Annotated in this window: 104 protein-coding genes and 1 riboswitch (1 of these 105 running past the window's edge); of the genes, 59 read left to right on the top strand and 45 right to left on the bottom strand. The window is 41.6% G+C overall.

Annotated elements, in window-relative coordinates:
* From GHD25_RS11920 to GHD25_RS11910, 3 genes are all read left to right on the top strand, one after another.
* A protein-coding gene (locus GHD25_RS11920) for an ArsR/SmtB family transcription factor (protein ID WP_164217099.1) crosses the window boundary here: on the top strand, positions 1-904 show its 3' portion. The gene continues 143 nt to the left of window position 1, outside the view; the window shows 904 of its 1,047 coding nt (coding positions 144-1,047); the start codon falls outside the window, past its left edge; it ends in the stop codon at positions 902-904.
* Positions 905-937: 33 nt separating this feature from the next.
* Positions 938-2,152: an MFS transporter gene (locus tag GHD25_RS11915; protein WP_164217096.1), complete on the top strand. Its 1,215-nt coding sequence runs from the start codon at positions 938-940 to the stop codon at positions 2,150-2,152.
* Positions 2,153-2,310: 158 nt separating this feature from the next.
* Positions 2,311-2,823, top strand: coding sequence for a DUF3231 family protein (locus GHD25_RS11910; RefSeq protein WP_164217094.1), 513 nt, complete (start codon positions 2,311-2,313; stop codon positions 2,821-2,823).
* 193 nt (positions 2,824-3,016) lie between these two features.
* Here GHD25_RS11910 and GHD25_RS11905 read toward each other — a convergent pair whose 3' ends face one another.
* Positions 3,017-3,694 (bottom strand): adenine nucleotide alpha hydrolase family protein, encoded by a 678-nt coding sequence (locus GHD25_RS11905; RefSeq protein WP_164217092.1) that lies wholly within the window; start codon positions 3,692-3,694, stop codon positions 3,017-3,019.
* A gap of 926 nt (positions 3,695-4,620) precedes the next feature.
* On the opposite strand from GHD25_RS11905, the gene GHD25_RS11900 reads away from it, so the two are divergent.
* Genes GHD25_RS11900 through GHD25_RS11870 form a run of 7 tightly spaced genes read left to right on the top strand, consistent with a single transcriptional unit; the run spans position 4,621 to position 10,399 of the window.
* Positions 4,621-7,032, top strand: coding sequence for a Na+/H+ antiporter subunit A (locus tag GHD25_RS11900; protein WP_164217090.1), 2,412 nt, complete (start codon positions 4,621-4,623; stop codon positions 7,030-7,032).
* Positions 7,019-7,441: a Na(+)/H(+) antiporter subunit B gene (locus GHD25_RS11895; protein ID WP_164217088.1), complete on the top strand. Its 423-nt coding sequence runs from the start codon at positions 7,019-7,021 to the stop codon at positions 7,439-7,441. The genes GHD25_RS11900 and GHD25_RS11895 overlap by 14 nt, the downstream gene beginning before the upstream one ends.
* 3 nt (positions 7,442-7,444) lie before the next feature.
* Entirely contained in the window at positions 7,445-7,783 is a 339-nt protein-coding gene (locus tag GHD25_RS11890; protein WP_164217086.1) for a Na(+)/H(+) antiporter subunit C, read from the top strand.
* Positions 7,776-9,257: a Na+/H+ antiporter subunit D gene (locus GHD25_RS11885; RefSeq protein ID WP_164217084.1), complete on the top strand. Its 1,482-nt coding sequence runs from the start codon at positions 7,776-7,778 to the stop codon at positions 9,255-9,257. Before GHD25_RS11890 ends, GHD25_RS11885 begins: the two co-directional genes overlap by 8 nt.
* A gap of 20 nt (positions 9,258-9,277) precedes the next feature.
* On the top strand, positions 9,278-9,760 hold the full coding sequence (locus GHD25_RS11880) for a Na+/H+ antiporter subunit E (protein ID WP_164217082.1): 483 nt from the start codon (positions 9,278-9,280) through the stop codon (positions 9,758-9,760).
* Complete coding sequence (locus GHD25_RS11875; protein WP_164217080.1) at positions 9,760-10,044, top strand: Na(+)/H(+) antiporter subunit F1; 285 nt, start codon at positions 9,760-9,762, stop codon at positions 10,042-10,044. Before GHD25_RS11880 ends, GHD25_RS11875 begins: the two co-directional genes overlap by 1 nt.
* A complete protein-coding gene (locus GHD25_RS11870; RefSeq protein WP_164217078.1) occupies positions 10,022-10,399 on the top strand; it encodes a Na+/H+ antiporter subunit G in 378 nt (125 codons plus the stop codon). Before GHD25_RS11875 ends, GHD25_RS11870 begins: the two co-directional genes overlap by 23 nt.
* 115 nt (positions 10,400-10,514) lie before the next feature.
* Here GHD25_RS11870 and GHD25_RS11865 read toward each other — a convergent pair whose 3' ends face one another.
* Complete coding sequence (locus GHD25_RS11865) at positions 10,515-11,291, bottom strand: hypothetical protein (RefSeq protein ID WP_164217076.1); 777 nt, start codon at positions 11,289-11,291, stop codon at positions 10,515-10,517.
* Positions 11,278-11,784: an RNA polymerase sigma factor gene (locus tag GHD25_RS11860; RefSeq protein ID WP_164217074.1), complete on the bottom strand. Its 507-nt coding sequence runs from the start codon at positions 11,782-11,784 to the stop codon at positions 11,278-11,280. Before GHD25_RS11860 ends, GHD25_RS11865 begins: the two co-directional genes overlap by 14 nt.
* 634 nt (positions 11,785-12,418) lie before the next feature.
* On the opposite strand from GHD25_RS11860, the gene GHD25_RS11855 reads away from it, so the two are divergent.
* Entirely contained in the window at positions 12,419-12,880 is a 462-nt protein-coding gene (locus tag GHD25_RS11855) for a GNAT family N-acetyltransferase (RefSeq protein WP_164217073.1), read from the top strand.
* Positions 12,881-12,986: 106 nt separating this feature from the next.
* Here the strand turns inward: GHD25_RS11855 and GHD25_RS11850 are convergent, their stop codons facing one another.
* The 3 genes from GHD25_RS11850 to htpX all read right to left on the bottom strand — a co-directional run bounded on the left by GHD25_RS11850 (position 12,987) and on the right by htpX (position 16,531).
* Complete coding sequence (locus GHD25_RS11850; RefSeq protein WP_164217071.1) at positions 12,987-13,724, bottom strand: YqjF family protein; 738 nt, start codon at positions 13,722-13,724, stop codon at positions 12,987-12,989.
* A gap of 144 nt (positions 13,725-13,868) precedes the next feature.
* Positions 13,869-15,209 (bottom strand): mechanosensitive ion channel, encoded by a 1,341-nt coding sequence (locus GHD25_RS11845; RefSeq protein WP_164217069.1) that lies wholly within the window; start codon positions 15,207-15,209, stop codon positions 13,869-13,871.
* Between the two features lie 449 nt (positions 15,210-15,658).
* Positions 15,659-16,531 (bottom strand): protease HtpX, encoded by an 873-nt coding sequence (htpX, locus tag GHD25_RS11840; RefSeq protein WP_164217067.1) that lies wholly within the window; start codon positions 16,529-16,531, stop codon positions 15,659-15,661.
* A gap of 128 nt (positions 16,532-16,659) precedes the next feature.
* Between htpX and GHD25_RS11835 the strand changes: the two genes are divergently transcribed.
* The 6 genes from GHD25_RS11835 (at position 16,660) to erm (ending at position 22,393) form a co-directional block, all read left to right on the top strand.
* Positions 16,660-17,103, top strand: a complete 444-nt coding sequence (locus tag GHD25_RS11835) for a small multi-drug export protein (protein WP_346426786.1) — start codon at positions 16,660-16,662, stop codon at positions 17,101-17,103.
* Positions 17,104-17,186: 83 nt separating this feature from the next.
* Positions 17,187-17,792 carry an NAD(P)H:quinone oxidoreductase gene (gene wrbA, locus GHD25_RS11830; RefSeq protein WP_164217065.1) on the top strand — a complete coding sequence of 202 codons (606 nt, stop codon included), beginning with the start codon at positions 17,187-17,189 and terminating at the stop codon, positions 17,790-17,792.
* A 642-nt stretch (positions 17,793-18,434) separates the two neighbouring features.
* Positions 18,435-19,697, top strand: a complete 1,263-nt coding sequence (locus GHD25_RS11825) for a cytochrome P450 (protein WP_164217063.1) — start codon at positions 18,435-18,437, stop codon at positions 19,695-19,697.
* A gap of 238 nt (positions 19,698-19,935) precedes the next feature.
* Entirely contained in the window at positions 19,936-20,073 is a 138-nt protein-coding gene (locus tag GHD25_RS11820) for a hypothetical protein (RefSeq protein WP_164217061.1), read from the top strand.
* Between the two features lie 87 nt (positions 20,074-20,160).
* Positions 20,161-20,970, top strand: coding sequence for a nucleotidyltransferase domain-containing protein (locus GHD25_RS11815; RefSeq protein WP_164217059.1), 810 nt, complete (start codon positions 20,161-20,163; stop codon positions 20,968-20,970).
* A 574-nt stretch (positions 20,971-21,544) separates the two neighbouring features.
* Positions 21,545-22,393, top strand: a complete 849-nt coding sequence (gene erm / locus GHD25_RS11810) for a 23S ribosomal RNA methyltransferase Erm (protein ID WP_164217058.1) — start codon at positions 21,545-21,547, stop codon at positions 22,391-22,393.
* 175 nt (positions 22,394-22,568) lie between these two features.
* Here the strand turns inward: erm and GHD25_RS11805 are convergent, their stop codons facing one another.
* Together GHD25_RS11805 and GHD25_RS11800 are read right to left on the bottom strand one after the other, a co-directional pair.
* Positions 22,569-23,231, bottom strand: coding sequence for a potassium channel family protein (locus GHD25_RS11805; protein ID WP_164217057.1), 663 nt, complete (start codon positions 23,229-23,231; stop codon positions 22,569-22,571).
* 51 nt (positions 23,232-23,282) lie between these two features.
* Positions 23,283-24,650, bottom strand: coding sequence for a TrkH family potassium uptake protein (locus tag GHD25_RS11800; protein ID WP_164217056.1), 1,368 nt, complete (start codon positions 24,648-24,650; stop codon positions 23,283-23,285).
* 331 nt (positions 24,651-24,981) lie between these two features.
* Here GHD25_RS11800 and GHD25_RS11795 point away from each other — a divergent pair, with 331 nt between their 5' ends.
* Positions 24,982-25,770, top strand: a complete 789-nt coding sequence (locus GHD25_RS11795; protein WP_164217055.1) for an ion transporter — start codon at positions 24,982-24,984, stop codon at positions 25,768-25,770.
* A gap of 33 nt (positions 25,771-25,803) precedes the next feature.
* Here the strand turns inward: GHD25_RS11795 and GHD25_RS11790 are convergent, their stop codons facing one another.
* Positions 25,804-25,941, bottom strand: a complete 138-nt coding sequence (locus GHD25_RS11790) for a hypothetical protein (protein ID WP_164217054.1) — start codon at positions 25,939-25,941, stop codon at positions 25,804-25,806.
* Between the two features lie 90 nt (positions 25,942-26,031).
* Positions 26,032-27,048 carry an LLM class flavin-dependent oxidoreductase gene (locus tag GHD25_RS11785; protein WP_164217053.1) on the bottom strand — a complete coding sequence of 339 codons (1,017 nt, stop codon included), beginning with the start codon at positions 27,046-27,048 and terminating at the stop codon, positions 26,032-26,034.
* A 448-nt stretch (positions 27,049-27,496) separates the two neighbouring features.
* Here GHD25_RS11785 and rlmN point away from each other — a divergent pair, with 448 nt between their 5' ends.
* Positions 27,497-28,564, top strand: coding sequence for a dual-specificity RNA methyltransferase RlmN (rlmN, locus tag GHD25_RS11780; RefSeq protein ID WP_164217052.1), 1,068 nt, complete (start codon positions 27,497-27,499; stop codon positions 28,562-28,564).
* Between the two features lie 502 nt (positions 28,565-29,066).
* On the opposite strand, the gene GHD25_RS11775 is transcribed toward rlmN, so the two are convergent.
* The 5 genes from GHD25_RS11775 to GHD25_RS11755 form a co-directional block, all read right to left on the bottom strand.
* A complete protein-coding gene (locus GHD25_RS11775) occupies positions 29,067-30,962 on the bottom strand; it encodes an ABC transporter permease (RefSeq protein ID WP_164217051.1) in 1,896 nt (631 codons plus the stop codon).
* Positions 30,934-31,701 (bottom strand): ABC transporter ATP-binding protein, encoded by a 768-nt coding sequence (locus GHD25_RS11770; protein ID WP_164217050.1) that lies wholly within the window; start codon positions 31,699-31,701, stop codon positions 30,934-30,936. The genes GHD25_RS11775 and GHD25_RS11770 overlap by 29 nt, the downstream gene beginning before the upstream one ends.
* A gap of 90 nt (positions 31,702-31,791) precedes the next feature.
* Positions 31,792-32,793, bottom strand: coding sequence for a sensor histidine kinase (locus GHD25_RS11765; protein WP_164217049.1), 1,002 nt, complete (start codon positions 32,791-32,793; stop codon positions 31,792-31,794).
* Positions 32,790-33,497, bottom strand: a complete 708-nt coding sequence (locus GHD25_RS11760) for a response regulator transcription factor (RefSeq protein ID WP_164217048.1) — start codon at positions 33,495-33,497, stop codon at positions 32,790-32,792. Before GHD25_RS11760 ends, GHD25_RS11765 begins: the two co-directional genes overlap by 4 nt.
* 345 nt (positions 33,498-33,842) lie before the next feature.
* Positions 33,843-34,955: a GGDEF domain-containing protein gene (locus GHD25_RS11755; RefSeq protein WP_240452350.1), complete on the bottom strand. Its 1,113-nt coding sequence runs from the start codon at positions 34,953-34,955 to the stop codon at positions 33,843-33,845.
* A gap of 411 nt (positions 34,956-35,366) precedes the next feature.
* Between GHD25_RS11755 and GHD25_RS11750 the strand changes: the two genes are divergently transcribed.
* Entirely contained in the window at positions 35,367-37,409 is a 2,043-nt protein-coding gene (locus GHD25_RS11750) for a catalase (RefSeq protein WP_164217047.1), read from the top strand.
* A 157-nt stretch (positions 37,410-37,566) separates the two neighbouring features.
* Entirely contained in the window at positions 37,567-39,132 is a 1,566-nt protein-coding gene (locus GHD25_RS11745) for a Na+/H+ antiporter NhaC family protein (protein ID WP_164217046.1), read from the top strand.
* A 107-nt stretch (positions 39,133-39,239) separates the two neighbouring features.
* On the opposite strand, the gene fdhD is transcribed toward GHD25_RS11745, so the two are convergent.
* Complete coding sequence (gene fdhD, locus GHD25_RS11740) at positions 39,240-40,025, bottom strand: formate dehydrogenase accessory sulfurtransferase FdhD (RefSeq protein WP_164217045.1); 786 nt, start codon at positions 40,023-40,025, stop codon at positions 39,240-39,242.
* Positions 40,026-40,309: 284 nt separating this feature from the next.
* Between fdhD and GHD25_RS11735 the strand changes: the two genes are divergently transcribed.
* Positions 40,310-40,930 carry a DUF421 domain-containing protein gene (locus GHD25_RS11735; RefSeq protein WP_164217043.1) on the top strand — a complete coding sequence of 207 codons (621 nt, stop codon included), beginning with the start codon at positions 40,310-40,312 and terminating at the stop codon, positions 40,928-40,930.
* A 50-nt stretch (positions 40,931-40,980) separates the two neighbouring features.
* On the opposite strand, the gene GHD25_RS11730 is transcribed toward GHD25_RS11735, so the two are convergent.
* From GHD25_RS11730 to gdhA, 3 genes are all read right to left on the bottom strand, one after another.
* Positions 40,981-41,541, bottom strand: coding sequence for a LemA family protein (locus GHD25_RS11730; RefSeq protein WP_164217041.1), 561 nt, complete (start codon positions 41,539-41,541; stop codon positions 40,981-40,983).
* Between the two features lie 22 nt (positions 41,542-41,563).
* On the bottom strand, positions 41,564-42,715 hold the full coding sequence (locus GHD25_RS11725; protein ID WP_164217039.1) for a DUF3137 domain-containing protein: 1,152 nt from the start codon (positions 42,713-42,715) through the stop codon (positions 41,564-41,566).
* A gap of 224 nt (positions 42,716-42,939) precedes the next feature.
* The gene (gene gdhA, locus GHD25_RS11720) at positions 42,940-44,325 is read right to left on the bottom strand and encodes an NADP-specific glutamate dehydrogenase (protein WP_240452342.1); all 1,386 of its coding nucleotides are present in this window, start codon (positions 44,323-44,325) and stop codon (positions 42,940-42,942) included.
* Between the two features lie 269 nt (positions 44,326-44,594).
* On the opposite strand from gdhA, the gene GHD25_RS11715 reads away from it, so the two are divergent.
* Positions 44,595-45,500, top strand: coding sequence for a LysR family transcriptional regulator (locus GHD25_RS11715; protein WP_164217037.1), 906 nt, complete (start codon positions 44,595-44,597; stop codon positions 45,498-45,500).
* 150 nt (positions 45,501-45,650) lie between these two features.
* Here GHD25_RS11715 and GHD25_RS11710 read toward each other — a convergent pair whose 3' ends face one another.
* Positions 45,651-46,784 (bottom strand): N-acetylmuramoyl-L-alanine amidase, encoded by a 1,134-nt coding sequence (locus tag GHD25_RS11710; protein ID WP_164217035.1) that lies wholly within the window; start codon positions 46,782-46,784, stop codon positions 45,651-45,653.
* Between the two features lie 214 nt (positions 46,785-46,998).
* On the opposite strand from GHD25_RS11710, the gene GHD25_RS11705 reads away from it, so the two are divergent.
* Positions 46,999-47,322: a hypothetical protein gene (locus GHD25_RS11705; RefSeq protein WP_164216930.1), complete on the top strand. Its 324-nt coding sequence runs from the start codon at positions 46,999-47,001 to the stop codon at positions 47,320-47,322.
* A gap of 66 nt (positions 47,323-47,388) precedes the next feature.
* Positions 47,389-47,568, top strand: a complete 180-nt coding sequence (locus tag GHD25_RS11700) for a hypothetical protein (protein ID WP_164217033.1) — start codon at positions 47,389-47,391, stop codon at positions 47,566-47,568.
* 38 nt (positions 47,569-47,606) lie between these two features.
* Here GHD25_RS11700 and GHD25_RS11695 read toward each other — a convergent pair whose 3' ends face one another.
* A complete protein-coding gene (locus GHD25_RS11695; RefSeq protein ID WP_164217031.1) occupies positions 47,607-48,146 on the bottom strand; it encodes a flavodoxin family protein in 540 nt (179 codons plus the stop codon).
* A gap of 306 nt (positions 48,147-48,452) precedes the next feature.
* On the opposite strand from GHD25_RS11695, the gene GHD25_RS11690 reads away from it, so the two are divergent.
* Both GHD25_RS11690 and GHD25_RS11685 read left to right on the top strand, forming a co-directional pair.
* On the top strand, positions 48,453-48,677 hold the full coding sequence (locus tag GHD25_RS11690) for a hypothetical protein (RefSeq protein WP_240452351.1): 225 nt from the start codon (positions 48,453-48,455) through the stop codon (positions 48,675-48,677).
* Positions 48,646-49,227: a DUF6036 family nucleotidyltransferase gene (locus GHD25_RS11685; protein ID WP_240452336.1), complete on the top strand. Its 582-nt coding sequence runs from the start codon at positions 48,646-48,648 to the stop codon at positions 49,225-49,227. The genes GHD25_RS11690 and GHD25_RS11685 overlap by 32 nt, the downstream gene beginning before the upstream one ends.
* A gap of 481 nt (positions 49,228-49,708) precedes the next feature.
* Here the strand turns inward: GHD25_RS11685 and GHD25_RS11680 are convergent, their stop codons facing one another.
* From GHD25_RS11680 to GHD25_RS11660, 5 genes are all read right to left on the bottom strand, one after another.
* Positions 49,709-50,959 (bottom strand): ABC transporter permease, encoded by a 1,251-nt coding sequence (locus GHD25_RS11680; RefSeq protein WP_164217027.1) that lies wholly within the window; start codon positions 50,957-50,959, stop codon positions 49,709-49,711.
* Positions 50,952-51,884 (bottom strand): ABC transporter ATP-binding protein, encoded by a 933-nt coding sequence (locus tag GHD25_RS11675; protein ID WP_164217025.1) that lies wholly within the window; start codon positions 51,882-51,884, stop codon positions 50,952-50,954. The genes GHD25_RS11680 and GHD25_RS11675 overlap by 8 nt, the downstream gene beginning before the upstream one ends.
* A 98-nt stretch (positions 51,885-51,982) precedes the next feature.
* Positions 51,983-52,831, bottom strand: a complete 849-nt coding sequence (locus GHD25_RS11670) for an ATP-binding cassette domain-containing protein (RefSeq protein WP_164217023.1) — start codon at positions 52,829-52,831, stop codon at positions 51,983-51,985.
* A gap of 2 nt (positions 52,832-52,833) precedes the next feature.
* Positions 52,834-53,229, bottom strand: a complete 396-nt coding sequence (locus GHD25_RS11665; RefSeq protein ID WP_164217021.1) for a GntR family transcriptional regulator — start codon at positions 53,227-53,229, stop codon at positions 52,834-52,836.
* A gap of 20 nt (positions 53,230-53,249) precedes the next feature.
* The gene (locus GHD25_RS11660; protein WP_164217019.1) at positions 53,250-53,978 is read right to left on the bottom strand and encodes a hypothetical protein; all 729 of its coding nucleotides are present in this window, start codon (positions 53,976-53,978) and stop codon (positions 53,250-53,252) included.
* 562 nt (positions 53,979-54,540) lie between these two features.
* Between GHD25_RS11660 and GHD25_RS11655 the strand changes: the two genes are divergently transcribed.
* The 5 genes from GHD25_RS11655 (at position 54,541) to GHD25_RS11635 (ending at position 61,111) form a co-directional block, all read left to right on the top strand.
* A complete protein-coding gene (locus tag GHD25_RS11655; RefSeq protein ID WP_164217017.1) occupies positions 54,541-55,056 on the top strand; it encodes a DoxX family protein in 516 nt (171 codons plus the stop codon).
* A 321-nt stretch (positions 55,057-55,377) separates the two neighbouring features.
* Positions 55,378-56,028: a superoxide dismutase family protein gene (locus GHD25_RS11650; protein WP_164217015.1), complete on the top strand. Its 651-nt coding sequence runs from the start codon at positions 55,378-55,380 to the stop codon at positions 56,026-56,028.
* 183 nt (positions 56,029-56,211) lie between these two features.
* Positions 56,212-57,420 (top strand): MFS transporter, encoded by a 1,209-nt coding sequence (locus GHD25_RS11645; protein WP_164217118.1) that lies wholly within the window; start codon positions 56,212-56,214, stop codon positions 57,418-57,420.
* A 92-nt stretch (positions 57,421-57,512) separates the two neighbouring features.
* Positions 57,513-60,683, top strand: coding sequence for a DEAD/DEAH box helicase (locus tag GHD25_RS11640; RefSeq protein ID WP_164217116.1), 3,171 nt, complete (start codon positions 57,513-57,515; stop codon positions 60,681-60,683).
* 113 nt (positions 60,684-60,796) lie between these two features.
* Positions 60,797-61,111, top strand: coding sequence for a hypothetical protein (locus GHD25_RS11635; RefSeq protein ID WP_164217013.1), 315 nt, complete (start codon positions 60,797-60,799; stop codon positions 61,109-61,111).
* 107 nt (positions 61,112-61,218) lie between these two features.
* Here GHD25_RS11635 and GHD25_RS11630 read toward each other — a convergent pair whose 3' ends face one another.
* The 6 genes from GHD25_RS11630 to nikC form a co-directional block, all read right to left on the bottom strand.
* Positions 61,219-62,505: a hypothetical protein gene (locus GHD25_RS11630; RefSeq protein ID WP_164217011.1), complete on the bottom strand. Its 1,287-nt coding sequence runs from the start codon at positions 62,503-62,505 to the stop codon at positions 61,219-61,221.
* 18 nt (positions 62,506-62,523) lie between these two features.
* Entirely contained in the window at positions 62,524-63,312 is a 789-nt protein-coding gene (locus GHD25_RS11625) for a serine hydrolase (protein WP_164217010.1), read from the bottom strand.
* A gap of 171 nt (positions 63,313-63,483) precedes the next feature.
* Positions 63,484-64,494, bottom strand: a complete 1,011-nt coding sequence (locus tag GHD25_RS11620) for an ABC transporter ATP-binding protein (protein WP_164217008.1) — start codon at positions 64,492-64,494, stop codon at positions 63,484-63,486.
* Entirely contained in the window at positions 64,466-65,512 is a 1,047-nt protein-coding gene (locus GHD25_RS11615; RefSeq protein ID WP_164217006.1) for an ABC transporter ATP-binding protein, read from the bottom strand. Before GHD25_RS11615 ends, GHD25_RS11620 begins: the two co-directional genes overlap by 29 nt.
* 36 nt (positions 65,513-65,548) lie before the next feature.
* The gene (locus tag GHD25_RS11610) at positions 65,549-66,505 is read right to left on the bottom strand and encodes an ABC transporter permease (protein ID WP_164217004.1); all 957 of its coding nucleotides are present in this window, start codon (positions 66,503-66,505) and stop codon (positions 65,549-65,551) included.
* A gap of 17 nt (positions 66,506-66,522) precedes the next feature.
* Entirely contained in the window at positions 66,523-67,425 is a 903-nt protein-coding gene (gene nikC / locus GHD25_RS11605) for a nickel transporter permease (protein WP_164217002.1), read from the bottom strand.
* 379 nt (positions 67,426-67,804) lie between these two features.
* On the opposite strand from nikC, the gene GHD25_RS11600 reads away from it, so the two are divergent.
* The 7 genes from GHD25_RS11600 to GHD25_RS11570 all read left to right on the top strand — a co-directional run bounded on the left by GHD25_RS11600 (position 67,805) and on the right by GHD25_RS11570 (position 77,332).
* A complete protein-coding gene (locus GHD25_RS11600; RefSeq protein WP_164217000.1) occupies positions 67,805-69,457 on the top strand; it encodes a glutathione ABC transporter substrate-binding protein in 1,653 nt (550 codons plus the stop codon).
* 729 nt (positions 69,458-70,186) lie between these two features.
* Entirely contained in the window at positions 70,187-71,224 is a 1,038-nt protein-coding gene (locus tag GHD25_RS11595; RefSeq protein ID WP_164216998.1) for a TAXI family TRAP transporter solute-binding subunit, read from the top strand.
* 290 nt (positions 71,225-71,514) lie between these two features.
* Positions 71,515-72,033: a DUF1850 domain-containing protein gene (locus GHD25_RS11590; protein ID WP_164216996.1), complete on the top strand. Its 519-nt coding sequence runs from the start codon at positions 71,515-71,517 to the stop codon at positions 72,031-72,033.
* A gap of 223 nt (positions 72,034-72,256) precedes the next feature.
* The gene (locus tag GHD25_RS11585) at positions 72,257-74,203 is read left to right on the top strand and encodes a TRAP transporter permease (protein WP_164217114.1); all 1,947 of its coding nucleotides are present in this window, start codon (positions 72,257-72,259) and stop codon (positions 74,201-74,203) included.
* Positions 74,204-74,337: 134 nt separating this feature from the next.
* Positions 74,338-75,690 carry an MATE family efflux transporter gene (locus tag GHD25_RS11580; RefSeq protein WP_164217112.1) on the top strand — a complete coding sequence of 451 codons (1,353 nt, stop codon included), beginning with the start codon at positions 74,338-74,340 and terminating at the stop codon, positions 75,688-75,690.
* A gap of 76 nt (positions 75,691-75,766) precedes the next feature.
* Complete coding sequence (locus GHD25_RS11575) at positions 75,767-76,150, top strand: RidA family protein (RefSeq protein WP_164216994.1); 384 nt, start codon at positions 75,767-75,769, stop codon at positions 76,148-76,150.
* Positions 76,151-76,162: 12 nt separating this feature from the next.
* Positions 76,163-77,332: an iron-containing alcohol dehydrogenase gene (locus GHD25_RS11570; RefSeq protein ID WP_164216992.1), complete on the top strand. Its 1,170-nt coding sequence runs from the start codon at positions 76,163-76,165 to the stop codon at positions 77,330-77,332.
* Between the two features lie 139 nt (positions 77,333-77,471).
* Here the strand turns inward: GHD25_RS11570 and GHD25_RS11565 are convergent, their stop codons facing one another.
* Together GHD25_RS11565 and GHD25_RS11560 are read right to left on the bottom strand one after the other, a co-directional pair.
* A complete protein-coding gene (locus GHD25_RS11565) occupies positions 77,472-77,717 on the bottom strand; it encodes a YuzB family protein (RefSeq protein ID WP_164217110.1) in 246 nt (81 codons plus the stop codon).
* Between the two features lie 102 nt (positions 77,718-77,819).
* Complete coding sequence (locus GHD25_RS11560) at positions 77,820-79,025, bottom strand: MFS transporter (RefSeq protein WP_164216990.1); 1,206 nt, start codon at positions 79,023-79,025, stop codon at positions 77,820-77,822.
* A gap of 1,022 nt (positions 79,026-80,047) precedes the next feature.
* Here GHD25_RS11560 and GHD25_RS11555 point away from each other — a divergent pair.
* The 5 genes from GHD25_RS11555 (at position 80,048) to GHD25_RS11535 (ending at position 83,201) form a co-directional block, all read left to right on the top strand.
* Positions 80,048-80,983 carry a DUF1002 domain-containing protein gene (locus tag GHD25_RS11555; RefSeq protein WP_164216988.1) on the top strand — a complete coding sequence of 312 codons (936 nt, stop codon included), beginning with the start codon at positions 80,048-80,050 and terminating at the stop codon, positions 80,981-80,983.
* Between the two features lie 154 nt (positions 80,984-81,137).
* Positions 81,138-81,353: a helix-turn-helix transcriptional regulator gene (locus tag GHD25_RS11550; RefSeq protein WP_164216986.1), complete on the top strand. Its 216-nt coding sequence runs from the start codon at positions 81,138-81,140 to the stop codon at positions 81,351-81,353.
* Positions 81,337-81,768, top strand: a complete 432-nt coding sequence (locus tag GHD25_RS11545; protein ID WP_164216984.1) for a hypothetical protein — start codon at positions 81,337-81,339, stop codon at positions 81,766-81,768. The genes GHD25_RS11550 and GHD25_RS11545 overlap by 17 nt, the downstream gene beginning before the upstream one ends.
* 56 nt (positions 81,769-81,824) lie before the next feature.
* A complete protein-coding gene (locus GHD25_RS11540) occupies positions 81,825-82,034 on the top strand; it encodes a hypothetical protein (RefSeq protein ID WP_164216982.1) in 210 nt (69 codons plus the stop codon).
* Positions 82,035-82,439: 405 nt separating this feature from the next.
* A complete protein-coding gene (locus GHD25_RS11535) occupies positions 82,440-83,201 on the top strand; it encodes a LysM peptidoglycan-binding and 3D domain-containing protein (RefSeq protein ID WP_164216980.1) in 762 nt (253 codons plus the stop codon).
* A 75-nt stretch (positions 83,202-83,276) separates the two neighbouring features.
* On the opposite strand, the gene GHD25_RS20175 is transcribed toward GHD25_RS11535, so the two are convergent.
* The gene (locus tag GHD25_RS20175; RefSeq protein WP_276207825.1) at positions 83,277-83,405 is read right to left on the bottom strand and encodes a hypothetical protein; all 129 of its coding nucleotides are present in this window, start codon (positions 83,403-83,405) and stop codon (positions 83,277-83,279) included.
* A 290-nt stretch (positions 83,406-83,695) separates the two neighbouring features.
* Between GHD25_RS20175 and GHD25_RS11530 the strand changes: the two genes are divergently transcribed.
* Positions 83,696-84,892 carry a glycine C-acetyltransferase gene (locus tag GHD25_RS11530; RefSeq protein WP_164216978.1) on the top strand — a complete coding sequence of 399 codons (1,197 nt, stop codon included), beginning with the start codon at positions 83,696-83,698 and terminating at the stop codon, positions 84,890-84,892.
* Between the two features lie 31 nt (positions 84,893-84,923).
* Complete coding sequence (locus tag GHD25_RS11525) at positions 84,924-85,862, top strand: L-threonine 3-dehydrogenase (protein WP_164216976.1); 939 nt, start codon at positions 84,924-84,926, stop codon at positions 85,860-85,862.
* A 64-nt stretch (positions 85,863-85,926) separates the two neighbouring features.
* Here GHD25_RS11525 and GHD25_RS11520 read toward each other — a convergent pair whose 3' ends face one another.
* Positions 85,927-87,549 carry an ABC-F family ATP-binding cassette domain-containing protein gene (locus GHD25_RS11520; protein WP_164216974.1) on the bottom strand — a complete coding sequence of 541 codons (1,623 nt, stop codon included), beginning with the start codon at positions 87,547-87,549 and terminating at the stop codon, positions 85,927-85,929.
* A 253-nt stretch (positions 87,550-87,802) separates the two neighbouring features.
* Here GHD25_RS11520 and GHD25_RS11515 point away from each other — a divergent pair, with 253 nt between their 5' ends.
* Positions 87,803-88,390: a hypothetical protein gene (locus GHD25_RS11515; protein WP_205601354.1), complete on the top strand. Its 588-nt coding sequence runs from the start codon at positions 87,803-87,805 to the stop codon at positions 88,388-88,390.
* A gap of 142 nt (positions 88,391-88,532) precedes the next feature.
* A complete protein-coding gene (locus GHD25_RS11510; RefSeq protein ID WP_164216972.1) occupies positions 88,533-89,513 on the top strand; it encodes a helix-turn-helix transcriptional regulator in 981 nt (326 codons plus the stop codon).
* A 97-nt stretch (positions 89,514-89,610) separates the two neighbouring features.
* On the opposite strand, the gene GHD25_RS11505 is transcribed toward GHD25_RS11510, so the two are convergent.
* Both GHD25_RS11505 and GHD25_RS11500 read right to left on the bottom strand, forming a co-directional pair.
* Entirely contained in the window at positions 89,611-90,261 is a 651-nt protein-coding gene (locus tag GHD25_RS11505; RefSeq protein WP_164216970.1) for a YpmS family protein, read from the bottom strand.
* Between the two features lie 5 nt (positions 90,262-90,266).
* Entirely contained in the window at positions 90,267-91,175 is a 909-nt protein-coding gene (locus GHD25_RS11500; RefSeq protein ID WP_164216968.1) for an SGNH/GDSL hydrolase family protein, read from the bottom strand.
* Positions 91,176-91,589: 414 nt separating this feature from the next.
* On the opposite strand from GHD25_RS11500, the gene GHD25_RS11495 reads away from it, so the two are divergent.
* The 3 genes from GHD25_RS11495 to GHD25_RS11485 are packed head-to-tail and all read left to right on the top strand — an operon-like array spanning position 91,590 to position 93,256.
* On the top strand, positions 91,590-91,913 hold the full coding sequence (locus GHD25_RS11495; RefSeq protein ID WP_164216966.1) for a PadR family transcriptional regulator: 324 nt from the start codon (positions 91,590-91,592) through the stop codon (positions 91,911-91,913).
* Complete coding sequence (locus GHD25_RS11490) at positions 91,906-92,466, top strand: HAAS signaling domain-containing protein (protein ID WP_164216964.1); 561 nt, start codon at positions 91,906-91,908, stop codon at positions 92,464-92,466. The genes GHD25_RS11495 and GHD25_RS11490 overlap by 8 nt, the downstream gene beginning before the upstream one ends.
* Positions 92,459-93,256, top strand: coding sequence for a DUF4097 family beta strand repeat-containing protein (locus GHD25_RS11485; RefSeq protein WP_164216962.1), 798 nt, complete (start codon positions 92,459-92,461; stop codon positions 93,254-93,256). The genes GHD25_RS11490 and GHD25_RS11485 overlap by 8 nt, the downstream gene beginning before the upstream one ends.
* 238 nt (positions 93,257-93,494) lie before the next feature.
* On the opposite strand, the gene GHD25_RS11480 is transcribed toward GHD25_RS11485, so the two are convergent.
* Positions 93,495-95,195 carry a PLP-dependent aspartate aminotransferase family protein gene (locus GHD25_RS11480; protein ID WP_164216960.1) on the bottom strand — a complete coding sequence of 567 codons (1,701 nt, stop codon included), beginning with the start codon at positions 95,193-95,195 and terminating at the stop codon, positions 93,495-93,497.
* Positions 95,196-95,345: 150 nt separating this feature from the next.
* Positions 95,346-95,464: riboswitch (SAM riboswitch) on the bottom strand.
* A gap of 356 nt (positions 95,465-95,820) precedes the next feature.
* Here GHD25_RS11480 and megL point away from each other — a divergent pair.
* From megL to GHD25_RS11465, 3 genes are all read left to right on the top strand, one after another.
* Positions 95,821-97,005, top strand: a complete 1,185-nt coding sequence (megL, locus tag GHD25_RS11475) for a methionine gamma-lyase (RefSeq protein WP_164216958.1) — start codon at positions 95,821-95,823, stop codon at positions 97,003-97,005.
* 706 nt (positions 97,006-97,711) lie between these two features.
* Positions 97,712-99,154 (top strand): cardiolipin synthase, encoded by a 1,443-nt coding sequence (gene cls / locus GHD25_RS11470; protein ID WP_164216956.1) that lies wholly within the window; start codon positions 97,712-97,714, stop codon positions 99,152-99,154.
* 65 nt (positions 99,155-99,219) lie between these two features.
* Positions 99,220-99,741 carry an acyl-CoA thioesterase gene (locus tag GHD25_RS11465; RefSeq protein WP_164216954.1) on the top strand — a complete coding sequence of 174 codons (522 nt, stop codon included), beginning with the start codon at positions 99,220-99,222 and terminating at the stop codon, positions 99,739-99,741.
* Positions 99,742-99,822: 81 nt separating this feature from the next.
* On the opposite strand, the gene GHD25_RS11460 is transcribed toward GHD25_RS11465, so the two are convergent.
* Entirely contained in the window at positions 99,823-101,316 is a 1,494-nt protein-coding gene (locus tag GHD25_RS11460) for a BCCT family transporter (protein WP_164216952.1), read from the bottom strand.
* Positions 101,317-101,819: 503 nt separating this feature from the next.
* On the opposite strand from GHD25_RS11460, the gene hutH reads away from it, so the two are divergent.
* Genes hutH through hutG form a run of 4 tightly spaced genes read left to right on the top strand, consistent with a single transcriptional unit; the run spans position 101,820 to position 107,245 of the window.
* A complete protein-coding gene (gene hutH, locus GHD25_RS11455) occupies positions 101,820-103,340 on the top strand; it encodes a histidine ammonia-lyase (RefSeq protein ID WP_164216950.1) in 1,521 nt (506 codons plus the stop codon).
* Between the two features lie 24 nt (positions 103,341-103,364).
* Entirely contained in the window at positions 103,365-105,014 is a 1,650-nt protein-coding gene (hutU, locus tag GHD25_RS11450) for a urocanate hydratase (protein WP_164216948.1), read from the top strand.
* Positions 105,015-105,029: 15 nt separating this feature from the next.
* A complete protein-coding gene (gene hutI / locus GHD25_RS11445) occupies positions 105,030-106,286 on the top strand; it encodes an imidazolonepropionase (RefSeq protein ID WP_164216946.1) in 1,257 nt (418 codons plus the stop codon).
* Complete coding sequence (gene hutG / locus GHD25_RS11440; protein WP_164216944.1) at positions 106,283-107,245, top strand: formimidoylglutamase; 963 nt, start codon at positions 106,283-106,285, stop codon at positions 107,243-107,245. The genes hutI and hutG overlap by 4 nt, the downstream gene beginning before the upstream one ends.
* Before the next feature lie 156 nt (positions 107,246-107,401).
* Here hutG and GHD25_RS11435 read toward each other — a convergent pair whose 3' ends face one another.
* Positions 107,402-107,731 carry a winged helix-turn-helix transcriptional regulator gene (locus GHD25_RS11435; RefSeq protein WP_164216942.1) on the bottom strand — a complete coding sequence of 110 codons (330 nt, stop codon included), beginning with the start codon at positions 107,729-107,731 and terminating at the stop codon, positions 107,402-107,404.
* Between the two features lie 224 nt (positions 107,732-107,955).
* On the opposite strand from GHD25_RS11435, the gene GHD25_RS11430 reads away from it, so the two are divergent.
* Positions 107,956-109,200 (top strand): aminopeptidase, encoded by a 1,245-nt coding sequence (locus tag GHD25_RS11430; protein WP_164216940.1) that lies wholly within the window; start codon positions 107,956-107,958, stop codon positions 109,198-109,200.
* 633 nt (positions 109,201-109,833) lie between these two features.
* On the opposite strand, the gene GHD25_RS11425 is transcribed toward GHD25_RS11430, so the two are convergent.
* The 4 genes from GHD25_RS11425 to recQ form a co-directional block, all read right to left on the bottom strand.
* Positions 109,834-110,532, bottom strand: a complete 699-nt coding sequence (locus tag GHD25_RS11425) for an ABC transporter permease (RefSeq protein WP_164216938.1) — start codon at positions 110,530-110,532, stop codon at positions 109,834-109,836.
* A complete protein-coding gene (locus GHD25_RS11420; RefSeq protein WP_164216936.1) occupies positions 110,532-111,380 on the bottom strand; it encodes an ABC transporter ATP-binding protein in 849 nt (282 codons plus the stop codon). The genes GHD25_RS11425 and GHD25_RS11420 overlap by 1 nt, the downstream gene beginning before the upstream one ends.
* Before the next feature lie 290 nt (positions 111,381-111,670).
* Positions 111,671-112,618, bottom strand: coding sequence for a response regulator transcription factor (locus GHD25_RS11415; RefSeq protein WP_164216934.1), 948 nt, complete (start codon positions 112,616-112,618; stop codon positions 111,671-111,673).
* A gap of 232 nt (positions 112,619-112,850) precedes the next feature.
* Positions 112,851-114,986 (bottom strand): DNA helicase RecQ, encoded by a 2,136-nt coding sequence (recQ, locus tag GHD25_RS11410; protein ID WP_164216932.1) that lies wholly within the window; start codon positions 114,984-114,986, stop codon positions 112,851-112,853.
* Positions 114,987-115,343: the final 357 nt, after the last annotated feature.

The following is a 115,343-nucleotide window of genomic DNA, read 5'->3' as shown; positions in this document are numbered from 1 at the left end:
TTGGTACGAAACAAGGGCTGCTCTGCCGGAAGAACTGCGTGCCCATCTGGAATATGCAGAAGAAAATAACACATGGAAAGCGCTGCTTCAGTTGTTGCATGAAAAGGATTTTGCCACATTGGAAGAATTTAGATTATTCATCAAAGAACTCCCTGAAAACAAACTGAAATGTATCTGCATCCCTTTCGTTGGTGATTCGTTCCAATTTGAAAGAGAAAGTGCAGCAAAAGGGAATTCAGAAGCAATCAATAAGTTAAAAGAACAAACGAAAGATAATCCATTCTTTCCCGATTACATCACATTTATTTGCCATGCAGAAGTAAATTATTTAAAAAATCACTTAATAGAGGTAATCACAGGATGGTATGAAAATGTGATTAAGCCAAATCAGGATCAGCTTCACAAGATTTTGCAGACAGATGCAGAGACAAAGCAAAAGATGAAAGAAAAAATGGAATCGGAAGCATTTGTTGAATGGGCGACAGCCGGTGTCAGCTATCCGCCCGAACCCAGTGTAAATAAAGTTTTATTAATACCGCATTACATATACCGGCCATGGAATATTGTCGCAGATATCGAGAATACAAAAGTATTCTATTATCCGGTTTCCAATGCAAGTGTTTCACCGGAAGATAAATATCTGCCAAGCAGCTTCCTGGTATTAAAGCATAAAGCCTTGGGAGATGAAGTAAGACTGAGAATTGTAAAAATGCTATACGAAAGAGACAGGACGCTTCAAGAAATTACAGAACAATTGAATATGGGAAAGTCAACGATACATCATCATTTAAAATTATTGCGATCGGCTCAGCTCGTTACGATAGAGGACTCCGTATACGTTTTGAAAAAGAAAGCAGTTGAATCATTGGCAAAAGAATTGGATTTGTATCTTCATCAAGCATAGTCACAGAAACTAAAAATCGGAAGTTGGGGACAAATGAGTGTATTTAAAAATAGATCGTTTGCATCTATGTGGATTGGCAATGCTGCTTCAGAATTGGGAGGAGCATTTGGCACGTTTTGCAATTCACTGCTTATCTATGAGGTGACCGGGTCTACGATGGCATTAGGCAGTATGTGGCTGCTATATTTTCTCCCATCACTCATGCTGCAGTTGTTCAGCGGCCCATATATTGATAGATGGAGCAGAAAATGGATAATGATTATTGCGCTCTGGAGCCGGGGACTTATTTTTCTTATTCCACTCATTGCATATATGACCGGAACAGTGGCGCCCTGGCATATTTATGCTGTCCAGATCATTGCCGGATTAATTACACCTTTGTATGTTCCGGCTAATCAAGCAATCCTGCCGACCATAGTTACGAAAGAGCAATTGCCTGCAGCGAATGCTTATGTAGATGGTATTGCTCGTTTTATGATGTTCACGGCTCCTTTTATGGCAGGGCTGGTAATTGAATTTACCGGGCTGCAAATCACTTACATACTTATTTGTATATTATTTATGGCAATCGGATGTTTACTGCTGGCAGTACGGGAAAAAAGAATTGATCACAAGGTTCGCAAACCATGGGCGAAAGATTTCGCAGAAGGGATACGGTATTTCTTCAATCAGCGTGTCATCGTATGGCTGGGTGTTTTTCTTGCTTTTGTTCAATTCGGTGTCGGGGTGACAATGGTTATTAGCCTTCCTTATATTACCGGAGAATTAAATGGGTCCTATGCGATATATGGTTACTTTATGGCAGGCTTTCCTCTTGGCTATATCATTGGTACATTGCTTGTTGGGAAAGTAAGGCTTCGTTCACGCAGAATCCTCATGCTGGGCGCTTTGGTAATAGGCGGATTAACGTTTCTGGCGCTGGGATTTACCCAATCGATTATTATAGCGATCTTAACAGAAATAATTGGCGGGATAGCGATGGCTTTATTTAATGTACATAATGTGACCCTTTCCCAGCAGGCTGTACCGAATCATCTCATGGGAAAAGTTTTCTCTGTCCGTATGTTAATCGTGAGGGGAATGATGCCCATTGGTGTGCTGGCTGGAGGAATATTAAGTGAGCTTTGGGGAATCAGATCTTTGTATATTTTGATTGGAACGATTATTTGTATGGTATCTTTACTGGGGCTGATACTTCCGTACTTTAGATTTATTGATTCTTCAACTGAAAAAACAATGGTATCCTAAAAAATGGACACTTTCAGTGACTGGAATTTTGTCGAATATTTTATTTGGAAAGCAATAGCCTCTTTATTAGTATGCATAAAAGTCTGTCACCGAGGAAATATAAGTTTGTGGAAAGATGAAGGGTGACTATCAATATGAATCTGATTAGGAGGCTTACAATGGGAATTTTAAGTGGAAACCCAACTGATGAACCGATGCATTATGGAGAAGTATATAGCATCTGGTCCTCTTTAATGGCAACGGAGGCAGCCATTGCCGGACACCAGACGCTACATAATCATGCGGGTGACGAGGATCTGAAGAAACTGATAAAAGAAACTATCCAACAGGGGCAGCAGCATGTCGGTGAAATTAAAAAGCTGCTGCAGGAAAATGGTGTCGGATTGCCGCCAACACCTCCGGAACGGCCACAAGCGCAACTGGAAGATATCCCTGCAGGTGCCCGCTTTATGGACCAGGAAATTGCAGCATCAATATCTGCCGAATTGGCAGCCGGGCTGGTTACATGCAGTACCATAATGGGACAGTCGATCCGGGAGGACATTGGAATGCTGTACGGCCAATTTCATACGCAAAAGGCAGCATTGGGAACAAAGTTTCTTCAGCTCAACAAGGAAAAGGGATGGCTGGTTCCACCCCCGCTGCATCATCATAAGACAGAAGAGAGTTAAGACAAGGAGCAGGCTTTGGAGTCTGCTCTTTTACATTTCATAAAAAATACAATCCATGACATTTGTCATATATCCCCTTGACGTTCTTGCCTGAGATTCATTATGAAATTTTAATCTGAAACGGTAAAACGGCTTAGCCGGGGGCTAAAGCCGTTTTACCGCATTTTCCGGGACACCTCTATTTTAGTTAAACCTACCTTAAATTAGGCGGCTGCTTAATTTTCGTAGTTACTTTATCTTCGGTAATATGAAGCTGACAGTTTTTTCCATCATAAATAAATTTAAAAACACCGTTATTAAAATCGGTCCCGATGTCCTTGTAAAAAATTCCTTCATAGCGGTTTTCGTGTGAACGTGCAAAAGTGAGTTTATATTCTCCGTTTTTATCTTGCTTCAGAAAAGCACGGACTCCTCTTTCGTATTCAGTATCTTCATCATTGTTTCTTACATTTCTGTCGAAGGAAACAATATGAATATCGATATACGTAAGCTCACGAAGAAGCACATTGACAAATGACCCTTTTGTAATTTCTTCCCACCTGTTTTGCGGGGACTGGCCAATAATGACCTGCGTGATGTTATGCTTGTGTGCAACTTCTTTAATGGCTTTGACAGAAGATTTACTTTCATTATCCCTTAAAATGAACTCTTCTGCGTCCAGCTCATCAGCCAGCTCCTTCCAGCGATCCACATATCTGGATTTTTCCTCATCAAATTCATCGTAAGGAAGAGGATCCACCGTTAAGATATAATAAGGGCAATCAAGCATATTTGCCAACTTATGACCGCGTTTGATCAATCTCTCCCCGTTGGGTCCATAATAAACACAAACGAGAATGGCTTCATCCATACGGCCCCTGATTTTCTTCATGATACACCCACCTTTGTCGTCCTATAATCTTCTAAAACGTATATATTCTAACGGAAAAAGCGAGATCTTTCAATATAGCATAAGCCAAAAAATGAAATTTTTCCATATAAAATTTAAAAAAACCGCTCTAATAGTAAATGAAGGCGTTTTCTGCCGTGAAAATACCATTAAAAAAGCCTCTTTGTTTGAAAAAATAAAACATCTGAAGTGCAGTGGATATTCATTTCATGTATAATTACGTTGTATCATCCTGTCTAATATATTTCTGTAATTGGAAAATACAGCAAACTGGATTTTTATTAGTATTACCTAATTCGAAAAACATTAACATAGAAATAAATATTAAATTAAAGACCTGCCATTTCTTTATTAATTGCGTTATTTTATGATAATGGCAGAGAAACAAAATACGCTTATTTCTTTGTCGGCATAAGGATGCAGGCTTGCACTCCAAAGTATAAAGGTTTCCAAGGAAAGTAAATACACTTTGGGAACCCCTGCAGCGGCAGCCGCTTTCTTACGAAGGGTACCACTTATGTCTACACCTCAAACATGGTAAGTGTTGAATTATCGCATTTTATACGGACTGCCACATCTGCATAGTATTTATATGCGATACCTTTCATTGTTGTTAACCAGTATGATTTACCATGCTGATTTATCCTCTGATTTTGGGCAGAATTTTTATTGCCTGTATAAGTCAATCAGGACTCGCCATAAACACCCGGCGGCCAGCCGTATTTTCTGAAGATTCCTTTTGTAACAGCTATGCAAGCGTTCCATTTCTTTTGCGGAATATGGACTGCTTTCTTCATGCATGTTTTTCGGATTAGGTTCGAAGCAAATGGGAAAAGTAAAGTATCAATATGAAAATATATCATCTATCAGTGTAAAAGCTCGTGCGGTTTTAAAACGGAGGTGTTGTCTTGTTCACGGTGAACCTGGCTATAATGATTCCTTTTATAGCAGCTCTTATTATCCCCCTTGTTCATAAAAAAGTATCACGTTCCTATATAGGCTGGGTCGTGTTCATTGTTCCGGCTGCCCTGTTCGTCTATCTGGCAAGTTTTATTCCCTCCATGGCAGAAGGTAATACAATCGTACATACGTGGAACTGGATTCCTTCCATAGGTATTAATTTCACATCGTATCTCGATGGTCTGAGTATGATTTTTGGTTTATTGATTACTGGTGTCGGTGCGCTGGTCGTCATTTACTCTATTTATTATTTGGATCATGATGAAATGCTGTATCATTTCTATGTATACTTATTAATATTTATGGGCGGAATGCTTGGCGTAGTGTTTTCTGATAATATAATGGTCCTTTACCTTTTCTGGGAAATGACGAGTATCTCCTCCTTTTTACTGATTGCTTTCTGGTATCACAGAAAACAGTCCAGATATGGAGCGCAGAAGTCTTTTCTTATCACTGTCGGCGGCGGTTTTGCCATGTTAGCCGGTTTCATCATGCTCTATGTAATGACAGGCACCTTTAGCATTCGTGAAATAATTGCTTCTGTCGATGATATAAGTGCCCATGCACTATTTATACCTGCCATGGCTTTGGTATTGCTTGGCGCTTTTACAAAATCAGCACAGTTTCCGTTCCATATTTGGCTTCCTGATGCCATGGAAGCACCGACGCCGGTCAGTGCATATCTTCACTCAGCTACAATGGTAAAGGCGGGTATTTATCTGGTTGCCCGCTTTACCCCTGTTTTCGGCGGAGGAGAGATTTGGTTCTGGATTATTACCGGTGTTGGGTTTATCACCATGATCTGGGCTTCATTCAATGCCATCCGGCAAACTGATTTGAAGGCTCTGCTAGCCTATTCCACGGTGAGTCAGCTGGGGCTGATCATGAGTTTATTCGGCATGGGCTCGGCTGCATTATATTTCGGTTATAGTGCTGAATCGGTGGTATATACACAAGCCACGTTTGCAGCTTTATTCCATCTCGTCAATCATTCCACATTTAAAGGTGCCTTGTTTATGGTCATCGGAATTGTCGACCATGAAGTAGGGACAAGGGATATCCGCAGGCTGGGCGGACTGATCAGCTTTATGCCAATTTCTTTTACGATTACATTAATCGGCAGTTTTTCCATGGCTGGTGTGCCGTTATTTAATGGTTTTCTAAGTAAAGAAATGTTTTTAACCGCCGTGTTGAATATCAGTAAGCTGAATATTTTTTCACTGGAAAATATAGGTGCAATGCTGCCTGTGATTGCCTGGGTTGCCAGTGTATTTACGTTTGTCTACAGTATGATTATTGTGTTTAAAACATTTTTCGGGAAATATAAGGAAGAAAAATTGGAACATCAAGCGGATGAACCAAAAATGGGTATGCTTATTCCGCCAATCATTTTGGCTGTGCTGGTAGTAGTCATCTTCTTCTTCCCGAATATTCTTGGAAATTATGTTCTTTCCCCTGCAATGAGCAGTATTTACCCGGGATTCGGTCCCAACGTGGATCTCGGAGTCGAGATAGAACAATGGCATGGCTTTAATACAGAACTATGGATGACGATTGGGATTATAATAACCGGTATCGTTTTATATCTTTTACTGAAATATTGGAAAGGAATTTTCCGCTTATTCCCAAGAAGGTTTTCTTTTAACAGGCTGTATGATAATGCATTATTATTTATCGAAAACCGTACAACCAATATTACCAACATGTACATGACGGGGTATTTACGGGATTATTTAACATATATATTTCTGTTTTTTATTGGCGCAGCCGGTATTACGTTAATTTATACTGGTGCCTTTACGTTCGATGTATCAAATGATGTTCCGGTTAGCATGTTTGAGCTTATTATGGTCGTTATTATGCTGGGTGCAGGTATTTCTATTTTATTTGTAAAATCCCGGCTGGCCGCAGTTTTGCTTTATGGCGTATTAGGTTTTGCCATTGCGGTTTTCTTTGTCATATTCCGGGCGCCTGATCTTGCGCTGACACAGCTTGTCGTTGAAACGATTACAACTGTCCTCTTCCTGGCTTGTTTTTATTTTCTTCCGGAATGGAAAAAGGAAGAGCATGATGGACGGACAAAGATGACAAATATTATTATTTCCGTTGGGACGGGACTGGTGTTTATATTAATTGCTTTAGGCGTACAGCATGGACAGCTGTTTGAGTCCATTTCCCGTTATTTTGAAGATGCTTATGAACTTGCCGGCGGGATGAATATAGTGAATGCCATTCTGGGTGATTTCCGTGCATTTGATACGATGCTGGAGGTTTTTGTGCTGGTAATTGCCGGTATGGGCGTATTTTCTCTCATTAAGCTGAAAAGCAGGAAAGGCGGGAGAAAAATTGAAGATCAATGATGTTATTTTACATGCTGTTACAAAAATAGTTGTATTTATAATCTTAACGCTTGCAATATATTTATTTCTATCCGGCCACCACAGTCCGGGGGGCGGATTTGTTGGCGGACTTGTGCTGGCATCTGCTTTTGTGCTGCTGTATTTAGCCTTTGATATTGAAACAGTACAAAAGGGAATTCCTTTTGATTTTAAATTGGTTGCAGCTTTAGGTGCTTTTATTGCCGCAGCATCAGGACTGGGAGCCGTCTTTTTTGGAGCGTCGTTTCTGTCACAGGCCTTTGACTATTTCGATTTGCCCATATTAGGGCAGACAGAGCTTGCCACGGTCACCGTTTTTGAAGCAGGTGTGGCGCTTGCCGTGGTGGGCACCGTGGTAACGATCATATTGAGTATTAGTGAGGATGTGTAGCTTATGGAAACAATCATTATCATCCTGGCAGGTGTGCTTGTATCTGTCGCTACGTACCTGGTTCTTTCCAAAAATTTAATAAGGGTGATTCTTGGAACATCCATCTTTTCTCATGCGGCACATTTACTCATTATGACAATGGGCGGTTTAAAAGAGGGAAGTTCCCCCTTGCTTGGAGAAGAGGCTGCGACTTATACAGATGCACTTCCCCAGGCGCTCATTTTAACGGCTATCGTGATCAGTTTTGGTGTCACTTCTTTCTTCCTGGTGATAGCATACAGGGCGTATCAGGAAACGAATACGGACAACCTTGATATATTGAGAGGTATAAAAGATGAATAATATACTTGTATTTCCTATGGTACTTCCTTTGATTACAGGTGTTATACTGATCTTTTTGCGCCCATTTATTAAACTGCAGCGCTGGGTGACATTTGGTGTAATGGCTGTAAACACAGGGATCAGCCTATATATACTGCAAAAAATTCAAAAAGATGGTATTCTTCGTCTTGATTTTGGAGGCTGGGAGCCGCCGTTTGGCATTTTATTCGTTGGGGATTCCTTTTCTTTATTGCTCGTGTTGACGGCGAGTATCGTGACGGCAATTATTCTGTTATATGCTTTTCATTCTCTGGATGCAGCGCGTGAGAAAATGTATTTTTACCCGCTCGTTAATTTCCTTGTGGCCGGTGTCATCGGTTCCTTTTTAACAGGGGATCTTTTCAACCTCTTTGTCTTTTTTGAAGTAATGCTTTTATCATCTTACGCACTGGTTTCCCTTGGCGGCTCTAAAATGCAGCTGAAGCATGGCATTATTTACATGACAATCAATGTTGTTTCTTCATGGATGTTTCTTATTGCTATCGCTTATTTATACGGAACAGTGGGGACATTAAATCTAGCCCATATTTCACAGCGGATAGCAGAAAGCGGCCAAACTCCCATTCTTACAGTTATCAGCATTCTTTTTCTAATAGTCTTTAGTCTGAAAGCTGGTCTCGTGCTTTATCAATGGCTGCCGGGATCCTACAGTGCGCCCCCTGCTGTGATTGGTGCTTTGTTTGGTGCGCTTCTGACGAAAGTGGGAATTTATGCCCTGTACCGGATGTTTACGCTGGTATTTTACCATGAGCCGGCTATTACCCATACATTAATTGGTATTATGGCGGGAGTCACTCTCATTGGCGGAAGTATTGGAGCGATTGCTTATAACGACATACGAAGGGTTATTACTTACAATGTGGTTATTGCTGTGGGGTTTATTCTTGTCGGACTTGCGGTGCTGACACCTGCTGCTGTGGAAGGTGCTGTTATTTACTTAGTCCATGACATAATTATTAAAGCACTGCTATTCTTAACCGGTGGAACAATGATTTACCTGACAGGTACAGCAAGAATAGAGAACATGAGCGGGCTTATCCGAAATTATCCTATGCTTGGCTGGATATTTTTCATTACGATGCTTTCCCTGGCCGGCGTTCCGCCACTCAGCGGGTTTCTCGGTAAAGTGCTCGTTGGTCAAGGGGCTGCGGAAACAGGATCATATTTATTGCTGGCACTTGCCTTTCTTTCCAGCCTGGCCGTGCTTTATTCGCTGCTCCGTATCTTTTTAAATGCCTTTTGGGGAGAAACGATTATTAGTGAGGAAGATGAGATTCCGCTAAAAAAAGGAAGGCTTGTTCCTTTGGTCGTTTTTACCTTAGGTACCATTGCACTGGGTCTCGGTGTGGAATCTATTGCCGTATATGCCTCAGATGCTGCAAATGTCCTGCTCAACCCGGATATTTATATTGATGCAGTAATGAACGATAATTAAGAACAGGAGGTGAATGTGGAATGCCTGCTCAATTCTTGACAAACCTGTTCATCGCTTTTTTATGGATGTTATTGAATGATGAAGATGAACTGCGTTTTTCCACCTTTTTTGCCGGATATCTGGTTGGTATAATAATTGTATTTATCATGCACCGATTTTTTGGCACGCAATTCTATTTGCGCCGCTTTTTTGCATTACTAAAGCTTATTCTCATTTTCATTCGGGAGCTGAGCTCGTCCAGTGTGTTTGTTATTAAACATATTGTCAAAAAGGAAGTTACGATTAAGCCCGGAATTTTTTATTATAAAACAGAGTTAAGGGGGGAGTGGGAAGTTTCTCTCTTAGCTTTACTGCTTACATTAACGCCCGGCTCTGTTGTGATGGAAGTGACGCCTGAAGGGGATGCATTCTACGTTCATGCGATGGATATAGCGGAGTCCCGGGAAAATTTATTGCGTTCCCTGGCCAAATTTGAAAGAGCTATTATGGAGGTGCTCAGGTAATGATAGAATACCTTGTTGTTGGCGGGCTTGCATTATACGGAATTGCCATTGCGGTAGCAGTGATTCGGATGATTATTGGGCCGACATTGCCGGATCGGGTGCTTGCTTTGGATATTATAGGGGTAAATCTAATTTCCTGTATTGCCATTATTTCTGTGATGCTGTCAACCACAGCATTTCTTGATGTCATCCTTATCCTGGGAATTCTTGCTTTTATTAGTACCATCGCTTTTGCACGGTATTTGGAAAGAGGTGTGATCATTGAACGGAAACGGGATTCTTGAAATAATCGCAGCTATATTCATTTTTGGCGGCGGGGTGTTAAGTGTACTGAGTGCCCTCGGGTTAATGCGTTTTCCTGATATATATACACGAAATCATGCAGGAACAAAAAGTACAACCTTGGCTGTACTGGTGACATTAACCGGTGTATTTATGTATTTTTGGATAGCGGAAGGTTATATAAGTGTTCGGCTGATACTTGGTATTCTTTTTGTATTTATTACTGCCCCCACTGCCGGTCATATTATCGTCAGGGCTGCTTATCGTTCAGGTGTAAAAGTGTCAGATTCCACAGTGGAGGATGAATTGGGGCCGATGCTTCGAAAAAAGGAAGGTGAACGGGAAGGAGAGAGTTAAGCAGTATGGTTGAAAACACAAGTTATGGTATCGGTATTTCCCGGCGGAAATCTGTATTTAAAAAACAAGACCTTCACCCTTTTTAATGATGAAAGCCTGCTATATTTTACGGCCGTTACTTAATGGATTTTCTTAAAGCTTGAAGCCTCGGTCCCATTCCATCGCCGGCTTCTATGGTATATTCATATTGAATAATTAAAACATTTTCCCCGATCTGGTAAGCGTAATATCCCTGTGGAGGGTCTGAAAAATGCTGGGTGATTCCTTCATACTGATTTTCCTCCTGCGATGTCCCCGTTGGTTCTTCCTTGTAGAAAAAGTCAGCGGTGTATTGAGTTTCCATATCGGAAATAACTTTATCCAGTATGGTATTCTCTGCGACTTCCAATCTGATCCATGCATTTTCCGCTTCCGTACTATATTTGACCGCATCATCCTCTACCTGATAATTATTCAGGAATTCCTCCATTTGATAATGAATTCCATATGGTTCAATCACATAGTTTGTAACAGTCACTTCCTCTTCCATCCCTTCGATTGGAATGGTTTTCTTTTCAGTTTCTCCTTCATGTACCGATAATGTCATTTCTTCAGAGGTATCAGCAGACTGTTTATGATGGATGCTGTTTTCGTGTTCAGTTTCACCATGGTCATCTGCCGGGAGCACGGATTGGTTGTTGTCAATCATATGAAACAGGACAATACAGGCAAGGAATAAAGCTGCAGCTGTGGAAGCCCAGACAATTACTTGCTTATATTTTCTGCGCCTGCGCTTTTTCCTTGCATGCTCTTTAATTGTCCATTTCATTGATTCTTTTTTATGCTGGTTGATGGAACCGGAAATTTTCAATTCTTTTAGCTCCTTTTGCAGTTCGTCTTCATTGTATTTCACATTCTCCCTCCTCTATCTTTTTCTTCAATGCTTTTAACGCCCGATGAAAGGTCAAAGATACCTTTTTATCGCTCCATTTTAAAATTTCTCCTGTTTCTGCGACGGATAATTCTTTAATACCCCTCAAAATGATGACGTCCCGGTAATTTTGTTTTAATTTGAAAATAGCTTGATGCAATTGCAGTTTCATATCATTGGCTAACTGTGTTTTTTCCGGTGAATCCTGGGTTTTAAATTCATATGTTTTAATCAGTCTCCGCCAATCCTGCCGCTTTTTCCTGCGTGCCTCATCTATTGCCAGGTTCCGGGCTATGGTGATCAGCCATGTTTTTGGACTGCCATTTCCCTGAAATGAATCATACCGGTCAATCGCTTTAATAAATACTTCCTGTACCAGATCTTCTACGTCCGGAGTGGACATGTAGTATATAAGAAACCGGTAAATATCATCAGCATATGCATCAAACCAGTAGGTGATTAACTCCTCATCCATGCCTCAGCCTCCTTGCTTCAGGCTTTTTTTATATTAATTAGACGTCGCTGCGGATTAAATATTGCAGTTGTATGTAAAAGTTTAAAAAAACACACCCTTTTATATCTGCAGGATGTGCCTTGAATTTTATACAGTATGATAAAGGAGTGCAGGTAAGCGGATAGAGATCGTGTAATCCGATTAACTTGAAAGCAGTCCAAGAAAAAATATGACAGTCCACAATATAAGTGTAAATATAATTATATTTATGAATCCCTTTTTTGATAACCCTTCTCTTTATCATAATGTTTTCTCGTTAATAAATATAGTGTGCCGGCCAATACAAACGGTGTTGATCACTTACTTCTACCAAAAATCGGGTGAATGAAAGACGGGGATCAGGAATGTTTAATTAGGGAATCGTCCGGTGAATGGAATAGGACGAATTGCAAAATTTTGAATGAGCAGAACTGATGCCTAATTCATTAAGCTCTACATACAGCAATGATAAATAAGTTAATATAGCTTCAGGTTTATAGAAGATTTGAAGTATAGGAGTTGTTTATATAATGTAATTATAAATATGTATTAGGCGTACTTGGCATTTTTGGCTAAAATTAATATAGAGTGCAAAAAAACAAAGGGAGTTGAATCCATGGAAAAGGAGATTACTTTTAGAAATGCAACAGCAGCGGATTTGGACAGAATTGTAGAAATGCTTTCGGATGATGTATTGGGAAGCAAGCGTGAGGATTATCGCCAGCCGCTTCCCAACAGTTATATAGAAGCCTTTAATGCGATTGAATCCGACCCGAATAATGAACTAGTCGTAGCTTGCTATGGAAATAAAGTGATTGGCGTTCAACAGATCACATTTACACCCTATATAACACATCAGGGAGGATGGAGGGCTACGATTGAAGGAGTGAGAACATCGTCATCTGTTCGTGGAAAAGGCGTAGGTACGAAACTTATACAGTGGGCGATCAGGCGGGCACAAGCCCGAGGCTGTCATTTGGTACAGCTTACAACAGACAAAAAAAGAGATGATGCTTTGCGATTTTATGAAAAATTGGGTTTTAAAGCAACACATGAAGGGATGAAGCTGAAGCTGTAATGTTATATGCCGGGTCATTTTTTTTAGGGCCGGTTTCGATTTTGAACAGGGTGCGCCTGGCTGGAGTTTTAAAATTGAAATATTTAGAGAACAGGCGCCATAGCAGCTATTTAACTCTCTTAAACGGCCAGAAAAGCACCCTCATGGAAGATGCATATAGGAATAACATCTCCTCTTCATTGTTAGTATTAGACAGGAATGGCGGATACTCCTCCTGCTCGAGCCGGGCATCTGCCTCTGCAATCTTCCAGGGCTGATGATGGATGCCACCGGAAAGCAGTATATTTTTCACATTTGTCCATAAATAATAGCGTTCTGTCAGCCAGTAGTTCAGCGTGCCGCTTTCCGGGTAAAAGTCTTTAGAAACTGCTCTGTACTTGCCTTTAAATACTGGATGATCCAAGCTTCTTCTTTTACTGTAATAGTGAAACCAGTCTCCCTCTTTCTTCATATTCATTTTTGCGTAATAATAAGGGAGTGTCGTCATTCGTGCACCAAGCACTGGCAGCAGCTTGCTTGCGTCCAGGCTGAAAAAGTAAATGCCGGGGATGCCGTCTTTCCTGACATAAGTGCGGACATTCAGCTCAAGGAATTTTCGAATATAAGGAAAAGGCGGCAGCAGGCGCATGCGCATATCCGTGATTCTAAACGGAATCACGGTAAGCCAGGCTCGTCCCTCGTATGTATCCAGATCAAGTCCACTTGGAATGTGAGCACGCAGTGTGTCGATTGGGACAGGGAAATTCAGGAATAATAAATCCTCCCATTTTTGCGTCATCACCCAAGGACCTTCCGGCATGGGGCTGTTTCGATGTTTGTTTTCCCTGAGAATATGATTATACATACAGCTATCGCTCCCCTTGGAACTTATATTAGTATTTATAGCAGGCAGCTCTCTTATGCAAGAGAATTTTATTCCGGGTAAAAATAACCCAGCCCCTGTACCAATGATGGCCAGGGGCACTTCAATTTTTAATTCCGTAAGTTTCTAAAATGATTGGTTGTTTTCTTTATCATTTGTACTGTTTTCTTTTTTCATCTTTATCTCAAATTTTTCCAGCTGACGTTTTGCAAATTCCCTTCCGCCAACACCAAAGGAAATAGCAAATGCGATGGACAGCCCGGCGATCATAAACAGGAATGCCAGATTAACAATGCTTGCTGCAAAATTCAGCTGATCCAATGTCATAAAAACCGCAAATACAACGATAATATATTTAATCAACTCACCGAAGAAACGGTTTCCGGATGTTTTGCCAATATAATTCCCGAGAAAATTTCCTCCAATAAAGCCTAATCCGAGAATGATCAATGCACTTATAACCAGCGGCAGGTAAGCAATAAGGGCTGCGCCAATATTGTTTAACACACCCAGTTGCAATACATTTAACGCTTCTACAGCGAAAAATACGATAATAATAACCTGGACGGTCTTTCCGATAATGCGGGACAGGTTGACTCGGCTTACTTTTTCCGCCTGGTTGACAGTCAATACTTTCGTCATGTTATTAATTCCGGTGCTTTCCAACAGCTTAATCAGTAAGTCTGAAATAAATTTAGCCAAATAGTAACCGGCAAGCAGCAAAATAATCGCTACAAAAATATTTGGAATCATGGAAAGTGTAATATTCAATACAGAAATAATCGGTTCCGTAATAGACGAGACGTTTAATGTCTCTAGTGCAACAGTGAGAATGGGAATCAGTACAATGACAAAAACAATATTGGCAAGCGCATTGGAAAGTGGTGCTTTATCCCCATTACGTGCTTCTTTTGCTTTTTGTTCGGATCGGGTTTTATATTCTGTGCTTTCTTCATCTGTAATAGGTTTGGTTAAATCCTCCGCCTGTTCGCTGCCGCTGAACTTCTGAAACCACCCGTCAATATTTAACGTGTGCAAGAGTGAATAAACGAGACGTTTTATAATTTTTGCCGCGAAATATCCGATTACTAGTATAATAGCTGCGAGCAGCAGATTTGGGATGAAGTTCAGCATTTTTCCCATCATATTGGATATGGGGTCGGCTGCAGGCTGCATGTTCAGTTGTGTTAATATCGGCGGCAAAAACAAAATGAATACCAAAAAGTAAAGCAGCTTTCCGATATTATCGAGTTTGCTCCCGGCATCCTCCTCACTGACTGCAAGCCGGGACTTTACCATGCCTTTCTCTGCTCCAGCCTTTTTCAAAACCTTTGTAAAAATATTTTTAACTGCAAGAGCAATAATCCAGGCCAGCAATAGCAATAACAATGCGGCAATAATGTTGGGAATGAAGGAAATCAATGTATCCAGCATGCCCTGAAATGAATTTGTTAAGTCGTTTCCCATTTGTCAAAGTCCTCCTTATGAAATGATTAACCATGTTTTACTAATACACTTATGGAGCAAAAGTTAAACGCTTCTTGGGAAGGACAGGGAAAAAGTACTTTATCGGCAGTTTGAATGTAAAAAGCTGTTATGTCTTCTGTATGGCCGGAAGTTTACCCTTGTTTTGTGGAAATGATGATAGAATAATAGATTCACCGGGCTAACTTACATATATTAGTGTCAGTAATGAATTCATGGAAAACATTATAATTTTAAAATGCACAAGTATTCCGGGGGAAGAATTGGCAGTTGGAAACTATAATTGTTGACGGAAATGGCGTAATTATTGATCACATTATTGGACCGGCAACGAGAGGTGTTCTGGCAGAGAAAGTAAGTGATTTACTTGAGATAATGCATTTTAAAAGCACTTTACGATCAGCGTGGATCATAAAGTGCTTTTTTCAATGTTATGCTAAACGACGGATCCGTTCGTCAATATCCGGATGTGTAGAAAAAATACTGGATTTTTTCCGGCCGTTTATTTTTAATGTGGCAATGGAAGTATCCTCTTCCTGTTTTACACGATTGGCGTAGCTTTTCAGTGACTCAAGCGCGTGTTTCATTTTATCCTTTCCTGCCAAATCGGCCCCGCCGCGGTCGGCATGGTATTCACGATGACGGGAGTATGCATATACGACGAGACTTCCCAAAATCGACAACACGAGCTGGAAGAAAATGATCGCTATAAAATGAACAATGGGAGCCAGTTCTTCTCTGACAAAACGGGAGACGGCAAATGCAGCAATGCGTGCAAGGAAAACAACAAACGTGTTTACAACACCCTGCAGCAGTGTCATGGTTACCATATCCCCGTTCGCCACGTGTGCAACTTCGTGGGCGATAACACCTTCTACCGCGTCATCATCCATTTCTTCCAGTAACCCGGTGGAAACGGCAACAAGGGAACGTTTTTTCGTCGGTCCGGTTGCAAAAGCATTTACTTCCCTTGAATTGTAAATCCCCACTTCCGGCATATGCATTAAGCCGGCAGCCCTTGAAAGCCGGTGTACTTTTTCCACGACTTCTCTTTCATGCCCAGCTGCATTATTGGGGTCAATCACACGCACACCCATCATTCTCTTCGCCATCCAGCGGGATAAGCCCAAGGAAATAAAGGATCCGGTAAAACCGATCACGGCACTGAAAATAAGCAAAGTTCCAAAGTTGATAGCGCCATCCTGTACATAGTTCCAAGTCCCGGGGATGAGGGTGAAGATAATCGTAATCGTAGCTAAAACTAAAATATTAGTCAGCAAGAAATAAAAAATTCGCTTTCCCATATTCTCATCCTTTTCTATTTTTCTCTTATTATTACATTATATAATGTAATTACAGGGCTTACAACTGCGAGCAACAATGAAAAAATGCTATACTGTAGAGGTTGACTGAAAAATGGAGGTGGCCGCTGTTGGAGTATTTTTTGGTATTTCTTGGAGCGGCGATTCCCTGGATGGAAATTGCACTCGTCATTCCACTGGGAATTGTAGCAGGGTTATCCCCATTCTGGGTGATCGTTTTAGCTTTTACAGGAAATATGCTTACGGTCATACCTTTAATTGCAGCTTTTGAAAAGTTCCAGGAATGGTATAAAAGGAGAAAGCAAAAAAGGAATAGAAATAACAATACGAAAATGGAACGGGGCAGAAAACTATGGAACAAATACGGGCTCCCCGGGTTATCAATCCTTGGTCCGCTCGTTACGGGAACCCATGTGGCGGTGCTCATAGGTATGTCTCTTGGAGCAAGTAAATATTGGACAACAGTATGGATGACTGTCAGCATCGGTTTATGGAGTCTTGTATTTGGGATTGGGACAGTGGTTGGGATGGATTGGCTGATAGTGCAGGACTGATAATTTAACGAATATACTTTAAAAGGATATAATTGCCGTGATTGAAACAGTATTAAAAGTAAAGACAGAAGGAGATGAAGAAAATGGCAAACGTGAAACTTGCGATTATCTATTACAGTTCAACCGGAACAAATTACCAAATGGCAAGATGGGCAGAAGAAGCTGCAAAAGAAGCAGGAGCGGACGTGCGAGTCGTAAAAGCAGCAGAACTCGCACCTGCAGAAGCCATTGCATCCAATCCTGCCTGGAAAGCCCATGTGGAAGAAACAAAAGATGTACCTGAAGCAACTGCTGATGATATTGAATGGGCTGATGCGATTATATTCAGTATGCCGACGCGTTTTGGAAATATGCCTTCGCAAATGAAGCAGTTCATTGATACACAGGGCGGATTATGGGGGGCTGGTAAAACAGTAAATAAAGTAGTCAGTGCCATGTCTTCTGCAGGAAATCCGCATGGCGGTCAGGAAGCTACTATTCTTTCTCTCTACACAGCAATGGCACATTGGGGCGCTATCATCGTTCCACCGGGCTACACTAATGACGTATTATACAGTGCCGGCGGCAATCCATATGGAACCAGTGTGACACAAGGACAGGATGGCAATATGATCGAAGACGTAGAAGCTGCAGTAAAACATCAGGCAAAACGAACAATTGACATTGCACAAAGTATCGCAGGTATATAAATGAGAAAAGCTGATCCGTGCCGATCAGCTTTTTTAATGGGCATTTTTCATAGATTACTCAAGTTGGTGTGAAATCGGTCATTAATAACTTTGTCTCGCAGGATGGTAAGCAACGTAAACAAAATCCTGCCGTTGCCTCATCGCGGGAATGATTTAACGAACGGGTCGTAAATATCCTCATTCGTTGGCTCATCACGGGGATGATTTAACGAACGCGGTTCAAATATCCTCATTCGTTGCCTCATCACGGGAATGATTCAACGAACGGGTCGGAACCATCCTCATTTGTTGCCTCATCGCGGGGATGATTCAACGAACGGGTCGGCAATATCCTCATTCGTTACTTCATTGCGGGAATGATTCAACGAACGGGTCGTAAATATCCTCATTCGTTGGCTCATCGAAGGGATGATTTAACGAACGGGGCGGAAAAATTCTCATTCGTTACTTCAGCTCGGTTATGATTCAACGAGTGCCAAAGTGCTGTCTTATTAGAAAATTGCACAGTTCCCATGAATTCGCTTTGCCGATCAGTAAATAAATTTTAGCTTTGTGAGAGTAAGCAGCCTTAAAAATGTTCTGTTTGATCCTGGTTAACCCTGGGTAAGCTATCTTTAAGAAGAATTGTAAAGGAGATTTGCAATGACTGCAGCGAAGAAAATACCTGTAGAAAAAGGGTTGGATAATAGTTTAGCATTAATGAAAGAGGGCTTCTATTTTATTCCGAACAGAATGAAAAAATTTAATACAAACATTTTCCGGACGCGTCTGCTTGGAGGCCAGAAGGTTATTTGTATCAGTGGAGCGGGAGCAGGGGAAATTTTTTATGATAACACATTATTTAAAAGAGAAGGTGTGGCACCCAATCGGATAAAAGAAAGTCTCTTTGGACAAGGCGGTGTTCAGGGACTGGACGGGGCGGCACACAGACACCGTAAAGCGCTGTTTATGTCCCAAATGACACCAGATAACATAAAGGAAATAAGGCAAATTGCCGGGAAACAGTGGGAAATTGCTATAGAAGACTGGCAAAATAAAGACCGAATCGAACTGCTTTATGAAGCAGAAAAAATATTTTGTATTACTGCCTGTCAGTGGGCAGGTGTCCCGCTGAAAGCAAAAAATGTAATGACAAGAACGAAGGATTTGGCTGCAATGATTGATGCTTTTGGAGCTATAGGTCCTCGTCATTGGGAAGGGCGTATGGCAAGGAACCGTGCCGAGAAATGGATAGAAGATATCATCGGAAAAGTCCGCAGCAATGAAATGAAAGTGGAGGAAGACAAACCGCTGCATGCAGTAGCCTGGCACAGAGACCTCAATCATACATTGCTCGATGTAAAAACTGTGGCTGTAGAAGTTTTGAATTTATTGCGGCCAATTGTCGCGATTGGAAGATATGTGATGTTTGGAGCACTTGCTATGCATGACTTTCCCGAAACACGTGAAAAACTTAAAAATGATAAGCGTGAAACATACAGCCAGATGTTTACACAGGAAGTGCGGCGCTATTACCCGTTTGGTCCTTTTTTGGGAGCAATCGCAAAAAAAGACTTTGAGTGGCAAGGTTTTCCCATTAAGGAAGATACCTTAGTCCTGCTCGATGTACACGGCATTAATCACAGTTCAGATTTATGGGAAAACCCAAATACTTTTTGGCCGGAACGTTTTCATGAATGGGATGGAAGTCCATTTAATTTCGTGCCGCAGGGAGGCGGGGATTATCACGACGGCCATCGATGTGCGGGAGAATGGATTACCATAGAACTCATGAAGGTAAGTCTTGAGTTTTTGGCAAAGAGAATATCGTATGATGTTCCTGAACAGGATTTCAGCTACAGCATGTCCAGAATGCCCACCATGCCAAAAAGCAGGTTTATTATGGAAAATGTTAGGTGGAGATAGAAAGCGGAGCTGTATATAATTGTTATTTAACTCTCCATGATATTTTTTTGCTCAATAATATATTGTATAGAAGGTATTTTTCCTCTTTGGATTTGATCAGTCCAAAGGGGATTTTTTAAAGTAAATGTTGGAATATTAGGGAACTTTAACTTAGTTTTATGATAAAATAAAACTAAATTTTATGAAAAGATAAAGGTTTTATAATGGTACGGAATCATAATTTTATATAGGAGTTATTATGATCGTTGGCGGTTGTATACTTGGAATCGGTATTGATTTATTTACCGGTCATGCAGGGGCAGGAACACTTACAGGCATGGGTTTAGGTTTGCTCTTAGAAGCACTGTTTCAGAAGATTGGAAGATATACTCAGTAACCCCCGTATTTCTAACACTATATAGGTATTCTTCAATTTAAGCAGCGAAGAGCCATAATCATCACCCAATGTAAGGGAGGTATTGAAATGGAATATTTACAGGCTGGTTATGGGCTGGATCAGAACGGCTATATTTTGAGTGACGTTGCTGCAGACAAAATTTCTGCAGACTATGATGCATGTATAAAAGAATCTGTTCATCAATTGTCTAAGTTATTTCCAAAAAAACTCCATAGTGTATATGTATATGGCAGTGTGGCAAGAGGTGATGCGGCCTATGGTACATCAGACCTGGATCTTTTAGCTTTGTTCCATGGTACATTGCAGAAGGTGGATAAGGAGGAGGTAAAAGGATTATCGCAAAAATTATCTGAAACATACCACTATTTAGTCCGCGATGTGGGGGTAGCTATGGCAGATTATGATTATGTGATACATCCAATGAATTACTACGAACAGGCTTTTCTTAAGGAACTATGTGTCTGTGTACATGGGGAGGATTTAAGGGGGCGGTTTGGTCCTTACAAGCTGAGTCCTGAGGTAGCAATCAGTTTTAATGGTGACATTGGGGAAGTCCTTGATCGAACTATGAAACGGTTGTCCTCGGCTGCAGAAAAAGACTTTAAAATACTCACCCAAAATTTCGCACGAAAACTTATTCGAACATGCTATTCTATGGTAATGGCCCGCTCTCAAATCTGGACGACCAGACTTCGTGAACAGTCAGAAGTTTTTATTCAATACTTTCCCGACAAAGAACCAACTATCCGTACTTTGCTGAAATGGATAGAGGAGCCGCCGGCAAATCGCGAACATATCTATCAGTTTTTTGTAAGTGAGGGGAAATGGCTCACTGATAACTTTAATCAGGAGGCTAGAATTACTGCATGTCCCTAAAAAACACTTCCATTAGGGAGGTATGCGTGTAATATGCACTTGACCTCTTGAAATGATTGGTATATAATTTGCATGAAAATAAATGATGGAGGAGATTATAAAAATGCAATCAATCAGGCTTCGTTTCCGTACATTGAACATACGTAATTAAATACGTTCAATGGCTCTGTGAGTGATCAGAGTAAACGGGATAAGTCTGTCCATTTTTAATAATTCTCAATCGGTGTATATTTTACGGAGAAAGGTGGAGCATTCTGCCTTTCTTTTTTTTTACGAAAAGAAAGTATAATTCCAGCAAATCCTTATGGTGGGACGAGGAACTGCCGTACCGCCATCCCAAATTTTCATGGCGGGGCGGGGAACTGCCTTATGTGGGGCGACATAATGTGGAGTCCTTGAGGAGGCTTAAGTATAAGATAAATTAATGCATGCGCCAGAATACGGACGATTGCGAGTTTTTCCGAACAAATGACCACAGCATATTTGTATCCTTTTTAGATAGTTTTTTCCACCCTTTTTTCTGATCACGAACAGAATGTCGTGACTTTTTTAAATTAAAGGGAGGAAAATGAAAATGAGAAAATTGAAGTACAGGTACAGTAATAAAAAATTAAGCAGAGGTGAGCCGCCCAATTTCTCCGGACAACACTTGATGCATAATAAAAAAACAATACAGGAAGTTATAAGCAGATCCAGCATAAATAAAAACGAGACAATCGTTGAATTGGGTGCCGGCAAAGGAGCATTGACAGAAGCATTAGCCAGTACATCAAGAGAAGTTCTGGCTGTGGAGTATGACCAAAAGTATGTTGATGTGCTGCGGAGGAAATTTATACAAAGTAATAATGTAAAAGTAATCCAGCAGGATATAATGAAGTTCCGTCTTCCTAAGAAAAAATTCGTGGTCGTCTCAAATATTCCCTATGCCATTACTACACCAATATTAAAGATGCTGTTAAGCAATCCTAAAAGTGGTTTCCAGCGCGGAGTAATTGTAGTGGAAAGAGGTGCCGCAAAAAGATTTACTGCAAAATACTTTAAAGATGCTTATGTATTGGCATGGCGAATGTGGTTTGATCTGCGATTGGAAAAGAGTGTGCCAAAGGAACATTTTTCACCCCCGCCCAAAGTGGATTCTGCCATATTAAGTATTAAACGCAAGGAAGCACCTGTTATTGCCTATCAACATGCACAGCTTTTTCAGAACATGAGTCACCATCTCCTGAAATTTCCGCAGGCACCGATGGGTATGGCGTTACGGGGCATCTTTACCGTCCCGCAGATAAAACACTTAAGAAACAGTCTGGGTGTAAATAATGAGTTTCCAGTAGGGAGTCTAAATGAAAAGCAGTGGGCCAAAGTTTTGGAAACCATGATACAATATGTTCCGCAATCTTCCTGGCCAAAAAGAAAGAAGCGCTAGGGAAGAGGGGACTATATTTTGCCCTTTTCAGCAATCATCTCCTGGCAGGTGGAATTTGTCAGGAGATGAATTCCTTTTAAACAGCTTAAAGGCGGAATATTAGATGCTCAGCATGACACTTGCTTTAACTCTTATTAAGTTAACGGTGTCTGCTGATTATATTCGCTGAGGCCATTTAATCAACCACTAAATGCCGTTCAAACTTGGATATATCATTATTGGTGCCGACCACGATAAGAATATCGTCTGCTTGTATAGCCTCATTGGATGCTGGAGATACATTTATGTCCTTCCCTTTTTTTATCGCTACCACATTGCACCCATATTTGTTTCGAATATCAAGCTCAATCAACGTACGCCCGGCCATCTTCCGGCCAGCCTTTACTTCCACAATGCTGTGTTCATCAGACAATTCCAGGTAATCCAGGACATTGCTTGAGATAATGTGGTGGGCAATACGCTTTCCCATATCCCGCTCCGGATGAACGACTTCATCCACACCAATTTTATTTAAGATTTTTTCATGATAATCATTTTGTGCTTTAACAGTTATCTTTTTTATATTCAAATCAGTCAGAATTACTGCGGTCAAGATGCTTGCCTGGATATTTTCGCCGATGGCCACAATAACATGGTCTATACTCTTGATCCCCAGCTCTCTCAGCGTGTCCTCATCTGTGGTATCCGCAATGACTGCATGTGAGGCAATGTTTTTGAATTCATTTACCTTGTCTTCATTAATGTCCACTGCAAGTACCTGCTTCCCTTCTTTGCTTAACTCCCTGCAGATGCTGCCGCCAAACATGCCAAGACCAAGTACTGCAAAATCCTGTTTCATCATTCTACCCCCATCGCCAAGTGTTTTTTGTAATTATTTATTCTCAGTCGATCAGCCAATAATCATTTTTTCTTTTGGATAATGGATACCGCTGTTCCCTTTATTCGGTTTAAATATAAATAGCAAGGTAATAATTCCAATTCTTCCAATAAACATCAAAAGCATTAGAATGACTTTGCTGAATTCAGACAGTTCTCCTGTAATGCCAAGCGACAGACCGACCGTCCCAAATGCAGAGGTTGCTTCAAACAGGATTGCAGATAAGGAAAACGGTTCGGTAATGGACATGAGTATACTGCAAACAAATACAAGCATGATCGCTATCATGATTACTGCTACTGCTTTCAGTACATCCTCCTCATGCACTTCCCGGTTAAAAATACGAATGTGTCGTCTGCCTCTGGCATAGGCCATGATGAATAAAACTGCCAACGCAAAGGTTGTTGTCCGGATGCCGCCGCCTGCACTGCTCGGTGACGCGCCAATGAACATCAGCGCCGTCATGAACAAGTGGTTTTCTTCTGTCAACTGGCTCACATCCATGGTTGATAAACCGCCGCTCCTGGTTGTTACTGACTGGAACAGCGAATAAAAGAGAGATTCATGCCAGGATTTCCCCGCGAAAAAACTTTCCGCATCCAACATGTATATGAACAGCGTGCCAACGAGAACCAGCATAAAAAAAGTGACCGTTGTCAATTTCGCAAACAAGGAAAATCTTTTTGCCTGGGTGCGTCTGATTTTAGCAGCAAGAAACTCCTTCACTTCCATCAGCACCGGAAATCCAATTGCCCCGAATATAATTAACAGCATCGTAACAAGTTGTACGAAATAGTCATTGCTAAAAAGTGCCAGAGATTCATTGGAGAGCGCAAAGCCTCCATTGGAAACTGCGCTGATCGTTTGGAAAACACCATGCAAATATGCTTGTCCTGCAGTGGGAAAATAATACATAAAATATGTGCCCAGCACGAATGAAGCGACCAATTCAACCGTGAAGAGTATATACACGAGCTGTTTGATTAGCCGCACCATGCCTTCAAACGTTGTCTGGTTCTGATCTGTCATAATCAGGTGCCGCTCTTTCAACCCAACCTTCTTTCCCAGTAAAAGCCAGATCAATGTACCTATCGCCATGACACCGAGTGCACCCACCTGCATGATACAGGCTAAAATGACGATTCCCGTTACGCTTAGCGTATCCGCAATACTGATGGTACTGAGCCCCGTGACACTAAGTGCACTTATTGCGGTAAACAACCGATCTATGAAAGCAATTTCTGTGCCTTCCTGGTAAACAAAAGGAAAGGACATCAGAATAGCGGATATAAAGACAGCGATTAAATAAAAGAACAAAAGTAATTTGAATGGAGATAATGTATGAAACCAGCGCAATAATGACTGTTGATATGTCCGCATTTCCTGTTTCTCCTTGCCCAGTGAAAATACTGCATTGTTTTCATTCATTATAATTGGACAGGTATTGTTTTACAAGAAGTGTTTGATCAGGATGAGATTATGCATGGCACAAAAGATCCGCGCCAATCAATAACCAAATACAACCGAGCATTATGGAATATCTGTTCTCGGCCTTTTCCCACCTGTGCAGTATAGAAAACTCATCATAGCTGCCGGAATCATGTTGAACAGACTTAAGCAGTCGATTCAAAATGTATATTCATACGAAATTTTAGATGACAATAACGAATGAAATAAGTAAAATTACATATGAAGGGAGTTTACTTATTTCATGAAAAGCTTTAAACAACTTTGCGCAACTATTGCCGGCCATCCCTGGTTTATGAACATCATTATTGTGTTGATTTTTATCAATGCGGTAATCGTGGGTTTAGAAACTTATCCGGCTATTCTTGGTAATTACGGCAGCTGGTTATACATAGGAGACCGTATTCTTCTTTGGATTTTTACGTTGGAAATTATTATAAGGCTAATTGGAAGCAGATCGATTGGATCGTTTTTCAAGGAACCATGGAATGTGTTTGATTTTTTGATTGTGGCAGCAGGACATATTTTAGTCGGTTCATACTACGTTACAGTACTGCGGATTTTGCGGGTACTCCGTGTTCTGCGTGCTGTTTCTGTGATCCCATCATTGCGAAAAATGGTGAACGCACTTTTATTAACCATTCCTTCCATGGGAACGATTATGCTTCTGCTTGGATTGTTCTTTTATATTTACGCTGTAATTGGAACTATGATGTTTCAGACGATTGCTCCTGAATACTTCGGCACCCTGCATGATTCGTTGTTGTCCCTTTTCCAGGTAATAACGCTGGAATCCTGGGCGAGCGGCGTTATGAGACCGATTTTGGAAGAAGATCCATCTTCCTGGTGGTATTTTGTTACGTTTATTATTATTGGCGCCTTTGTCATCATTAATTTATTTGTCGGTGTCATCGTAAATAATGTGGAAGAGGCAAGCCGGGAGGAAACACCAACGCCAACTGATATTAAGCTGGCTGAGGTGCAGAAAGAATTAAAGGAAATTAAAAAGCTGCTGAAAGAAAAGTCTAATTAATGGCAGGTTATCCGGAAACCCGCTCAGCAAGTATTAAAACTGCTCATTAAGAATGGAAAATTGCTCGTCAAACGAACTAGCCACCCACCACATCAGATATGCCGCTATATAAAGCTGATTTTGCTCGGTCAGCATGGCAAAGAGTGATTGCCAAATATACCCGTTTTCCAACAATAAAGTGAATATCGGAATGAATAAATTTCTTTCTTATCAAAAAAAGCCGCCATCCTTTTTTGGATGGCGGCTTTTCACATAATTATTCTACTCCATCAGCTCTGAAACAATTTCAAAGGAACGCAGGCGATCTTCCAAGTTAAAGATTTGTGCACTGATAATCATCTCATCTGCCTGTGTTGCTTCCTGAAATTGTTCAAGCCCCTTTCTCACCGTGTCCTTATCACCGATAATAGTCGTCCTTGGATCCAATGATTGTTTGATTGCTTCCAGCTCCATCGTTGAGTATACTTCTTCAATATTTTCCAGCGGCGGCTGCAGTTTCATTGGCTGGCCTCTGCGAATGCTGAGAAATTGCTGCTGGAGGGAAGTGGCAATATATTTTGCTTTTTCATCCGTATCTGCTGCGATTACGTTGACACCAACCATGGCATATGGTTTTTCCAATGATTCCGATGGCTGAAAACGATCCCTGTACAACTGCAAAGCAGGTATCGTATACGCAGGTGCAAAATGACTTGCAAAAGAAAAATGAAGGCCCTTTTGCGCTGCCAGCCTTGCACTGAAGTCACTTGAGCCGAGCAGCCAGATAGGAATATCAAGGCCTTGCCCGGGCACCGCTTTTACGCGGGAGACAGGTTCATCGGAAAAATAATCCTGCAGCTCATCCACCTGCATAGGGAAATCCTCCACACTCATGTTCAGGGTTCTGCGTAAAGCATAGGCTGTAGCCTGATCACTGCCGGGTGCACGGCCAAGACCGAGATCAATACGTCCGGGATAAAGGGATTCAAGTGTACCAAATTGTTCTGCAATCACAAGTGTTGCGTGATTTGGCAGCATAACGCCGCCGGCCCCGATGCGTATCTTATTCGTTTTTTCCGCAATATGCCCCATGATCACGGATGTTGCAGAACTGGCTATCCCCGGCATATTATGGTGCTCTGCCAGCCAGTAACGGTTGAATCCAAGTTTCTCCACATGCTGTGCCAATTTCACGCTGGCTTTAAAAGATTCCTTCGGTGTTCCGCCCTCATTGACAGGAGCCAGATCGAGTACGGAGAGCGGTATATCGTTAAATTTTTTAAATTGATGGGAAACCAATGTATAACCTCCTGATTTCTTTTTCCTTAGTAAGAAATAATACGTGTTTCAAGCGGCAGCGTCCAGTTTTTAGCTTGCAGGTTTAATTCAATAGAACTAAATATGATATGGGTAAACCATAAAGTTGAGTTAATTTCATGGTGGTTTATTTTAGTTAAGTATCCGGACATTCATATGAAAGTATTTTACTCTTTATATTGCCTGGATTGGAGGGTGAGGCGGCGTCACCTGAAACAGCTCAGCCGAATATTCCGCGGCTAAGCAAGGAGGATGAAGCAGAGGTCTTCGCAAAGAAAAACGCGATAAAGTGTTTTAGCCAGTGTAAAAGACCTTTAAATGTTAATAAAACTACAAAGAAGACAATCATTGAAAATTTCCTCAAACTGTAGTAAGATAATAAATTGCAATATAATAGTAAAAAGCCTTCTGAGAAATGAGGTTTCCAATAATGACTAAACCATCCATTTATGGACTGACATATGAACAATTGACTGATTGGCTGACTGACCGCGGACAGCAGCGCTTTCGTGTGGATCAGGTCTGGAATTGGCTGTATAAAAAGCGTGTGGCCACCTTCAGGGATATGAGAAACGTGAATAAACAAACCATCGAGCTGCTGGAAGAAAACTTTGTCCTGCATACAACGGAAGAAGAAATGAAGCAGGAATCCAAAGATGGTACCATTAAATACTTATTCAAGCTGGCAGATGGCAATTTAATTGAAACCGTGCTGATGCGTTTTAATTATGGATTATCTGTATGTGTGACCACACAGGTTGGCTGCAATATCGGGTGCTCCTTTTGTGCGAGCGGTTTATTGAGAAAAAGCCGCGACCTTTCCAGCGGGGAAATCGTGGAGCAGATTATGAATGTACAAAAGGATCTGGACGAAAAAGGAGCAGGCGAGCGTGTCAGCCACATTGTGGTAATGGGCATCGGCGAGCCATTTGATAACTTTACTAATCTGATGGATTTCCTCTACGTTGTCAATGATGACAGAGGCTTAAATATAGGTGCAAGACATATTACCGTTTCAACGAGCGGGCTTGCCCATAAAATTTATGAATTTGCCGATACAGGAATCCAGGTGAACCTGGCCATTTCCATTCACGCGCCAAACAATGAACTGAGAACAAGCATCATGAAAATCAACAAAGCCTTTCCGATTGAAAAACTGATGAAGGCTGTTGATTATTATTTGGAAAAGACCAACCGGCGGATCACGTATGAATATATTATGCTGAAAGACGTAAATGACCATGAGGAAGAAGCAATACAGCTTGCCAAGCTTCTCGAGGATCATCGCCATTTGGCCTATGTTAATTTAATCCCTTATAATACCGTTGACGAGCATAGCTATTATCAGCGCAGTGATTCGGAAACGATCCAGGCATTCTTTGAAACGTTAAAAGGGAAAGGGATTCACTGCGGCGTACGCTGGGAAAACGGTGCGGACATTGATGCTGCATGCGGCCAGCTCCGCAGCAAACAGATGAAGAAAAAGAATGTAGTATAGCAAACAGCGCATGCAAAGGTCCAAATCAACCCGGGATTTGGACCTTTTTGGTTTGGTGACTTTGGGGATGGAGACATGAATTGGTATTTGTAAACCTAGAGAATTCACCGTTTATTTTTACTTATAATTATATAGCTGAAAAAATTTTTTTACCGGTGTCAATGTTAATAAAGGGCGGTAGATCTTATCTTCCTTAAATTAATGTTAGTTTGATATTATCCAAGTATAACCAACATTGTTCAAACGTTTGAATAAATACGCATTTAAGAGCTGCAATAACTGCAGTCTGCAGCATAATATACTAATCTGGTGAAAGGGTGCTATTTCAATCGCACTATGTTTATGACTGCTGATTCAAATAGTTAAATATAAGATACATTCAATAAAACAACTATTACAGCAATCAAAAACTTAAATAAAAATCCGGTTTCCGACTTTACATTTAGGTGTTTATGCGGTGAAGGAAACCGGATCAGCAGAAGCAATTCCCGAAGCGGGAAACTCAATAAATAGCACTTCTAATTTGCTTCGTGTAAAAATGCCTCACGATTATAAAGTAGATGATTTGGATGAACGCAAACAGTCCAAGTACCAATGCCGATTCAGTAACAAGATTGTAATCAAATAAATTCGACAGCGCGGTCAAAGCGACAGCCCCATGAAGTAAAGCAACCACTATTGGAGCAAAAAACAGGAGTGCCGTCTGACGGTTGATCACCTTCTTCAGCTCTTTTTCCGTCAACCCCATTTTGGCAATGGATTTGAATTTCATCTTGTCCTGGTCAAGATCTGAGTATAACCGGAAATATAGGAAACTTCCAGCCGATACAAAAAATACAATCCCGATAAAAAGACCGATAAATAATACAGGACCAAAGCTTTTATTGATAGTATAAATGGAATAATCAATCGCGCTGAATGTTCCCGGCGAAAACTGATTTTGCAATACCCCCCCGGCTTCGATGATTGCTTCCTCGGAGCCTTGTGTTGCCTGCCAGGTTATATGCGTTTTCGTTTCGACTGGATCCGGTAAAGCATCAAACGTTTCATCAGCCACAATATAATAGGAGAACATTTCCGGCATGACCACTGTCGATATGAGTCGGCTTGGATGGACGCGCTCCCCGTTCTCCAACACAATGGGAACATCCATGAGTCTTTCCTTTTGTTCTGCACCTATCATAACTGTTGAACTATCACCAACGACAACCGCCTCATTTTTACCCACATCAACTCTTTCTTCACCAAGAAGTGCAGCAAAACGATTATACTCCGATTCTTTCGAGATCAAAACTTCAGGTCTTCCACTGTTTTCCACTTCGAAATAATTCAATTCCTCTGAAGCAGTTTCCGTCTGAATATCATATTTGTTTAGTGTTTCCTCAACCGTTCTAGTATGTTCCTGTATCAATGAATCATCCGATTCATAATTGGAGTAGGTGAAAGTATATGGATTCATTTCTTTAACTTCTTTGGTCAAAAAAGATTGTAACCCATACAATGACCCAATTGCACTAAATGCCACAGTGGAAATAATTGCAACCATGAAAAATGTTCTTGCGTTGTCTTTCATGCGAAAGGAGAGGTCCGAGAAAAGCACCATATTTGTTTTTCGCCAAAAAAACCTTTTGTTGCCTTTCAATTGCCTGATCACATAGACGCTTAACTGGGTAAAGAGTAAATACGTACCAATGATTACAATGATAATGACCGGCAGCATGGCAAGAAGAACGCCTTGCCCTTCCACATACAGAGCAGTCGCATAACCTGCAGCAAGCAATATCGCAGCAATAATTGCCAGAATAACAGACGATTTCGGCTCACCTTTCGATTGTTTATCCGCCTTGATCAGGTCAATAAGTTTCCGTGTCCGGAGAATAAATGACACAAACAATGAAATAAACAAAAACAGTACAATAAACGACACAAACGTTATAATAATTGCCCATAACGGAAAGTAAAAGTTAAGGGTTTCATCAATAACAAGCATATTTTCAGCAAACAGAAGAATTGCTTTGGCAAACACCAGCCCGAGTAAAATGCCGCCCAGTGTAGAAAAAAAGCCAATCAGCATATTTTCCATAAAAACCATCAGACGGACCTGCTTTGTTGACATGCCCTGCATCATCAGCAGACCGAATTCCTTCTTCCGTGATTGTAAAAAAGAACTCATCGAATACAATACAAAGAAAAACGAGAAGATGTAAATAATCCCACCGGCAATCGACATGCCATACAATACTTCACCACGAATGGATCCATCCATAAATGCCGGGTGAAAAGCAAAGATGGCAAACGTAAAAAAGACCATCACTGTAAACAGGCTGCTCAAAAAATAAGCAACATACAGGCGCTTGTTGCGGATGACGTTATTGACGGTGAATTGGCGAAAAGTCACTGTCATCCCCTCCCATCAAAGAAAGCGTATCAATGATACTTTGAAAAAAGGTCTGCCGGCTTTTACCATGATGGATTTCCGAATAAAACTTTCCGTCCCGGATGAAAATAACCCGGTCCGCATAACTTGCTGCTTGCGCGTCATGGGTAACGAGCATCATGGTTGCTTTTTCCTGCTCATTCAGATAGGCAAGCATTTCCATGACATCCTTGGATGCCTTGGAATCAAGATTTCCTGTTGGTTCATCAGCAAGCAGGAGTTTCGGCTGATGGATCATTGCCCTCGCTATTGCTGCCCGCTGTGCCTGACCACCGGAAATTTCGTGGGTTCTTTTCGTCAGGATGCTGGAAATACTCAACTTTTCTGCAATGGCAGCTGCTTTCTGTTTCATCTCCTTGACACGTTTTCCGTCCAATGTCAGGGGAAGGACGATATTTTCTTCAACTGTCAACGTATGGAGCAGATTAAATTCTTGAAAGACAAAACCCAATTCCCGTCTGCGGAATTTGGCCAATTCATCCCGGCTCAGACTGTGCGGGTTGTTTCCTTCAATCAGCACCTCCCCGGTTGTCGGCTCGTCGATTGTAGCAACCATATTTAGAAGGGTTGTTTTACCGCTTCCCGATGGGCCCATGATACCGACGAATTCTCCTTTTTCGATACTGAGATTAATTTCTGACAAGGCTCTGAAGGCTACTTTTCCTTCATATACTTTACTTACATTATTAACTTGAAGCATTTTTGTTCTCCTTTCACTTGTGAAAAGTTTCTTTAATTAAAGTATAAGTCGCCTTGTCAGTTAAAACGATCGAACGACCTTTCATTTTCCTTACATTGTTGTAATGTTTTGGGCAGGGGAAAACACAATTCGGAATGTTGTTCCCTTCCCGGCAGCGGTTTCCATCTCAATGCCATGTCCTAAGTAATCAGCAACCTCTTTTACTAAAAATAGCCCCATCCCGGTTGATTCCCGGTAATGGCGGCCATTTTCGCCGGTATAAAAAGCATGAAAAATGCGGCTGCGATCTTCCGGTGGGATGCCAATGCCAAAGTCTTTTACCTCGAAAATAGCCTCGCCCTTACGCTCATATAATGAAATATTCACCTGCTGACTTTTTCCGCTTGAATACTTCACTGCATTCTGAATAAGCTGTGTTATGATAAAATGCAGCCATTTTTCATCTGATTCCACCATGATGCCAGGTCGTTTTTTAAGCAATTTTGGATAAACTTTGCTGCGAATAAAAAAGCGTTTGTTTTCACTGTTGACTTCCTGAATCAGGTTTTCCAATATGACGGGTTTGATTCTGAAATCCTTTTCAATCGTACGGAGGCGCGCCATATATAAAACTGTACTGAGACCATTTTTGATTCGTTCAGTTTCTTCACGAATATTGGATGACTCAGGCTCGTCCAGATCCTGGGCTGTCAGTTCGATTACCGAGAGGGGAGTTTTCATTTGGTGTACCCAGCGGTCAATAAATGTCATATGTTCTTCCTTCCTGGCCTCTGTTTCACCTATCCTTTGTTCATATAACCTGTACTGCGATTTCAGCAGGTGATCAAGTCCTTCAGCAATCGGCTCCTGGCCCGTTTTTTCAAGTGATTCATCCAGTGTGGTCATCGGCCGGCTGAGCCTTTTGTAAAATTTACTTCGAGTCACATAACGGTAGACGAGAAAACAGATGAATAAAAAGATTCCAAGGAAAATAGCATAAAGCAGTGTTTGAACGTCCCGGTAACCATCTAGCCAAAGAATAAAAAATACAAGACCAAACTGCATGACTTGCAGCACAATTAATAATTGGTGGTCTTTGAGAAAAAGCTTCATCCTCTTTCATCTCCGTTCCAGGTGACATGCAGCCGGTATCCTGCTCCCCGGACAGTTTCGATGGCTCCGGTAATCCCTAGTTCCTGAAATTTTCTGCGTACTCGTGTCATGTTCACATTGAGCGTATTTTCATCCACAAATGTTTGATCATCCCATAGTTTTTCCAATAAATCTTCCCTGCCGGCCACACGAGGGTGTCTGTCAATTAGAATTTCAATGATATCTGCTTCTTTTTTGCTCAAATTTACGAAATCCTCTCCAAGCCTTAGTTCCATTCTTTCTGGAAAAAGCTTTAGCCCGTCCAATTGCAGAATGCGTTCCTGATTCCGGACAGCATATTCTCCGTATGCCCGGCGCAATTGACTGCGGATTTTAGCCATCACTACATCTGGATGGAAAGGTTTCGTGATAAAGTCATCTCCGCCATTCTCCAATGCCCTGACCTGATCCATTTCCTCCGTACGGGCAGAAATAAAGATTACCGGACAAGTTGATTCAAGGCGGATTTGCCTGCACCAGTAGAACCCGTCAAAACGTGGAAGATTGATATCCAGGAGCACCAAATCCGGCTGAAACCGGCGAAAACCATCCATCAGGTTTTCAAAATCCTTCTCTGTGAAAACCCCATAGCCATATTTTTCTATAAACGTGTGCAAATAGCCCGCTATCTTTGGGTCATCCTCCACAATCATGATCTTATCCACTGCTACCCCTCATTTCCAGCTTGTTTTATATTATTATAACATTTTAGTCAGCGGGAAATTCAATTTGTGGAATAATATGGGGAACAAACATTCCGTTATGTTAACAGTTATGAATAACATGGGAGGAATTGAATAACTCTATCTGACAGTAGTCACTTCAAACGAACCTGCCAAAAAACTGTATTCCTCAAAGGAGTTTGAAGTTTTTGCAGAAGAAAAAAAAGCATTGAAAATCGATGATATATATTATAATGAAGAGTGGAGAGTACTTTTTCTGTAAAAACACACTAAGATTAGTGGGTAAGGTCATCGACTGGTGACTTTGTCCACTAATCTTAGTATGTTTTACCTTGTTTTTTCAGCTCTGTTATGTGCAAACCTTTCCGCTAAAGGCGCGTCATTCATACCATATTTAAATGACGTCCTGTTTTTTCCGCCGGATTTGGCCTGAAGCAATAAGTTATCTGCATGGACATAGGCTTTTTTAATATCTGCCTGCTCATTTGCTTTATAATAATAGAGACCGAAAGAAGCGCTATAGGGAAAATGCCTATCCTCCACAGCAGCGGGGGAGGCTTCCACATGTGCTCTCATATCCTCGACCAGTTCTGTACACTCCCTGAAGCTCCTGTTTCTGAGGAAAATAGTAAATTCGTCTCCACCGCTGCGAAATAGATAATCGTCTTTTTTCAAAAAACTTTGCAGTGTTGCCGCGTAATGCTGGATTACCCTGTCTCCTACGGCGTGGTTATAATTATCATTAATCTCTTTAAAAGAATCAATATCGGATACGATGATGCCGATTTTTTCATTCGATGCATTTAGCGACTCCATTTTCCTATCCATATATGCCCGGTTATACACCTCTGTTAAGAAATCTGTATAAGCCATTTGTTTAAATTTATCCCGTTCCATTTTATGCTGGGCACTTTTGGATTTTTCCAGGAAAGAGCGGCTTACCAAATAATTCAGCAGGAATAACGCGACAATGATTTCCCAGTGCTGCTCCAAAAGGAAGAGAAATAATAAGCCATTGGAAAAGGCTGTTTTTCCCATATCCAAGACACTTCTTGACTTAATAAATTCCATTGCTTCTTTTTTGGAACTGATACTGCCTGTTATGTAAAAAATAATAATCAGATAAGTATCCGACAGCATAGCTGTAACGATGACCAATAGTATCATCAGAAGCCAGAATCCAAACGGAATTTGCTGAGCGGCCGGATATAAGGCAGTGAACAGAAAAAATGCAATGGAGTTGTTCAGTGCGAAAGAGCCGGTGTTGTAAAAGGTATGTAAAAATTCATCCGGATCCGCTGTATTTGTAATTTTTCGATTAAAATATACGATAAAACGCTGAACAAACTCAAAAATAAATATGCCTAAAGGCCCTGCAAATAATCCAATGGACAGCCCATAGGAAATCCCTTTATCCATATTTACGTTACCTTTTTTCACGATAATATTCAGGTGGGAATAAAGTGTGGAAAAGATCCAGTATAAAATCAAGGCTCGTATGTATACCAAATGATCAACCGGAATCTCTCCATACGAAAAGGCAGTAACAGCAGATAACAAAAACAGACTTATAATAAATAGTTTTAACCGCAGTTTGCTCACCCTTTCGTTCTATGAGTATATTTACCTAATTATAATGATTATATCATAAAAATAGGTATATAGTATCAAGTTTTTAAAATATTTTATCATATTGCCAAGTTTATTTAGAGGACTGGTTACGAAAAGTATAAGTTACAGGTGTGATTTAAAATATTCGCTCACCAGTCAAACCAATAATAGACTAATCATATAACTCAATGCTTTTGGGGAGGATAAAACTAAAATACCTAAAAGAAGGGAAATATGTTTATGAGTGATAGGTCATTTGAAAACAAAAAGCATGAGCAGCTAGAGCAGTTTCGAACCGATGACTCCAACAAAAAGTTGACTACAAATCAAGGGCTGAAAATGTCGGAGGATGAACTTTCCTTAACGGCAGGTGAGCGGGGACCCACACTGATGGAGGACTTTCATTTCCGGGAAAAGATCACCCACTTTGACCATGAACGGATACCGGAAAGGGTCGTTCATGCACGCGGATCTGCTGCACACGGTGTGTTTGAGGTCTATGAATCCATGAAAGAGTATACAAAGGCGGGTTTTCTGCAAAAGCCGGGACAGAAAACGCCGGTATTTACCCGTTTTTCTACAGTGGTAGGAGAAAGAGGATCCTCGGATATTGTACGGGATGTTCGAGGGTTTGCGACAAAATTTTTTACCGAAGAAGGAAATTACGATCTGGTTTCCAATAATATGCCCGTATTTTTTATTCAAGATGGAATTAAATTTCCTGATATCGTACATTCTATTAAACCTGAACCTCATAATGGTATACCGCAGGCGACAGGTGCGCATGATACATTTTGGGATTTTGTAGCAAATAATCAGGAAACCGCCCATCAGGTTCTCTGGTTAATGTCCGACCGGGCAATTCCTCGAAGCTATCGGATGATGCAAGGATTTAGCATCAATACGTTCAGATTTGTGAATGAACAAGGAAAGGCCCGATTCGTAAGATTTCATTGGGTGCCGAAGCTTGGTGTGCATTCTTTTGTGTGGGATGAAGCACAAAAAATCTCCGGTAATGATCCTGACTACAATCGCAGGGATTTATGGGAAGCTATTGAAGACGGGGACTTTCCGGAATTTGAGTTAGGTGTGCAGATCATCGAAGAAAGAGATGAGTTTGCATTTGATTTTGATATTCTGGATGCAACAAAGCTGTGGCCGGAAGAAGATATTCCGCTAAAAATAATTGGCAAATTAACATTGAATCGAAATGTGGATAATTTCTTCGCGGAAACAGAGCAAGTAGCCTTTCATCCGGGACACGTGGTGCCAGGTATCGATTTTACTAATGATCCGCTGCTTCAAGGGCGCTTGTTTTCCTATACAGATACCCAATTAATCCGGCTTGGAGGGCCGAATTTTCATGAACTTCCAATAAATAAGCCGATCTGTCCATTCCATAATAATCAGCGTGACGGCTATTACAGACAGACAATTAACAAGGGCAAAGTTTCTTATCATAATAATTCCATTGCAGCAAACACTCCAAAGCCTGCAACGGAAAAAGAGGGCGGATACGCTCATTATCAGGAAAAAGTGGATGGAAGGAAGGTCCGTTCCCGCAGTGCTACCTTTAATGATCATTTTTCACAGGTTAAGCTCGTATGGAACAGTATGAGTGAAACTGAAAAACAGCATATAATTGATGCATTCAGCTTTGAACTAGGGAGAGTGAAAAGCATGATGATACGGCAGCAGGTAGTGGATATGTATGCCAAGGTGGATTTGGGACTGGCGGCTGCCTTTGCCAGAAATATCGGGGCACAAGTGCCGACAGCAGGTGGATTAAATCTAACAAAATCCTCCCCGGCATTAAGTCAGGCAAATACGATAAAAACAGCTGCGACTCGTTTAGTTGGCGTTATTTTGGATAACGGGTTCGATGATGCGGACGTGAAGGAGATTTTGCATGGATTAAATGCACAGGGGATGAAATATCATATCGTTAGTGAACAACAAGGAAAAGTATCAGGAAGAAACGGAGGAGACATGATGGTTGACCACACTTTCTCCACAACTGATTCAGTGAATTATGATGCTATATATATTGTCGGTGGAACAGCGGAAAGTTCAAAGTTTCATAAAAAGACGACACAGTTCCTGAATGATGCATTTAATCATTACAAGCCGATTGGCGCAACTCATGACGGGGTGAAATGGCTGGAAGAGCTTAATATGAAAGACAGCCCTGGGGTCGTTGTAAATGGTGACAGTAAAGCATTTGTGGAACAATTTACCCAGGCTGTTGCTGCCCATCGCCATTGGGACAGGCAAGTAAATTAGTATGCTAGCAGAAGTGATTAACTCCAAAATAAGGCGCAGTCAAGTTTGGCTGCGCCTTTGTGATACCTTGCTTAAAATTTGGTGCTAATAAAGCAGGATTTTTTCAATTTAAATAGAATTGTAATAGCATACATAATTTTTGAGAGGAGACTTGATTATGGATTTTGGTGTGTTGTCGTTGTTGCCTCCAGTGATTGCGATTGTACTGGCGCTCATTACCCGAAACGTTATCCCTGCTCTGTTTGCGGGTGTATGGCTAGGCGCAACGATGATCTATGACTGGAACCCTTTTATGGGGTTGTATGCCAGTTTCAGTGATTTTATTATACCCAATGTCGGTGACCCATGGAGTGCCACCGTATTGATTTACTGCGGGCTATTTGGTGTTCTCATTGCATTTCTGCAAAAGACGGGCGGGGCACATGCGATAGCGAATGCTATTTCCCGTAAAGTAAGATCCCCCAAAGGTGCACAGGGTTCGACCATGTTATTTGGCATAATTATTTTCTTTGAAGATTACTTTAATGCCTTGACAGTTGGCAGTGTTATGCGTTCTGTAACGGATAAAATGCGTGTTTCCCGTGAAAAGCTTGCCTATATTGTGGATTCCACTTCGGCGCCGATTTGTTTGCTTGGCCCGGTTTCTACCTGGGTTGTCTTTGTTATGGGATTGATTGGAGCACAGTTCGTGGAATTGGGTATATCAGGTTCGGAATATATGACTTATATCTTTACGATCCCATTTAATTTTTATTCTATTTTAGCCATTCTGCTTGTCGGTATTATTATTTTCCTGAAATGGGATTTCGGTCCGATGGCCCAGGCTGAATACCGTGCAAGAACTGCCGGCAAATTGCTTCGTGATGGGGCCGAGCCGTCATCGGATACGGAAATGATGGATGTGGAGATGCCGGAAGATTACACACCAAAAATAAAGAATATGGTTGTACCGCTTATTGTTTTGGTAGGACTAATTCCTCCATTGTTTCTTTGGACAGGAGGGTATCCGGAACAGGATCTGGTTACAGCTTTCGGTGAAGCAGATGGAGCGACTTCCATCTTGATTGCTGCTTTTGCAGCAGGGCTTGTGGCCATGCTGATGGGTATGCAGCAGAAGCTATATTCATTTAAAGAGGCAATGTCCATTATTGTGACCGGCTTCCGCAGTATGACCCTTGTATATATTATATTGGCACTGGCGTGGTCCATTGGCAGTGTCACTTCTGAACTTGGAACAGCAGAATATCTTGTGAATTTTGCTGAACAAACAACATCACCGGCCATTATTCCGTTTTTGATATTTGTGGTTGCATCTATTGTCGCATTTACTACAGGTACATCGTACGGGACGTTTGCGATTATGATTCCAATCGCTATGCCGCTCGCAGTTTCCATGGATATTTCCATTTATCTTGCTATTGCGGCTGTGTTCAGCGGCGGAATTTTTGGAGATCATTGTTCACCAATTTCGGATACAACAATATTGTCTTCAGCAGGGGCATCAAGTGATCATATAGACCATGTAAACACGCAAATACCATATGCGATTACCGCCGGTGTCAGTGGCGTTCTTTCCTTCCTGATTGCGGGTATGACGGGTTCATCTGTAATAGCGCTCGGAACAGGAATTGTTGTACTGGTTGCATTGGCCTTTATCCTCCATAAAATGTGGGGAAAACCTATACCGGATAAATATGAAAAGATGGTGAATCCGGTTAAATAAAAGAAGGGCTGCCGAGTTTCCGGCAGCCTTTTATAATATAAAAAAACAGTTCACAGCAAGCATAAGTTCTTTTTAATCAAGTGGTCCTTATATTTAAATTATCCTTGCTAAACCTCTGTAATTCTATCTCCATGCGTATAAATATTCAAACTGTTCCCCCGGGCAAACCCGACAACTGTGATCCCCAAATCATTTGCCAGCTCCAGTGCCAGTCTGGTCGGGGCTGATTTTGAAATTAAAATACCTGCACCAATCTTTGATACCTTCAATAAAACCTCAGATGAAACCCTGCCGCTGAAAACAATTAATTTATCAGCCATACGGATTTTTTTGTCCAAAACCTGTCCATAAATTTTATCCAGTGCATTATGCCTTCCTATATCTGTTCGGATAAAAAGCAATTCATCAGGTGTGCAAAGTGCTGCATTATGCACTGCCCCGGTTCGTAAAAATTGTTCGGACCCCTCCTGCATGAGACGCATCAGTTTTGCGCTTTTCTCCACAGAAACAGTCATTTTGCTTTGAATCGTTTTGGCTGTACGGACATCACTTTTAAAATAAAATTGCCGGCTTTTTCCGCAGCATGATCCAATAAACCGTTTGGAATGGTCATCAAGCAGAAGCGGGCGGTCAATTTCGGCATAAGCAAAGCCCTGATCCTCATCAACATGGATAGAAGTGATTTCCTCCGTCTTCCGGATGACTCCCTCTGAAGCCAGAAAGCCAATAATCAATTCGCGAAGATGGGTGGGGGAGCAGATCATCGTGGCAAATTCTTCGCCATTTAAAACTATCGTCAGCGGAAACTCTTCTTCTATTTCCACATGGTCTTTTGATGAGATATTTCCATCATAACGGGTAATATCCCAGCCAAGCTGCTTGGTTTGTTCCATTATTTTCACCCTTTAATATTTACAAATGAACTCCCTGGAATCCTTTAACTAACAGGTAGAGCAGTTTTTGCTTTTTCTCGCGATCTGCTGCCATTCTCTTTCATTTATCAGTATACTATAATTCTTCTGTTTTTTCACTGGGAAAACGGGGCTGAAAAGTCCGCTTCCCGGTTAAATGTTTGTGGATGCAGGACGCGAAATAAGTCTTTCTGTTCCGTGTATAAAAGAACGGATAGACTCTTAAACTAAGCATGATTTTATTCTGGAAATGGGGTATAGATAATATGGAATTTGCTTGGATATGGAAATCCGTTCTCATTGTTTTAGGAGGGACATTTTTACTCCGGCTTGCCGGCCGAAAGTCCATCTCCCAGATGACACTGACGCAAACTGTTATTATGATCGGGATTGGTTCCCTATTGATTCAGCCGCTTGCAGGAGAAAACATTTGGGTTACATTGGGAGTAGGTCTCATGCTGATTTTAACGCTGATAGTGATGGAATATGTACAAATAAAATTCAATTTTTTTGAAAAGTTGATTACCGGCAGTGCTAAAGTAGTGATCGAAAACGGGGTGCTGAATGAGAAAAATCTGAGGAAAATGCGGCTGACAGTAGATCAATTGGAAACAAATTTACGGCAGAAAAATGTGTCTAAAATCAGTGATGTCCAGTGGTGCACACTTGAGCCCAACGGACAAATCGGATTTACATTAAAACCACAAGCGCAGCCTGTAACTAAAAAGGACTTTTACGAGTTTACCAAGGAAATAAATCAGCGGCTCGATCAGATTGCCCCGCCATCACGTTCCATGCACTTACCGCAGCCCGACAGCAAGGAAAATATTTTTTCGGAAGTGGAACAAAAAAAACATACAACACCCCCGCCTGAACATTTACAGTGAGGGGGTGTTGAGTTTGTTTTTAATCTCCTGCCGCTAAAATTACCGGCAGTCTAACGGTTAAACAAAGCTTTAACATCTACGTTTTCCCGCTTTTCCGGCGGTGTTTCAAACATTGGTTTACTCGTAAACCCAAATATGCCGGCGATCAAATTACGGGGAAACGTAGCAATTAACTGATTATATTTCCCTGTATGGGAGTTGAAATTTCGGCGTGCTGCCTGAATTTGCTCCTCGATATCATTAATGGAACGCTGAATGTGCAAGTAATTTTCATTAAATTTTAATTCCGGATACCGTTCGATTCTGGCCATAGCCATTGGTATTTCACGCTGCATGTTAATATGGGCTTTTAGTTTTTCATCCATATTATGGGCACCAACAATACCTTCTCTGAGTCCGATAATTTTTTCATATCCCTCAATCTCTTTATCGGTCGCAACCCGTGCAGTTTGGATAAGGTTATCCAATTGATCGACACGCTTCATAAGAAATGCATCTAAATCACCAAAAGCATTTTCCACATTTACTGCCTGTTTTTTCATCTGGTTATAGCTTATTACGAAAAATAACGCAAGTACGGCCGCAATGCCGATAGCTACAAACATTCCCATTCTCTTACATCCTTTCTAACGCTTATTCTTTGTTCCAGATACGTAAATTCAAGTTCAATTCATCTACAAGCTCCAATGCAATATTGATATCGGAAAAGTAGCTTTTAATCAAGTCTTTATTTAGCGGCAGCAGCAGGTTAAACTCAAAGTGTTTCTTTTTCGTAGGGAGCATGAAATACATTTTCCCGTTGCGAAACGAGAAATAGGGGGCTGTTTCAAAATAACTTTCCGTTGTTGAATTACTTGCAGCACTCAGCCCCATTTGAAATGCTTCTTTAATTGATTTTGGCTGCTCCTGTGTTTCCTGCTGTTCGGCTTTTTCCGGTTCTCTTGTCGTGAATTCCATCAGCCTGTGCATGAAATTAGGCGTCAAAATGTATCTGGCGGTAATCTGATCGGTTGTCCGAACCGTGAATTTGTCCATGAATTCGATGTTTTCCAGATTTACTTCTTCTAATTTGTTCTCGCTGTTGGAATCAAATATGGATGGCAAAATATTTATTTTTCTTTTCTTTGGCACCACAATCGTCAAACCATCAAAATCTTTATTATAATCGGCAATAAAGAATAATCCCTGGAAGATGGTATGTACGCGTTCTTTTGTTTTGCCGTTTTTATCCCGGTAGCGTTCTACTTTTTGTGCATGCACTTCTGAAAAGGAAAGGTCTGTTTTCGTTGGATTGCCGTCAATATCCTGCACTTCTTTTTTGTCGCTCCCGACAAAACCTTTAATCAAATCATCCCCGGAGTAACGGTCGGGATTGTTTTTAAAAATATTTGACCGTATAAATTGCTTTTTTGCCAGATACTTTCTTGGTTCATATGTAAAGTTTTGATTTAAAAAATGAACAAGATCTGTGACGACTTCCTCTTTAATTTTCTGGGAAAGTGCTTTTCTTTGTTTCCTTACATCTGAAAACAAATAAGCGCCATAAAGTACAACAGCAGCAAAAGCATAAAAAGCTAAGTCCGATAAAAATATATAAATAAGTATTAAACCTGCAACCGGCAGGATTAGCTTTTTTGCCTGGCCTTTTGCCAAATCCATTGTTTTCAGGCGCTCTTTTTCCAATGCTTCCACTTTTGGCTTCAGCTCATTTTCATAATACAGTTCAAATTCTTCATCAGTTTTGGAAAAGCGCTCCAACTGATACATTTCATCAATATTTTTCATTTCACTCCTCCTTTTCTAGTATATAAATACTATATCAAATTAGCGAGTAAAACAATTAGAAATATTAAAAATAGAACTTAATACCCATGGTTAACCAAAAAAATCCAGCCAAACAAAAAGACCAGCTCCAATGCTGGCCCGGGGACGCGGGGACAGGTTAACTGTCCCGGTTGATTTAATCCTATTATATCACTTTGGGACAAGGGACCTGTCCCCGTGTCCCACTAAATGACGCCTTGTTCGATCATGGCGTCGGCTACTTTTTGGAAACCGGCAATGTTTGCTCCGGCAATCAGGTTTCCTTCCTGGCCGTATTCTTTCGCGGCTTCTACACAATTTTGATAGATTGATTTCATTATTTCCTGAAGCTGGGCATCGACTTCATCAAAACTCCAGGACATGCGCATGCTGTTTTGTGCCATTTCCAATGAAGAAGCAGCCACACCACCGGCATTTACAGCCTTGGCGGGTCCGAATAATACGTCACTTTTCATAAAAACTTCAATGGCTTCTGCAGTAGATGGCATATTAGCTCCTTCTGCCACAGCTTTTACACCATTTTCCACAAGCTGTTTTGCGGCTGTCTCATCAATTTCATTTTGTGTTGCACATGGAAGTGCTACACCGCAGGGGACAGACCAGATTCCTGTACATCCTTCTACATAGGTTGCACTTGGATGCTCCCGTACATAATATCTAATCCGATCCCCGTTTCCTTCTTTCAAGCGTTTTACCGTCTCCACATCGATGCCGTTATAATCAAAAATATAGCCGTCTGAATCACTGCAGGCAATTACTTTCGCCCCCAGTTCTATTGCTTTTTCCATGGCATAGATGGATACATTGCCCGATCCGGAGATAACAACCGTACTGCCGTTTAATGTCATTCCATTTCCTTTTAACATTTCCTGCAAAAAGTAAACAGTGCCATATCCGGTTGCTTCTTTGCGGGCCAGGCTCCCGCCATAATTTAACCCCTTGCCTGTCAGCACCCCTGCCTGAAAGCTGCCGCGGATTTTTTTATACTGCCCGAACATATACCCGATCTCCCTGGCACCGACACCAATATCCCCTGCAGGTATATCAACATCGGGACCAATATGTTTTGAGAGCTCCGTCATAAAACTTTGGCAAAATCGCATAATTTCGTTATCCGATTTTCCTTTTGGGTCAAAATCCGCTCCGCCTTTTCCGCCGCCAATCGGCTGACCGGTTAGGGAATTTTTAAAAATCTGCTGCAGTGCCAAAAATTTAACAATACTTAAATTTACTGATGGATGAAACCTTAAGCCACCTTTATAAGGTCCCAGCGCACTGTTGAATTGTACACGGAAACCTCGATTTACTTGCACTTTTCCCTGATCGTCAACCCATGGCACACGAAATGTTATCACTCTTTCCGGTTCCACAAGCTGTTCCAATATGTTTTTCTCCATGTATTCGGGTTTTTTGGCGAGGATAGGGATGAGGGATTGAAAAACGTCCTTGACGGATTGATGGAATTCTTTTTCATTTGGATTTCTCTCTATTACTTTCTCATAGACCTTATTCATATACTTTTGAACTTTTTCTTCTTTGCTGGTCATCTTCATTTCTTTGGTTATTGTCATATGTCACCTGATACCTCCCATATTACTAAGATTACCGTTATTAAAAAGCAATATTCTATTTATGCAGTAAACAAAGTATTTATGCATTCTGTTGTAATCTGGTTTTTTCCGTTCCATCCATAATTTAAACCAGTAAGAGTGCATGTTATAAACATCCTCGCATCGAAAATGTATTGCTTTAATTTTACAATAATTTACTCATCTAAACAATATCTTTTTTAGATGTAATCCATGCCGGAATGAGATAAGATTAATATGGGTGATTATAAATGGAACTGCGGCAAATTCATTACTTTATTGAAGTTGCGAAAAGAGAACATATAACAGAGGCGGCAAATGCCTTGCACGTTGCTCAGTCTGCTGTCAGCAGACAAGTGTTTAATCTGGAGAAGGAGCTCGGAGTAGACCTTTTTGTCAGGGAGGGGCGCAATGTACGGTTAACCCCGATTGGCCGAGTCTTTTTGGAGCATATGGAGAGAGCAGAGAATGTCATCAGGGATGCTGTCCAGGTAGTAGAAGAATTTAATGACCCTGAGCTTGGTACCGTGCATATTGGCTATCCGAGCAGTCTGGCAACATATATTTTGCCAACAGCCATATCTGCCTTTCGCGATCGTTATCCAAATGTGAAATTCCAGTTGAATCAGGGATCTTATTATGATTTAAAAGAAGCGGTGATCCGAGGGGAGAGCAACATGGCAATTCTCGGTCCACTTCCGCAGAATGAAAAAAAACTGGAGACTTCCATATTATTTACAGAAGGTATCAATGCTCTCGTGCCGATAAGCCACTCCCTTTCCGGAGCCTCAGCCATCACGTTAAATCAGCTCCGGGAAGATGCTTTTATTTTGTTTCCGGAAGGGTATGTGCTGCGTGATTTGATTGTTAATGCTTGTAAGCAGATGGGGTTCACACCGAATGTCACTTTTGAAGGAAAAGACATTGATGCCATTAAAGGCCTTGTCTCTGCAGGTCTTGGCATTTCCCTCGTGCCGGAAATTACATTGATTGACCATGTACCGCGCGCAACAAGAAAAATTCCGGTAATGGAGCCAAACGTATCCCGGACAGTAGGCGTCATTGTACCAAAAGATCGGCAGCTGCTGCCGACAGAGAAGCTGTTTTATGACTTTCTAAAAGAATTTTTCCAGCGGCTGGAGCGATTTCAGCATTAAAGAATTTTTGGGGAGGTATGCCATATTATAAATACCCTTTGATATGAGGGTGGATAGACATTTTAATAAACTTCTGGTAAATGAAAACATTTTTGAATTTTGAAGGATGATTAAAGAAGCTGTCCCACCAAGGACAGCTTTATTATCCAATCATTGAAAATAACTTTTCAGCCCATCTGTCACCGCCTCGGCAACACTATTATGATAATCTTCTGTTTGTATAACAGCAAGATCATTTGGATTGGTCATAAATCCGAGCTCCAAAATAACCGATGGGGCAGGATTATTGCGTAAAACACGATAACTGCCCTGCATGACACCCCTGTTATGAAGAGTCAGATTTGATGATAATGAAGATTGCATGGCATCAGCCAATTCCCTGTCGGCAGTGGAATTAAAATACGTACTCACCCCGCTTGTGGCAATCACCGGAAAAGAATCGTAATGCAAACTGACGAATGCATGCGTATGATAGTCCCGGCTGATGCGGACCCGATCGTCAAGGGTAACATAATAATCACCTGTCCGAGTTAAAATAACGGTTGCTCCTTCATCCCGCAGCTTTTGGGCAACATTATCAGCAGTCTGTGTGACAAGGTCTTTTTCATGTATTTTTCCAACCACAGCCCCAGGATCTTTCCCTCCGTGTCCGGGATCCAGCACAATATTATACCCGGAAAGGGGGTGATTAGTCGTGCTTACTCCAGCGGTCTCACTTTTTGTTTCTTCTGCCTGATTGTCCTTTTTTGCAGTTTCTTCCGGCTTACGCTCGTCAGCTGTTTCATCTGTTACTCCTGAATCAGTCAGCCACCCGGCAATCCAGCCGCTTGACCCGTCTCCCAGATTTACATTATGCCAGCCGCCTGAAGTTTCCAGCAAACTATATGTATCTCCTGATGTCGTAAACCCGATAATAGAATGATTGGTTCCGGGACCGGACCGTATATGCACCCCTGAAGCTGTTACTGTTACAGATTGTTCTTTACTGACTTGTCCGCTGTCCGATAGCTTTGTGGCATAATATGCAGCAAACCAGGCTTCTTCACCGCCATAATAGGTCTTTGCCCAGCCATACTGTTCTTCAAATACCATCACACGGTCGCCTTTTTCCAACTGGCCGATGACATCCGCCTGTTTGGAAGGCGCTGCTCTGACATTCAGCTTTATGTCCCCGACCTCGTAAACATCCCCGTTTTCTGCTACACTGGTAACCGGGTGAAGGGAAGATATTGCCAAAAGTAGCAGCAGCAACACTCCAATCCCCGTGGCTGTTCGATATACCATTTGCCGCAGCCTCCTTGCTGTAGTTAAAATTCTATAAAAGATGCAGGTTAAATCTATGTAACCTGGTTTGAGAGAAATTAAACTTGTAAATTGGAAAATGAATCATTAGGACTACTATTTGGTGATTGGGAGGCATAAATTGTTCTGAGCCTGGTTAGGGTTAGAAAAGGGGAGGGGTTATACGCTGCATCCAATCTTAACCGTATATCATCCATTGCCGCTGGGACAAATCATTTTGACGGTTTCCCTTGTGCAGGCGTTTTCTGGTATTTTGTCTTTTATCTATCGGGGAAAGGAAAAAACAGATAAAGGGTTTGCGGTTATGTATCATAAGCTTAGTTACCGGAGGAAGCTTATCCGGGGCATTTGGATGACGCCAATAGGTTTTGCTGTTTTATTTTTGGTATTCAGAATAGCGAATATCCACCCTGCAACAGAGATTATTGTTTATGTTATTATAGCAATTTTATTTACAGGCGAATTAACCTATAATTATATTAAATGGAAAAGGCATGAAAAGATAGATGAAGAGCATTAATGGTTGTCGGGTCTTATTGATACATCATGGATGAATGCAATTGACTGATGCAAGGGAGGTGAAGTGATGAATAAATATGTAAAAAATATGGCGATATCAGGTATTGTTGTTATATTTTTATTTCTTGCCGGCCCCGCATTTTCCATTCCATTTGGGATCGCGCATGGATTTATACTGATGACAGGTGTTTATGCCATCTATTTGAATTATAGGGAACTGGCTCTCAAACATGGTCTGCGAATGTAAAAAACTGTCCGGGAAAAATATCCGGACAGCTTTCAAGGTTAATGAAGTTCTTTTATTAACTGTGCTGCAGCCTTCAGTGCAGCTTCATCATTTCGAATCTCCCCCGGCTTTCTTGCTTCTCCGATCACATAGTCCTCAAAGCGCATTCCGTAAAACTGGCAAATATAATTGAATTGCTGGACTAACGGAAGTCCTTTTACTTTTGGATGATCTCCGCCGACTGCAATAAGATATGCTTTCTTTTTTCCCAGCTCACCTCTGAAATGGGTGTAGTCCGGATCTCTCATAATTTGGGACCAGCGGTCAATATAGGTTTTCAGCGGACCCGACATCCCGTACCAGTAAATCGGTGTTGAAAATACAAGCACATCATGTTCAAGCATAAGGTCAATCAGTTTTTCATGATCGTCGTTTACCTCAGGAAAGCCTTCCTCCGAATGACGTTCATCCACAATCGGTTCTATGTTGTAATCGCGTAAAAAAATGTGGGTTCCCTTTTCTTTGGGAATCGCCTGATAGGTTAAGTATTCCGTATTTCCGTTTAATCTGGTGGAACCATGGATCACTGCAATCTTCAATGAATCACCTCTCCTCAGCTTTTGTTTTGAGTTTAACATGAATGATCCCAATATTACAGCGTATGTTTTTGATCCCGATTTAGAAATAATTAATGGAGATGGATAAGTTGGGAGTATGTCAAAAATGTATATCACCCCCAAATGACACCGTCCAGGAGAGCCCGGCCATTTATAGAAACTTCTGTTATAATTAATATACGAATTGTATAAGTATCACTTTATAAGGCGATTATTTTAATGACGAATAACATTGGCTTCCAGTCATTTTTTTATGATCATATGAGGGAGGGGTCGCCGGTGAATAGGATGGATATAAAAGACTTAAATGCCTTTATTTCAAAAAACAAGAATAACGTGGAGCAAAAAATGCTTCGGGAAAAATGCAATGGAAGAAGCAGCCGCACAAGGCCCCGTGACCCTGATGAAATAAAAATTCTTGATTATTTATGCCAAAAAAACTGGGAAGAAGCAGAAGCGTCCGGAAAAATAAAGTACCTGAGTGAACGGGTGTGGTATTATGAGTTCGATTGATGAGGCAAAGCAGAAACTGAGTGAATTAAAGCATAAAAGTAAATTTGAAAAAATGGTTGGTGCTGCTGCGGTATTGACAGGCCTTCTGGAAACGCACCACATTAAACCAGTTATTGTCGGGGGACTTGCTGTAGAGATTTATACTCGGGGGGACTATACTACTGTTGATATCGATGTCATCATTAGTGACCGGGGTTTAGCGGCTGAACTGCTCCGGCAGCTGGATTTTATCAAAGCAGGACGGCATTTATACCATGAAACATTAATGGTCAGCATTGAAATTCCAAATAATGTATTGGAAGGTGCAGACGAAAATCGCATTATTCAACTGGAATTGGAGGATAAACAAAAGGTCTATGTCATTGGCATTGAGGATATTATTTTAGATCGTTTGCGGGCATGTGTGCACTGGAGATCAACTTCAGACTGTGAATGGGGGAGAAGAATGCTGCTTCTGCATAGGGAGCGATTGGACATGGCATATTTAAAAAAGACTGCCGCCAGTGATTCAACGGCAGAAAAATTGCAGGAATGGCTGCAGATAGATTGAAGCATAGTGTCTGCGCATAAGGAAAATAAGGCAGCAGGCTACAAGATAAAAAAAGCTGTATACTCCTATTGAAATACAGCTTTTTCCCATGCCGAAATAGTTTACAAAAACTTAACCTCCACTTAGCATTCTCTTCATACTAATTTTGTATGATGTACATAGAAACAGACAACATCCTTGGAGGTGCGGTCAATGAGATTCCTCGCAAAAGTTAGTATATGTACTGTCGCTGTGCTTTTGTATTACTTTTAAGGATAAAGTTATAGTCTGTCCAAATAATAATCGCAGAAATTTGTATGATTTCACATATACCCCAAATTGGCTCCATCACTAAAATCTGGAGCCCCCATTTTTGCAGTCCCGCTTCCTCCTGGAAAGCGGGGCTGTTTTAATTGTTACAAAAACTGCTTTGTTTCAGGCTGAACAAAAATGCGGTCAGGCAAAACATCATATGCATGACCGCATGTATTTTACTTTCCAATCAGGCCCGGATCCACTTCCAAATCTCACCGGGCGTAGCATTCTTCCCGTACAATAAAATCCCGACTTTAAATATCTTCCCTGCCAGCTTCATAAACAGCCAGACACTCACGATTAAGATAGCAAGTGCAATAATAATTTCCACCCATGGCCATTCATCAAGCAGGGACAACCGCATGATCAATACTCCCGGCGAAGTAAATGGAATATACGTGCCGATTTGTGCCATCAGGCCGTTTGGATCACTAAACACAGGGCCGATAAAGATAAACGGCAGAAATGGCAGCATCATGACCATCCCCTGGAAGTTCCCGGCGGTGGTCACATCTGTCATTGTAGCACCGACACCGACAAACACGGCTGCAAAAAGCAAATAGCCAAGTACGGAAATCAGCAGCAATAACGCAAGTTCGGGAACGAGTGCATAATCCATAAACGGAAAGTCAACTTGCCATATGAGGATTGGCAGAATGATCGCAACGGAAATTACCGTCTGGATAAGTCCCAGGACGAAATAACCGATAACTTTTCCTTGCATTAATTCACCTGGGGTAACCGAAGACAGGATAATCTCTGCAATTTTATCCTTTTTCTCGAGTGATGCACTTTGGAAAATGGCCATTCCGGTAAACACAATCGACAGATAAATAAATGCTGCAAAAATACCGGGGATAGCCCGTTCGGCGGATTCTCCCGTAAAGAGTCCGGATTCAGCTGTTCCGGAATCTCCTCCATTACCGCCTATTGCTGCTGAAGATGTTTCCTCAAAGGAAACCCCCCTGAAAATAAAGGCAAGTTCTTCTTCCGATAATCCCAGCTGAGCCATTTGCATGGTCTGAATTGGTGTCTCAAGCAGCTGCACCTGATTTGTGAAAAATTGATCGATATCTTCGCTTGTATAAACGGGCACTACACCGTCCTCCAGAGCCCGTTCATCAATAAACAGGTAGGCTGTATCCTCATTGTCTTCTAGTGCTCCTTCCATATCAGCCTCAGCCAGATCGGTCTCTTCCAGGTTCCAATCAAACCCGCTTTGCTCCACAGTCTCTTCAATTGCAGGGAAGATTTCCAGCTGGTCGTTGATAAAGACGTCAACCTGTTCTGTCTCTGTCTCATCACCGCCGCCGATCCAGGAAAACAAGGCATAAAAGCCAACCATAAGCACTGGTGTTAAAAATAATCCAATTAAATAGGTTTTGTTTTTCATATTCCGTTTAATTTCCCATTTGGCCACTTTTTTTGTGTTACGCATGTACTTCACCTTCTTTTTGCAGCAGGTTTTTATTTGTCGCAATATCAATGAAAATTTCGTGCAGGGTAATCCGGTCCAGTGTTAATTCCTGGATGTTCACCTGTTCAGGTATGACTTTTAACCATTCGTTCGGATGTACATCTTTGGACAGATAAAGCACGAATTTTTCCTCGTTTTGTTCCACACGCTCAACCTGCGGAATGTCCTCCAACACCCGCAGATCATTTTTTCCGCGAATGGTACATTTGAAATTGGCATATTGCGTTTTTACATCATCCATTGTTCCATAAATTACTTTCTGACCTTGGTGAATCATGAACAGCCGGTCTGCCATCTCCTCGACCAGATTCATTTGGTGGGAGGATAATAATATGGCGGTTCCATCCTCAGCAAGCTGGCGGATTTCCTCTTTGAACAGCTCCTGACTGACAGGGTCCAGTCCGGAAAAAGGTTCATCCAGAATAAGCAGCTCCGGCTCATGAATCACTGATGCAATAAATTGCACTTTTTGCCCCATCCCTTTTGACAGCTCTTCCATGGAGACTTTGTCTTTTCCCTCCAGGTCAAATTTCTTTAAATAAGCAAGTGCACGCTGCTTCGCCTTATCAAGCGGATAATCCTTCAATTCTGCCAAATAGAGTAAAATATCCATGACACTTACATTTTTATACAAACCACGTTCCTCAGGCAGATATCCGATTTTATGGCGCGGAATTTCCTTTCCGTTCATTTCCCGAAACCGGATCGCGCCCTCATCAGGATACATAATTCCCATAATATTTCGGATGGTGGTGGATTTCCCGGCGCCATTCGGACCGAGAATAGCCATGATTTCTCCTCTTCGGACATCAAAGGAGATGTTGGAAAGCACTTGTTTGTCTTTAAATGACTTTCCGAGGTTTTCTACGGATAACATTGTTTCCATGTGTGTATTCATCCCTTCCATTTTTAGTTGGCAGCAGTTTTTTTCCGGTTATAAAATGACAAAATTATAAAATAAGTCCATTTGAAAAAAACCGTTTGTCACGACAGCAAAATAGCAATAATTTCATCCAAATCCAGTTTAGCAGCATCCATGCAGATTAAGTTATTTTCCGAAAAGTACTTCTCGGCAGCCTCCGGATCATTGGAAATAATCATTTGTTGTTCCCGTGCAATTTCGCCCGGTACAGCTGCAGCCGGGAGCTCATCTTTCATCCAGTAGCGCGTATGGCTCTCTTTCAATGTTTCCTTTTCAAAAGTCCCAACCATTTTCCCATTCTTTAGTACGGATAAGTAATCTGCAAGTTTCATGATGTCTTCGGATTGATGGCTGGCCATGACGATGGCCCGTTCACCTTGATCCATCCAGTCTGTCAGCAAATCTATAATTATTTTTTTGGATGGGATGTCAATCGACGCTGTCGGTTCATCCAGTAATAATATTGGTGTGTTCCTCGGCAGGGTTAATGCCAGATTGAGCTTTTGCTGCACACCCTGGGAAAGTTTGCCAAAACGTTTGTTCAATGGAATATTTAATGCTTCTGCCATTTGGTTAAATAAGTTTTCATCCCAATCCGGATATAGCGGGGCAATAAAACTTTTAAGCGTTTTTCCGGTAAAAGCATTCCAGCCGACCACTGTTTGCGGCTGATAGGAAATATGGTTTTTCCAGCTTTCATCCTGGCCTCCGACAGAAGTATCAAAAATTTGAATGCTTCCTTGATCTGCCTTAGCTAAATGCATCATTAATTTCAGGATCGTGCTTTTCCCTGAACCGTTATTTCCGATTAGGGCAGTAATGGTTCCCGGTTCAATTGTCAAGTCAATTGGCCCCAGTTCAAATTCATCTATTGTTTTTTTCACACCGGTGATACTTGCTAGATCCTTCATGGTTATTTTCCCTCCCTTTTATGGGCTTCAAGTACTTCTTGAAATATATTTTCAATTTGAGGATACGTATAATCATAGTTTCTTGCAATCGCTACCGCTTTTTCCATCGATTGATAAACGGATGAAACCTTTACCTGCTGTTTAAGGGATTGATCAATTTCCGCAACGAAGGTTCCTTTTCCCTGCGTTGTTCGTATAAATCCTTGGCTTTCCAGATCCTGATAAGCGCGTCTAATGGTAATCACACTCGTTTCCAAATCCTTCGCAAGCGCCCTGATCGATGGCAAAGGCGTGTCTGCAGGTAAGTGTCCACCGGCAATCAGCGCTTTTAATTGATTTTCAATTTGATGGTAAATAGGCTCCCGTGAATCCTTCGAAAGTCGAATGGGCAGCTCCATCGCAAACACTCCTTTCCGGGTTACAAGTAATCGATCTTGTCCATCTTTCTTTTCATATAAAATTTATAGTGGTGGTAACCTGCTATTGCCAGAATAATGGAAATAGCGCTTGACAGTATTGGCCAATTTTCTGCGAGAGCAATAGACCAATAGATGATCCCATTACCAAATAAAATATGAAAAAATGTAAACACGAGAAATACTCCGGTAAAAAAGAGCAGGTTAAATATAACGATGAATGCGTCATTCTTTGCAGGAAACTTTTCTCCCGCGTCACCGTATGGAATGGCATATCCGACATAAACACCGAAAGCGAACCACATAATAGCAAATGTAATAAACGAACCAAAAGATAAAATACCCTGGAGTGGAGAAATGGTATACAGTGCAACTACGGTTAAAAGCTGAAATGGAAATGAATAGAAAAAATGAATAATAAATCTGCTCTTAACCAGTACTTCCTGACTAATCGGGAGCTGGTTTTGCATCACCAAAATGGGTGAAGCCATCAGGTCTCCATTAATTTTTTGGATCTGAAAATCCTTTGGTGTCATCCAGACTGGGGCAAAACTAAAAATTAAAATGAATATTAAATCGAAGAATACAAAGCCATTATCCATATAGGCATCAAATGTGCTGACAAGTGTATAAATGAGAAACAAAACAAAAGCAAGCGCAAATAAAAAGCTGAACACAGATGCTTTTAATTCAAGTTTTGCAATAGTAAATGCCTGCTTCCAGCCGTTCATAGAGCATAACCTCCTTAAAACTGTTAATGTGTGTATATCTATATACACAGTATATCATGTTTTTGGAAAAGTCAATAGGGAAGGAAGATAATTTTTGCAAAAAAATGTCATACCAGGAACAATACATGTTGTCCACCACTGGACAAATACGGGTACTGCGGCAAGTAGTGACATAAGGAAATTAATCGCTAATCAAATCGGCCGACCACAGGAGAAAGACAGTATATCTAGTCGGGACAAACGTATTATAGGTTTAACTTTTCTTATCAGATAATTATTTTAGTGGAGAGAGATCACACAGCCACTAACCTCCAGTATGTTATTAATCTATTAAATAGGTAAGATATGATAATTACCTGTTAATCATATATTTTTAGAGCTAACCACCATTGTTCACTACCTCACAATATTGACAAAAAGCTTTGGCTAAAATGTGAAATATTACACATATTATATACACTAAAAGTAATTACGTGCTATTATATAAATGTACCAAATACATTATACATTTAAATATGTGAAATTATGAGCATATAAATTAACTTTAAAGGGGTTGGAACTCATGATGAATTTTCTTCGGAATAGTAAAATCGCTGCGGGTCTCCTGGTGTTTTTAAGGGTTTATATCGGATACCAGTGGATGGTTGCCGGTTATGGGAAAATTACAGGCGGTCAATTTGATGCTTCAGGATACTTACAGGGAGCTGTTGCAGCCTCAGGCGGTGATAACCCGGCCGTACAGGCATGGTGGGGAACATTTTTGGAAGCAGTCGCTTTGCCAAATGCAGAATTATTTACATTCCTTGTTATGTGGGGAGAATTACTGGTCGGTATGGCACTTATTCTGGGCATTTTTACTAACTTCTCCGCATTAATGGGTATCACCATGAACTTTGCATTCTTATTCAGCGGCACTGTCAGCACCAATGCACAAATGGTTTTGATTACCGTGTTCATCATTGCTGCGGGAGCCAACGCCGGGAAATATGGTTTGGATAGATGGGTTATTCCTTTCTTAAAAGAACGTACAACAATCATCAAAAAAAGAAAACAGGACAAAGAAGTAGCAGCTGCATAATTCATTTACGGAACAAAACACAGCATGCTGAAATTACATTGGGCATGCTGTTATTTTTTTTGCAGTAATCCAGGGAATTAAAGTATAAATATGAATTGACGTTAGTTCTCATATTTTTTCATGACACAAAAATTCAATTATTACGAGAAACGTTCCGTTCAAAAAAATCAGTATACAAAAAGCTTTCCCTTTTTCGTATGCAAAACAGTTTTGCTTTATCTCGACATTAAGGACAAACTGCTTATCTTTTCCCAAACAGGTTTAATTATTCTCGCAATCGTGAAAAATAAGTAATAACCAGCGAGAAAAGGGGCGAGTGTTATGAAACGATGGTTGTTAATATTGTTTGTAATTATGTTTGCTGCCATATTGGCAGCATGCGGAGCAAATAATGAAGATGAAGAAGACATAGATGAAAATACCGAAACAGAAGAGGATGCTGCAAGCGAAAATGATGAGCAGGGTAATCAGGACGAAGCAGGCAGCACAGATGAAGAAATGCCGGATAATGCTGCAGCAGAAGAAGAAGTACTCGTATCGATGGAGGACGCTGAAGGCAACGTTGTAGCTACAGCCACACTCACAGAAGGAGATGAAGGCGTAAATATTTTACTGGACGCCGAGGGTCTCCCAGCCGGGACAAAGGGATTTCATATTCATGAAAATGCGGAGTGTGAAGCACCTGACTTTGAATCAGCAGGCGGTCATTATAATCCGACTGATGCAAACCATGGGTTCGATGACCCTGATGGACCACATGCCGGAGATCTGCCAAACATCGAAATTCAGGAAGATGGAACAGCAAGTGAGGAAGTAACTGCTGACATGGTCACCTTGGACAGGGAAGGAGAAAATTCTCTTTACGCAGATGGAGGTACTGCTCTGGTTATTCATTCGGATGCGGATGACTATGTATCACAGCCTGCAGGAGATGCCGGAAACCGTATTGCCTGCGGTGTTATCAGCGAATAAATCTCGGCTGCCCGGCCGGCGTTCAGTCCCGGGCTCTAAGTGCACATGAAGAAAGTATAAAGTTTCAAATGTTACGGTGGATCGAGGAACTACAGAGCAGTATAAAAAGACCTAAATACAAGCATCCCCATTTCACTTCCTGACACACTCATGTATAATATAGTTCGAGTGAATGAGAAAGGGATGCTTATTTTGCGTACTGAATCCAATCAAACTGCAGTGAAGCCCGACAAAATATGGACCCGGGATTTCGTGTTCATTTGTCTGGCGAATTTTTTTGTGTTTTTCGGCTTCCAAATGACATTGCCGACGATTCCGTTGTTTGTGAAGGAGCTTGGAGCCACGGATCAGTTTGTCGGAGTGATTGTCGGGATTTTTACATTTTCTGCGCTGCTTCTGCGTCCTTATGCAGGGCATGCGCTGGAATCCAAAGGCAGACAGTTTGTTTACATGTTTGGTCTTGCGGTATTTGTACTCTCTGTGGGTTCCTTTGCATTTATAACGAGTATTGCTTTATTAATTATCATGCGGATTATCCAGGGGGTTGGCTGGGGTTTCTCCACAACGGCAGGAGGGACGATTGCAACGGATTTAATACCACCTAAACGGCGCGGGGAAGGTATGGGTTATTTTGGTTTATCTGGAAACCTTGCCCTGGCATTTGGTCCATCTCTTGGTCTCACCCTTGTTGGTGTCATTTCCTTCACCCAATTGTTTTTAATCTGCGCTGCATGCGGTCTTGTTGCTTTTTTATTATCAAGCAGGATTCGCTATAAAAAAGCAGTGCCGCCAGAGCATAGAACAGCTGCTGTGAAATTTGATATCTTTGAAAAAACAGCAATACAGCCTTCCGTGCTATTATTTTTCATTACTTTTACCTTTGGCGGTATTGCTACATTTTTGCCGCTGCATGCGATAGAAAAGGGTGTGGCAGGCATTGAATCCTACTTTTTGGTGTATGCCTTATTTTTAATGCTTTCCAGAACATTTGCGGGAAGAATTTATGATCGAAAAGGACATACTTATGTATTCCCGCCTGGGACGATCTTAATTTTTGCGGCCATGTTGTTATTGGCCTGGCTGCCAAGTACGACTGTATTGCTTATTGCCGCAGCACTTTACGGCATGGGTTTTGGAACAGTACAGCCGGCACTTCAGGCGTGGGCAGTGGATAAAGCACCGGGGAACCGGAAAGGAATGGCCAATGCGACGTTCTTTTCCTTTTTTGATTTGGGCATCGGAATCGGGGCAATCGTATTTGGCCAGCTGGCCTATTTATTCAACTATGGCATTATATATGTTGTTTCCGCAGTTTCAGTCATAATATCCCTGCTTGTCTACATGTATTTATTGCTGCATGCCTCCCGGAAAAACAATCCATCGCGTTCGTGACAAGGCTTGTTTATACCAGTCCATCGGTTTAAAATGCATCTGTTTTGGGTTACAATTGTAATAATGAAAACAAAAAGGTAGGTATTATTGTTTTGAAAAATCTTGCTGATATTAATATTTCCCGATTATTTCCGTCTATTACCTATCAAAGAGGCATGGCCTATTACCGGCAAAACAGAGTGAGTGATGTTTCTTTTGATATGAATAATAATCTGTGGACGGCTGTTGTGCGCGGCTCGATAAATTACTTCGTCGAAATTAATATGGATGGATTTGAAAAGGGTTATCTTGGGACGTACTGTGAATGTCCTGCTTATGAAACATATGGCTCTTGTAAACATATTGCAGCCACATTAATCAGCATTGTTAACAAACAGCCAGGGAACACTTCTTCCTTTTCCGCGTTTGATTATCAGACGACAAACCGTTTTATGCGTGCACTGAGTGAAGCCCAGTCTGCCCCGGAAAGTACGAATATACCGCAAACAAAGATACCGTTAAAAATAGAATATTACTGCAAATGGAATTATAATAAACAGCTCATGCTTGAAATCAAGGCAGGGGAAAAGCGGTGTTTTGTCGTAAAAAACGCCAGTGAGTTTATATCCAATGTAATCAAGGGAAGAGAACAGTATTTTACAAAAACCTTTACCTATAATCCGGAATTTTATTATTTACAAGAAGCAGACCAGTTCATTTTTGAACAGCTTTATTCCTTTATAAAAAATGAGCAAGTTTATAAGAATCTTCCATTTTATCATTATCAGGACGGGTCGGATAACAAGCGGGCTGTTATCATTCCGCCGCTCGCAGCAAAACCGCTGCTTGAAAAACTCACGGATCGAAATTTTTCGGTGGAATCAAGTTATAAAAGCTATCAGCCTATTCATATTGAAAAAGATAGACTTCCATTTAACTTCCATTTGTCCAAAAACACTAAGGAAGAATTAGTGCTGAAAATGGATGATATGCAGGATATCGTTTATTTTGATAAATATGATCTTTTGTTTTATAGTGGCACGTTTTACTTTCCGGCAAAAAACCAAATCCCTATTCTGGATCAGATAGCAGGCTTCGGGACGGACCTTTCCCTTCCTATTGAAAAAAACAAGGCGGATACATTTCTATCTGAGGCTTTGCCGACACTGAAAAAGATTGGGGAAGTCCGGGTGGAAGACACTGTTGCTGAAGAAATTATCCAGCTGCCGCTCAGGGCTAAATTGTTTCTTGAGCTGAAAGAAGACTGGATTATCGGCAAACTTGAATATCATTATGGCAATCATGAGATTGACCCTTTCAACGGGCGGGAGGCGCATGATGCTTTTATTATCCGGGATGTGGAAAAAGAGCATAGCATTATGCAGCTGATTGAGTATGCCAATTTCCGGTATAACGGAAAAGAACTGTACATCGAAGCTTATGAAGATGAAGATATATACAATTTTTTATACCATATACTGCCACAGCTGGATGAAGAGGTAGAACTGTTTTTAACTTCGGAGGTCCGGAATTTTATAGTGGAAACAGAACCAAAACCAAGTACAAGTGTCAGTCTGGAATCATCCGCCAATTTACTGGAAATAGGTTTTAGTATTGATGGCGTGAATGACGAGGAAATAAACAGGATTCTGGATGCCATTATTGAGAAAAAGCGGTATTACCGACTGGACAGCGGGGCGCTGATGTCTCTGGAAGGAGAAGAATTCTCTTCGATAAAACGGCTGTTTGATGATATGGACATTGAAAAGTCGGATGTACAGGAAGGAAATGTATCTCTTCCGGTTTTCCGGGGAACCCAGCTGGATGAATTAATTGAGACAAATAAAAATTACGATCCGGCTTTCAGAAAGCTGCTGCATCAATTGAAAGCACCGGATGAACAAATTTATCCCTTGCCGGAAAACTTACAGGCGAATTTGAGAAACTATCAGCATACAGGCTACCAATGGTTTAAATCACTCAGCAATTATCACTTGGGCGGTATTTTGGCAGATGATATGGGTCTGGGGAAGACTTTGCAGAGCATTGCCTATATTGCATCGGAAGAAAGGGAACACCCGCATTTGATTGTCGCCCCATCTTCCGTTGTTTATAACTGGAAAAATGAGTGCGAGAAGTTTGCTCCGGATCTGCAGCTTGCTGTCCTTACAGGAAACCCGGTGGATCGTCACAAAAAAATGAAGGAATCCTCTGCTGCCGATGTCTGGATTACTTCTTATGCTACACTGAGGCAGGATGTGGGCCATTACAGGGAATTAACCTTTCAAACAATGATTTTGGATGAAGCGCAATATATTAAAAATTACGCAACGAAAACTTCCAAAGCAATCCGGGAAATCAAAGCGGGGAGAAGGTTTGCATTAAGCGGGACACCAATTGAAAATTCCATTGATGAACTTTGGGCGATTTTTCAAGTCATTCTGCCGGGGCTGCTGCCAAATCATCGCAGCTTCAAGCAGCTTTCCAATGAAAAAATAGCAAGAATGACAAAACCGTTTATTTTACGGCGACTGAAGCAGGATGTGCTTAAAGAGCTGCCGGAAAAAATTGAGTCTGTCCATGTATCCGAACTGACGAAAGAGCAGAAGGATTTATATATTGGGTATCATCGCAGGCTGCAGGCAGAAGCTGCGGCATCCATGAAAGAGAGCGGCTTTCAGCAAAATAGAATGAAGATACTGGCCGGGCTGACCAGATTACGACAAATCTGCTGTCATCCTTCATTGTTTATAGAAAACTATGAAGGGCAATCAGGAAAACTGGAGCAGCTGATGGAAACCGTGCGGAATGCAGTAAAAAATGGAAAGCGGATGCTGATATTTTCCCAGTTTACAAGTATGCATGACATCATTATGAAGAAATTGGGACAGGAAGGAATATCCTATTTCTATTTGCACGGGCAAACGCCATCCAAGGAAAGAGTGGAAATGAGTGAACGATTTAATAACGGGGAAAATGACGTATTTCTTATTTCCTTAAAGGCTGGGGGGACAGGATTGAATCTAACGGGAGCGGATACCGTTATTTTATACGATCTATGGTGGAACCCGGCCGTAGAGGACCAGGCAACCGGAAGAGCACATCGCTTCGGCCAGAAAAATGTAGTTCAGGTGATTCGACTGATTACGGAAGGGACAATAGAAGAAAAAATCTTTGAACTGCAGCAGAAAAAACGCGAACTGATCGACCAGGTTATCCAGCCGGGAGAAACCATGCTCTCCAGCCTGAGCGAAGAGGATGTACGCGAACTTTTAAATATATGAAACAAAGGGACGGTTTCCCTGTTGGCGGACGCAACAGGAGAACCGTTTCCGTGTTTTAGCGTGGTAAAAATGGGAATAATAACGATATATAAGAAAGGAAGGGGTGTTTACTCATGATGAAAAACATTCATGCATATTTTAAATCGGAAAATGACGCTGAAGCGGCAAAAGCAAAACTGGAGGCATTGCGTGCAGCTGATTTATTGGTTGATGAGTTCCCCGCAGATGCAGAAAATAAAACGGTCTTTGTTCCCTTATTTACGATGGGCTCCACCACTGCAAGCACTGGTATTATAACGGAGGGCATTTACATGGATCGTGAAGAAGAGCCTGTCACACACTTTCTTGAAGGTAAAGTGGATGAGGCGGATTATGAAAAAGCGATGCAAATGCTTCAGGATGGAAATGGTCTCAGAAAGCTGGAATAAGGGAACAAGGGTCAGGTGCTTTCTTGCAGCAAAAATGCAGGAGTATAATTCGGGCAGGCACTGGTACATTTTCTTATTACCCGAAAAATAAAGCCGGCCCCTTATCCCTATTGATTCAGCGCAAACAATTTTCTTGGTCTTCCTCTTACGTACGGTTTTTCTTCACCAACAATTTTAATTACCTCACCGGATAACAGCTTATTAATGGTCCGTTCGGCACTTCTTTTTGTAACCCGGTAATAGACGGCAACATCCTGGGAGGAAAATGGTTCATTATTTCGCAGATTGATAAAATCAATAAAGTTATACGACAGTTCGTTGTTCAGGCGCGCCTTATGAATAAGAGCGTAATAAAGCTTTGATGTATCAAATTCTTTTTTTATTCCAATCGGACCGATTTTTTCCCGCCTCTCATTTACCACATAGCAATTGCTTCCATCCCGCCCGGTGCTTGATTCCAGTGCGGCCTTTGCATTTATTTGAGCCTGTATGGGAGTGAGGCCAAGGCCGAATCCAATATCCACCGGGCTGTGTATGGATGCTTCCAGTTCCGTCAGTAAAGGAAAGTCGCCATAATGATTGGTGATATAGGTAAGCAGTCCTTTGGTTCCAAATAATACAATTTGCTGATCATGGTTAAGCATGATAGAAGTGCCGGTTTGTTTGCCAAACGATAAAAGCATCTCATGAAGCCTTTGCAGCATTCCTTTCGCTGCAGTTTCTCCTTGTTCTTTTTTTATGGCTTCCCAGTTTTTAATTTGTACGTATCCTTGAACTATTTGGATACTATGATTCTGGTTTAATTTGCTCATGGCAAGCGCTTTTTCCAGTGCCTGTTTAATATTCAAATTTGGGATTATCATGCAGCTTGCGGGGATATGGAGGGCTGCCAGTTTTTCCTCCACTTCTTTAATGGAGGTAAGCACATAATCAATTTTCCCATCCGCCCAAAGCTGCTGATGAAAATGCAAAATCTTATCAAGATCCGGTTCCTCATACTTCTCATAAGCATAGGGGTAAATTTTTTTATCATGAATTTTCAATTCAGAAAATACCTCATGTAATGCAGCTTCCTGATAAACATCCACGGACAAGCGATGCAGCGGCTGCTGTTTGATAAAGGAAAGGCTGTATAATGCAGACATGATTTTATATTCATCAAAGGCGATAATTACCTTTGGCAGCTTTTTCTTTTCGATAATCCGTTTGACATATAAATAGGATAGCGTTTCTCCAAATATGTAGATATCACACAAAAAGGCCTGATTGATCAGTGCTGCTGTTTCTTTTGCTGTAGTATAGGGGAAGGAAATGATCTCCATCTCTTTATAATCGTCTTTCATGGTATTTACCTTTTCTATAATTTCCGGTCTTGCAAATAATGCAATTTTCATAGGAAAACCTCCAGGGACTTATTTTTTTAAGTACTCCACAAGTAACCGGCCAATGCTGGAAATGTGCCTTTGTCCCCTTGCATTTGGAAACAAATTCTCCGACAGCACGGCAGCATAAAGAATACGTCCCTTTGCTTCCATAATTGCAGCATCATGCTCCACACCGTCTAATTCACCGGTTTTATGATAAAATTTAATTCCATCTTTTTCTTCTGCATACAGTGGCAATTTATGTTTAAATTGCTGATTAGCCAGAATCTCAAGCATATGTAATCGGCTATTCTCGGTATAATGGTCATTGTCTTCAAAAATCGTTTTCAGCAAATACACCATATCTTTGGCACTCGTATAATTATCCAGCCCTGCAGCTTGCGCCTCTTTATCCATCAGCATTCGTTCAATTACTGTTTCACTGCAGCCGATGGACCTAGCCAATTTATTTATCCTATCTATCTGCAGTTTGTCCAAAAGTACGTTTGTAGCCGTATTGTCGGAAACAATGATCATGAGTTCAAGCATATTTTGCAGGCTCCCGACATGCCCGCTGGATAAATAACTGATCACACCGCAGCCGCCGACCCTCATATTTTGATCAATGTAGATCAAAGTATCCGGATGAATTTCTTTGTTTTCAATCTGCCGATATCCCTCCATTAGAATAGGCACCTTAATGAGGCTGGCAGCTCTCCTTTTTGTATTTTCATGGATTGCAATGATGCCTTCCTCTGTTTCAATATAAATGGAAACTTTTTCACTAATCTCTTCAATTTCTTCTGTAATTTGATCCTTCAGTTCGGAAAAATTCATAAATTTCCCATCCTTGCCAAAAAGTTATAAAAATGAAAAACAACACTAATTGCTACAATGATAATGAATTTTCTTAATATTGTCAAGACGAAATAAGAAATTATTTTTCATTCTGTAAATAAATTAAAAAAGAAGAGTACTCCAATTGGAATACTCTTCTGTAAAACTTGCTTATCTTGTCGGCTGATGTTCACCGGACTCAATCTGCTCCATGTAATGGCAGGCAGCCTGATGGCTTCCCAGCATGGAATCTGTTGTTCTGAGCTTTGGTGTTTCCTTCATACATAGTTCAGTCGCAAACGGACAACGTGTGTGAAAACGGCAACCGGTCGGCGGATCGATCGGTGAAGGGACATCGCCTTTTAGGATTATACGCTCTTTTTTCTTTCCTGTAGTTGCTGTTGGAATTGCAGAAAGCAGTGCTTTTGTATAAGGGTGCTGCGGATTTTCAAATAAAGATTTCTTATCTGCAATTTCCACGATTTTTCCTAAATACATTACAATAATACGGTCAGATATGTGGCGTACAACACCAAGGTCATGGGAAATGAACAGATATGTCAAATTAAAATCCCGCTGCAGTTTTTTCAGCAGGTTAATGACCTGTGCCTGAATCGATACGTCCAGTGCCGACACGGCTTCATCTGCAATAATCAGTTCCGGGTTTACAGCGAGTGCGCGTGCAATTCCAATACGCTGCCGCTGTCCGCCGCTGAATTCATGCGGCATGCGATGCATTTGATGTGCACCAAGGCCGACCGTTTCCAATAGCTCTTTAATCCGGTCCTCGCGTTTATCTTTTGGCACCACTTTTTGAATTTCCATGGCTTCATTTAAAATTTGAAAAACGGAATGACGCGGGTTAAGTGAGGCGTAAGGGTCCTGAAAAATAACCTGCATGTCCTTACGCGTTTTATTCATTTCTTTCTTATTGAAAGAGAGCAGATCTTTTCCTTTAAATTCAACTTGGCCGCCTGTTGGCTCATCAAGTCTTAATATGGCTCTGCCGGTGGTAGATTTTCCACAGCCGGACTCACCAACAATACTGAGGGTTTCCCCTTCGTGAATGGTAAAGGAAACGCCATCGACTGCTTTTACATGGTTCACTGTCCTGCCTAAAAATCCGCCCTTTATCGGGAAATGCTGTTCAAGATCAGTTACTTTTAATAGTTCTTTCTGCACTTACATTCACCTCCGGATCTCCGTCCCATTCATCTGAATAAATCCAGCAACGAATTTGATTTCCATTTTCATCCGTTTCCAGGTCCGGTAAATTATTTCTGCACAGGTCAGTGGCAAATGGACATCTCGGGGCAAAGCGGCACCCTGCAGGCATTTCGTTTGGACTTGGCACCGTCCCTTTAATAATTGGCAGATCCCCTTCTATATCATCATCGGATGGCGGAATAGAATTCATTAATCCGACGGTATACGGATGCTGCGGGCTATTAAAGATGGTTTCCACATCCGCATACTCCACAATTTTTCCTGCATACATGACCGCCACATAATCACATGTTTCCGCAACAACACCAAGGTCGTGAGTGATCAGTAATATCCCCATGCCCAATCTGTCCTGCAGATCGTTCATCAAGTCAAGAATCTGCGCCTGAATGGTCACGTCAAGTGCTGTCGTTGGTTCATCCGCAATCAGCAAATCTGGATCACAGGCAAGTGCCATGGCAATCATAACACGCTGTCTCATCCCGCCCGATAATTCATGCGGATATTGATCAATCCTTTTTTCGGGAGATGGAATGCCGACCAGCTTCAGCATTTCAATAGAACGCTCTCTCGCTTCTTTTTTGCCAAGCTGCTGATGGACTTTGTAAGCTTCCCCGATTTGCTGTCCAACAGTGTAAGTTGGATTTAGCGAAGTCATTGGCTCCTGGAAAATCATTGATATTTCATTCCCGCGAACCTTGCGCATTTGTGCTTCAGATTTCTCGAGAAGATTTTCCCCTTTAAATTTAATTTCCCCGCCGACAATTTTTCCCGGATCTTCTATTAATTGAAGAATGGAAAGGGCGGTAATACTTTTACCTGAGCCTGACTCACCTACAACACCGAGCGTTTTCCCTTTTGGCAGTGCGTAGGTCACTCCGTCCACTGCCTTCACTTCCAAGTCTTTGGTGAAGAAGGAAGTACGCAATTCATTTATCTCCAATATATTTTCATATGAGTTAGGTGTGTCTGCCATTCTATTTCACCTTCCTAATAATCTATTTAAACACTATCACTCGAGGTCGATACGTTTATTTAAGAATCGATAGGCTATATCGACAAGCATGTTTACCAATACGAACAATAAAGCGACTACAAGAATCGTACCCTGTACAATCGGGAAGTCCCTTGCCTGAATGGAATCAATAATTAATTTGCCCATCCCATTGATCGCAAATACGGTTTCGGTCAGCACTGTACCTCCCAATAATGCGCCAAACTGAAGACCTACAACAGTAACAACAGGGATTAACGCATTCTTTAACGCATGGCGGTAAACAACAACCCGCTCTTTTACCCCTTTTGCTCTTGCAGTTCGTATATAATCCTGATTAATGACCTCCAGCATACTGGAACGGGTCATCCGGGCGATGATTGCAGCTCCGCTGGTTCCAAGTGTAATAACCGGTAAAATGACCTGGGATAATTCTCCCCATCCGGATGGTTTAAACCAGGCTGTATCTTCAAGAAAAGGCACCCAGCTTGGCAAGTCTATTCCAATGGCAAACCACTGAATCAGCATGAGTCCCAGCCAGAAGTTTGGCATGGATACACCAAACAGAGCAACAATCATTAAAGCAGTATCAGCAAATGAATACTGTCTTGTTGCAGAGACAATCCCTGCAATTAAACCGAGAAATATACTTAAAATAGTACTGTATATGGCAAGTTCGACTGTTACCCAAAACCGGCCGCCTATTTCATCTGTAACATCCCGGCCGCTCCGGATGGAGCTCCCCAGATCTCCCTGTACTGCATTGGAGACATAGTTAAAATATTGCACATGCAAGGGATCGTTGAGACCTAAACGTTCCCTCATGTTTTCTACCTGTTCTTCCGGTGCGCTTTCCCCGGACATAATTACAGCGGGGTCACCAGGAATCAAATGCATTAAACTGAATACAAGTATGGAAACACCGATTAAAACCGGTATTGTTTGTAAAAGTCTTCTGACTATAAATTTAAACATATTGGCTGCACCCCTTTCTACTCTTTCATTTTCGGATCAAGTGCGTCTCTTAATCCATCACCAAAAATATTAAATGCCAGTACGACAAGGACTATCATGACACCCGGGAAAAAAGCAACATGCCAGGCATTATACATATAGTTTCGTCCATCTGACAGCATGGCACCCCATTCGGGCATCGGGGGCTGTGCACCAAGTCCCAGGAATGATAGTCCTGCTGCTGTTAATACAGTAGTTGCGATGCTTAAGGTAGCCTGTACAATAATTGGCGATGCTATATTCGGTAATATATGTTTGAAAAGTATGCGGAAATCACTCGCACCAAGTGCCTTCATGGCATCGATGTATTCGAGTTTCCGGACGGAAAGGGTTGAGCCGCGGACAATCCGTGCGAAAACAGGTACCGAGAATATGGCGACAGCAATAATTACATTATTTAAACTTGGACCCAGCACGCTAACGATAGCAAGTGCCAATAAGATACCAGGAAAGGCCAATAGAACATCCATAACACGCATAATAACCGTATCAATTTTTCCGCCGTAATACCCGGAAACCATACCGAGAACAACACCTACTGTTGCACCCATTGCTACGGAAAAGAATCCGATATACAACGTAATGGACATCCCATGGATAATTCTGCTGAATATGTCCCGTCCGTAGTGATCGGTGCCAAACCAGTGATCGGCGGATGGCGGCTGCAGCTTATTTACCAGATCCTGCGTTTCCGGTGCATAAGGTGTGAAATATGGACCTATGAATGCCACAGCGATAAAAAACAAAATCATAAATCCGCCAATCATTGCTGCTTTATTTTTTTTAAGTTTATTATAAGCAATTTTTGCATTTTTTAGCCGAGGGTTCGGCGGTTTTACAGCAGTACGGGGATTATCAATTGTCTGCATCTGTTCGCTCATATCTTGCTTACTTCCTTTCTTTTAAAATATAGAAAACTGCAATGATAGTTATTATATCATGAGAAATCCATATTACAATATAGAAATTTTTACAAGATAGTATGACTTTTATTGAAAAACAGGCTGGTTACTGGGCGGAAAGAACTAGGTAATCCTTGGATTGCCGCTAACCTGGAACTGGAGTCTTAGTAAAATATATCTGCACAAAAAAGTTCTAACTGAGGAAAAAGAGTAATAGTTTTATATATACATATATTTCTGGCATTAACAAAATTTGAAATATAGACTTGTTTTTTTAAAAAGGATACGGTATATTTATTTTTAAGTTCTGATGTTTTAATCAGGATAAACAAACTACATAAAATGGGGGTTAGAAATAATGAGAATGTCCAAAAAGGGAATTCTTTTATTGGCATTTGCATTACTGCTCAGTATGCTACTCGCGGCATGTGCAAGTGAGCCTGATGAAGACGGCGGCACAGATGACGCTGACACTGGGGAAGAAACCACGGATGACGGTGATGATGCCGGAGACGATGCATCCAGTGAGGGAGATGGTCAAGGTGGTGACCTTGTAATTGCAAAGGCTTCCGATATGGTAGCATTTGATCCAGCTGGGTCTAATGATGTACCATCCAGTGACGTTCAGGAGAATATTTTTGAAAGGTTAACAACACAGGATGCAGATATGGAAGTTCAGCCAAGTCTTGCTGAGAGCTGGGAACAAGTGGAGGATGACATATGGGAATTCCAGCTGCGAGAAGGTGTTACTTTCCACGATGGTTCAGAATTCAATGCAGAGGTTGTGAAAGCAAACATCGATCGTGTGCTTGATCCGGATGTAGCTTCACAACGGGCTTTCTTATATGAAATGGTAACAGAAGTGGAAGTAGTGGATGATTATACTGTACGCTTTCATACTGAATACCCATTCGCACCGCTTCCTGCACACCTTGCTCACAGCGGTGGCGGAATGGTAGCTCTGGAACAAATCGAGGCTGATTATGAGGCAATGGAAAATGGTGAAGAGCCGGGAAGTGTCATTAATGAAAATCCAATTGGTACCGGGTACTTTAAGTTTGATGAATGGCAGCCAGGTGAGTATGTGCGTCTTGTAAGAAATGAAGACTACTGGGGCGACAATGCATTGCTTGACTCTGTAACATTCAAAGTTGTTGGTGAAGACCTAACCCGTGTGGCTGAAGTGACTACTGGGGACTCTCATATGGCATACCCGTTAAGTCCTTCGGATATTCCGCAAATTGAGGAAACAGATGGTGCTAGTGTACTTCAACAGCCAAGTGTAAGTCTTTCTTATATCGGGTTTAACATGGAAAAAGAACCTTTTGATGATCCGTTAGTGCGTCAGGCAATCAATATGGCGATTGACAAAAGTCAGATTATCGACGGAATCTATGACGGTATCGGTATTCCTGCTATAGGCCCAATCCCGCCGGATGTATTTGGATACGATGACAGTGTATCCGGTCTGGAGCATGATTTGGAAGAAGCACAAAACCTGCTTGCAGAAGCTGGTTATGAAGATGGCTTTTCAACTACTATCTGGACAAATGACAGCCGTGAGCGTATTGATGCAGCTACAAACGTTCAGGCACAGCTTGGAGAAATCGGCATTGATGTTGAAGTGGAAGTGCTTGAATGGGGTGCTTACCTGGAGCAGACTGCAAACGGGGAGCATGACATGTTCGTACTTGGCTGGTCTACCGTAACAGGAGATGCGGATTATGCCTTATACGCACTTTTCCATTCCAATAATGTGGGTGAACCTGGGAACCGTTCATTCATCCGCGATGATGAGCTGGATGAACTGCTTGATGCGGGTCGCCGTGAAGGAGATCCGGAGGCACGCCAGGAAATCTATACGCAAGCTCAGGAGAGGTTAACCGAACTAGCTCCTATGCTATATTTGCATCATCAGGAGCATGTATTCAGCGTACGTGACGAAGTAAAAGGATTGGAAGTGCTGCCAACACAAATCCTGCAGCTGAAAGACGTATATATCGAAGAATAATACGAAACAGCCCTTCTCATGTAAGAGAGGGGCTGTTTCTTTTTTTTTGAGGCCGAGACAGAACGTTGAGTAAGCATAGAAAAGACGAATAATATATCATATTTGCTTCAGTAATAAAGCAGACTTGCTTTTTCAGTCAAGCTGAACAGAGGAGCAATTAAAGCGGCTCATTTTCTGCCCCATATAAATGAAGCTACAAAAATAAAATAAGAATGAATTATCCTCTTCCATAATAGTTATAACAGAGGAGTGATTATGTTGTTTTATAAGACCGAATATTCAATTGATTCCAAACGGATAAAATAAAAGCTTTTTAAGAGAGATCACAAGGGCTATCCATAACAAATTTATTTAGCAAATAGAAGAGGCAAATATTCAAACAGCACCTTTTCTTATTCAGAATAAACACACCAAAGATATACGGCCAGCAGGAAAAATTTCTGATAAAGCTGAATCGCAATCCCTTTGGGCAGATTAGGTACGGAATTAAAAAGGAAACAATAATGAAAGAAATAATTACAACTTGATATAAATAGAAAAAGAGGTTTAAAGCGAAAGGGTAAAACCTTGTAAGTTAATAACCTAATGTTATATCAGTTGCAATGAAAGTCTGCTTACCTTGCATCATCAGATCTGTAAGCGTTTTAAATATTTGCGTTAATACATTGACAATATCATGAGCTTGAAGGTAAAATGAAAATTACTAAATGTACAAAGGGGGATTTTAGTATGAAAAAGAAAAGTCTATTATTCTTCGCCATGTTACTGGTGCTTGCACTATTTTTGACAGCATGCGGCGGCGGAGACGATACTGAAGATGGAGGTACTGACACCGATGAAGGCGGTACCGAAACAGATGATGGCGGTTCAGATGACGAGAGTGCCGCTGAGGGGGAAAGACCTGAATTCCTAAGTTTGCTAACAGGTGGTACGAGCGGTACATATTACCCGCTTGGTGGAGAAATGGCTTCGAATATCTCTGATGAAACAGGCATTCAAACAGACGCGCTTTCTTCAAATGCGTCAGCAGATAATATTATTGATCTGCAGCAGGGTGAAGCAGAGCTGGGATTGGTTCAAACTGATACAATGGCCCAGGCCGTTGAAGGTACAGGTGTATTTGAAGATGATCCGGTAGATAACGTATTGGCACTTGGATCCCTTTATCCGGAAACCGTACAAATTGTAACTACGGAAGACTCTGACATTGAATCCATCGAAGATCTGGAAGGAAAAACAGTTTCAGTTGGGGCACCAGGTTCAGGTACATTCTTTAATGCAGAGCAGATTCTTGAAATTCACGGGTTGACAATGGATGATATTGACGCGCAAAATCTTGACTTCGGTGAGTCCACCGGCGGCATCCAGGATGGAAATATTGATGCAGCTGTTATTACTTCAGGTACACCAACAGGTGCTGTAGAAGAACTGACTGCAACAGTAGGTGTGAAAATTTTACCTGTGGAGCAGGACAAAATTGAAGAGCTGATTGAAGCTTATCCTTTCTATGCCGAAGACACCGTTGAAGCCGGCACATATGGGATAGAAGAAGATGTAACAACAGTAGCAGTACTTGCCATGATAGCGGTAACTGATAGTTTATCTGAGGATGTAGTTTATGATATAACTGCAGCCATTTATGAAAATACTGAATCAATGGCGCATAACAGAGCTGCAGATATCACATTGGATTCTGCCCTTGATGGTATTGGTATTGACCTTCACCCGGGTGCAGCAAGATATTTTGAAGAACAAGGCGTAAACTAAAGAACGATTTATACAGAATGGAGAAAATGACCGGCGGCTGATCCTTTGACCAGGAGTTGCTGCCGGTCAATCAATGTATTTTAAAATATACTTTTATTAAAATCAAAGTTTGCCAGTAAATGAGTATTACATATATTAAGATTACAGTATTATCAATTAAAGACGATTGGGAAAGTAAAAGCTTTCCAAACTGAGAAATGCTGGTATGACGTTAAGCAAACTTTTCAAATCTATGATAGACTGTTAAAATGTATAATGATTTTTGGTGAATTAGCAAGGGGCATCTCTCAATGAAATTAAAACTTTTCATTATTATTCTTCTTATGACAGTGCTGTTGTTAACTGTTATTTTTGTTCCTTTCCGGCAAGCTTTGGTATTTTACAAGGAAAATACAAATGAAGTTGAGGCTTTTTTGCCGGTAAATGATCAGGACACCTTCCAAATAATATTCACACATTCCATCCATTTGACTGATGTAGTGGAAAAATATATTGTCCTGGATAATCACCATATCAAACAATATGAATTTATTTACGAGGAATTTGGAATTGGTATGCCATCCAACGCACAAGAAGGAGAAGAGTTTGTATACGAGGATGGTAAATATCATATAAGGAATATGGAAAACATTTTTCCGGAATTAAAAGTAAGAAATGGGAAAGCGGTTTCTGAACACAGGCTCGTATGGGGAGAAGAAGAACATATGCGGTATTTTAATGATTACTTTGAGCCAGGGGCTTGGTTTACAATAAAAGTTGATAATCTATCATTATGGCAAATGATGAAAGGAGTGAGAATCCATGAGTGATTCAAAAGATAAAGATCAGCAGAATAAGAAATTAAATGAAGATCAGAAAGACAAGCCGGAAGATCAGCAGGAAAATCAAGACGATATAAAAAAAGAGAATCCGGAGAAAGATATAAAAACAGTACCGGAAAACGATGAATCAGAAGAACAGCAAAATGATAATCAAGCTAAGGAAAAACAATCAGATGCTGGGGAGTTGTCGGAAGAAGAGCAAGCAGAATTAATGCAAAAGTATGACACTGAATCCAATACCCGGAATTTGTCCGGGATAATGGCAGGAGTCGTGTTTTTTGGTCTTTTGGCATTTTCCATATTTCAAATATATACAGGTATGTTCGGCCAGTATACTGCTTACATTCAGCGTACCGTTCACTTGGGATTTGCATTATCACTAATATTTCTTTTATTCCCGGCAAGAAGGGGAGCGCCAAAAGGCAAAGTAGCATGGTATGATTATATTCTTGTTTTATTATCGATTATTGTATGCGGATACTGGCCGGTTTATTATGATACGATAGTGCAGCAAATCGGCGGAATCACTGAAGCGCAAATGGTTATCGGCGGTATTGCCATACTGCTTGTACTGGAAGCATCGAGAAGAGCAGTCGGCCTTCCGATCGTTATTGTAGCCGCAGCCTTCCTTATCTATGCTTATTTCGGGCCGCACATGCCTGGAGATCTTGCACACCGGGGACTTAGCCTGCAACAGTTAATTAACTCAATGTTTTTTACAACAGAGGGTATATTGGGCACGCCGTTACAGGTATCTTCTACATATATTTTCTTATTTTTACTGTTCGGGGCATTTTTGGTTCAAACAGGAGTTGGAATGTATTTCAATGATCTTGCTTTGGCGATTGCCGGACAGCGTACAGGCGGCCCTGCGAAAGTGGCCATTTTCTCCAGTGCCTTAAATGGAACTATCTCCGGGAGTTCAGTTGCGAATACTGTAACGACCGGTTCTTATACGATTCCCATGATGAAAAGGCTCGGTTACCGGCCGAACTTTGCCGGTGCCGTAGAAGCTGCTTCGTCCACAGGTGGCCAAATCATGCCGCCAATTATGGGAGCGGCTGCTTTTCTCATGATTGAATTTGCAGGGGAAAGCTATTGGGATATTGCCAAGGCCGCTACGATTCCGGCACTTTTATACTTCGCCGGAATATGGATTATTACCCACTTGGAAGCAAAGCGGACAGGTTTGGTTGGTCTCCCAAAAGACCAGCTTCCAAACAGGATAGAAGTATTGAAGAAAATCCATTTATTGCTGCCAATTGTAGCTATCGTATGGCTATTATTTGAAGGGTTTAGTATTGAAAGAACAGCACTTTATGGAATAGGAATTACGATACTTGTCAGCCTGTTCCGAAAAGATACTAGAATTACACCGAGCAAATTTGTTGTCGCACTCACTTCGGGCGCCCGTACTGCACTAGGGGTTGCAGCGGCTACAGCATGTGCCGGTATTATTGTTGGAGTTGTTACGAGAACAGGGTTAGGATTAAAAATAGGAAATAGTTTAGTAAGTCTAGCCGGTACAATTGCAATAAATGCAGATATGCAATTGATATTGACACTGATCTTTACAATGATCGCTTCCATAATTTTAGGGATGGGATCACCAACTACGGCAAACTATATTATTACGTCAACAATAGCACTGCCTGCCATTTTGGCGCTTAACGATCAGCTGGATGTCGCAGTGCCGGTACTTGCAGCCCATATGTTTGTATTTTACTTTGGGATTGTGGCGGATATTACCCCGCCGGTGGCACTTGCAGCTTTTGCGGCTACGGGTATATCCGGAGGGGAACCGATACGGACGGGTGGAAACGCAGTGAAATTGGCGATTGCAGCCTTTATAATTCCATACATGTTCGTGCTCCAGCCGGAAATATTAATGATCGATACAACCTTTTTCGAAGTGGCCTTTATTATATTTACAGCATTATTAGGGATGATTGCCATTGGTGCAAGTATGATTGGTTTCTGGTACAGAAGTATGCCCTGGTTTGAACGAATAGCAGCATTCATTACTGGGATACTGTTAATTTATCCGGGTACAATAACGGATATCGTCGGTTTTTCTGCATTCGCTGTAATGCTCGCGCTTCAATTTGTCTTTAAAGGGGATAAAGGCGGTAAAAAAGAAATGCAGGGTGCGAACTAATTGAATACACTGTGCTAAAGGATCATTAGACTGTCCAATGAACCGGGTTCCTCCTATTTGAAGCAGGAACTCGGACGGGCAGCTATTTTTTTATTAACATGAGGTATTTTAAAGAGAGAGGCAGAGAACGTAAAATGCGGAAGCAGCATGATTTCACACAAGGGAATATTCTAAAGCAGTTAATCATTTTTTCCGGACCGATAATGCTGACGAATTTATTGCAGACATCCTATCAATTTGCCGACAGCTTATGGGTAGGGAATTTGCTTGGTGCTGATGCGTTAGGATCGGTTGCTATCTCTTCTACCATTATATTTACGGTTTTGTCCTTCGTAATCGGGATTAATAATGCTGCTTTAACAATTCTATCCCAGCAAAAAGGGAAGAAAAATGATGCTGGTTTAAAACGGTATTTAAACGCCTTTGTTGTATTATTAACGGTTATTGCGCTTACATTGGGCTCATTTGGATTTATCTTTGCGGAAAGCCTCTTAAATCTGCTGGGAACACCGGGGGAAATGATGGCCGGAGCGAGGTCATACCTGCAGATTAATTTTCTCGGTATATTATTTTTGTTTGGCTATAATTTTATCGGGACGGTATTGCGGGCTATGGGAGACAGCCGGACACCACTCAGATTTGTCCTGATAGCGGTAATAATGAATGTGATAATTAATCCGCTGTTCATAGCTGGTCTTAACCTCGGTATTGAAGGTGCAGCATATGCCACAATTGTTTCCCAGGGAACGGCATTTTTATATGGAATGTTATACGTGTTATATAAAAACCTTGTGCCTTTTATACGGCCCAAGCTCCCTGCCTGGAATGAGGTTAAACTAATATTAAATTTAGGGATTCCTGCAGGGCTGCAAATGTCCGTTATATCCGCAGGTTCCGCAGCTATCTTAAGTGTAGTAACTAATTTCGGCCCGGGCGTGGTGGCTGGTTTTAGTGCTGCTCAGCGGCTAGATAGCCTGCTCATGCTTCCGGCACATGCATTGGGCACGGCTGTAAATAGTATGGCTGGTCAAAATATCGGTGTGAATAATTGGACTCGGATCAAGGATATTACCAAATACGGTGTACTGTATAATTTTGCACTAATGCTTACAGTTGGTATTCTTGTGGTGTTTTTTGCGGAACACGGAATCAGACTGTTTATCCAGGAAGAAGAAGCTGTTCAGTTTGGCACCCGTTACTTGCAAATCGTTGCACTGTGTTTTCCGTTTCTTGGGATTAATTTTATCTTAAATGGCATCGTGCGGGCAGCAGGCGCAATGTATCAAGTGCTGGTACTCAATATCATTTCTTTCTGGGTACTGCGTTTTCCGTTGACAGCCATTTTTTCCAATATGTTTGGCGATATTGGAATTGCACTTGGAATGGGCAGCAGCTTTATCATCAGCAGTATTTTTGCTTATGGCTACTACCGTTTCGGGAAATGGCGGGAGAAGGAATTGTTTAAAAGTAAAGCAGATAAAGACTGATTTTTAGCATGCCGTAATAGGAACTGTATTGTAAAAATGGTAAAATGAAAGAAATCATGTAAAGGAGAAAGGTATTATGACAAAAGCAATTCATTCAAAAAATGCGCCGGAAGCGCTTGGACCATATTCACAGGCGATGCAGGCAGGGGACTTTATCTACGTTTCCGGGCAGATTGGCATTAACCCTGAAACCGGGGAACTTGCGGAAGGCATTAAAAACCAAACAGAGCAGGTAATGAAGAATTTACAGGCGATACTTACTGAGGCTGATACGGATTTTTCCCAAGCTGTTAAATTCACCATATACTTGAGTTCTATGGGCGACTTTGCTGCGGTAAACGATATTTATGGCAGTTATTTAACAGAACCATACCCTGCCAGAGCTACTTTCGAAGTAAGCAAGCTGCCCAAAGATGCACTAGTGGAAATAGAAGTAGTTGTTTATACGAAAAAGAAATAAGGAGGATCCGGATTGAACAACTTTACCTTTCAAAACCCGACAAAACTGATATTTGGCAAAGGGCAACTGGATGCGCTGCCAAAAGAAGTGGAGAAATACGGAAAGAAAATTTTGCTTGTTTATGGCGGGGGAAGTATTAAGAAGAATGGAATTTACGGCAATATCATGAAAAAGCTCAGTGATATCAATGCCGAAGTCTTTGAATTATCAGGTGTAGAGCCAAACCCGCGGATTTCCACGGTACGAAAAGGCGTGGAAATCTGCAAAAAGGAAGGCATCGAATTTCTGCTTGCAGTGGGCGGCGGAAGTACAATTGATTGTACAAAAGCGATTTCTGCAGGGGCTAAAACAGATGTAGATATGTGGGACATTGTCACAAAGAAAGCCAAAGCAACAGGCGGGCTTCCCTTTGGCACGGTACTGACAATTGCTGCTACAGGATCTGAAATGAACAGAGGATCCGTTATTACAAACTGGGAGACCAAAGAAAAACATGGCTGGGGTTCACCGTATTCATGGCCGAAATTTTCGATATTGGACCCGGAGCATACGTTTTCCGTACCGCGGGAACAAACAGTATACGGCATGGTAGATATCATGTCTCACGTGTTGGAACATTATTTTCACCAGGAAACAAATACACCAATACAGGACCGATTCTGTGAATCGATTTTAAAAACGGTGATCGAAACTGCACCGAAACTACTGGATGACCCGGAGAATTATGAATATAGGGAAACCATCATGCTAAGCGGTACTTTGGCTTTGAATGATATGCTCAGCATGGGCTTGAGAGGAGATTGGGCAACCCATAATTTGGAGCATGCTGCTTCCGCAGTACATGATATTCCTCATGGCGGCGGATTGGCCATCCTATTCCCGAATTGGATGAAACACGTGCTGGATGATAGCAATGCAGACCGCTTCAAACAGCTGGCTGTCCGTGTGTTTAATGTAAAAACAAGTGGAAAATCGGATCGCCAAGTGGCATTGGAAGGCATAGAGGAATTACGTGCATTCTGGAACAGTATCGGTGCACCATCCAGATTGAAGGAATATTCCATTGATGAAAGTTCCATCCAGGAGATGGCCGAAAAGACGGTCATTGCCCGTCCTGAATATGGGAATTTCAAAAAACTGACCAAACAGGACTCTGTCGAAATTCTGCGGGCAAGCCTGTAAGGAAATAAAATAAGTTTCGACAAAGTATTTCCCGGGAAATATTTTGTCGGTAAATCAATGATCGTCCCGAAAAGAAAGGGATAGCTGCATGTTTTGGCAATAAACAAAGAATATTTTAATTAAAAAGAAGAACTGGCTTTTATTGATAAACAGCCAGTTCTTCTTTTATTGCTTCTCTTATTTTATCTAAACATTCTTCCGGTGTGCTTCCGAAAACGCGTTTATTATTAACCAGTGCATAGGGTCTTACCCGGCATAGACCGCAAAATGATAAACATTCATTCATTAATACAGCTACTTCAGGGAATTCCTTTTCTAAAATCTCTTCTATATCAATTGTAGTGATTGCATTTCCGTCACACACTTCTACAACGACGACACCCATATGAATCACTTACTTTCTAATTTAAAATAATGTCTTTAGGAGACTCTGTCAGTTTTAGCATATTTTTATTATAAAATCAAGTTCCCTGAAAATAGGAGGGGGTTATCTTTGGTGTGCGGTCAGGCTTCGGGTATGTTTTGGCGCATATTCATATTTATACCATGTAACAAGCATGATTATACCACTTATAATAAGCAGGGCACTTGTTACGATAAATACAGATGAGAAACCAAAGAATCCGGCAAGTACACCCCCGAGTACAGGGCCAATAATATTGCCAAAGAAGCGCAGGCTCGTGTTATAGCCAAGCACTTCACCCTGCATGGACAATGGCGCTTCCTGTCGTATATATGCAATACGTACCGGTATAATTCCTCCAATTGAAACACCGAGCAGGAATCGTAATATAACAAGCTGCCAGATATTTGTTACAAATGCTCCGGGGAAGTACACAATTCCGGCTGCAAACAATAAAATAATTAATATTTTTATATAGCCAATACGGTCACCCAAGCGCCCCCAGCGCCTTGTCATCAGCAAATTTCCAAGTCCTGCAGCGGAAAATGCCAATCCTGAGAAAAAAGCAATACTGGCCGGCCCATGTATTTCGGCAACAAATAAGGATAATATCGGCTGAACACTGAAATGGGCTACTTGAACAAGGACGGAGATCAGCATAACAACCAATAAAACAGGCTTTCTTATTATATGAAGGAAAACTTCTTTGCTTGTATAGGATTTATAATCCTTTTCATCATCAGACAGCTTCACCTTCACTTCTTTTATTCCAAAAAGTACGATGAATGCGGAAAGAAACACAGTAATCGAAACCATTTTAAATGAAGTGGCATAGCCTAATGTATCTGCAAGCATCCCGCCAAGCAATGGTCCCATTAATGTACCTGTTATGCTTCCTGTCTGCAGAGTGCCAAGAACCCTGCCAGCAACCTCTTTCGGAGTCTGCGTGGCAATAAAAGCCTGAGAAATAGGAATAAACCCGGTTACGATCCCCATGAAAAAGCGCAATAAAAAAAGCTGCCATACATTTGTAGCAAACCCCATTAATAGTACCGACAGGCCGATTCCGGTGGCAGATATAATCAAAATCTTTTTTCTTCCGTATTTATCGCCAATCCGCCCCCAGATTGGTGAAAAAATAAAGGCGGTGACAAAGGTAATGGCAAAAATCCAGCCGGACCAGTTTTGCACATAGGCGTCAGAAAAGTCTCCGAAAGATTCAATATACAAGGATATAAACGGTAAAACCATTGTAATGCTTCCGGCAATAAAAAAATTAGCAAACCACATGATTGCTAAATTGCGTTTTACAATATGATTCGGATTAACGATTGTTATGTCCTTCTTTCTTCAAATTATTTCGTTACCCTAAATATAACTGATTTTGCCTTAAAAATAAAGTTATATGCTCATTACTAAAAGGGAAGCTATCCATAATGAGGAAAAACGGTTATAATGTAATTATTAAATACCAGGTATATATGAATTAAAAAGCATGTATATGCTTACGGGGGACAAGCATAGAATAAAAAAAGACCTGCTATTCGTTAAGCAGGCTGTTTGATTTCAAAATTCTTATCATAGGGAACAGGAATATTTTGCACGAGCATCTTATAATAAGCTAAATCGAGTAAGCAGGCGAATCGATCGAGTCAGGAGGAAAACCGATCGGGACAGGAGGAAAACCGATCGGGAAGGTTTCGAATCGATCGACCAAGCACGCGAATCGATCGGGTCAGGAGGAAAATCGATCGGGAAGGTTTCGAATCGATCGAGCAAGCACGCGAATCGATCGGGTCAGGAGGAAAACCGATCGGGAAGCGTTCAAATCGATCGAGTAAGCACGCGAATCGATCGAGTACAGGTAAAAATCGATCGGGAAGCGTTCAAATCGATCGAGCAATCACGCGAATCGATCGAGTCAGGAGGAAAACCGATCGGGAGGCGTTCAAATCGATCGAGCAATCACGCGAATCGATCGGGTCAGGAGGAAAACCGATCGGGAAGGTTTCAAATCGATCGAGTAAGCACTCGAATCGATCGAGTCAGGAGGAAAACCGATCGGGAAGGTTTCGAATCGATCGAGCAATCACGCGAATCGATCGGGTCAGGAGGAAAATTGATCGGGAAGGTTTCGAATCGATCGAGTAAGCACTCGAATCGATCGAGTACAGGTAAAAATCGATCGAGCCCCCAGCCAAAAAGTAAAAGTTTACATTATTTTATCTTGTGATATTGGCGTAAATATATTAATCTATAATAAATTACCGTAAACCCCTATTTCAGCAGATTTTTATAAAAGGAGAATTTACATGAAAAATAACTATATTAAAATACTTGCGTTATTTGTATTGGTTATCGGCCTGGTTACAGGGTTCACCATGTCGTCCCTGGCGGATGACGGGGGCGGTGCAAGTGATTCCGATAATGTCAATGAAAGAATTGGTTCAACGATTGTTACATATGGAGATGCCCTTTCTGAAGCACAGCGGGAAGAAGTCCGTGCCCTTCTCCGGGTGGATGAAGCCTCCGAAGTTGAGGAGTATGATGTGACGGGAGAAGATATTGCCTACTATATTGATGGAAACCCGAACTCGAATATGTATTCCAGCGCCAAGATTGTCCGGCAGGAAGAGGGAAACGGGTTAACGATTAATATTATTACGCCTTCCAATATTACAGACGTGACGAAGGAAATGTACGCCAATGCCATGCTGACAGCCGGTGTGGAAAATGCGACCGTGGATGTAGCGTCACCGGTCCAGGTGACCGGAAGTTCCGCTTTGACCGGCATTTATAAAGCATATGACGTGGAAGGCGAAGAGCTGGATAAAGAACGGATGGAACTGGCGAATGATGAATTGGATGTTGCTACTGATCTAGCTGAGCAGGAAGGGATGGATCAGGAGAAAGTCAGTCAATTGCTGACAGAAATTAAACAGATGATTGCGGAAATGGATCCAGTCTCAAGAGAAGAAGTAGAACAAATTGTGCAAGAACAGCTGGACAACCTGGAAATAAATTTAAGTGAAGAAGACCGGCAAAGACTGATTGATCTTTTTGACAGAATGCGTGACCTGAATATTGATTTTGATCAGGTGCGAAATCAGCTTGATGATATTGCCAATACGATCATGGATAGAGCGGAAGAATTGGGGCTGGATGAGGGATTTTGGCAAAATGTTGCCAATTTCTTCAGCGAAATGTTTCAAGCTATCAGTAATTTTTTCAGCGGGCTGTTTAATTAACCTGATATAGTAATACATGTAAAGACTCCATAAGGGGTCTTTTTTTCTGTATTATTTCCAAAATAAGATTAAAAATGGAAAGTTAACTTTACAAAAAGGCATTTATATTATAAAATAATGTTAAGTAAACTTTCCATCAAGGAGGGAGCCAGGGATGAAAAACCGATTGGAAGAAATAAGGAAAAAACATGGAGTTAAGCAAGGAGAACTTGCCAACGCGCTGGAAGTAACGAGACAGACCATTGGCTCCCTTGAAAATGGCAGATATAATCCATCCATTATTCTAGCCTTTAAGATTGCAAGATATTTTGGGATGACTATTGAGGAAATTTTTATTTATGAGGAGGAGGAAAATGCACACAAAGATTAAATTATTAAAATTAGTGGAAATAACCGGCGCCTTACTGTTGCTGGCAGGAATTATATTGGGTTTTGCGGGAGCGGAAATATTACATATCCCTTTTATTAGGATGGACATAGTGCCATTTGCAGTGGGGTTCTGTGGCGTGGTATTATTTATTGCTGCAAATTCGGGAATCTCCTATGAAAAAACTAAGACAAAAGATCAGGAAATAGAAGAAAAAGATGAACGGCTGTTAACAATAGAGAGAAACGCAAAATCTAAAGGCTTCGATATAATTATGATATTATTGCCATTTGCTCTTTTGTCCATGGCCATATTTGGATATATGAACAAAGTATCATTTTTCGCTCTTGCTGGCATGTATTTTATAAGCTTTGGTTATCAAAAATATTTATATTGGAAATATCAAAGGGAAAAGTAGTATGAAATGGAATGTATCACTGTGATTGGTACTTATAAAATGAGAGGAGAAAATAAATGATAAACAAAATGCTAAATGTCGTTGGGGTCATGTTGCTCGGGTTTACAGTAAGTTATATGGTGTCAGCTGTTTTTGATGGATTCGGACTGTCACCAAATATAATTATAAATGCCCTTTTGATTATATCGATTACTGTATTTATCATAATAACGTTGAGACTAATCATACATAAACTCTTTGAATCCAGACATAAAGCGGATAATTAATAAATAGTTTCAGATAAACTTCCACTGAATATAAATTATATTATAGAAAAAAACAGTCATAAAGCTAGTTTATGGCTGTATTATTTTGCCATTAATGCATGTTTCATCCCTCCTCAGTACTTCATTTTCAGATTAATAGTCATAAAAGATTTATAAAAAACCTAAAAAAGTGACAAAAATATGGATTATAATTTATTACATTAACCACAAAAAACCCCCGTAAAACGTTTTCTCTATAACAAAACAGATGAATTCCGGTGTTTTTGTAATAAATCTATTAAACTTGTAATAAATTACGTTCATCTTGGTAATCCTTGTAACAGACACTTAAACGTCTCGTAACTGCATTGTCTGTTGGCCTGTGGTACGATAGGCACTGTCAGAAATTGAAGGAGGGAATACCGAATGAAGAAATTAGTAGGTTCATTCGTAGCAGGAATCATGATTGCTGGCACTGCTGCAACAACTGTTTCAGCAGGGGAATACGAGGTACAAAAAGGGGACAGCCTTTGGATGATCGCCAATGAAAACGACACTAGCGTAGACGAATTGGTAGAATTAAATGACTTGGACACAACGACGATTCATCCAAACGAGCTGCTGCTTATCAATAATAAAGAGAAATATACAGTAGAACAAGGCGATACATTGAATGGAATTGCAAACAACCACGATGTAACCGTATCTGATCTGAAAAATTGGAACGACCTTTCAACAGACCTGATTTTGATTGGACAAGAACTGTTCATTCAAAATGGTGATGTAAATCAGGATACTGCTTCTGAATCAAATGCAAACGAAAGTGCAGAGGCAGTGGAAGAAACAAATACATCAAATGATTCTGCTTCCAGCGCTGATGCTGCATCTGACAGTGAAGGAGAAACCTTTACAGTAACAGCAACAGCTTATACAGCTAAGTGTGATGGCTGTTCAGGTATCACATCTACCGGAGTGGACTTAAACAAGAACCCGAATGCAAAAGTAATTGCTGTCGATCCTGATGTTATCCCTTTAGGCTCTGAAGTGTATGTTGAAGGATATGGATACGCAACAGCAGCGGATGTCGGCAGCGCCATCCAGGGAAATAAAATAGATATCCATGTCCCGACAAAGGATGAAGCCTATAACTGGGGCGTTCGCACGGTAGACGTTACCATCGTCGAATAAAATTACAAAAGGAGAGTTATCTTTACTAAGATACTTTCCTTTTTTATTTTCTATTAAACTTATATTTTCATCCAACTAAGATGAGATAATTGTAGTGTTAGATTCATCTTCCATGATTTCGTTCGGTTCCGGCTCATGGGTCATGCCGACAATTCCGGTTCCAATGATTACTACTGCAAATAAAGCAACCAATAATTTGCGCATCGTTTTTTTCCTCCAAAATAATATTTTCCCATAAAATTATAATAGACATACAGGAAAATTACTATCTGTTTTTATGAGAATGCTTAAGGAAATTTTTGCAACATTTCCCGTATGTTAAATTGGCCAATGTTTCTCTTTAAATTACGGAATAGTTTTACTTTTAATCCGTTCCATTATCGTTAAACATTTTTATTGCTTTATGTTAAACTTAAAAATAGTGAGCTGAGCTGAGACATTAAAATGCGGAGATAACAACAGGTAAAGCGTTTACAATAAGGAGGCAGATATAAATGTCAAGTAAGGTATTGGATCAATTTTTGAAAGAGAATATTGCAGATCTAAAGGAGAAGGGTTTATATAATGAAATTGAAACGGTTCATGGAGCAAATGGGCCGGAAATCAACATTGAAGGGAAAAAGTTAATTAACTTGTCATCTAATAATTACCTTGGACTGGCAACGGATGAACGATTAAAAGAGGCTGCAAAACAGGCTGTAGACTCGCACGGTGTCGGAGCAGGTGCAGTAAGAACGATTAATGGCACGCTTGATTTGCATATAGAACTGGAAAAGAAGCTGGCTGAATTTAAAGGGACAGAAGCAGTGATTTCCTATCAATCCGGCTTTAACTGTAACATGGCTGCCATTTCCGCTGTAATGGATAAACATGATGCGATTTTATCCGATGAATTAAATCACGCTTCCATTATTGATGGCTGCCGTTTATCGAAAGCAAAAATTTTACGCTATAACCATTCAGACATGAAAGATCTCCGCGAGAAGGCAAAAGAGGCAGCCGAATCAGGGAAGTATAATAAAATCATGGTTATCACAGATGGTGTTTTTTCCATGGATGGGGATATTGCAAGACTGCCGGAGATAGTGGAAATCGCAGAGGAATTCGATTTGATTACGTATGTGGATGATGCCCATGGCTCCGGTGTACTTGGAAAAGGCGCCGGCACGGTAAAACATTTTGGCCTGCAGGATAAGGTGGATTTTCAAATGGGTACACTTTCCAAAGCGATTGGTGTCATTGGCGGATATGTTGCCGGTAAAGCAAATCTGATTGATTGGCTGAAGGTGCGTTCCCGCCCATTCCTATTTTCTACTGCCGTTTCCCCGGCGGATGCCATCGCAAGTACAAAAGCAATCGAGCTGCTTATGGAAAGTACGGAACTGCATGATAAGCTGTGGGAGAACGCAAATTATTTAAAATCAGGCTTGAAGGAATTGGGCTTTGACATCGGAGAAAGTGAAACACCGATTACGCCTGTCGTCATTGGGGATGAAAATGACACGCAAAAATTCAGTAAACGTTTATATGATGAAGGGGTGTATGCGAAGTCCATCGTATTCCCGACAGTGCCGCGCGGAACAGGGAGAGTCAGGAATATGCCGAGTGCTGCACATACCAGGGAAATGCTTGATGAATCCATTCGTATATATGAAAAAGTCGGCAGGGAAATGGGTTTCTTAACAAGTTAAACAGTTATTCAGGTGAGAAGGGATTTATGTAATGAAGAAAATCTTAGTTACAGGGGCGCTCGGACAAATTGGTTCCGAGCTTGTGGAGAAATTACGTGAAACTTACGGAACGGCGAATGTCATCGGGACGGATATTCGAATAGCAGAAGGGGCAGCGGAGAAAGGTCCATTTGAAATAGTGGATGTAACAGATGCGGATAAGTTGTTTTCCGTGGCAAAAGATTATCAGGTAGATACGATTATGCATTTAGCAGCATTGCTTTCAGCCAAAGCGGAAGCCAATCCAAAATTTGCCTGGGATCTAAATATGGGCGGCCTCATCAATGCGCTGGAGGTGGCGCGTGAGCTGGATTTACAATTTTTTACTCCCAGTTCCATCGGGGCTTTTGGCCCTTCTACACCAAAAGATGGCACACCGCAGGAAACCGTGCAGCGGCCGACGACCATGTATGGTGTCAATAAAGTAGCAGGCGAACTGCTTTGTGATTATTACTACCATAGGTTTGGTGTGGATACGAGAGGGGTTCGCTATCCAGGTCTGATCTCCTATGTGTCGCCACCCGGGGGAGGCACAACAGACTATGCTGTGGAAATGTATTATGAAGCAGTCAGGAATAAGGCATACCGTTCAGATATTGATGCAGGGACATATATGGATATGATGTATATGCCGGATGCCCTCCAGGCCATTATGCAGTTAATGGAGGCGGATCCGGGCAAGCTGAAACATCGAAATGCCTATAATATTTCAGCCATTTCTGCTGCACCGGAAGACTTTGCAATTGCAATCCGAAAACACATTCCGGATTTTAAACTGACCTATGAGGTCGATCCGGTGAAACAAAAAATTGCGGAAAGCTGGCCCAATAGTATGGACTCCTCTGCAGCCAGAGAGGAATGGGGCTTTAAAGCAGCATATGACATAGACGCAATGACCAAAGATATGCTGGAAAAGTTAAGAAGTAAATAATAAAAAACACGGGGACGGTTCTCTGTTGCAGTTTTTGCAACAGGAGAACGTCCCCGTTTTTCACTTAGCTTGCATACATTTCTTCCACCTGTTTCTGCACATTTTCATCTGACACATATTCATTGTAGGTCATTTCTTTGTCGATAATGCCGTTTGGCGTGATCTCGATCAGCCTGTTTGCAATTGTTTCTACAAATTGATGGTCATGGGATGTAAACAAAATCGATCCTTTAAAGTTAATCAAGCCATTATTTAATGACTGTATGGACTCCAGGTCAAGGTGGTTTGTCGGCTCATCCAGCAATAAAACATTTGCATTGGACAGCATCATTTTAGACAGCATGCAGCGAACCTTTTCACCACCTGACAGGACACTTGCTTTCTTCAAAGCTTCCTCCCCGGAAAACAGCATTCTTCCAAGGAATCCGCGCAGGAATGTTTCTGTTTCATCTTCCGGTGAATACTGACGCAGCCAATCAACAAGCGGAAGGTCATTATTCTCAAAGTAAGCCGCATTGTCCTTTGGAAAATAGGACTGGGAGGTAGTGACTCCCCATTTAAATGTACCGGCATCCGGTTCCATTTCACCCATCAGTATTTTAAATAACGTCGTTTTTGCGATGTCATCTTTTCCCAGAAGAGCAATTTTGTCGTCCTTATTCATTGTAAAGCTGATATTATTCAATACTTTCTTGCCGCCGATTGTCTTGGTCAGTCCTTCTACACGCAAAAGGTCATTGCCGATTTCCCGCTCAGGCTGAAAGGCAATGTACGGATATTTTCTTGATGAAGGCTTAATATCATCCAGTGTAATATTGTCCAGCATTTTTTTCCGGGAAGTAGCCTGCTTGGATTTGGATGCATTGGCACTGAACCTTGCGATAAAGGCCTGTAATTCTTTAATTTTTTCTTCCTTTTTCTTATTGGCCTGCTGTGCCATTTTGGAAGCGAGCTGACTGGATTCGTACCAGAAATCATAATTCCCGATGTAAATTTCTATTTTCCCAAAGTCAACATCTGCGATATGGGTGCATACTTTATTTAAAAAGTGTCTGTCATGGGAAACAACAATAACCGTATTTTCAAAATTAATCAGGAATTCCTCGAGCCATTGAATCGCATGTATATCCAAACCGTTTGTCGGCTCATCCAGCAGTAGAATATCCGGGTTTCCAAATAAGGCCTGGGCAAGGAGCACCTTAACTTTTTCATCTGCAGATAATTCGGCCATTTGTATGTGATGACGGGCTTCAGGGATACCGAGCCCTTTTAACAGCACAGCTGCATCGGATTCTGCTTCCCATCCGTTCATTTCCGCAAATTCACCTTCAAGCTCGGCTGCACGCATGCCATCTTCTTCGGAAAAATCACCTTTCATGTAAATGGCGTCTTTTTCCTGCTTTACTTTATATAATTTTTCATGGCCCATCAGTACGGTTTCCAGTACTTCATGCGCTTCATAAGCAAAATGGTCCTGTTTTAATACAGCAATCCGTTCACCGGGGGAGAGAGAAACTGATCCTGTCTGCGGCTCAACCTCACCGGAAAGTATTTTAAGAAAAGTGGATTTACCGGCCCCGTTAGCTCCAATGACACCATAACAGTTGCTGGGAGTGAATTTCAGGTTAACATCCTCAAATAACTTTTTATCACCATATCGTAAACTAACATTCGTTACATTGATCATGCGTTATATATGCCTCCATTAAAAATAAATAGTAACCACCGCTAGCTTACGGTATTTATCGGCTTTCGTCAATATTACAGGGGAAACACTTAGCAAAATTCATCTAGAAATTTATTCTTTTTTAACAGGTACGAGAATATCTTGTACTTTTATTCCTGAACTAAGACATTCTCCGAAAAAGCCTTGGCGAATATCAGTTTTTTTAATATAGTTAAATGGGGGGTTATTTAAGGGGAGAGGGGGAGAAAAGGAAGTGGAGAAAAAAGAAATATATTTTCTTTTTACAGATACGGGAAGTCTGCTGGCCAAAGCAATCAATCGTATTACAGGGCATCCATACAATCATGTTTCCATTGGATTTGACGAAGCATTGCAGGAAGTATACAGCTTTGGCAGAAAAAATGAAAAGAATCCTTTTATCGGCGGGTTTGTTAAGGAAAATATAAACTGTGATTTCCTGAAGAATGCTGTCTGTGAAATCTACAGCTGCGAGGTAACAGCAGAAGAGTGTCAATCTATTATTCGTAAAATAAAAGAAATTGAAGCAAAAAGCAATCATTATAGATATAATTTTATCGGCCTGTTCGGCATTCTGCTGCAAATAGAAATCAACCGGAAATGTGCTTTGTTTTGTTCTCAATTTGTAGCCACGGTAGCAGCAGATACCGGGATTTTTAACTTTTCCAAACCGGCATGCTTTGTTACACCTGCCGATATACGTTCACATAAAACATTAAAATTATTATACAAAGGGACGCTTTCCAACTACCCAAAAGTAATTTCACAACAGGAAAGCAAAGTAAAACATACCGAATATAATGGCAATCATGCATTTGGATGATCCAGGATCAATGGGAGAAGCCGATCATTCATACAGACATATAATCAGGGCTGGATAATTTTGTTTGCTTCCAGCCTCCGTTATTACAGAAAATTACCTTGTACATATATGCTATAGTTCAATTTTAAGAGGGGTGCTGCATATGGAAAAAGGAAGCAATTACCGATTACTTAAATTAAGGGAATTATTATTCGAAGAAACAGATGAACAGCATGAATTGGGCATAAGCGAGATAGCTGAAAAACTGCGGCAGGTCATTCCGGACAAGCCGATAGATCACCGGACAATTAAAAGAGATCTGGAAGTACTGGATAATATTGATTTTGAAATCATGCAGAACAATGGGAAATACGGGAAAATTCTGTACAGCCATCAGTCCAGGCTGTTTGAAACGTATCAGCTTCGTTTGATTATTGATGCTATTTTATCTGCACGTTTTGTCACCACCAATGAGAAAAAGAAACTGATTAAAAAGATCAAGCAATTAACGAGCAAACATATTGCCAAAACATTGCCGGAGCCTATTTTATTCAGCCAGTCAGCAAATATGGATTATGAACAGGTCAAGCTGAATATTGATTTTGTCCATCGTGCTATCTCTGAACAGAAGGTGCTTGCTTATCAGTACGGTAAATTTAATGTGAACAAGGAATTTGAGTATAACCGTGATGGGGAAATCTATTTTGTCGATCCTTATGCATTGATCTGGCAAAATGATTATTACTACTTAATCGGCCGTTTCCGCAGAAAGGATGAGGTAAGACATTACCGGCTTGACCGGATGAGAAATATCAGCATTTATGATAAAAACTTTAAAAAGGAAAATTTCGATTTGAAAAGTTATGTCAATCAAAGCTTCCATATGTTTGCCGGGGAAGAAATCCGAATCAAGATCCGTTTTCATATTGACCTTGTCAATGTCGTGCTGGACAGGTTTGGACGTGATGCGGATATTAAAGAAATGGATGAGGAGCATTTTATTCTATCCACGAAGGCAAAATTATCCGACGGGCTTATTAATTGGATTTTAACCTGGGGACACAAGGCTAAAGTACTGGAGCCGGAGCATCTTGTTGTAACGGTGAAGGAAAAGATCGGGAAGATGATGGAAGTGTACAAATAATGCTTTGATGTCAATACACAGGCATCAAACTGCAAAGAAGCTCGGATATCACGCTGAGCTTCTTTAATTATTATCCTTTATACAAAAAAACCGGCATTCATTCATACTCAACATTCAAATCTTCCAAGTCTATTCCCAGGGTTCGGTAAGGCACATTGATTTTAAAGGCCAGATTGTTCCCTTCCAGATCAATATTCTCCACACCGACCACAAAGTTACTGCGGATTTCCATGTCGGTTACTGCTACATAAATCTTCTCCTCAGCCGGATTGATGCTGACCCATTCCGGCATTGGCAAATAGCGTTTCATGTACTCCATAATACGCTGGTTCGGCAATTCGAGTAAACCGACGGAAATGGAACGCTGCTGGAGGATCAGATCACCATTCTCCTGTACAATCGGTTCAAAATGAACGGATAATGGAACAGTAGAGGAAAACACAGGCAGCTCTCCAATTAAATGAACATCCTCGTCCAGTTCCACACGGTAATTATGCTGCGTTCCGGATACTAATTGTTCTATATACGCATTAACCAATTCATTTAAATTTTCCTTCGTCGTTCTTACAATGAATTCTGAGCTGCCATGAGGGATATCGCTTTGTATTGCAGAATAATCCGATTCGGAAACAGGCCAAAAAATTAAACCGGCGACGATAAGAAGCAGCAGGATATTAAATCCGAGCAGAATAAAGAAAGGCCGCTTCCATTTATATTTATTCATTCTTTTATCCGACCTGTTTGGCATGGCCATCATCCTTCTTCATCTGTCAAATAATCAAGCACACGCTGTGCAATTCTGCGGTAGCCCTCATCATTCGGATGAAAATTATCCTCTGCGAACAATTCTTCATCATGATCTTCAAATAAATCTTCAATCGGAATAAATGTCATGGAATCAAAATCCCCGGCAACTTTCTCCCCGGTTTCATTCCATTTCTCTACAATCAGATTCAGCTCAGGGATTTCCTGGAAGTACTTATCAAAAGGGTTGAAAATGCCGATCAAATATATCTCTGATCGGGAGTTGACATCCTCTATGACTGAAAAAATCTCATACAGTCTTTCTTCATACTGGCCGTTTTCATGAAGGAAATCCTTGATCTCCAAGTCCGTGATATTTTCCCTTAGTACCCTCATGATGTCATTAGCGCCAATCGTAACCAGAATCATATCCGCGTCCTCAATGGCTTCTTCCACTTCGGGATCCTCCAGTGTTGCCAGGAGCTGATCACTTCGGCTGCCGCGCTTGCCCAGATTCTCAAAGTGGACGAGTTCATTTTCCGCATTAATAGATCTTTCGAGCAGTCCCACATAACCACCTTGTCCCCGGCTGTCCCCGACCCCTTGTGTCAGAGAGTCACCGATTGCGAGGATGTTTAATGTTCTGCCGGAAAAGAAATCAACGGTTGCATTTACTGCCTCTGTCAATGGGCGGGGCATGGAAGAAGTTAAACCCTCTTCCTCATTTTCTTCTTCCGCAGGATCATCTTCAATTGCTTCTAACCGATGTTCCGTGTGATCCTCAGAGGCAGGTTCTTCCACTTCTGTCTCAAGCGTTACGTTTTCAAATTCCACTCTTGGCTGACTTATATAAAATAAAAATGCTGCACCAGCTACAACGAACACAATTACAGCACTAATCGCTACATTTTTTTTCAAGACACTCACACCTGGATGTTTGTTAAATAGTATATGCTCATAACCCATATTGTCTCATGTATAGCTGATTTTAGAAAGTATTTTTTGATATGTAATTATTCATTTGAAAAATAGAAATGCATATGCTGCTGGACTGGACTTGCGAATTATAAAACTCTCTCTAAAAGAGAAAGCAAACCCACTTCATCTATACAAAGGTATATAAATCCCTATTTATGCAAAGAGCACTATTTATAATTTTTCCAAAAATATTGAAGTGTAAACCTGAAAGCAAAATCAGACACTTATTCAAGGCACTCAAATAATAAGATAAAAGTATTTCACATAGTACCTTGCAATATACAGTAGTTAATGTATAATATAAATTACAGTACTGTATAATGTATGGTAGTGAAGGGAAAAGGAGTACAAAACATGAACATACAATTTAAAAAAGGTGTTCTGGAATTATGTGTGTTGGCGCTTTTAAACAAAAAAGACCGGTACGGCTATGAGCTTGTACAAAAAATTTCCGAACAGATTGCCATATCGGAAGGCTCCGTATATCCGCTGCTGAGGAGACTGGCAAAAGAAGAGTATTTTACGACATATCTCCAGGAATCCAAAGAAGGACCTTCAAGAAAATATTATAGTCTTACGCAAAAAGGAAGGGATTATTTAAACCAGCTGCAGGATGAATGGGTGCAATTTTCCGCCGGTGTAAATGAAGTGATTAAGGAGAGTGAGCAGGATGAATGAAAAACTTTTTTTACAGAAGCTGAAAGCTGCTTTGCAAAAGCTGCCTGAAGCAGAGCAGGATGAAATTTTAATGGATTTTGAAGAACATTTTTCAATGGGGAAAGAGGAAGGGAAAACAGAGGAGGAAATTTCTGCGGCCCTGGGCTCTCCTGAGCAGATCGCGAAGGAAATGAAGGCCGCCTATTATCTTGACCAAGTCGACAATACTTCCTCAGTGGGAAACGTGTTTCGGGCAGTCTGGGCCACAGTTGGGCTGGGTTTCTTTAATTTAGTGTTTGTACTTGCACCATTTATTGCACTGGCGGGGATTGTTCTGTCCGGATGGATCGCAGCTTTCGCTTTTATAACAGCCCTGCCGCTCGTAATCATTCAAGCAATGATATCTCCGGAATTATTTTTATGGTTTGAGCTATTTGTCTCAATCGCCCTTTTAGGGATTGGACTGCTTCTCTTGAACGGTATGCTGTATGTGACACGATTATTTACCAAAGGGTTTGTCCGGTATTTGCACTTTAATGTCAGACTTGTTAAAGGGGGACTGAAGCATGCGTAATGTGAAAAAAATAACCTTGGCTGCCTTATTATTAATCGCTGTTGGCGTAATTGGAGCTATTATTACATTCAGTCTAGGTGATGACACGACATTAGCAATGGAAAGAAAAGTGGATATGAGAAATATAAAAAACATTGATATTCAAGCAGATAATGCGCGTGTTACTGTTCATCCGGCCGGTACAGCACAGGCTGAAATCAAATTTGAAGGATTGACATCAGGAGGAAATGAACCAGAGTTATCAGCGGTCACAGAAGGGGAAACATTAACAATAAAAATCCAGGAGGAAAGAAGATTTATCCGGCTCACTAACTTGATGGGATCACCATCATTGCACATATATTTACCGGAAGAAAGGTATGAATCACTTGCCGTTGAAATGGATAATGGAGCGTTTCAGGCAGAGGACCTGTCCGTAACGGAACTACAGGTAAAAACGGATAATGGCAGCATCACATTAGACAGAATCTCAGGTGACACAGCTAATGTAAGTACTTCTAACGGTAAAATTAATATGAACCATGTCGCAGGGGATATTACCGGCAAATCAAATAATGGAGCAATTTCTCTTGATGTGGCGGACCTGGATCGTCATATAAATTTGGAAACAGATAATGGCAAAATCACAGTACAGACGGAAAATGAACCAACTAATGCGGTAATTGATGCCCGCACTGGTAATGGGAAAATAACAGTTTTCGGAAACTCCGACTGGGATACGATGATTGGAGCCGGGGAAAACGAAATAAAATTGAGAACGGATAATGGAAGGATAACAATAGAAAAATAATTATTTAATTTAAAACGATAGAACGAATGCTTCAAATGAAGAAACCAATGATAAAAATATATTTCTCATTGGTCTTTTCTTTTTAAAAATGCATGCTCTGATATGCAAGCCTTGGTCACCGTTTTCTCTAATACTTGAACTATATATCATAGCAAATATGCTTCAATCTAACATGATAGCAAAAAACAGGAAGGGGCTGCCTTCCATTAGTTGTTGGCAGCCCTTTTTCCAGCTATAATTATTTTTCCGTGCGCAAACGTGCAACTTCGTCATAAGGATTTCTTCCGGTAATCACTGTAATCCCCGCAGCCCGCGCGTGATCGATGGATTCCTCATTTCCTTCAGGCTGTTCCACCAGTAATACTTTTCCCTGTTTATTAATAAATTGTTCGATGGTGCCTGCCGGCAGCTCTGTACCGTTGATCCAAACAGCATCAACCTGAGATACATCTGCTATGCCGGAATAGGAATGATCTGCAGATTCTCCGATGGATACGAGCTTAAATCCGAATGATTGCAATTTTGCTGCGGTCTCCCCAGTTTTGTTTGCTTCTGCAAGGGCAATCACTTTTTGCCTTGGAGCACCTTCACTTCTATCAAATGGGGATGAAAACAGCCATTTGGCGGCATCCTCTTCCGTTGTTTCAAAAAAAGCAGCTTCACCGGTTGCTTTAGCAATTGCTTCATCCAAGCTAACGAGAATATCCTGCACGGATTCCAGTCCGACAGACAAGCGTACCAGCTCTTCTGTTACCCCGCTAGATGCCAGCTGTTCCTCATTCAGCTGCTGATGTGTAGTGGAGGCAGGATGGATAATCAGTGATTTAGCATCCCCCACATTTGCCACATGGGACCATAGCTCAATATTATCGATTAATTTTCTTCCCGCTTCTCTCCCGCCTTTTATACCAAAGGTAATAATGGAACCAAATCCGCCATTCAAATACTTTTTCGCCAATTCATGGGATGGATGGTCTTCCAAGCCGGGATAATTTACCCACTCAACAGCAGGATTTTTCTTCAAATAATTTGCCACTTCCAGTGTATTTTCATTGTGACGTTCTATGCGCAGATGCAGTGTTTCCAATCCCTGTAAAAATTGAAATGCATTTTGCGGACTTAAAGCAGCACCGGTATCTCTAAGCAGCTGTACCCGTAATTTGGTGGCAAAAGCCGCTGCTCCTACATCAGCAAAGCGAAGTCCGTTATAGCTTTCATCCGCTTCGGTGAAGCCGGGGAATTTTCCATTGTCCCAGTCAAAGCGGCCGCCATCAACGACAACACCGCCGATGGATGTGCCATGGCCGCCAATCCATTTTGTTGCAGAATGGACGATGATATCCGCACCCCAGTGAAATGGTTTGGAAAGCGGGGCAAATGTGTTGTCAATGATTAAAGGGATACCGTGTTTATGGGCAACATCTGCCACCTTTTCGACATCAAAAATGTAGAGACTTGGGTTTGTAATGATTTCACCGAAAATTGCTTTTGTCTTATCGGTGACTGCTGCTTCAATGGCGTTAATATCTGTGCCGTCGACGAGCTTTACATTTACACCGTAGCGCGGCAATGTATGAACGAAAAGGTTATACGTTCCTCCGTACAGGTTACTGTCGGCAATGATTTCATCGCCGCTTTTAGCCACATTTAAAATTGCATAGGTGATCGCAGCCATTCCGGAAGCTGTAGCTACCGCAGCAACCCCGTCCTCCAGCTGAGCCACCCGTTCTTCAAAAGCACCGACGGTTGGGTTCATAATACGACTGTAAATATTTCCCGGTTCCGCGAGTCCGAATAAATTTTGGGCATGTTCCGTATCGCGGAAAACATAGGATGTCGTCTGATAGATAGGCACAGCACGTGACCCTGAATGAGGATCAACCTCCTGACCACCATGAAGCAGTACTGTTTCCGGTTTTTGATAATGAAATTGAGACATGAAAAATTCCTCCTTGGGTTGTTTGTATTTTTAGAGCTTGGCTTACTCTGCCGGAAACCGGCAATTTTCTTGCTGGATGTTATCTGGAAGAAAAGGAATACAATGAAAAAGCCCCCTTCCTAAGAAGAGGGCGTTATGTAACCGTTCCTCCTCTTATCTTCCAGACCTGAAAATGTCTGTAGGATTTAGCACCGTGAAAAGCAAGTATTACTTACTTTCAGGTTGCCGGGCTTCACAGGGCCTATTCCCTCCACCGCTCTTGATAAGAGATTCAATTTTTTAAATTACGATTATTATAGGGTTAAAGTAATGCAAATGTCAAGGGGTAATTGGAAAAAGGCAATTAAAGAAGTTTTTCCGGATTAAAAGAGATTCGAAATGGAATCAGAGAAGACTGTCATTGGGTTAAATGATAGTGTAAAAGTCTCAAAATTGACATAGTAGTCTTGAGTGCCAGTAAAAATAATATGGCACCAGAGCAGTAATAACTTAAAATCAATTAAAGTGTGCAGGAGAGACGAAGATTTTTATGCTTGCAAAAAGGAAAACGCTTTCAAAAATAATTCTAATAGACTAAAATAATAGTAAGCATACTTATATACAAAATGGTTAAAGGGGGATTTTTATGTCAAAAAAATCTGCACATTTTGAGACAAATGTAATACATGAAGGCTACGACTCAAAAGATATGCTTGGCAGTCTGGCAACGCCATTATTTCAAACATCGACTTTTACCTTTGACACGGCGGAACAGGGGGAAGCACGGTTTGCAGGGGAAGAAGCAGGATATATGTATTCCCGGCTCGGCAATCCGACCGTAAAAGTACTGGAGGAGAGAATTGCCGCCCTTGAAAACGGGGAAAGAGGACTTGCTTTTGCATCCGGAATGGCTGCTGTTTCGGCTGTTTTAATTGCCCTGACCAAAGCAAATGACCATATTCTCTGTTCCACCGGATTATATGGATGTACATTTGGGCTTTTAACACTAATGGAAGATAAGTATAATATTACGCATGATTTTTCCGCAATGGGAACAAAGGATGAGGTGCGTTCCCTGATCAAACCGGAAACGGCCTGTATTTACGTGGAAACACCGATTAACCCGACAATGAAATTGATTGATCTGGAAATGGTCGCTGAAGTGGCGAAGGAATTTGGTATTCCAGTCGTTGTTGATAACACATTCGCCTCACCTTATCTGCAGCGCCCAATTGAATTGGGGTGCGACATCGTGATTCATAGTGCCACGAAGTATATTGGCGGGCATGGGGATGTAGTTGCAGGACTAGTTGTCGGGAAGCAGGACTTCCTGGATTCTGTTGCCATGACAACACAAAAGGATGTCGGCGGGATTATGTCCCCGTTTGATGCCTGGCTGCTGCTCAGGGGTCTGAAAACTTTGCCCGTCAGGCTCGACAGGCATTGTGATAACGCAGAAATCATCGTCGATAAGCTGCGCAGCCACCCAAAAGTAGAGAATGTGTATTATCCGAGCGATAAAGCCAACCCGGACCACGTAATTTGCAGCAAACAAATGAAACGGGGCGGCGGTATGATTTCCTTTGAATTAAAAGGGACAAAAGCAGATGCACAGCAAATGCTGAACCATTTAAGCTTTTTAAAAATTGCTGTAAGCCTTGGGGATGCGGAAACACTCATTCAGCATCCTGCTACCATGACACATGCTGTTGTTCCAAAAGAATCCCGTGAGGAAATGGGGATTACTGATCAGCTCATCCGTTTATCTGTTGGACTTGAATCCTGGGAAGATATTTGGGAGGATTTGGCGCAGGCACTGAATAAGCTTTAAATCTCCACACATTGTTGAGTGCAGGAAAATGCGTCTTCTAATTATAAGATTTAATAATTTCAGCAGGTTAATAATAGACGTTTCCTACTTTTCATTATTGGAGGGTCGATCTAATTCATCACTGTTTATAAAAAAGAACCAACCTGGTCAGCCTTTTGAAGACATCAAATAAGCATAGCCAAAGGTATGTGTCAATAAAAATGGCATGGAATTCCTCTAAGAATTTACCATGCCATTTTTTGTTACGCTAAAATAAGTGTAAAATATATTGAATGTTAAAAGGTATAAGAGCTTGGAATCAATAATCATTCCTTATCCGGCTGCAGACCCAACCAAAAAAATCAGGTAGAGCAGGCGGAGCATTTTATATTAAAAATGAGTAATTACCGTTAGATTTCCCGTGAAACATATGAAAGTGAATCAAAGCCCTTTTTGCTCTGCTGCTGATTCATTCAATAGTTAACAGGGAATAAGAAAAATATGCTATATTATCATTAGTGAATAAACAAACAATAATAAAATCAGGCTATGTTGACAGGGTGAGAAAACAGATAACATTCAAACTGCATCGAATAGGGAATTTTACATACCAGGGCTTTTTCAGTATTAAATGAAAGCCAGAGGATACAAAGGAGAAGAAAGTAAAATATAATTTAAAACTTCCTTGAAAAAAACCAAGTTTTCTCATATGTGGAGGACGTTGATCATGGACTTATTATCCTTATTATTAGGAGTTATACTAATATTAAATATCGCCTTGGGCATCTCTATTATATTTCTGGAAAGAAAAGATGCCTCTGCTACCTGGGCCTGGCTGATGGTGTTATTATTCATCCCAATTGCCGGCTTTATTCTTTACCTTATTTTCGGAAAGCCGATCAGCAACCGGCGAATTTTCACATGGGATACCAAAAGCAGATTAGGGGTAAAAACAGCAGTACAGGCACAATTGCGTGCATTGGAAGAGGGAAGCTTCGAATTTAAGCATGAATCAATTGCCGAATATGAGGATATCGTGTATTTGCACCTGCGGAATGATGATGCGATTTATACACAGGATAATACCATAGATATTTATACTGACGGCACAAAGAAATTTGATGCATTGATTCAGGATTTGGAAAGAGCGTCCGATCACATTCATCTTTTATACTATATTATCCGCAGTGATAACCTGGGTAAACGGATTGCAGACGTGCTTATTAAAAAAGCAAATGAGGGCGTGGAAGTGCGTATGCTTTATGATGATATGGGTTCACGCCGTTTGGGAAGAAAATACATTAAACGGCTGCGACATGCCGGTGTACAGGTGGAGTCGTTTTTTCCGCCTAAAATTCCAATGTTTAATTTTAAAATTAATTACAGGAATCATCGTAAATTAGCCATCATTGATGGGAAAATTGGCTATATTGGCGGCTTTAATATCGGGGATGAGTATCTTGGCAGGAAGAAGAAATTTGGATACTGGCGGGATACGCATCTGCGTATATACGGAGATGCCGTCCGGAATATGCAGACAAGATACATTCTTGATTGGAATCAGGCTTCACGCAATGATATTTTATATGAAGACAGGTATTATGACGCCAGAAAGCAGGGAGATGCCGGGGTACAAATTGTCTCGAGCGGTCCTGATTCGGACTGGGAACAAATTAAAAATGGCTATATAAAAATGATCATGTCGGCTAAGGAATATATTTATATACAGACGCCTTATTTTATTCCCGACGAAAGTTTAAGGGATGTGCTGCGGATTGCCGTCTTATCCGGTATTGATGTAAAAATTATGATTCCGAATAAACCCGACCATCCTTTTGTCTATTGGGCGACGTTAAGCAATATTGGAGACATGCTCAATGCTGGGGCGGAAGCATATATTTATCAGAATGGATTTTTACACGCGAAGACAATCATTGTGGACGGGAAAATAGCATCAGTAGGGACGGCAAATATTGATGTGCGAAGCTTCCGTTTGAATTTTGAAGTGAATGCATTTTTGTATGACAGGGGAATAACACAGGAATTGGAACAGGCATTTTTCAGCGATATGGAAGCATCTACACAAATGTCAAAAAAATTGTATGAAAACCGTTTAATTGGAATTCGTTTTAAAGAATCAATATCCAGACTGATTTCACCGGTTCTTTAAAAAATACGGTAAATATAAAAATATCAATGGACTAATATACATGTTCCAAAGGAAGGATGGATTGGATGGATGCAAAACCCTGCGCTTATTCATTGGCGATAAAAACTGCACATGTATTGCCCCCCGATACGAATTCACACGGCACCTTGTTCGGGGGCAGGCTGATGGCTTATATAGATGATGTGGCAGCCATTTCAGCAGTCAGACATGCAAGAAATCCTGTGGTAACAGCCTCCACGGATTCAGTAGACTTTCTTGCCCCGGTAAAAGAAGGTCATTCCATTTATCTGGAGTCTTTTGTAACATGGACACACCGGACATCCATGGAGGTTTTTGTTAAAGCTGTAACGGAAAACCTGCTGACAGGAGATCAGAAGGTATGTACCACTGCTTTTCTCACGTTTGTAGCAGTTGATGAAAATGGAAAACCAACAGCTGTACCAAAAGTATACCCTGAATCAGAACAGGAAAAGATCCTGTATAATCTTGCTTCATCCAGAGCACTTCAGCGGAAGGAAAGGCGGAAGCAATCCAAGCAATTTGCCGAAATATTCGGGACGGAATTTCCCTGGGATAAGGAGAAATAGGGATATTTGTTTTTTAAAACCGGTTTGCATGTAACAAAAAAGCAGCTAAAAGTATGTTCTTTTAGCTGCTTTTATACCTGCCTACTTTTCATCTTTTTTATCTTTTACCCCTTTAAATATAGAAACAAGCATAATGAGCAGGATGACGGTAAATGGCAACGCTGCCGTTAAAGATGCAGTTTGCAGTGCTTCCAATCCGCCTGAAAATAATAATACCAGGGCGATTGCCGTGATCAGGACTCCCCAGATAATTTTGGTGATCAGCGCCGGATTCAAGGTTCCCTTGGATGTCATACTTCCCAAAATATAAGTTGCAGAGTCTGCAGAGGTTACCATAAATGTAAAAATGAGCAGAATTGAAATAATAGACAAAATATCTGTAAATGGTACGACCCCCAAAGCTTCAAACAGGGCTACTGTCACATCTTCGTTTACAGCTTCAGCAATAGAGGTGCCATTATTTAAATCACTATAAACTGCCGTACCGCCGAATACCGCGATCCAGACACACGCAATGGCCGGAGGTACAACCATTACACCGGCGACAAATTCACGAATTGTCCGGCCTCTGGATACTCGGGCAACGAATGCTCCGACAAAAGGTGACCAGGCAATGGCCCATGCCCAGTAAAATATGGTCCAGTCATAAACCCATTCGCCGCCGGTATATGGTGACAAACGCAGGCTGTATTGGACAAAGCTGGTTATATAATCACCCAGTCCCAGCACAAAGCTGTTCAGAATAAATACGGTTGGACCTAAAGCAAACACAATAATCATGATCAGAAGAGCCATTCCAAGATTGATATTACTCAGCCACTTAATCCCTTTATCCAGGCCCGTAACGCTTGAAGTCAGATATGCAGCAAGCATGACAAGTGCTATAATCAGCTGGACTCCAATATTGTTCGGTACATTAAATACAGAAGACAATCCGCCGTTCAGCTGAATAAATGAAAGGCCGACGGTAGTTGCTACACCCATGACTGTCGCTATTACAGCCAAAATATTAACCGTATTTGCAACTGTTTTGTTCTTGCCTACTACTGGTTCTATTGCTGCAGATACCAGCCCGCTTCTATTTTTTCTGAATTGAAGAAAGGCAATAGCCAGACCTGCAAGTGCAAAGACGGCCCACTGACTGATTCCCCAGTGAAAAAAGGAATACCCCATGGCAACTCTTGCAGCCTCTTCCGACTGTGCTTCCACATCGGAAAATGGCGTGACGAAGAAGTGACTCATCGGTTCTGCAACACTCCAGAAAACAAGAGATACCCCAAAACCTGCTGAAAACAGCATGCCAATCCAAGTGAAAAATGGATATTCCGGCCGTGAATCGGACGGACCTAATCGTGTTTTTCCATGTTTGCTTACGGAAATACCAATGAGGAACAGAATGATAATAAATACTGCAAGCAAATAAAACCATCCGAAATTAATCGTAGTAAAATCAAAAAGTGCCTGGGCAACTGCTCCAAATTGGTCCGGCATAAAAGCACCGATGATGACTAATAATCCAACAATGATTGCCGAAATAAAGAATACCGGATTCTGATAGGCTTGTTTTTTCTTCATAAGACTTCTTCCATTCTAATAATTTTTTTGTGTTTTTCACTATATTTTCCCATTGTGATAATTAAGTATAGATATACTTACGGTACCCAAATCTAAGCCGTCTTAATCGTGATTGTTCCAGAAAAAATTATATACCTGATGTTTTACCGAATCAGTGACAAATCAGTTATTCCTAAGTTAAATCTCTGTATTACCCGAGGATGATGAAAGCTTTTTATCCGGGAAGACGTATGATAATGTATCGGATCATGACAATTTCCCCTTTTTACAGGGAAGCGCTGTATACCAGCCAAATAACAGATAAAACATACTTGATTTCCCCAGGGAAAACGCTTACAATGTAAGAAATGAATATCTTTATAACTTTGAGGTGCTTTGCAATGTACAGCGGAAGCAGACGTTTAAATAAGTACAGTAAATATACAGGAGGCGTGGTTTAAAACCATCGCCTCCTTTTACTTTTTCTGCTTTATTACGATAAAGCAATACTGCGGGGGTGTGACATGGTTATATTAACTGGAAAAACGTTAACCTGGAAAGAGGCAGAGCGGGTCATACTTCATAATGAACCAGTTCAATTAGCAGCTGAAGCCTCAGAGAATATAAGGACAAATAGAAGTGCTGTGGAAAAAATGATTGCGAAAAGGAAAACAATGTATGGGATAAATACCGGATTCGGGAAATTTAGTGATGTCATTATAGAAGAAAAGGATCTGGATAAATTGCAGCTTAATTTGATTCACTCGCATGCCTGTGGGGTTGGCAAGCCTTTTTCAGAGGAAATCAGCCGGGCGATGCTCCTGCTTCGGGCCAACGCATTGGCACAGGGGCTATCGGGGGTGAGAAGAGAAGTGCTGCAGCAGCTGGTTGACTTCATAAATGCCCGCATTCATCCGGTTATTCCCAGTCAGGGATCCCTCGGCGCCAGTGGAGACCTGGCACCACTGGCGCATTTGGTGTTGGCACTTCTCGGTGAGGGGGAGGTTTACTTCCGCGGGAAACGAATGAAAGCAGCTGCAGCGATTGCTGAAGCGGAAATTAAACCATTAACATTAAAAGCAAAGGAAGGACTGGCGTTAATCAATGGCACACAGGCGATGACGGCAACTGGTGTAATTACCATTCTTGAGCTGGAAAAACTGCTGTATCAAAGTGAACAAATCGCTGCGATGACTGTAGAAGGATTGGGCGGTATCATGGATGCTTTTGATGCTGATTTGCATGAGGCGCGGGGACATAAAGAGCAAATGGAGACAGCCGGCAGAATTCGCAGTCATCTTAAAGACAGCCAATTAACGACCAGACAAGGGGAAAAGCGTGTTCAGGATGCTTATTCCATCCGCTGCATTCCCCAGGTGCTTGGTGCCTGCTGGCAATCCTTTCATTACGTAAAACAGGTGCTGGAAACAGAGATGAATGCAGTAACGGATAATCCATTAATATTTACCGAAAAAGAAAAAGTGATTTCCGGCGGCAATTTTCACGGAGAGCCGGTAGCGCTTGCCATGGATTTCTTAAAGCTGGCCATTGCTGAGCTGGCGAATATTGCAGAACGTCGTTTGGAAAGATTGGTCAACCCGCAGCTGAACGATCTTCCGCCTTTCCTGAGTCCCAATCCTGGAGTGGAGTCGGGAGCGATGATTATTCAGTACAGTGCTGCTTCACTTGTTTCGGAGAATAAAACATTGGCCCATCCGGCAAGTGTAGATTCCATTCCTTCATCTGCCAATCAGGAAGACCATGTCAGCATGGGAACCATTGCAGCAAGGCATGCATACGAAATGCTCGCCAATACACGGCGTGTAATTGCAATGGAACTCATATGTGCTATGCAGGCTGCAGAATATCGGGGACCTGAAAAGATGAGTTTGTCCACAAGGAGATTGTATGAAAAAGCCCGCAAGATTGTTCCAAGCATCAATAAAGACAGAGTTTTTTCCACTGACATTGAGAGATTGACAAAATGGTTGAAAGAAACGGAGGAAAGTCGAATCTGTCAAGTAAGCTTCTCTTCAATGCAGTAAAATACTAAAAAAGGGAGGAATTTTATGCGCAAGGTAAGGGCAAAAAAGGGGCCGGAGCTGGAATGTTTGGGCTGGGAACAAGAGGCTGCGCTGCGAATGCTTTACAATAATCTGGACCCGGAAGTGGCAGAAAAACCGGATGATCTGGTAGTTTACGGAGGAGTTGGCAAAGCTGCCAGGAATTGGGAGGCTTTTGAGGCAATTGAACGTACGTTACGAACATTAAAAAACGATGAAACAATGCTGGTCCAATCCGGCAAGCCTGTCGGGGTGTTTAAAACACATAAGCAAGCTCCGAGAGTCCTTCTGTCCAATTCCGTGATTGTACCGAAATGGGCTAATTGGGAACACTTCCATGAGCTGGATAAAAAAGGGTTAATGATGTACGGCCAAATGACAGCGGGAAGCTGGATTTATATTGGCACACAGGGCATTTTGCAGGGGACGTACGAAACTTTTGCTTCCCTTGCCAAAAAACATTTAAATGGTACGCTGAAGCATACGATTACTTTAACGGCAGGGCTTGGCGGGATGGGCGGGGCTCAAGCATTGGCGGTCACCATGAATGAAGGGGTGGCTATTGCAGTCGAGGTGGATGCGGACCGGATCGAGAAGCGTTTGAAAACTTCCTATTGTGATATCATGACATATTCCCTTGATGAAGCGATCGAACTGGCAGTAAAAGCAAAACAAACAGGGGAAGCAATGTCGATTGGATTGGTTGGAAATGCTGCCGAGGTATATCATCAGCTGCTGGGAAAAGATATTCAAATTGATATTGTAACAGACCAGACGTCAGCCCATGATCCCTTAAACGGCTATATTCCTGCAGGTTATTCCCTGGATGAGGCTGAAAAATTGCGTATAAATGATCCGGAAAGCTATATAAAATTATCAAAAACCAGTATGAAAAAGCATGTAGAAGCCATGTTGAAATTTCAGGAACAGGGTGCAGTAGTTTTTGACTATGGAAATAATATCCGTCAGGTGGCCAAGGATGAGGGGCTGCAGGAAGCATTTGATTTTCCCGGCTTTGTACCCGCATTTATCCGTCCGCTCTTTACGGAAGGAAAAGGGCCATTCCGCTGGGCCGCATTATCCGGCGACCCGGAGGATATTTACCGGACGGATGAGCTGATTAAAGAACTTTTTCCTGAAAATAAAGCACTGATCCGCTGGATTGATATGGCACGGAAAAAGGTGTCTTTTCAAGGGCTGCCGTCCCGAATTTGCTGGCTTGGATACGGGGAGAGAAAGAAGATGGGACTGGCGATCAATGAGCTGGTGAAAAAAGGAGAAATTAAAGCACCGATTGTCATTGGCAGGGATCATTTGGACAGCGGTTCGGTTGCCTCGCCGAACAGGGAGACAGAAGCGATGAAGGATGGCAGTGATGCTGTAGGTGACTGGGCTGTATTAAATGCACTTATCAATACGGCAGCAGGCGGATCCTGGATTTCCTTTCACCATGGCGGCGGTGTTGGCATGGGCTACTCGCTTCACGCCGGCATGGTCGCAGTGGCGGATGGTACGGAACTTGCAAAGGAGCGGCTGGAGCGTGTGCTGACCACGGATCCGGGAATGGGTGTGATCCGCCACGCGGATGCCGGGTATGAATCAGCCATCGATTTTGCCGAAAACAATGATATCCAACTGCCGATGCGGGAGAAATAGAAGGGGGAAGAGAACATGCAGGTTGATACGCTGATTACGAACATTGGAGAGCTTTTAACGATGGATAAGGCCGGGCCGGTAAAAGGTGCCGATATGAATGATCTGCCGGTGGATGAGAATATGGCTGTTGCCCTGAAAGATGGCAAGGTGGCCTGGATCGGCAAGGCTTTAGATGCAGATAATATTACTGCGGAAAAGGTGGTCGATGCAAAGGGACGGCTGGTAACCCCCGGGCTTGTGGAGGCACATACACATCTGGTGTTTGGCGGTTCCCGTGAAGGGGAGATGGCGCTGAAACAGCAAGGGGTGCCATACCTGGAAATTTTAAAGCAAGGCGGCGGGATATTGTCCACTGTGGAAGCAACAAGAAAAGCTTCCGAAGCGGAATTGCTGGAAAAAGCGCTGTTTCATCTGGACCGCATGGCGTCCTACGGCATCACCACGGTAGAAGCAAAAAGTGGTTACGGATTAAATAAAGACACAGAGCTGAAGCAATTGCGTGTAGTAAAAGAGGCAAACAACAGACATGCCCTTGATCTTGTTTCCACGTTTTTAGGCGCCCATGCCATTCCAGAAGAGCATAAAGATGATCCAGATGCATTTTTGGATGAAATGGCTGACCTGTTTGATGAAATCAAGGAAGAAAACCTGGCGGAATTTGTGGATATTTTCACAGAAACCGGGGTATTTACGGTGGAACAATCGAGAAAGTTTTTACAAAAAGCGAAGGATAAAGGGTTTGATGTCAAAATTCACGCAGATGAAATTGATCCCCTCGGCGGTACTCAGCTTGCAGTGGAAATGGGTGCCATCAGCGGGGACCACCTGGCTGTTGCAACAGACGAAGGAATCAGACAGTTAAGCAAGTCGGATACGATTGGGGTCATCCTGCCGGGAACAAGCTTTTATCTCGGAAAGGAAACCTATGCCAGAGCAAGGGAAATGATTGATACAGGTGCGGCAATTGCGATTTCCACCGATTTTAATCCGGGCAGCTCGGTGACGGAAAACCTGCAATTTATCATGACACTGGCCGCCCTTAAATTAAATATGTCCCCGGCGGAAATCTGGCATGCGGTTACCGTAAATGCTGCCCATGCCATTGGCAGAGGTGAGACGGCAGGGCACATTCGAAAAGGCGGTAATGCAGACATCGTAATATGGGATGCACCGAATCATATGTATATTCCTTATCATTACGGGGTGAATCATGCAAATACGGTGATCAAAAACGGTGTTGTGCTGTATGAAAGGCAGGAGATCGGGTCATGAATTTGCGACATATGAAACCTGCGGGTGCAGCGATTTTTAAAGATCGTTACACGACAAAAGCCAAAGAGCTGCTAACAAACTGGGAAAACGGAAAAAAGGGGAAATTCGGCCTTATCGGTGTGCCATTTTCCAAGCCTTCGATCAGCCATTCCGGTGCTTCATTCGCCCCGGGAACCATTCGGGAGGCATTGCAGAGCTATTCCACTTATTCAGGTGAGGAAAAACGGGAGCTGACAGATGAAATCCTGGATTTTGGCGATGTCATGATGGATCCGACAGATGTGATCGGCAACCATAAGCGGGTGGAGGAAAGTTTGACAGATGTGTTTTCGACAAAAGCAGCAGAACATTGGATGGTGCTGGGTGGAGACCATTCCATCAGTTACGGTGCGATTAAAGCTTTTACCCAAAATAGAACAGCGGGCATCATCCAGTTTGATGCGCATCATGATCTGCGAAACACCGAGGATGGTGGACCGACAAATGGAACGCCTTTCCGCCGCCTGCTGGAAGAACGGGTGATTAAAGGAGAGCACCTCGTACAAATAGGTATCCGCGACTTCACCAATGCCCCGGCTTATGATGATTATGCCAAACAGCATGGTGTTACGGTGTATACGATGAAGGATACAGAAGAAATGGGTTTAACAGATATATTGGAGAAGGAAATTATCAGGCTGTCAGAACTCACGGATTGTGTCTATGTTTCCGTAGACATGGATGTACTTGATCAGGCTTTTGCACCGGGGTGTCCGGCAATTGGACCGGGAGGCATGGATTCGAAAACCTTGCTGGATGGGATTCTTTTTGCTGCCGGGCGGGAAAAAGTCCAGGCGATGGACATCGTAGAAATTGACCCGACCATTGATTTTCGCAATATGACAAGCAGGGTAGCAGCATATGTGATGCTTCAATTTATGAAAGGGAAAAAAACGCTGCAGATGGAAAGAAGGACGTAAAAGTCAGGGTAGTTACCATTTGCAGGAATTTTTCAGTCAAATAAAAGAAATCGGCTTAATAACAGCCGATTTCGATATATTAATTTCTGCTCAGGGAAAAATGAAAGAAGAAAAGGGTGAAGCAAACGGGCTTGTACAAGTCAAATTCATGAGAAATCAGGCGTTGTGTTCTTTTGCCTGTTCACTTGGCACATGTTCATCCGCCCAAGATTGAATTTCCTTAATAACGGGTTCCAATGCTTTGCCTTTTTCCGACAGGGAATATTCAATACGCACAGGGAATTCGGAATATACTTTTCGTTCCACTATCCCTTCTTTTTCCAGCATTTTTAACCGTTCGGAGAGCAATCTGCCGCTAATCGGCAAATCTGCTTCCATCTCCGAAAACCGTTTCGTCCCTTTTAATAAATCAAATAATATTAACCCTACCCAGCGTGTACTTAGCAAGCTCATAGCCTTTTCAAAACGGGGACATAAAGCTTCCATGAATATCACCTCACTATTTTAGGCCTATGATCCATTTATTTCATCGCTTTTTTCAATAATTACAAAAAGTAACTTGTATTTATCATAGCATATTTTTCTATTTCCGTAAATAGGAGGTGTTTTCCCGACTTATAAAAAGGGAACAGTTATTGAAAATTTTTTGGTAATTTGGTTCTTTTTGTGAAATAATAGCTTATATAAACTTTTACATATGGAGGTAAAGAATGATAAACGAAAGAATGAAAGAGAAGTATGCCGAGCTGGCACTAAGGACAGGCGTAAACCTGCAGAAAAATCAGGCTTTAATGATTAATGCGCCGATTGAAGGAGCGGATTTTACTAGGGTTGTTGTCAGAAAAGCTTATGAAATGGGGGCGAAAAATGTACATATCAATTGGGTTGACGATGAATTAACTTTATTAAAGTATGAAAATGTACCGGATGATGTGCTGACTGACATTCCGCAGTGGCGAGTGGATATGCAGGACAGTTTTGCGGAAGATGGCGCCGCTGTTCTGAATATACGTTCAACCAATCCGGATTTGTTGAAGGATATCGATCCCTCCAGAGTAGCAAAAGCAACCAAAGCAGCCTCGGAGGCAATGAAAAATTTCCGCACATATACCATGAACGACAAGATCGCCTGGTCGATCATTTCAATTCCAACCGGGGACTGGGCACAGAAAATTTTTCCTGATAAGTCGAAGGAAGATGCTGTCGAAAGCTTGTGGGATGCGATTGTGAAAATAGTGCGCGTAGATCAGGATGATCCGGTCGCTGCCTGGGATGAGCATAACGCAACATTGAAAACTGCCCGTGAAGTGTTAAATGAAAAAAATTATCAAAAGCTTATTTTTAAAGCACCAGGGACAGACCTGGAATTGGAACTGCCTGATGGGCATATCTGGAAAGGCGGGGCAGCGGAAACAGAAGGCGGGATCACTTTTAATCCGAATATGCCGACAGAAGAGGTGTTTTCTCTGCCTCATAAATATGGTGTGAATGGAACTGTTGCAAGCACAAAACCATTAAATTACGGAGGCAGCCTGATTGATAATTTCAGTCTGACCTTTAAGGATGGCAAAGTGGTGGATTTTAAAGCAGAGCAGGGTGAGGATACATTAAAGCATCTGCTTGATACAGATGAAGGTGCCCGCCGGCTTGGTGAAATTGCACTCGTACCGCATGAATCTCCGGTATCCCAGTCCGGTCTCGTTTTCTATAATACCTTGTTCGATGAAAATGCTTCCTGCCACATTGCATTAGGCAAAGCCTACCCAACGAATCTGAAAGGCGGTTCTGCAATGAATGAGGAAGAGCTTGATAAGCACGGCGTGAATGACAGCCTTACCCACGTGGATTTTATGATTGGTTCTGAGAAACTTGATATCGATGGCGTAAAGACGGATGGTACAACGGAGGCTGTATTCCGGAACGGCACCTGGGCATTGAATGTAAAAGGGGAGTAAAGGATTTAGCGGAACTGGGCTTTCCCTCTGTTTATGAAAAATAGCATAAATTATCTTTATTACTAAGAAGGGGGTTGAAAATAAACGCCGGTGTACAAAATTTTCATACGTGGTATACTATAATTAGAAAATCATATAATACTAAAAACCGTCCCATGCCGGTAACATGGAACGGTTACAATAGACTAACCCCATCAAGAGAGGTTAGACACAAGAAAGTATAATCCCTCAAGCGTCTGGCATATTACAGCATGAGGGATTATTCATTTTTATCGGACATGATAAATGCGATTAACATGCCGAAAGAAATCATCAGCGTTAAAACATCATTCATATCCATCAGCATCACCTCCTTCCCCGGGAAGGATCCCGAAGGAGGTGTGCCCAACCCCTCATGTGAAACCAGTCTATTGTTCTTTTCAGTATACCATATAAGAACCTGTGTTCCTATATATATTCTAAAATCCTCCCTGAAATAAAATAATCCGGGGAGGATTTTTTACATGGTTGATCTTTTACTGGTACAGCTCTGCCATATTTGCCATGGTGCATTTTATTCTGCTGTAATTTTAGTTTTATATTTCCTGTGAGCAGGGCAATCTTCGCTTTATTGATGTGTTGCAGCTATTTTAGTTATTCATCCGTCATTGTCTTTTTAAAACAAACATACATGGATAGTGCTGCACCAACTACCCAAACGGCAATGATCCCCAGTGGTATCCAGGAAGTGGTGTGATGTATTTCAATTGCCTGCATAATTGGAAGGGCATCGGCAACTTTTAAGGCGATACTGTCTTCGTTCAGTCCGAGCATCTCAAACATCGGTGTGAAACCGAACAGGAACATGACTGGCATAAGGTATACTGAGGTTGCCGCAATTGACTTTGTGAAGAGACCAATCCCAATTCCAAGCAATAAAAAGAATAAAAACAGCAATATTAATCCGAGAATAACTCTGAAGTTCAGGAATGGTTCAATATCTACAATCACCAGTGAGACAGCCAGAGCTATGAAAGTGATAAGTCCGGTCACTAAACTTTTGCCGATAATAACATCCATCATGGTTGCAGGTGACTGAATAAGCCCACGCAATGTCTTCTTTTCGTTTTCTTCAGCCATCATAGTCATCATGCTGCTTGACGTTACCGCTGAATAGGTTGTCCCGACAATAATATAGAGAAGGAAAACAGGGAACGCTTCATTACCTTCGCCCATCCGGGTATAAAGGAGCGCCAATACGACCGGGATCAGCGGCAGTGTTAAGAGCATCATATTTTTCATAAAGTCTTTTAGGTCTTTTTCGAATATGGCAGTTATACGTTGAATATGCATTATACAAGCCCCTTTCCAGTCACTTTTAAAAAGACTTGACCAAGTGTTGGGTTGTCTGTGTGCATTGCCCTTACTTGTCCGCTTGCGATTAGTTCCCTGATTTGATCTGCATTCTCAGCTTGATTTTCAATAACCAGTCGTTCTCCACCAAAGGTTTCCACATGAAAAGCATGGGTGGAATATTTGTAGCGAAGGGCATTGGGACTGTCCACTTCCTGCAGTTCACCATTGTGCAGGAATGCTACACGGTCACATAACGCCGTTGCTTCTTCCATATTATGTGTTGTGAGAAAAATCGTTGTTCCAGCCGCGTTCAGCTTCTTTAGCCCGCGGTGGATATGTGCCATATTTCCGGGATCAAGTGCCGATGTAGGTTCGTCCAGATAAACAAGATCAGGTTTATGCATAAGTGCTTTTGCCACCAGTACGCGCTGTTTCATCCCTTTAGACAGCTTCGAAACTGTTTTTGCCCCTTCTTCCTGCAAATTAACTTCACGAAGGATAACGTCGATTTGCTTTAGAGGCGCATTGTATAATTTACAGAATAATTTCAGGTTATCATATACGGTTAAACGCTCATACAATGAACTGTTATCCGATAATATGCCTATTTTGGTTTTGAAACCGGTCGATCCGAATTGCTTTGAATCCTCCCCGAGAACATTCACTTTACCGGCAGTTTGTGACAATTCTCCGGTTAAGATTTTAATAGTTGTTGTTTTACCTGATCCGCTTGGTCCGAGCAGCCCAAAAATTTCCCCTTTTTTCACATGAAAACTGACATTCTTTATAGCCGGATTTGAACCAAAAATTTTTTGCATTCCAGTTACTTCAATTGCATTTTCCAACTGAATACCTCCTTATGATGTTATATATTCATCGTAACGGGAAATACCGGCAAAAGCAGCCATATTACGGTGGAATGTACCATAAAAAGGTTCAATTGTACTGGTTTAAGGGTGAAAATCCCCCCATAAAAGCTATACGATTAAGCTGCATCCAGTTCCAGCGTCCGGCGATAGCGGGTCATTATGGCGGGACTGCGGTACGGCGGGACGGGGAACCACGTACCGCATCCAAGCCGGGATCCGTACGTTGTATCCGGCCACTTATATTTTGTTCTTAAGATGAACTGTACTTATTTCAGGCTGAATTTTTCCTGGATATCCTGAATTTTGTTCCGTGACAGTGGAATGGTCGACTGAGACTTGTTGTCAATTCGGAGAGAGTACGTGTTTTTGGACCATGTAATAATTTCACGTACCTTTTGCAAATTTACGATATATGATCTGTGGCAGCGGTAAAATCCATAAATCTCCAGCTTTTTTTCCACTTCTCCAAGTGTGAAATCCAACGCATAGGATTGGTCTTCGATGACAATCATTGCCTTTCCATCCTGACTCTCGATATAGTCGATTTCAAGGGGATCAAATAGAATCATTTTATCATCCACTTTTGCCGGAACCTTAAATAGATTCGTGGTGACTGTTGGGGTGGAATTTTCCGCAGCAGTTTGTTCTTCCTCTTCATCGGTTTCAATTTTCCTGATGCCTTTTTCCTGCAGCTTGTATGCCATCTCCCCAAGCAACAATGCATGTTCCATATTGGATACCAAAACAAGAACCGGTACATTATTATTTTTAATCTTTTCAATCATATGAATAAAAGTATTGATCGTTTTGATATCAACACCATGAATTGGCTCACGGAATACCATTGGATTCATCCCGCTCATATAGTATCTGGCAAAGTAGACCCGGCGAATTTCAGATTCAGAGCATTTATGCAATGGGGTTTTTGCGCAGGTATGAAGCTCAAACAACACGAGAATTTCGGGGATTGGTGTGTCAAAGCCGAACCATTTATGATAAAAAGTAATATTATCTTCCACTGTCAGCCGTTTGTATAAACCATCCTGAAAGTCAAAAACGGAAATTTTTCCGTTACTTTGAAGGATTTTTGCCAATTCAGCCTGCATGTCTGTATCGCTGTAAAGAGAAGTTATCCAGGAATCATCGATTGTAAGGGAAAATGCTGGTAGATATTCACTGTCTGCAATGTCATTATCTATTTTAAAATATGCCATTTATTCAAGCTCCTGTTTAGAAAAATCATTTACATAAATGTAGTATATCATGAAGTTTCAAGTTCATCTTTTTTCTTAAAATTTGAATCTATTCCAATTGTTCCATCAAATACTTGCACTTGCCGTGCGCACAAGGTTGTACTGATTTGAAATTCACCTGCCATAATCAGTAAGGTGGAGCCTCTTTACATAATAAAACCGCCCTAAAGCAAAATGCCTCAGGACGGATTTTTTAGGCCAGTTCATTTTTAACCAACACTGCCTTAATCGTACTGTATTCATAGCCTTCGGGCAGCAGTTCTTTTAACGATCTCAGTCGGGGATCTTCCAAAGATTCCCGGGCTTTCAGGACGGCAGCTTCCTCTGCTTCATTAAAAAATATCTCCCAGGCAATCGGATGGCCTTCCTTATGCGCTTTAAACAGATGTTCTTCAACCGTTTGTTTTTTCACTTCCCTGATGACGGAAATGTCTTTTATGGACTTGCCTGATTGAAACATCTGATAACTGATCAAGTGGCTTGGCTTGTCCTCTTTTGTCCGGTTTGTCCGCTTTTTAGGGATATCATCGATCCGGACTCTTTCTTGCACATCCGGATTATCCCTGCGCCACTCCTGTATGACCTGCAGAAATGTTTCTCCGTATTGTTCATATTTTTTCTCTCCGATTCCTTTAATGGTGAGCATATCTTCCTTGGTTACTGGGAAATATCTGCTCAATTCTTTCAATGTCATATCGGAAAACAATACATAAGGCGGTACATTTCTCGCATCAGCCATCTCTTTTCTCAGCTTGCGCAGTTCCTGGAACAGGTCGTCATGATAATCTGCTGCATCTGTGGTTGGGATGGGGGCAGTGCGCATCTCGACGGACCGGTTTCCCTTCAGCACCTCCAAGGAGTTTTGGTTCAGCTTTAATGTCGGAAACTTTCCCTCCTCTGTTGCCAAAAGCTGTTCCGCAACAAGAAAATGAATCCATTCTGTAATTTCTTTTTCCGTGTAGGAGGACAACAGCCCATAAGTGGACAGCCTGTTCAAACCAAATGTGTTTACTTTTTTGTCCCTGGAGCCTTTCAGCACTTTGGCAGTCATAGAAACCCCAAAACGTTCATCCATCCGCTTCACACAGGAAAGAATCATTTGCGCTTCCGTTGTCATGTCCGTTACTTCCTGACGGCTGACACAATTACTGCATCTGTTGCAGGATGTGTCCGAGTCTTCGTCGTTAAAATAATCCAGGATATAGGAAGTCAGGCAGCCGTGGGTATGGCAGTAATTAATCATGGCCTGCAGCTTTTTGTATTCCCCTTGTTTTCCTTCTTCATCCATGCTGGATTGCTCGATTAAAAATTTCTGCAGTTGGATATCCTGTGGGGAAAACAGCAGAATACAATCACTTCTAATTCCGTCGCGCCCTGCTCTGCCCGCTTCCTGGTAATAGGATTCAATATTCATCGGCATGGCGTAATGAATGACAAATCGCACGTTGGATTTATCGATGCCCATTCCAAAGGCGTTGGTGGCAACCATGACATTCACTTCATCATGAATAAAAGCAGTCTGCGCCTGCTTCCGTTCTTCTTCAAGCAGTCCGGCGTGATACTTCGCAGCTTTAAAACCACGTTGCTGCAATTGTTCACATAAGCTGTCCGTCTGCTTTCTGGTTGCTGTATAAATAATCCCTGACTCCTGTTTGCGCTCTTCTAAAAAGGAGCGGACATATGTTGCTTTGTCCTTTCCCTTGACGACATGAAATGCTAGATTATCACGTTCAAACCCTGTGTGTACCACCTCATTGATATGAAGCAGCCGGCGGATGTCCTGCACGACTTCTTCTGTAGCTGTCGCTGTCAAAGCCATAAACACCGGAATGTTGGACAACTGCTTTAAATTGGGGACAATCGACCGGTAGCTTGGACGGAAATCATGTCCCCACTGGGAAATGCAATGGGCTTCATCAAAAGCAACCAGTGCAAGTGGAATCCTGCTCACAGCCTTTGTAAAATACCTTGATTCGAATCGTTCCGGGGCAACATAGACAAATTTATACTTGGATTGCATCATGTTTTCCAGACGTTCCTGCTGCTCTGGGGCCGGTAAGGAGCTGTTTATGTAAGTGGCTGGTATTCCAAGAGAAGTGAGCGCATCCACCTGATCCTTCATAAGGGATATGAGCGGGGAAATAATAATGGCTGTTCCGTCCAGACTTATTCCCGGTATCTGATAGCATAAGGATTTACCTCCGCCGGTCGGCATTACAGCCAGTGTATTTTGATGCGCTAAAACATGATTGATCGCTTCTTCCTGGCCCGGACGAAAGTTTTCATAACCAAAGTAGGTTTGCAGAATACTTTTTTCCTTTACCGTCATAATAAACCTCCTTTCATACAAATTATTTTATCATATATTCATTGAAAAATAGAGGGGTAGTCTGTGAAAATAAGAAACATCCGGATGAATTGCATCCAAATGTTTTTGTCTGGAAATTTGTGAAGCTGCCATATATTATTCTATTCAAACAGTAGTAAATTACTATCGTCCAGGTTGATCATTTTCTGTGATGATAACCCTAAAGGAATTCCTCAGGTATGCCATCGTGTAGAAACCGTGCGATGACACCCCTGAGAGCGATTCTCGGGTATGCCATCGTGCAGAAACCAGTCAAGTCTATAATTCTGTGTAAAAGTATATTTTCGACCAACAGAAGTATTTTTTAAAATTATAGTT

This window comes from Virgibacillus aidingensis (assembly GCF_010994035.1).
Taxonomy (GTDB): Bacteria; Bacillota; Bacilli; order Bacillales; family Amphibacillaceae; genus Virgibacillus_N.
This window is presented reverse-complemented; position numbering and strand designations above follow the sequence as displayed.

Bases quoted from the DNA above. Each gene is read 5' to 3' on its own strand.
- GHD25_RS11915 (WP_164217096.1), top strand. From the start codon at position 938: ATGAGTGTATTTAAAAATAGATCGTTTGCATCTATGTGGATTGGCAAT.
- GHD25_RS11910 (WP_164217094.1), top strand. From the start codon at position 2,311: ATGGGAATTTTAAGTGGAAACCCAACTGATGAACCGATGCATTATGGA.
- GHD25_RS11905 (WP_164217092.1), bottom strand. From the start codon at position 3,694: ATGAAGAAAATCAGGGGCCGTATGGATGAAGCCATTCTCGTTTGTGTT.
- GHD25_RS11890 (WP_164217086.1), top strand. From the start codon at position 7,445: ATGGAAACAATCATTATCATCCTGGCAGGTGTGCTTGTATCTGTCGCT.
- GHD25_RS11885 (WP_164217084.1), top strand. From the start codon at position 7,776: ATGAATAATATACTTGTATTTCCTATGGTACTTCCTTTGATTACAGGT.
- GHD25_RS11880 (WP_164217082.1), top strand. From the start codon at position 9,278: ATGCCTGCTCAATTCTTGACAAACCTGTTCATCGCTTTTTTATGGATG.
- GHD25_RS11875 (WP_164217080.1), top strand. From the start codon at position 9,760: ATGATAGAATACCTTGTTGTTGGCGGGCTTGCATTATACGGAATTGCC.
- GHD25_RS11860 (WP_164217074.1), bottom strand. From the start codon at position 11,784: ATGGATGAGGAGTTAATCACCTACTGGTTTGATGCATATGCTGATGAT.
- GHD25_RS11855 (WP_164217073.1), top strand. From the start codon at position 12,419: ATGGAAAAGGAGATTACTTTTAGAAATGCAACAGCAGCGGATTTGGAC.
- GHD25_RS11850 (WP_164217071.1), bottom strand. From the start codon at position 13,724: ATGTATAATCATATTCTCAGGGAAAACAAACATCGAAACAGCCCCATG.
- GHD25_RS11845 (WP_164217069.1), bottom strand. From the start codon at position 15,209: ATGGGAAACGACTTAACAAATTCATTTCAGGGCATGCTGGATACATTG.
- htpX (WP_164217067.1), bottom strand. From the start codon at position 16,531: ATGGGAAAGCGAATTTTTTATTTCTTGCTGACTAATATTTTAGTTTTA.
- wrbA (WP_164217065.1), top strand. From the start codon at position 17,187: ATGGCAAACGTGAAACTTGCGATTATCTATTACAGTTCAACCGGAACA.
- GHD25_RS11825 (WP_164217063.1), top strand. From the start codon at position 18,435: ATGACTGCAGCGAAGAAAATACCTGTAGAAAAAGGGTTGGATAATAGT.
- GHD25_RS11820 (WP_164217061.1), top strand. From the start codon at position 19,936: ATGATCGTTGGCGGTTGTATACTTGGAATCGGTATTGATTTATTTACC.
- GHD25_RS11815 (WP_164217059.1), top strand. From the start codon at position 20,161: ATGGAATATTTACAGGCTGGTTATGGGCTGGATCAGAACGGCTATATT.
- erm (WP_164217058.1), top strand. From the start codon at position 21,545: ATGAGAAAATTGAAGTACAGGTACAGTAATAAAAAATTAAGCAGAGGT.
- GHD25_RS11805 (WP_164217057.1), bottom strand. From the start codon at position 23,231: ATGAAACAGGATTTTGCAGTACTTGGTCTTGGCATGTTTGGCGGCAGC.
- GHD25_RS11800 (WP_164217056.1), bottom strand. From the start codon at position 24,650: ATGCGGACATATCAACAGTCATTATTGCGCTGGTTTCATACATTATCT.
- GHD25_RS11795 (WP_164217055.1), top strand. From the start codon at position 24,982: ATGAAAAGCTTTAAACAACTTTGCGCAACTATTGCCGGCCATCCCTGG.
- rlmN (WP_164217052.1), top strand. From the start codon at position 27,497: ATGACTAAACCATCCATTTATGGACTGACATATGAACAATTGACTGAT.
- GHD25_RS11770 (WP_164217050.1), bottom strand. From the start codon at position 31,701: ATGCTTCAAGTTAATAATGTAAGTAAAGTATATGAAGGAAAAGTAGCC.
- GHD25_RS11765 (WP_164217049.1), bottom strand. From the start codon at position 32,793: ATGAAGCTTTTTCTCAAAGACCACCAATTATTAATTGTGCTGCAAGTC.
- GHD25_RS11750 (WP_164217047.1), top strand. From the start codon at position 35,367: ATGAGTGATAGGTCATTTGAAAACAAAAAGCATGAGCAGCTAGAGCAG.
- GHD25_RS11745 (WP_164217046.1), top strand. From the start codon at position 37,567: ATGGATTTTGGTGTGTTGTCGTTGTTGCCTCCAGTGATTGCGATTGTA.
- fdhD (WP_164217045.1), bottom strand. From the start codon at position 40,025: ATGGAACAAACCAAGCAGCTTGGCTGGGATATTACCCGTTATGATGGA.
- GHD25_RS11735 (WP_164217043.1), top strand. From the start codon at position 40,310: ATGGAATTTGCTTGGATATGGAAATCCGTTCTCATTGTTTTAGGAGGG.
- GHD25_RS11730 (WP_164217041.1), bottom strand. From the start codon at position 41,541: ATGGGAATGTTTGTAGCTATCGGCATTGCGGCCGTACTTGCGTTATTT.
- GHD25_RS11725 (WP_164217039.1), bottom strand. From the start codon at position 42,715: ATGAAAAATATTGATGAAATGTATCAGTTGGAGCGCTTTTCCAAAACT.
- gdhA (WP_240452342.1), bottom strand. From the start codon at position 44,325: ATGACAATAACCAAAGAAATGAAGATGACCAGCAAAGAAGAAAAAGTT.
- GHD25_RS11715 (WP_164217037.1), top strand. From the start codon at position 44,595: ATGGAACTGCGGCAAATTCATTACTTTATTGAAGTTGCGAAAAGAGAA.
- GHD25_RS11710 (WP_164217035.1), bottom strand. From the start codon at position 46,784: ATGGTATATCGAACAGCCACGGGGATTGGAGTGTTGCTGCTGCTACTT.
- GHD25_RS11700 (WP_164217033.1), top strand. From the start codon at position 47,389: ATGAATAAATATGTAAAAAATATGGCGATATCAGGTATTGTTGTTATA.
- GHD25_RS11690 (WP_240452351.1), top strand. From the start codon at position 48,453: ATGGATATAAAAGACTTAAATGCCTTTATTTCAAAAAACAAGAATAAC.
- GHD25_RS11680 (WP_164217027.1), bottom strand. From the start codon at position 50,959: ATGCGTAACACAAAAAAAGTGGCCAAATGGGAAATTAAACGGAATATG.
- GHD25_RS11675 (WP_164217025.1), bottom strand. From the start codon at position 51,884: ATGGAAACAATGTTATCCGTAGAAAACCTCGGAAAGTCATTTAAAGAC.
- GHD25_RS11670 (WP_164217023.1), bottom strand. From the start codon at position 52,831: ATGAAGGATCTAGCAAGTATCACCGGTGTGAAAAAAACAATAGATGAA.
- GHD25_RS11665 (WP_164217021.1), bottom strand. From the start codon at position 53,229: ATGGAGCTGCCCATTCGACTTTCGAAGGATTCACGGGAGCCTATTTAC.
- GHD25_RS11660 (WP_164217019.1), bottom strand. From the start codon at position 53,978: ATGAACGGCTGGAAGCAGGCATTTACTATTGCAAAACTTGAATTAAAA.
- GHD25_RS11655 (WP_164217017.1), top strand. From the start codon at position 54,541: ATGATGAATTTTCTTCGGAATAGTAAAATCGCTGCGGGTCTCCTGGTG.
- GHD25_RS11650 (WP_164217015.1), top strand. From the start codon at position 55,378: ATGAAACGATGGTTGTTAATATTGTTTGTAATTATGTTTGCTGCCATA.
- GHD25_RS11645 (WP_164217118.1), top strand. From the start codon at position 56,212: ATGCTTATTTTGCGTACTGAATCCAATCAAACTGCAGTGAAGCCCGAC.
- GHD25_RS11635 (WP_164217013.1), top strand. From the start codon at position 60,797: ATGATGAAAAACATTCATGCATATTTTAAATCGGAAAATGACGCTGAA.
- GHD25_RS11630 (WP_164217011.1), bottom strand. From the start codon at position 62,505: ATGAAAATTGCATTATTTGCAAGACCGGAAATTATAGAAAAGGTAAAT.
- GHD25_RS11625 (WP_164217010.1), bottom strand. From the start codon at position 63,312: ATGAATTTTTCCGAACTGAAGGATCAAATTACAGAAGAAATTGAAGAG.
- GHD25_RS11615 (WP_164217006.1), bottom strand. From the start codon at position 65,512: ATGGCAGACACACCTAACTCATATGAAAATATATTGGAGATAAATGAA.
- GHD25_RS11610 (WP_164217004.1), bottom strand. From the start codon at position 66,505: ATGTTTAAATTTATAGTCAGAAGACTTTTACAAACAATACCGGTTTTA.
- nikC (WP_164217002.1), bottom strand. From the start codon at position 67,425: ATGAGCGAACAGATGCAGACAATTGATAATCCCCGTACTGCTGTAAAA.
- GHD25_RS11600 (WP_164217000.1), top strand. From the start codon at position 67,805: ATGAGAATGTCCAAAAAGGGAATTCTTTTATTGGCATTTGCATTACTG.
- GHD25_RS11595 (WP_164216998.1), top strand. From the start codon at position 70,187: ATGAAAAAGAAAAGTCTATTATTCTTCGCCATGTTACTGGTGCTTGCA.
- GHD25_RS11590 (WP_164216996.1), top strand. From the start codon at position 71,515: ATGAAATTAAAACTTTTCATTATTATTCTTCTTATGACAGTGCTGTTG.
- GHD25_RS11585 (WP_164217114.1), top strand. From the start codon at position 72,257: ATGCAAAAGTATGACACTGAATCCAATACCCGGAATTTGTCCGGGATA.
- GHD25_RS11580 (WP_164217112.1), top strand. From the start codon at position 74,338: ATGCGGAAGCAGCATGATTTCACACAAGGGAATATTCTAAAGCAGTTA.
- GHD25_RS11575 (WP_164216994.1), top strand. From the start codon at position 75,767: ATGACAAAAGCAATTCATTCAAAAAATGCGCCGGAAGCGCTTGGACCA.
- GHD25_RS11565 (WP_164217110.1), bottom strand. From the start codon at position 77,717: ATGGGTGTCGTCGTTGTAGAAGTGTGTGACGGAAATGCAATCACTACA.
- GHD25_RS11560 (WP_164216990.1), bottom strand. From the start codon at position 79,025: ATGTGGTTTGCTAATTTTTTTATTGCCGGAAGCATTACAATGGTTTTA.
- GHD25_RS11555 (WP_164216988.1), top strand. From the start codon at position 80,048: ATGAAAAATAACTATATTAAAATACTTGCGTTATTTGTATTGGTTATC.
- GHD25_RS11550 (WP_164216986.1), top strand. From the start codon at position 81,138: ATGAAAAACCGATTGGAAGAAATAAGGAAAAAACATGGAGTTAAGCAA.
- GHD25_RS11545 (WP_164216984.1), top strand. From the start codon at position 81,337: ATGCACACAAAGATTAAATTATTAAAATTAGTGGAAATAACCGGCGCC.
- GHD25_RS11540 (WP_164216982.1), top strand. From the start codon at position 81,825: ATGATAAACAAAATGCTAAATGTCGTTGGGGTCATGTTGCTCGGGTTT.
- GHD25_RS11535 (WP_164216980.1), top strand. From the start codon at position 82,440: ATGAAGAAATTAGTAGGTTCATTCGTAGCAGGAATCATGATTGCTGGC.
- GHD25_RS20175 (WP_276207825.1), bottom strand. From the start codon at position 83,405: ATGCGCAAATTATTGGTTGCTTTATTTGCAGTAGTAATCATTGGAACC.
- GHD25_RS11530 (WP_164216978.1), top strand. From the start codon at position 83,696: ATGTCAAGTAAGGTATTGGATCAATTTTTGAAAGAGAATATTGCAGAT.
- GHD25_RS11525 (WP_164216976.1), top strand. From the start codon at position 84,924: ATGAAGAAAATCTTAGTTACAGGGGCGCTCGGACAAATTGGTTCCGAG.
- GHD25_RS11520 (WP_164216974.1), bottom strand. From the start codon at position 87,549: ATGATCAATGTAACGAATGTTAGTTTACGATATGGTGATAAAAAGTTA.
- GHD25_RS11510 (WP_164216972.1), top strand. From the start codon at position 88,533: ATGGAAAAAGGAAGCAATTACCGATTACTTAAATTAAGGGAATTATTA.
- GHD25_RS11505 (WP_164216970.1), bottom strand. From the start codon at position 90,261: ATGCCAAACAGGTCGGATAAAAGAATGAATAAATATAAATGGAAGCGG.
- GHD25_RS11495 (WP_164216966.1), top strand. From the start codon at position 91,590: ATGAACATACAATTTAAAAAAGGTGTTCTGGAATTATGTGTGTTGGCG.
- GHD25_RS11490 (WP_164216964.1), top strand. From the start codon at position 91,906: ATGAATGAAAAACTTTTTTTACAGAAGCTGAAAGCTGCTTTGCAAAAG.
- GHD25_RS11485 (WP_164216962.1), top strand. From the start codon at position 92,459: ATGCGTAATGTGAAAAAAATAACCTTGGCTGCCTTATTATTAATCGCT.
- GHD25_RS11480 (WP_164216960.1), bottom strand. From the start codon at position 95,195: ATGTCTCAATTTCATTATCAAAAACCGGAAACAGTACTGCTTCATGGT.
- megL (WP_164216958.1), top strand. From the start codon at position 95,821: ATGTCAAAAAAATCTGCACATTTTGAGACAAATGTAATACATGAAGGC.
- cls (WP_164216956.1), top strand. From the start codon at position 97,712: ATGGACTTATTATCCTTATTATTAGGAGTTATACTAATATTAAATATC.
- GHD25_RS11465 (WP_164216954.1), top strand. From the start codon at position 99,220: ATGGATGCAAAACCCTGCGCTTATTCATTGGCGATAAAAACTGCACAT.
- GHD25_RS11460 (WP_164216952.1), bottom strand. From the start codon at position 101,316: ATGAAGAAAAAACAAGCCTATCAGAATCCGGTATTCTTTATTTCGGCA.
- hutH (WP_164216950.1), top strand. From the start codon at position 101,820: ATGGTTATATTAACTGGAAAAACGTTAACCTGGAAAGAGGCAGAGCGG.
- hutU (WP_164216948.1), top strand. From the start codon at position 103,365: ATGCGCAAGGTAAGGGCAAAAAAGGGGCCGGAGCTGGAATGTTTGGGC.
- hutI (WP_164216946.1), top strand. From the start codon at position 105,030: ATGCAGGTTGATACGCTGATTACGAACATTGGAGAGCTTTTAACGATG.
- hutG (WP_164216944.1), top strand. From the start codon at position 106,283: ATGAATTTGCGACATATGAAACCTGCGGGTGCAGCGATTTTTAAAGAT.
- GHD25_RS11435 (WP_164216942.1), bottom strand. From the start codon at position 107,731: ATGGAAGCTTTATGTCCCCGTTTTGAAAAGGCTATGAGCTTGCTAAGT.
- GHD25_RS11430 (WP_164216940.1), top strand. From the start codon at position 107,956: ATGATAAACGAAAGAATGAAAGAGAAGTATGCCGAGCTGGCACTAAGG.
- GHD25_RS11425 (WP_164216938.1), bottom strand. From the start codon at position 110,532: ATGCATATTCAACGTATAACTGCCATATTCGAAAAAGACCTAAAAGAC.
- GHD25_RS11415 (WP_164216934.1), bottom strand. From the start codon at position 112,618: ATGGCATATTTTAAAATAGATAATGACATTGCAGACAGTGAATATCTA.
- recQ (WP_164216932.1), bottom strand. From the start codon at position 114,986: ATGACGGTAAAGGAAAAAAGTATTCTGCAAACCTACTTTGGTTATGAA.